This is a genomic window from Mucilaginibacter pocheonensis (assembly GCF_031456535.1).
GTDB lineage: Bacteria > Bacteroidota > Bacteroidia > Sphingobacteriales > Sphingobacteriaceae > Mucilaginibacter > Mucilaginibacter pocheonensis.
In genome coordinates this window covers 980,416-1,095,758 of the sequence record NZ_JAVDUU010000002.1, presented here as the reverse complement: position 1 = coordinate 1,095,758, position 115,343 = coordinate 980,416, and the positions used below count along the sequence as shown (strand labels likewise).

110 protein-coding genes, 1 tRNA gene and 1 riboswitch (2 of these 112 only partly in view) are annotated in these 115,343 nt (G+C 42.5%); of the genes, 54 read left to right on the top strand and 57 right to left on the bottom strand.

Translation table 11 applies throughout. The features are described 5' to 3' along the window. The 5 genes from lepB to J2W55_RS11705 form a co-directional block, all read right to left on the bottom strand. Positions 1 to 246: the 5' end (the start) of a signal peptidase I gene (gene lepB / locus J2W55_RS11725; protein ID WP_310095855.1), read on the bottom strand. Its footprint begins 1,203 nt before the window's first position; only the first 246 of its 1,449 coding nucleotides appear in the window; its start codon is at positions 244 to 246; its stop codon lies off the left edge, out of view. A 15-nt stretch (positions 247 to 261) separates the two neighbouring features. Then, the gene (dapB, locus tag J2W55_RS11720; RefSeq protein ID WP_310095853.1) at positions 262 to 1,011 is read right to left on the bottom strand and encodes a 4-hydroxy-tetrahydrodipicolinate reductase; all 750 of its coding nucleotides are present in this window, start codon (positions 1,009 to 1,011) and stop codon (positions 262 to 264) included. 49 nt (positions 1,012 to 1,060) lie between these two features. Then, the gene (locus tag J2W55_RS11715) at positions 1,061 to 1,729 is read right to left on the bottom strand and encodes a DUF5683 domain-containing protein (protein WP_310095850.1); all 669 of its coding nucleotides are present in this window, start codon (positions 1,727 to 1,729) and stop codon (positions 1,061 to 1,063) included. 144 nt (positions 1,730 to 1,873) lie between these two features. Next, a complete protein-coding gene (locus tag J2W55_RS11710; protein WP_310095848.1) occupies positions 1,874 to 2,797 on the bottom strand; it encodes a ParB/RepB/Spo0J family partition protein in 924 nt (307 codons plus the stop codon). Positions 2,798 to 2,800: 3 nt separating this feature from the next. Beyond that, complete coding sequence (locus J2W55_RS11705; protein WP_310095845.1) at positions 2,801 to 3,604, bottom strand: ParA family protein; 804 nt, start codon at positions 3,602 to 3,604, stop codon at positions 2,801 to 2,803. Positions 3,605 to 3,878: 274 nt separating this feature from the next. Here J2W55_RS11705 and J2W55_RS11700 point away from each other — a divergent pair, with 274 nt between their 5' ends. Next, entirely contained in the window at positions 3,879 to 4,400 is a 522-nt protein-coding gene (locus J2W55_RS11700; RefSeq protein ID WP_310095844.1) for an NADPH-dependent FMN reductase, read from the top strand. Positions 4,401 to 4,408: 8 nt separating this feature from the next. Here J2W55_RS11700 and J2W55_RS11695 read toward each other — a convergent pair whose 3' ends face one another. From J2W55_RS11695 to J2W55_RS11680, 4 genes are all read right to left on the bottom strand, one after another. Further along, positions 4,409 to 5,095, bottom strand: coding sequence for a VIT1/CCC1 transporter family protein (locus tag J2W55_RS11695; RefSeq protein WP_310095842.1), 687 nt, complete (start codon positions 5,093 to 5,095; stop codon positions 4,409 to 4,411). Positions 5,096 to 5,479: 384 nt separating this feature from the next. Next, positions 5,480 to 5,788, bottom strand: a complete 309-nt coding sequence (locus tag J2W55_RS11690; protein WP_310095840.1) for a 2Fe-2S iron-sulfur cluster-binding protein — start codon at positions 5,786 to 5,788, stop codon at positions 5,480 to 5,482. Between the two features lie 3 nt (positions 5,789 to 5,791). Continuing rightward, on the bottom strand, positions 5,792 to 6,802 hold the full coding sequence (locus J2W55_RS11685; protein ID WP_310095838.1) for an NAD(P)/FAD-dependent oxidoreductase: 1,011 nt from the start codon (positions 6,800 to 6,802) through the stop codon (positions 5,792 to 5,794). 74 nt (positions 6,803 to 6,876) lie between these two features. Next, entirely contained in the window at positions 6,877 to 7,776 is a 900-nt protein-coding gene (locus tag J2W55_RS11680) for a LysR substrate-binding domain-containing protein (RefSeq protein WP_310095836.1), read from the bottom strand. Between the two features lie 486 nt (positions 7,777 to 8,262). Between J2W55_RS11680 and J2W55_RS11675 the strand changes: the two genes are divergently transcribed. From J2W55_RS11675 to J2W55_RS11655, 5 genes are all read left to right on the top strand, one after another. After that, the gene (locus J2W55_RS11675; protein WP_310095834.1) at positions 8,263 to 8,871 is read left to right on the top strand and encodes a class I SAM-dependent methyltransferase; all 609 of its coding nucleotides are present in this window, start codon (positions 8,263 to 8,265) and stop codon (positions 8,869 to 8,871) included. An 86-nt stretch (positions 8,872 to 8,957) separates the two neighbouring features. Continuing rightward, on the top strand, positions 8,958 to 10,913 hold the full coding sequence (locus tag J2W55_RS11670; protein ID WP_310095832.1) for a T9SS type B sorting domain-containing protein: 1,956 nt from the start codon (positions 8,958 to 8,960) through the stop codon (positions 10,911 to 10,913). 273 nt (positions 10,914 to 11,186) lie between these two features. Next, entirely contained in the window at positions 11,187 to 11,879 is a 693-nt protein-coding gene (locus J2W55_RS11665) for a flavin reductase family protein (RefSeq protein ID WP_310095830.1), read from the top strand. Positions 11,880 to 11,957: 78 nt separating this feature from the next. Further along, positions 11,958 to 12,524, top strand: a complete 567-nt coding sequence (locus tag J2W55_RS11660; RefSeq protein ID WP_310095828.1) for a Crp/Fnr family transcriptional regulator — start codon at positions 11,958 to 11,960, stop codon at positions 12,522 to 12,524. 58 nt (positions 12,525 to 12,582) lie between these two features. Then, positions 12,583 to 13,029 carry a DoxX family protein gene (locus J2W55_RS11655; protein ID WP_310095827.1) on the top strand — a complete coding sequence of 149 codons (447 nt, stop codon included), beginning with the start codon at positions 12,583 to 12,585 and terminating at the stop codon, positions 13,027 to 13,029. 91 nt (positions 13,030 to 13,120) lie between these two features. On the opposite strand, the gene J2W55_RS11650 is transcribed toward J2W55_RS11655, so the two are convergent. From J2W55_RS11650 to J2W55_RS11615, 8 genes are all read right to left on the bottom strand, one after another. Continuing rightward, positions 13,121 to 13,489, bottom strand: coding sequence for a nuclear transport factor 2-like protein (locus J2W55_RS11650; protein WP_310095826.1), 369 nt, complete (start codon positions 13,487 to 13,489; stop codon positions 13,121 to 13,123). A 5-nt stretch (positions 13,490 to 13,494) separates the two neighbouring features. Further along, on the bottom strand, positions 13,495 to 13,986 hold the full coding sequence (locus J2W55_RS11645) for an OsmC family protein (protein WP_310095824.1): 492 nt from the start codon (positions 13,984 to 13,986) through the stop codon (positions 13,495 to 13,497). Positions 13,987 to 14,043: 57 nt separating this feature from the next. Further along, positions 14,044 to 14,445 (bottom strand): tautomerase family protein, encoded by a 402-nt coding sequence (locus J2W55_RS11640; protein ID WP_310095822.1) that lies wholly within the window; start codon positions 14,443 to 14,445, stop codon positions 14,044 to 14,046. Between the two features lie 183 nt (positions 14,446 to 14,628). Next, positions 14,629 to 15,405, bottom strand: coding sequence for an N-acyl homoserine lactonase family protein (locus J2W55_RS11635; protein WP_310095820.1), 777 nt, complete (start codon positions 15,403 to 15,405; stop codon positions 14,629 to 14,631). A gap of 26 nt (positions 15,406 to 15,431) precedes the next feature. Continuing rightward, a complete protein-coding gene (locus tag J2W55_RS11630; protein ID WP_310095818.1) occupies positions 15,432 to 16,400 on the bottom strand; it encodes a quinone oxidoreductase family protein in 969 nt (322 codons plus the stop codon). Beyond that, a complete protein-coding gene (locus J2W55_RS11625) occupies positions 16,400 to 17,407 on the bottom strand; it encodes an aldo/keto reductase (protein ID WP_310095816.1) in 1,008 nt (335 codons plus the stop codon). Before J2W55_RS11625 ends, J2W55_RS11630 begins: the two co-directional genes overlap by 1 nt. A gap of 94 nt (positions 17,408 to 17,501) precedes the next feature. Next, a complete protein-coding gene (locus J2W55_RS11620) occupies positions 17,502 to 18,404 on the bottom strand; it encodes a helix-turn-helix domain-containing protein (RefSeq protein WP_310095814.1) in 903 nt (300 codons plus the stop codon). A gap of 74 nt (positions 18,405 to 18,478) precedes the next feature. Then, on the bottom strand, positions 18,479 to 18,925 hold the full coding sequence (locus J2W55_RS11615) for a nuclear transport factor 2 family protein (protein WP_310095812.1): 447 nt from the start codon (positions 18,923 to 18,925) through the stop codon (positions 18,479 to 18,481). 396 nt (positions 18,926 to 19,321) lie between these two features. Here J2W55_RS11615 and J2W55_RS11610 point away from each other — a divergent pair, with 396 nt between their 5' ends. From J2W55_RS11610 to J2W55_RS11575, 8 genes are all read left to right on the top strand, one after another. Continuing rightward, the gene (locus J2W55_RS11610; RefSeq protein WP_310095810.1) at positions 19,322 to 20,551 is read left to right on the top strand and encodes an RNA polymerase sigma factor; all 1,230 of its coding nucleotides are present in this window, start codon (positions 19,322 to 19,324) and stop codon (positions 20,549 to 20,551) included. A gap of 31 nt (positions 20,552 to 20,582) precedes the next feature. Next, positions 20,583 to 20,927, top strand: a complete 345-nt coding sequence (locus J2W55_RS11605) for a TfoX/Sxy family protein (protein ID WP_310095808.1) — start codon at positions 20,583 to 20,585, stop codon at positions 20,925 to 20,927. Positions 20,928 to 21,161: 234 nt separating this feature from the next. Further along, positions 21,162 to 21,863: an NUDIX hydrolase gene (locus tag J2W55_RS11600; RefSeq protein WP_310095807.1), complete on the top strand. Its 702-nt coding sequence runs from the start codon at positions 21,162 to 21,164 to the stop codon at positions 21,861 to 21,863. Between the two features lie 107 nt (positions 21,864 to 21,970). Then, complete coding sequence (locus J2W55_RS11595) at positions 21,971 to 23,668, top strand: ribulokinase (protein WP_310095805.1); 1,698 nt, start codon at positions 21,971 to 21,973, stop codon at positions 23,666 to 23,668. Between the two features lie 4 nt (positions 23,669 to 23,672). After that, positions 23,673 to 24,371 (top strand): L-ribulose-5-phosphate 4-epimerase, encoded by a 699-nt coding sequence (locus J2W55_RS11590; RefSeq protein WP_310095803.1) that lies wholly within the window; start codon positions 23,673 to 23,675, stop codon positions 24,369 to 24,371. Positions 24,372 to 24,388: 17 nt separating this feature from the next. Next, positions 24,389 to 25,756, top strand: coding sequence for a glycoside hydrolase family 27 protein (locus J2W55_RS11585; RefSeq protein WP_310095802.1), 1,368 nt, complete (start codon positions 24,389 to 24,391; stop codon positions 25,754 to 25,756). 64 nt (positions 25,757 to 25,820) lie between these two features. Then, a complete protein-coding gene (gene araA, locus J2W55_RS11580) occupies positions 25,821 to 27,311 on the top strand; it encodes an L-arabinose isomerase (protein ID WP_310095801.1) in 1,491 nt (496 codons plus the stop codon). Positions 27,312 to 27,398: 87 nt separating this feature from the next. Continuing rightward, positions 27,399 to 29,105, top strand: a complete 1,707-nt coding sequence (locus tag J2W55_RS11575) for a sodium:solute symporter family transporter (protein ID WP_310095799.1) — start codon at positions 27,399 to 27,401, stop codon at positions 29,103 to 29,105. A 106-nt stretch (positions 29,106 to 29,211) separates the two neighbouring features. Here the strand turns inward: J2W55_RS11575 and J2W55_RS11570 are convergent, their stop codons facing one another. Further along, the gene (locus J2W55_RS11570) at positions 29,212 to 29,760 is read right to left on the bottom strand and encodes a hypothetical protein (protein WP_310095797.1); all 549 of its coding nucleotides are present in this window, start codon (positions 29,758 to 29,760) and stop codon (positions 29,212 to 29,214) included. A gap of 296 nt (positions 29,761 to 30,056) precedes the next feature. Here J2W55_RS11570 and J2W55_RS11565 point away from each other — a divergent pair, with 296 nt between their 5' ends. Next, positions 30,057 to 30,941, top strand: coding sequence for an AraC family transcriptional regulator (locus J2W55_RS11565; protein WP_310095795.1), 885 nt, complete (start codon positions 30,057 to 30,059; stop codon positions 30,939 to 30,941). A 285-nt stretch (positions 30,942 to 31,226) separates the two neighbouring features. After that, complete coding sequence (locus J2W55_RS11560) at positions 31,227 to 32,228, top strand: 4-hydroxyproline epimerase (protein ID WP_310095793.1); 1,002 nt, start codon at positions 31,227 to 31,229, stop codon at positions 32,226 to 32,228. Positions 32,229 to 32,283: 55 nt separating this feature from the next. Here J2W55_RS11560 and J2W55_RS11555 read toward each other — a convergent pair whose 3' ends face one another. Beyond that, complete coding sequence (locus J2W55_RS11555) at positions 32,284 to 33,684, bottom strand: voltage-gated chloride channel family protein (RefSeq protein ID WP_310095791.1); 1,401 nt, start codon at positions 33,682 to 33,684, stop codon at positions 32,284 to 32,286. Between the two features lie 191 nt (positions 33,685 to 33,875). Beyond that, a riboswitch (Fluoride riboswitch) is annotated at positions 33,876 to 33,942 on the bottom strand. Between the two features lie 210 nt (positions 33,943 to 34,152). On the opposite strand from J2W55_RS11555, the gene J2W55_RS11550 reads away from it, so the two are divergent. Continuing rightward, positions 34,153 to 35,292, top strand: coding sequence for a hypothetical protein (locus J2W55_RS11550; protein WP_310095789.1), 1,140 nt, complete (start codon positions 34,153 to 34,155; stop codon positions 35,290 to 35,292). A 129-nt stretch (positions 35,293 to 35,421) separates the two neighbouring features. Here the strand turns inward: J2W55_RS11550 and J2W55_RS11545 are convergent, their stop codons facing one another. After that, entirely contained in the window at positions 35,422 to 36,453 is a 1,032-nt protein-coding gene (locus J2W55_RS11545; RefSeq protein WP_310095787.1) for a hypothetical protein, read from the bottom strand. A 178-nt stretch (positions 36,454 to 36,631) separates the two neighbouring features. Here J2W55_RS11545 and J2W55_RS11540 point away from each other — a divergent pair, with 178 nt between their 5' ends. Further along, entirely contained in the window at positions 36,632 to 37,510 is an 879-nt protein-coding gene (locus J2W55_RS11540; protein WP_310095785.1) for a helix-turn-helix domain-containing protein, read from the top strand. An 8-nt stretch (positions 37,511 to 37,518) separates the two neighbouring features. Next, positions 37,519 to 37,974, top strand: coding sequence for a DUF1348 family protein (locus J2W55_RS11535; RefSeq protein ID WP_310095783.1), 456 nt, complete (start codon positions 37,519 to 37,521; stop codon positions 37,972 to 37,974). Between the two features lie 118 nt (positions 37,975 to 38,092). Here the strand turns inward: J2W55_RS11535 and J2W55_RS11530 are convergent, their stop codons facing one another. Beyond that, entirely contained in the window at positions 38,093 to 38,548 is a 456-nt protein-coding gene (locus J2W55_RS11530; protein ID WP_310095781.1) for a hypothetical protein, read from the bottom strand. Between the two features lie 235 nt (positions 38,549 to 38,783). Here J2W55_RS11530 and J2W55_RS11525 point away from each other — a divergent pair, with 235 nt between their 5' ends. The 8 genes from J2W55_RS11525 to J2W55_RS11490 all read left to right on the top strand — a co-directional run bounded on the left by J2W55_RS11525 (position 38,784) and on the right by J2W55_RS11490 (position 50,613). After that, positions 38,784 to 39,845 carry a sensor histidine kinase gene (locus tag J2W55_RS11525; RefSeq protein ID WP_310095779.1) on the top strand — a complete coding sequence of 354 codons (1,062 nt, stop codon included), beginning with the start codon at positions 38,784 to 38,786 and terminating at the stop codon, positions 39,843 to 39,845. A 22-nt stretch (positions 39,846 to 39,867) separates the two neighbouring features. After that, positions 39,868 to 40,581, top strand: coding sequence for a LytR/AlgR family response regulator transcription factor (locus tag J2W55_RS11520; protein WP_310095777.1), 714 nt, complete (start codon positions 39,868 to 39,870; stop codon positions 40,579 to 40,581). A 226-nt stretch (positions 40,582 to 40,807) separates the two neighbouring features. Next, positions 40,808 to 41,377: an RNA polymerase sigma factor gene (locus J2W55_RS11515; protein WP_310095776.1), complete on the top strand. Its 570-nt coding sequence runs from the start codon at positions 40,808 to 40,810 to the stop codon at positions 41,375 to 41,377. Between the two features lie 68 nt (positions 41,378 to 41,445). After that, complete coding sequence (locus J2W55_RS11510; protein WP_310095774.1) at positions 41,446 to 42,582, top strand: FecR family protein; 1,137 nt, start codon at positions 41,446 to 41,448, stop codon at positions 42,580 to 42,582. A 267-nt stretch (positions 42,583 to 42,849) separates the two neighbouring features. Continuing rightward, a complete protein-coding gene (locus J2W55_RS11505) occupies positions 42,850 to 46,188 on the top strand; it encodes a TonB-dependent receptor (RefSeq protein ID WP_310095772.1) in 3,339 nt (1,112 codons plus the stop codon). 28 nt (positions 46,189 to 46,216) lie between these two features. Further along, entirely contained in the window at positions 46,217 to 47,719 is a 1,503-nt protein-coding gene (locus J2W55_RS11500) for a RagB/SusD family nutrient uptake outer membrane protein (RefSeq protein ID WP_310095770.1), read from the top strand. A 128-nt stretch (positions 47,720 to 47,847) separates the two neighbouring features. After that, positions 47,848 to 49,302 (top strand): alpha-L-fucosidase, encoded by a 1,455-nt coding sequence (locus J2W55_RS11495; protein ID WP_310095768.1) that lies wholly within the window; start codon positions 47,848 to 47,850, stop codon positions 49,300 to 49,302. A 270-nt stretch (positions 49,303 to 49,572) separates the two neighbouring features. After that, the gene (locus tag J2W55_RS11490) at positions 49,573 to 50,613 is read left to right on the top strand and encodes an MBL fold metallo-hydrolase (RefSeq protein WP_310095766.1); all 1,041 of its coding nucleotides are present in this window, start codon (positions 49,573 to 49,575) and stop codon (positions 50,611 to 50,613) included. A 257-nt stretch (positions 50,614 to 50,870) separates the two neighbouring features. On the opposite strand, the gene J2W55_RS11485 is transcribed toward J2W55_RS11490, so the two are convergent. From J2W55_RS11485 to J2W55_RS11450, 8 genes are all read right to left on the bottom strand, one after another. Beyond that, complete coding sequence (locus tag J2W55_RS11485; RefSeq protein WP_310095764.1) at positions 50,871 to 51,473, bottom strand: hypothetical protein; 603 nt, start codon at positions 51,471 to 51,473, stop codon at positions 50,871 to 50,873. Then, positions 51,470 to 52,135 (bottom strand): hypothetical protein, encoded by a 666-nt coding sequence (locus J2W55_RS11480; RefSeq protein ID WP_310095762.1) that lies wholly within the window; start codon positions 52,133 to 52,135, stop codon positions 51,470 to 51,472. Before J2W55_RS11480 ends, J2W55_RS11485 begins: the two co-directional genes overlap by 4 nt. Continuing rightward, positions 52,135 to 52,461: a hypothetical protein gene (locus tag J2W55_RS11475; RefSeq protein WP_310095760.1), complete on the bottom strand. Its 327-nt coding sequence runs from the start codon at positions 52,459 to 52,461 to the stop codon at positions 52,135 to 52,137. Before J2W55_RS11475 ends, J2W55_RS11480 begins: the two co-directional genes overlap by 1 nt. Further along, positions 52,458 to 52,658: a hypothetical protein gene (locus J2W55_RS11470; RefSeq protein ID WP_310095758.1), complete on the bottom strand. Its 201-nt coding sequence runs from the start codon at positions 52,656 to 52,658 to the stop codon at positions 52,458 to 52,460. The genes J2W55_RS11475 and J2W55_RS11470 overlap by 4 nt, the downstream gene beginning before the upstream one ends. Positions 52,659 to 52,664: 6 nt before the next feature. Then, positions 52,665 to 53,060 (bottom strand): hypothetical protein, encoded by a 396-nt coding sequence (locus J2W55_RS11465; RefSeq protein ID WP_310095756.1) that lies wholly within the window; start codon positions 53,058 to 53,060, stop codon positions 52,665 to 52,667. Continuing rightward, positions 53,020 to 53,679 carry a DUF2711 family protein gene (locus J2W55_RS11460; protein WP_310095754.1) on the bottom strand — a complete coding sequence of 220 codons (660 nt, stop codon included), beginning with the start codon at positions 53,677 to 53,679 and terminating at the stop codon, positions 53,020 to 53,022. Before J2W55_RS11460 ends, J2W55_RS11465 begins: the two co-directional genes overlap by 41 nt. Before the next feature lie 3 nt (positions 53,680 to 53,682). Further along, entirely contained in the window at positions 53,683 to 54,237 is a 555-nt protein-coding gene (locus J2W55_RS11455) for a hypothetical protein (RefSeq protein WP_310095751.1), read from the bottom strand. A 63-nt stretch (positions 54,238 to 54,300) separates the two neighbouring features. After that, positions 54,301 to 54,558: a hypothetical protein gene (locus tag J2W55_RS11450; RefSeq protein ID WP_310095749.1), complete on the bottom strand. Its 258-nt coding sequence runs from the start codon at positions 54,556 to 54,558 to the stop codon at positions 54,301 to 54,303. Positions 54,559 to 54,600: 42 nt separating this feature from the next. On the opposite strand from J2W55_RS11450, the gene J2W55_RS11445 reads away from it, so the two are divergent. Continuing rightward, a complete protein-coding gene (locus J2W55_RS11445) occupies positions 54,601 to 55,053 on the top strand; it encodes a hypothetical protein (protein ID WP_310095746.1) in 453 nt (150 codons plus the stop codon). 777 nt (positions 55,054 to 55,830) lie between these two features. Here the strand turns inward: J2W55_RS11445 and J2W55_RS11440 are convergent. The 3 genes from J2W55_RS11440 to J2W55_RS11430 form a co-directional block, all read right to left on the bottom strand. Continuing rightward, complete coding sequence (locus tag J2W55_RS11440) at positions 55,831 to 56,490, bottom strand: hypothetical protein (protein ID WP_310095744.1); 660 nt, start codon at positions 56,488 to 56,490, stop codon at positions 55,831 to 55,833. An 859-nt stretch (positions 56,491 to 57,349) separates the two neighbouring features. Then, positions 57,350 to 57,423, bottom strand: a tRNA-Ala gene (locus tag J2W55_RS11435). A gap of 108 nt (positions 57,424 to 57,531) precedes the next feature. Next, the gene (locus J2W55_RS11430; RefSeq protein WP_310095742.1) at positions 57,532 to 58,428 is read right to left on the bottom strand and encodes a LysR family transcriptional regulator; all 897 of its coding nucleotides are present in this window, start codon (positions 58,426 to 58,428) and stop codon (positions 57,532 to 57,534) included. A 101-nt stretch (positions 58,429 to 58,529) separates the two neighbouring features. Here J2W55_RS11430 and J2W55_RS11425 point away from each other — a divergent pair, with 101 nt between their 5' ends. Together J2W55_RS11425 and J2W55_RS11420 are read left to right on the top strand one after the other, a co-directional pair. Continuing rightward, positions 58,530 to 59,165, top strand: coding sequence for an NAD(P)H-dependent oxidoreductase (locus J2W55_RS11425; protein ID WP_310095740.1), 636 nt, complete (start codon positions 58,530 to 58,532; stop codon positions 59,163 to 59,165). Next, entirely contained in the window at positions 59,137 to 59,427 is a 291-nt protein-coding gene (locus J2W55_RS11420; protein WP_310095739.1) for a putative quinol monooxygenase, read from the top strand. Before J2W55_RS11425 ends, J2W55_RS11420 begins: the two co-directional genes overlap by 29 nt. 101 nt (positions 59,428 to 59,528) lie before the next feature. Here J2W55_RS11420 and J2W55_RS11415 read toward each other — a convergent pair whose 3' ends face one another. Genes J2W55_RS11415 through J2W55_RS11395 form a run of 5 tightly spaced genes read right to left on the bottom strand, consistent with a single transcriptional unit; the run spans position 59,529 to position 64,449 of the window. After that, the gene (locus J2W55_RS11415; RefSeq protein WP_310096479.1) at positions 59,529 to 60,551 is read right to left on the bottom strand and encodes an asparaginase; all 1,023 of its coding nucleotides are present in this window, start codon (positions 60,549 to 60,551) and stop codon (positions 59,529 to 59,531) included. A gap of 44 nt (positions 60,552 to 60,595) precedes the next feature. After that, entirely contained in the window at positions 60,596 to 61,363 is a 768-nt protein-coding gene (locus J2W55_RS11410; RefSeq protein ID WP_310095737.1) for a TatD family hydrolase, read from the bottom strand. 48 nt (positions 61,364 to 61,411) lie between these two features. Further along, a complete protein-coding gene (locus J2W55_RS11405; RefSeq protein WP_310095727.1) occupies positions 61,412 to 62,404 on the bottom strand; it encodes an FKBP-type peptidyl-prolyl cis-trans isomerase in 993 nt (330 codons plus the stop codon). Between the two features lie 58 nt (positions 62,405 to 62,462). Beyond that, positions 62,463 to 63,428: an FKBP-type peptidyl-prolyl cis-trans isomerase gene (locus J2W55_RS11400; RefSeq protein WP_310095726.1), complete on the bottom strand. Its 966-nt coding sequence runs from the start codon at positions 63,426 to 63,428 to the stop codon at positions 62,463 to 62,465. 10 nt (positions 63,429 to 63,438) lie between these two features. Next, a complete protein-coding gene (locus tag J2W55_RS11395; protein ID WP_310095725.1) occupies positions 63,439 to 64,449 on the bottom strand; it encodes a DHH family phosphoesterase in 1,011 nt (336 codons plus the stop codon). A 123-nt stretch (positions 64,450 to 64,572) separates the two neighbouring features. Between J2W55_RS11395 and J2W55_RS11390 the strand changes: the two genes are divergently transcribed. Together J2W55_RS11390 and J2W55_RS11385 are read left to right on the top strand one after the other, a co-directional pair. Then, positions 64,573 to 64,992, top strand: a complete 420-nt coding sequence (locus J2W55_RS11390) for a nucleoside-diphosphate kinase (RefSeq protein ID WP_310095723.1) — start codon at positions 64,573 to 64,575, stop codon at positions 64,990 to 64,992. Positions 64,993 to 65,107: 115 nt separating this feature from the next. After that, the gene (locus J2W55_RS11385; protein ID WP_310095721.1) at positions 65,108 to 65,302 is read left to right on the top strand and encodes a hypothetical protein; all 195 of its coding nucleotides are present in this window, start codon (positions 65,108 to 65,110) and stop codon (positions 65,300 to 65,302) included. On the opposite strand, the gene J2W55_RS11380 is transcribed toward J2W55_RS11385, so the two are convergent. Together J2W55_RS11380 and recF are read right to left on the bottom strand one after the other, a co-directional pair. Further along, complete coding sequence (locus tag J2W55_RS11380) at positions 65,289 to 65,579, bottom strand: DciA family protein (RefSeq protein ID WP_310095719.1); 291 nt, start codon at positions 65,577 to 65,579, stop codon at positions 65,289 to 65,291. The genes J2W55_RS11385 and J2W55_RS11380 overlap by 14 nt on opposite strands. Further along, entirely contained in the window at positions 65,566 to 66,672 is a 1,107-nt protein-coding gene (gene recF / locus J2W55_RS11375) for a DNA replication/repair protein RecF (protein ID WP_310095717.1), read from the bottom strand. The genes J2W55_RS11380 and recF overlap by 14 nt, the downstream gene beginning before the upstream one ends. A gap of 310 nt (positions 66,673 to 66,982) precedes the next feature. Between recF and J2W55_RS11370 the strand changes: the two genes are divergently transcribed. From J2W55_RS11370 to J2W55_RS11345, 6 genes are all read left to right on the top strand, one after another. Further along, positions 66,983 to 67,660, top strand: a complete 678-nt coding sequence (locus J2W55_RS11370) for a tetratricopeptide repeat protein (protein WP_310095715.1) — start codon at positions 66,983 to 66,985, stop codon at positions 67,658 to 67,660. A 145-nt stretch (positions 67,661 to 67,805) separates the two neighbouring features. Next, positions 67,806 to 68,300 (top strand): 6,7-dimethyl-8-ribityllumazine synthase, encoded by a 495-nt coding sequence (gene ribH / locus J2W55_RS11365; protein ID WP_310095713.1) that lies wholly within the window; start codon positions 67,806 to 67,808, stop codon positions 68,298 to 68,300. Positions 68,301 to 68,532: 232 nt separating this feature from the next. Further along, complete coding sequence (gene ytxJ / locus J2W55_RS11360) at positions 68,533 to 68,862, top strand: bacillithiol system redox-active protein YtxJ (RefSeq protein WP_310095711.1); 330 nt, start codon at positions 68,533 to 68,535, stop codon at positions 68,860 to 68,862. Between the two features lie 203 nt (positions 68,863 to 69,065). Beyond that, positions 69,066 to 69,947, top strand: a complete 882-nt coding sequence (lipA, locus tag J2W55_RS11355) for a lipoyl synthase (protein ID WP_310095709.1) — start codon at positions 69,066 to 69,068, stop codon at positions 69,945 to 69,947. A gap of 24 nt (positions 69,948 to 69,971) precedes the next feature. Then, positions 69,972 to 70,523, top strand: a complete 552-nt coding sequence (locus tag J2W55_RS11350) for an RNA polymerase sigma factor (protein WP_310095707.1) — start codon at positions 69,972 to 69,974, stop codon at positions 70,521 to 70,523. A 4-nt stretch (positions 70,524 to 70,527) separates the two neighbouring features. Further along, a complete protein-coding gene (locus J2W55_RS11345; protein WP_310095705.1) occupies positions 70,528 to 71,370 on the top strand; it encodes an anti-sigma factor in 843 nt (280 codons plus the stop codon). A gap of 371 nt (positions 71,371 to 71,741) precedes the next feature. On the opposite strand, the gene J2W55_RS11340 is transcribed toward J2W55_RS11345, so the two are convergent. Together J2W55_RS11340 and J2W55_RS11335 are read right to left on the bottom strand one after the other, a co-directional pair. Next, a complete protein-coding gene (locus J2W55_RS11340) occupies positions 71,742 to 73,247 on the bottom strand; it encodes an NAD(P)H-hydrate dehydratase (RefSeq protein ID WP_310095703.1) in 1,506 nt (501 codons plus the stop codon). A 44-nt stretch (positions 73,248 to 73,291) separates the two neighbouring features. Continuing rightward, positions 73,292 to 74,410 carry an anhydro-N-acetylmuramic acid kinase gene (locus tag J2W55_RS11335; RefSeq protein WP_310095702.1) on the bottom strand — a complete coding sequence of 373 codons (1,119 nt, stop codon included), beginning with the start codon at positions 74,408 to 74,410 and terminating at the stop codon, positions 73,292 to 73,294. 185 nt (positions 74,411 to 74,595) lie between these two features. Here J2W55_RS11335 and nagB point away from each other — a divergent pair, with 185 nt between their 5' ends. From nagB to J2W55_RS11315, 4 genes are all read left to right on the top strand, one after another. Beyond that, positions 74,596 to 76,518 (top strand): glucosamine-6-phosphate deaminase, encoded by a 1,923-nt coding sequence (nagB, locus tag J2W55_RS11330; protein WP_310090697.1) that lies wholly within the window; start codon positions 74,596 to 74,598, stop codon positions 76,516 to 76,518. A 222-nt stretch (positions 76,519 to 76,740) separates the two neighbouring features. Then, on the top strand, positions 76,741 to 77,856 hold the full coding sequence (locus tag J2W55_RS11325; RefSeq protein ID WP_310095700.1) for an acyltransferase family protein: 1,116 nt from the start codon (positions 76,741 to 76,743) through the stop codon (positions 77,854 to 77,856). Positions 77,857 to 77,858: 2 nt separating this feature from the next. Beyond that, positions 77,859 to 78,362 carry a DUF2059 domain-containing protein gene (locus J2W55_RS11320; RefSeq protein ID WP_310095698.1) on the top strand — a complete coding sequence of 168 codons (504 nt, stop codon included), beginning with the start codon at positions 77,859 to 77,861 and terminating at the stop codon, positions 78,360 to 78,362. A 66-nt stretch (positions 78,363 to 78,428) separates the two neighbouring features. Continuing rightward, entirely contained in the window at positions 78,429 to 81,290 is a 2,862-nt protein-coding gene (locus J2W55_RS11315) for a M16 family metallopeptidase (protein ID WP_310095697.1), read from the top strand. A 76-nt stretch (positions 81,291 to 81,366) separates the two neighbouring features. On the opposite strand, the gene J2W55_RS11310 is transcribed toward J2W55_RS11315, so the two are convergent. Further along, entirely contained in the window at positions 81,367 to 82,029 is a 663-nt protein-coding gene (locus J2W55_RS11310; RefSeq protein ID WP_310095695.1) for a hypothetical protein, read from the bottom strand. 84 nt (positions 82,030 to 82,113) lie between these two features. On the opposite strand from J2W55_RS11310, the gene J2W55_RS11305 reads away from it, so the two are divergent. The 6 genes from J2W55_RS11305 (at position 82,114) to J2W55_RS11280 (ending at position 88,891) form a co-directional block, all read left to right on the top strand. After that, complete coding sequence (locus J2W55_RS11305; RefSeq protein WP_310095693.1) at positions 82,114 to 84,756, top strand: ligase-associated DNA damage response DEXH box helicase; 2,643 nt, start codon at positions 82,114 to 82,116, stop codon at positions 84,754 to 84,756. A 143-nt stretch (positions 84,757 to 84,899) separates the two neighbouring features. After that, positions 84,900 to 85,235, top strand: a complete 336-nt coding sequence (locus J2W55_RS11300; protein ID WP_310095691.1) for a tRNA-binding protein — start codon at positions 84,900 to 84,902, stop codon at positions 85,233 to 85,235. Continuing rightward, positions 85,236 to 85,706, top strand: coding sequence for a nucleoside deaminase (locus J2W55_RS11295; protein ID WP_310095689.1), 471 nt, complete (start codon positions 85,236 to 85,238; stop codon positions 85,704 to 85,706). A gap of 194 nt (positions 85,707 to 85,900) precedes the next feature. Then, positions 85,901 to 86,512, top strand: coding sequence for a superoxide dismutase (locus J2W55_RS11290; protein WP_310095688.1), 612 nt, complete (start codon positions 85,901 to 85,903; stop codon positions 86,510 to 86,512). Positions 86,513 to 86,757: 245 nt separating this feature from the next. Next, entirely contained in the window at positions 86,758 to 87,756 is a 999-nt protein-coding gene (locus tag J2W55_RS11285; RefSeq protein WP_310095686.1) for a zinc-binding dehydrogenase, read from the top strand. A gap of 106 nt (positions 87,757 to 87,862) precedes the next feature. After that, on the top strand, positions 87,863 to 88,891 hold the full coding sequence (locus J2W55_RS11280; RefSeq protein ID WP_310095683.1) for a 2Fe-2S iron-sulfur cluster-binding protein: 1,029 nt from the start codon (positions 87,863 to 87,865) through the stop codon (positions 88,889 to 88,891). Positions 88,892 to 89,042: 151 nt separating this feature from the next. Here J2W55_RS11280 and J2W55_RS11275 read toward each other — a convergent pair whose 3' ends face one another. From J2W55_RS11275 to J2W55_RS11250, 6 genes are all read right to left on the bottom strand, one after another. Then, positions 89,043 to 90,203: a PepSY-associated TM helix domain-containing protein gene (locus tag J2W55_RS11275; RefSeq protein ID WP_310095681.1), complete on the bottom strand. Its 1,161-nt coding sequence runs from the start codon at positions 90,201 to 90,203 to the stop codon at positions 89,043 to 89,045. Between the two features lie 2 nt (positions 90,204 to 90,205). Further along, positions 90,206 to 92,635: a TonB-dependent siderophore receptor gene (locus J2W55_RS11270; protein WP_310095679.1), complete on the bottom strand. Its 2,430-nt coding sequence runs from the start codon at positions 92,633 to 92,635 to the stop codon at positions 90,206 to 90,208. A 114-nt stretch (positions 92,636 to 92,749) separates the two neighbouring features. Then, entirely contained in the window at positions 92,750 to 93,685 is a 936-nt protein-coding gene (locus J2W55_RS11265; protein WP_310095677.1) for a hydrogen peroxide-inducible genes activator, read from the bottom strand. A 241-nt stretch (positions 93,686 to 93,926) separates the two neighbouring features. Next, a complete protein-coding gene (gene glmS / locus J2W55_RS11260) occupies positions 93,927 to 95,762 on the bottom strand; it encodes a glutamine--fructose-6-phosphate transaminase (isomerizing) (RefSeq protein WP_310095675.1) in 1,836 nt (611 codons plus the stop codon). 190 nt (positions 95,763 to 95,952) lie between these two features. Continuing rightward, the gene (locus J2W55_RS11255; protein ID WP_310095673.1) at positions 95,953 to 97,347 is read right to left on the bottom strand and encodes a DUF4270 domain-containing protein; all 1,395 of its coding nucleotides are present in this window, start codon (positions 97,345 to 97,347) and stop codon (positions 95,953 to 95,955) included. A 15-nt stretch (positions 97,348 to 97,362) separates the two neighbouring features. Then, positions 97,363 to 98,187, bottom strand: a complete 825-nt coding sequence (locus tag J2W55_RS11250) for a glycogen/starch synthase (RefSeq protein ID WP_310095670.1) — start codon at positions 98,185 to 98,187, stop codon at positions 97,363 to 97,365. A gap of 243 nt (positions 98,188 to 98,430) precedes the next feature. Between J2W55_RS11250 and panC the strand changes: the two genes are divergently transcribed. After that, positions 98,431 to 99,261 (top strand): pantoate--beta-alanine ligase, encoded by an 831-nt coding sequence (gene panC, locus J2W55_RS11245; protein WP_310095668.1) that lies wholly within the window; start codon positions 98,431 to 98,433, stop codon positions 99,259 to 99,261. A gap of 115 nt (positions 99,262 to 99,376) precedes the next feature. Further along, positions 99,377 to 99,727: an aspartate 1-decarboxylase gene (gene panD, locus J2W55_RS11240; protein ID WP_310095666.1), complete on the top strand. Its 351-nt coding sequence runs from the start codon at positions 99,377 to 99,379 to the stop codon at positions 99,725 to 99,727. 35 nt (positions 99,728 to 99,762) lie between these two features. Here panD and J2W55_RS11235 read toward each other — a convergent pair whose 3' ends face one another. Beyond that, positions 99,763 to 100,290, bottom strand: a complete 528-nt coding sequence (locus tag J2W55_RS11235) for a hypothetical protein (RefSeq protein WP_310095664.1) — start codon at positions 100,288 to 100,290, stop codon at positions 99,763 to 99,765. 393 nt (positions 100,291 to 100,683) lie between these two features. Here J2W55_RS11235 and carB point away from each other — a divergent pair, with 393 nt between their 5' ends. From carB to J2W55_RS11220, 3 genes are all read left to right on the top strand, one after another. Further along, a complete protein-coding gene (gene carB / locus J2W55_RS11230; protein WP_310095662.1) occupies positions 100,684 to 103,500 on the top strand; it encodes a carbamoyl-phosphate synthase large subunit in 2,817 nt (938 codons plus the stop codon). A 103-nt stretch (positions 103,501 to 103,603) separates the two neighbouring features. After that, positions 103,604 to 104,290, top strand: a complete 687-nt coding sequence (locus J2W55_RS11225) for a hypothetical protein (protein WP_310095660.1) — start codon at positions 103,604 to 103,606, stop codon at positions 104,288 to 104,290. A gap of 221 nt (positions 104,291 to 104,511) precedes the next feature. Continuing rightward, entirely contained in the window at positions 104,512 to 105,699 is a 1,188-nt protein-coding gene (locus J2W55_RS11220; RefSeq protein ID WP_310095658.1) for a class I SAM-dependent rRNA methyltransferase, read from the top strand. A gap of 289 nt (positions 105,700 to 105,988) precedes the next feature. On the opposite strand, the gene J2W55_RS11215 is transcribed toward J2W55_RS11220, so the two are convergent. The 7 genes from J2W55_RS11215 to J2W55_RS11185 all read right to left on the bottom strand — a co-directional run bounded on the left by J2W55_RS11215 (position 105,989) and on the right by J2W55_RS11185 (position 113,438). Next, entirely contained in the window at positions 105,989 to 106,750 is a 762-nt protein-coding gene (locus tag J2W55_RS11215; RefSeq protein WP_310095656.1) for a TerC family protein, read from the bottom strand. Positions 106,751 to 106,834: 84 nt separating this feature from the next. Continuing rightward, positions 106,835 to 108,250: a DUF4097 family beta strand repeat-containing protein gene (locus J2W55_RS11210; RefSeq protein ID WP_310095654.1), complete on the bottom strand. Its 1,416-nt coding sequence runs from the start codon at positions 108,248 to 108,250 to the stop codon at positions 106,835 to 106,837. Then, positions 108,231 to 108,797 carry a hypothetical protein gene (locus J2W55_RS11205; protein WP_310095652.1) on the bottom strand — a complete coding sequence of 189 codons (567 nt, stop codon included), beginning with the start codon at positions 108,795 to 108,797 and terminating at the stop codon, positions 108,231 to 108,233. The genes J2W55_RS11210 and J2W55_RS11205 overlap by 20 nt, the downstream gene beginning before the upstream one ends. Next, positions 108,794 to 109,372, bottom strand: a complete 579-nt coding sequence (locus tag J2W55_RS11200) for an RNA polymerase sigma factor (protein WP_310095650.1) — start codon at positions 109,370 to 109,372, stop codon at positions 108,794 to 108,796. Before J2W55_RS11200 ends, J2W55_RS11205 begins: the two co-directional genes overlap by 4 nt. Before the next feature lie 174 nt (positions 109,373 to 109,546). Then, positions 109,547 to 110,077 (bottom strand): AAA family ATPase, encoded by a 531-nt coding sequence (locus J2W55_RS11195; RefSeq protein ID WP_310095648.1) that lies wholly within the window; start codon positions 110,075 to 110,077, stop codon positions 109,547 to 109,549. Positions 110,078 to 110,258: 181 nt separating this feature from the next. Further along, entirely contained in the window at positions 110,259 to 111,557 is a 1,299-nt protein-coding gene (locus tag J2W55_RS11190; protein ID WP_310095646.1) for a M20/M25/M40 family metallo-hydrolase, read from the bottom strand. Positions 111,558 to 111,563: 6 nt separating this feature from the next. Further along, positions 111,564 to 113,438 (bottom strand): M61 family metallopeptidase, encoded by a 1,875-nt coding sequence (locus J2W55_RS11185; protein WP_310095645.1) that lies wholly within the window; start codon positions 113,436 to 113,438, stop codon positions 111,564 to 111,566. A gap of 150 nt (positions 113,439 to 113,588) precedes the next feature. On the opposite strand from J2W55_RS11185, the gene J2W55_RS11180 reads away from it, so the two are divergent. Next, the gene (locus J2W55_RS11180) at positions 113,589 to 113,870 is read left to right on the top strand and encodes a hypothetical protein (RefSeq protein WP_310095644.1); all 282 of its coding nucleotides are present in this window, start codon (positions 113,589 to 113,591) and stop codon (positions 113,868 to 113,870) included. A 172-nt stretch (positions 113,871 to 114,042) separates the two neighbouring features. Here the strand turns inward: J2W55_RS11180 and J2W55_RS11175 are convergent, their stop codons facing one another. Continuing rightward, a protein-coding gene (locus tag J2W55_RS11175) for a serine hydrolase (protein ID WP_310095641.1) crosses the window boundary here: on the bottom strand, positions 114,043 to 115,343 show its 3' portion. The gene runs 229 nt beyond the window's last position; only the last 1,301 of its 1,530 coding nucleotides appear in the window; its start codon lies beyond the right edge, outside the window; it ends in the stop codon at positions 114,043 to 114,045.

Genomic DNA, 115,343 nt, shown 5'->3' with positions numbered 1-115,343 from the left:
CGATTTTATAAAATCAATATAAATACCCAGCTCCACTAAAACACCCAGGCCCGGTATTAAAATAAACAGCAGCACCCACCAGGGCCTGCCGCTTATTTTTAACATGACATAAGTTCCGTAAATGGGAATGAGCGCTTCCCAGCCGGGGCGACCGGCCTTTTCAAACAACTTCCAGAAGCCAGCGGTTATTAATATCACTGCAAGGGCCAATATGATATAAACCCTGATATAAGCTCCTGCCTCCATTTATTGGTTAAAAGGTTAGCTGTTAAAGTCAAACATGGCTTCAACCGAATAAAAACCCTTTTTATCGTGTATCCATTCGGCAGCTAATACTGCACCCAAGGCAAAGCCATTACGGTTATGCGCGGTATGTTTAAACTCAATCATATCAACCTCCGAATCGTAAATAACAGTATGTGTACCCGGAACGCTGTCAATACGCATCGATTCGATCAGCAACTGGTTATCAGCTACAGTTTCATCATCGTTCTTATCATCGGTGGTTAACACGTTGACCCATTCTGATTTTGAATCAAGATTTTCAATGATCCCTTCGGCGATAGTTATACCCGTACCGCTTGGCGCATCCAGCTTTTGGGTGTGATGAATTTCTTCAACCTGCACATCATAATACGGGTACTTATTCATCACTTTGGCCAGTAAGCGGTTAACATGAAAAAATATATTTACCCCAACACTAAAATTTGAGGCATATAATAATGTATTACCATCCTGTTCGCATTGCTTTTTTATTTCGGGGATCTTGTCATACCAGCCGGTTGTGCCTACCACAATAGGAACGCCGGCATTAAAGCAATGTTCAATGTTGTCCAGTACTGATGCCGGCGTGGTAAACTCAATTACGGCATCGGCTTTCTGTAAATTTTCGGCAGTAAGATCATGCAGGTTATCATGATCAATGGTTAATACAATTTCATGCTTGCGGCTAATGGCGATCTTTTCAATGATCCTGCCCATTTTTCCATAGCCCAGTAATGCTATCTTCATTGTTTACTTTTTATTTGTTTTTGTGGCGATCAGAGTTACACATCAGCCATTAAAACGTAAAGGTAATTTTTAAAGCCGGAATAAAAGCGCTGTTGACATTTTGTGCATAAACGGGCTGCCCTATTAACCCCGGCGTAACCTTCATGGAGAGGTCATTGTCAACCGTAAAAGAATGGATAAACTTGGCATCGATATAGGCATCAATGGTTTGTATGCCCCATGCAGCTAAGATACCCAGTATACTTAAATCGCGGTTACGCCTGCTGTTGTCGGCAACGTCACGTATATTTTGATCGGACACATTAGCATATAATATGTAGTCATCATAATACTTATCCCCTTTTACCGGCGCAACGCCTCTTTCCCGGTATCTGGCAAGCGTAATAAATTCACTATAATATTTTTGATTAAATATTACCGCTGAGGCTAAAAGGCCAATACCACCGTAAATAATAGGTACTTTCCACCAGCGATGATTATACAACTGCCCCCAGCCGGGCACCATTAGGGAGTGCATTACCGCCTTATGGGGGCTGTGTAAACTATCAGGATGATAGGCTTTTTCTTTTTTTATAGGAGGGGCGAATGATCCCGGCGCTGTGTTTGACGCCTTTTTTATTGTATCCTTTTTGCCTGTTGAGGCTGTATCTGCGGTTTGCGCGGCAGCGGCAAAAGCAAACACCATTGTAAATCCAATAACAAACAAAAATTTATACATTTTTTATGAATACAATTGAAGCAGCAAGTAGTTGGTATTAAGCGGTTAGTATCAGGATTTGATTGTATTTTTATACGCTCTCAAAGCTCTTGATACCTGATACTAACTGCCTGATGTTTGATACTAACTACCCGATACTAATTTTTACCAATCCAGCATCTCAAGGATACGGCCCAGATCATCTTCTGAAAGGAATGGAATTTCAATAACACCATTACCCCGGCTGCCTACCTTAAGTTTTACTCTTGTACTAAACTTTGAAGCCAGATCGTCCTGTATTTTTTGCAATTGATAAGATACCGGTTCGGGTTGTTTACCCTCTTTTTTTGCCGGGGCCTTTTGCAATTCACGAGCTAATTCTTCAACCTTACGAACGGATAAACCTTGCTGAATAATATGTTGATGTAAAAATAATTGTTTCGCCGGATCTTCAATGGTAATAAGCGCTTTGGCATGGCCCATGGTTAACTCACCATCGCGAATGGAGGCTTGTATGCTTGGCGGCAATTTTAACAGGCGCAGATAGTTGGTAACTGTCGACCGGTTTTTGCTCACCCTATCGCCCAGCTCATCCTGTTTAAGGTTACACTCCTCTATCATACGCTGAAAACTGAGGGCCACTTCAATGGCATTCAAGTTTTCGCGCTGTATATTCTCTATCAGGGCCATTTCCAGCATTTGCTGGTCATTGGCCGTGCGTACATAAGCCGGTATTTGCGTTAGTCCGGCAATTTTGGATGCCCGAAAACGACGCTCGCCCGATATAAGCTGGTACTTGTGCGCATTAACCCGCCTTACAGTTATAGGCTGTATAAGCCCCTGCAATTTTATCGAGTCGGCCAGCTCGGTCAGGGCCTGCTGGTCAAAATCAGTACGCGGCTGAAACGGGTTCACCTCAATTTCGGCCAACCGTATCTCATTTACTGATCCAAGACTGTTAACCTCAACGGCCGATGTGGTGGCTTCTTTATCTTTATCCTTGGTTTTGTTATAAGGTTGTACGTTTACAGAATCATTTAACAGCGCACTTAATCCTTTGCCCAGGGCATTTCTTCTTTCACTACTCATTGGTTACACTGTTGCTGTTTCTGTTTTCGCCTCATCTTTAGTGAGGCCGTTTTTTTCAATAATTTCGCGTGCCAGGTTCAGATAATTAATTGCGCCCTTGCAGGTTGCATCGTGCATAATTACAGATACACCAAAGCTTGGCGCTTCGCTTAAGCGGGTATTACGCTGAATAATGGTATCAAAAACCATATCCTCAAAATGTGTTTTAACTTCATCAACAACCTGGTTGCTCAGGCGCAGGCGCACATCATACATGGTAAGCAGGATACCTTCAATTTCCAGCTGCGGGTTTAAGCGCGATTGTACTATTTTAATGGTATTTAAAAGCTTGCCCAAACCTTCTAACGCAAAATACTCACACTGTACGGGTATAATTACCGAGTCGGCAGCGGTTAAGGCGTTAATGGTAATGAGGCCTAATGAGGGCGAGCAATCAATGATAATAAAATCATATTCATGGCGTACCGCGTCAAATACCTGCTTCATTTTATATTCGCGGCCACTCAGGTTTATCATTTCTATCTCGGCTCCTACCAGGTCAATATGCGCAGGCAGCAGGTCAAGGTTGGGAGTATCTGTTTTCTGGATAGCCTCATGAGGATCAACCTGGCTAATGATACACTCATAAATGCTATTCTTGATATTACGGGGGTCAAACCCGATCCCCGATGTAGAGTTAGCCTGCGGATCGGCATCAACCAACAAGGTTTTAAAATCTAATACGGCCAAACTTGCGGCCAGATTTATAGATGATGTAGTTTTTCCTACGCCACCTTTCTGGTTGGCTAAAGCAATTATTTTACTCATTCTATATTTAAAAAATTATTTTACAATGATTTATAACAACGAAAAATAGAATCAGAAATTTCTACTTTCGTAAAGTTTTTATCTGGTGATAAAGATACGGATTTAAAACAATTCAGAAATCCACAGGTTTCGGCAATTTACAAACAATTAATTATTGATTTACTGCATTATTGAGCTATTGAATGACAGATTTATTGAATAACAGAATAGATAAACCTCAATAATATGTATGTTTCAATCAATAATTAAGTAAATAAATATTCAATAACTATACATGATCACTATTATATCAGCAACTAACCGCCCGGAAAGCCATACTTTTAAACTTGCACAGTACTATCAGCAGAAACTGCGCGAAAAAGGGGCAGAGGCCGGTTTATTATCGCTTACCCAATTGCCAGCCAATTTGATTCAAAGTGATCTGTATGGCAAGCGCAGCCCTGAGTTTCAGGCTATACAGGACATCGTTACCCAAACAGATAAATTTATTTTTATAATACCCGAATATAACGGCAGTTACCCAGGTGTACTGAAAGTGTTTATTGATGCCTGCGCTTTTCCCGAAAGTTTTTATGAAAAGAAAGCGGCCTTGGTGGGCCTTTCGTCGGGTAAATACGGCAATATCAGGGGCATTGATCACTTTACCGGGGTTTGCCATTATATACACCTGAACATCATGTCGTTAAAAATACATATTGCAGCTATAAATAAGGAACTGGATGAACACGGGCAACTTTTTAAACCCGACACGCTGAAATTCACCGACGAACAGATAGATAAGTTTATAAAGTTCTGATACCGGTATCAGGCCGTAATAAGCTTAGCCATTAAAAACGCGGCGGCAGCGGCTATGGCGCCGATAAACAACACCTTAAAAGCCCCGGCTATAACTGGTTGGCCGGTTACCTTGCTTTTAAAATAGCCAAATACAAACAGGCATATCATGGTGATACAGCAGGAATAATACAAGGCTTGCTGTGAGTTGGCAATAAAAAAATAAGGCGACAGCGGTATAATACCACCTGCAATGTATGATAACCCTATGGTTACAGCGCTCTGCGTAGCGCGGTTTGCCTTTGGTTCTTCAAGCCCCAGTTCATAGCGCATCATAAAATCAACCCATTTGTCTTTGTCCTTTGCCATTTCTTCGGCAACTTCATGCTGCAGCTTTTCTGACAGGCCAAAGGCGGCAAATACTTCTTTTACCTCCATTTTTTCCTGCTCGGGCACTTTTTCCACCTCTTCATATTCGCGTTTCAGTTCTGATGAGTAATGGTCAGCCTCGGTACGGCCGGCCAAAAAACCACCCAGGCCCATAGCTATAGAGCCGGCAACTATTTCGGCAATACCCGCGGTGATCACAATGTTTGATGAATTTACTGCTCCGCTCAATCCAGCTGCCAGTGCAAAAGGTACGGTGAGCCCGTCAGACATGCCGATAACAATATCCCTGATGGTATCTGAACTTTGTAAATGATGTTCGTGATGCATAGTTAAATGTACCGGCAAAATGATTAATAATCAGTATAAATATCAATTTGTTATTAATCTGAATTACAAATTCAGCCAAAAGGTATCAGGCTAAAATTTACTCATCCGGTTCACGCCTTTTGACGCAAAGAGCCCGCGTAATAATGCCGCAGTGGGTCTTACGCTCATTGGTTTAATTGCACATTATTCACAAGTTACCCATGTTTCTATCCAAAATTCATCATCTGATAAAAAAACCATCAAAAAAAGTGTTAAAAAGCAGCTGAACAGTACGTTTTTGAACACTTTTTTGCACAAAACAAGTGGTAAAAATGCCTCTTTTTACTGCCTGGGTACATGGGAATTATAGACCTTTATAAAATGCCGGCAATAACAACCCATAACTTAAAGTAATTTAAATACCATGCCATCCATCTCTTCGCTGATGTGCATTTGGCAGGCCAGGCGGCTATCCGGGCCGGCATTGGGCAGGGTATCGAGCATGTCGAGCTCCGTATCTGTTGGGGTAAAAAAATGTTGGGGGCCTTCCACTACCTGAACATGGCAGGTGGCACACAGCGCCATGCCGCCACAGGTGGCAAGCACCTCATATTCAGATGCTTTCAACACCTCCATAAGGCTCAGGTTAATTCCCTCGGGTATTTGAACCGGGGCGCGATGGCCCGCGCGGTCTTCAATAATTAAGTTGATCATGGATTAAAATTCGGTTACGCCGTAAACGGTGGTGTATTTGAAACTTAATTTTTGTTGAGGATAAACGTATTTAAAAGCGCTTTGGGCCATCAGCGCGGCCTCATGGAAACCGCACAGGATCAGTTTGAGCTTGCCCGGATAGGTATTGATATCGCCAATGGCGTAAATGCGTTCCACACTGGTGCTATAGTCGCGCGTATTCACCACAATGGCCGAAAAATCGATATTAAGACCCCAGTTGGCAATAGGGCCAAGTTTTGGACTAAGGCCAAACAACGGTATCAGATGGTCGGCTGCAATATGGCTCACGTTATTGTTACGGTCAAGCAGGGTGATCTCCTGTAAATGCCCCTCACCCGTAAGCGCAACCACATTTGACCTCAGCACGAGGTCTATCTTGCCTTCTTTAGCCAGCTCAAAAACCTTTTCGGCCGAGTCGGGCGCGCCCCTGAAGGTATCGCCACGGTGCACCAGGGTAACCCTTTCGGCTATGTTAGACAGGAATATGGCCCAATCAAGTGCCGAATCGCCACCACCGGCCAAAATCACCTTACGGTCGCGAAACATTTCGGGGTTCTTCACCATATACGCTACGCCTTTGCCCTCAAACTCCAATAAACGGTCAATTTCGGGTTTGCGGGGCTCAAAGCAGCCAAGTCCGCCGGCAATTACCACCACCTGGCAATGCACCGTGGTACCGTCATTGGTTTGTATAAAGTACGAGCCGTCATCATTTTTAGTAAGCGTTTCCACTCTTTCGCCCAAGCTAAAAGTGGGATGAAACGGCGCTCCCTGCTCCATTAGCCTGTCAACCAGTTGCTGCGCGGTTATATCAGGGTAACCAGGAATGTCATAAATAGGTTTATGCGGATATATTTCGGAAAGCTGACCGCCAACCTGTGGCAATACATCAATTAAATGACAGCGCATTTTGAGTAAACCGGCTTCAAATACAGCAAATAAACCAACCGGGCCTGCGCCTATAATGCAAATATCGGTACTAATATGTTCCATAAAAATGCTTTTAAACAGCACTCAAATGTGAACATAGGTCATTACTAAAACAAATGACTTTTTGTAATATGCGATTACTTCACGTTATAATTAGCCAGGCAAAAGCGCTTAAAGAGATCAATGAGCTTATTGTTTTTGCCATGCAGCTGAATAAACTGAAAGGTGCGGAAAATTTCCATTCCCTTGATCTCAATGATACTGAGCTCATTATATTTCAGCTCGCTCAGTACCGATTGGATAGACAGGAAGGTGGCTGTATCAGAGTACAATAGATATTGCTTTATAGCGATACTGCTTTCCAGTTGGATCTCTATATTGAGGTCCTTTGGGCTTATCTGCACGGCGGCCAGGGCATTAAAGATCACATCAAGCGTACCTGATCCGGCTTCGCGCAGCACCAGTGGTATGTCAAGCAACTGCCGGGGGCTTATCTCCGGCTTTTTCGATAGCCTGTTGTTGGCCCGGGTTACCAGCACTATCTCGTCTTTGGCAAAAGGCGAGTAAGCCAGCTGCGGGGAGTGGGCCACCCCTTCTACTATGGCAATATCAATCTTTTCGCTCAATATCAGCTGCGAAATATGGTCTGTGTTACCCTGTATAAAATTGAAGGTAACATCGGGATAGGTCTTTTTAAAGAGCGCAAGTATTTTGGGCAGAATGGTTTGGGCTACCGTTGTGCTGGCGCCTATATGCAGGGTGCCGGCCTCCATGTTATTCAGCTGGGCCAGCTCGGTTTCAAGTTCGGTATAGGTCTGGAATATTTTTTCGGCATACTGGGTAAGTATTTTGCCTGCGGGGGTAAGCGCTATATTATTGCCATTGCGCTTAAACAGCTGTACGTTTAGTTGTTGCTCAAGCTCTTTAATGTGCTTGGTAACAGCGGGCTGGGTAATAAACAGCTCGCCCGCGGCCCTGGTAAAGCTTAATCTTTGTGCAACGGTATAAAAAACCTTTAACCTGAAATCGAAAATCATTGGGTTAAATTTAACGGTTTTACCGCAGAAAACTTACTGTAATATTTTCGCCCGGATTACTTAAAGTTATAAGGTTGATTACGGCTAAATTTTCTTCTTTTTTGCGCCTCGAATCGTAAAGAGCATTTAGAGCTCATTTTTTGCATAAAAAACATTCAAAACAGCGCGTTTTTTATACTTTTTAACACTTTATTATTCAGTTGAAGATTTAAGTTGATAAAAAGTGGTATAAGTCAGGAAATGTTACTCTTTGACGCCACCGGCGCAAACATTAACTAAGGCCGCGTTATAAATAACCACCACCAAACAGGCCAATAATACCGCCCTTGTAAAAAGATAGATGAATATTTCCATTTGGTATAAGATTTAATTTGCCGGGAATTGTTACAGAGGGAATGATCAGTTTTTGCTTTTAAATATCGCGTGAGCTTGCGAAGCGTTGAGACGTATAATAATTTTCCTTAATTTCCCCGCTAAAACATCGTTATGCAAAACAACCTGCAGCAAACCTTTGGCAATATTGACATTTATCTGTTCGATCAGTTATTGAAGGGACGCTTTGACAATTGCAAAACCGTACTTGACGCCGGATGCGGGGGTGGGCGTAATATGATCTATTTCCTGCAGAATGGCTATGATGTATATGGTGTTGATCAAAATGCGGAAGCAGTGCAAACGGTTATTCAGCTATCGGCCAGGCTTTCGTCCAATCATGCGCTAAACAAATTCAGGATAACTCCGGTAGAAAAGATACCATTTGCCGATGACTTTTTTGACCTGGTTATTTGCAGTGCGGTACTCCACTTTGCAAAAAACCAACAGCATTTTGATAGCATGGTACATTCGTTGTGGCGGGTATTAAAGCCGGGGGGATATTTGTTTGCACGGCTGGCAACAGATATAGGGATTGAAACACTGGTGCATAGCACCGGCAATGGCCGTTACCTGCTTCCGGATGGTTCCGAGCGTTTCCTGGTAAATGAGCAAACTTTACTCGATTATACCCACGAGCTACAAGGTACGCTTTACGAACCTATAAAGACCACAAACGTTCAAAATTTGCGCTGTATGACCACCTGGTGCATACAAAAGTAACAGTCCATTTCGCGGGTATTTTATAGCTATTAATTCATTAAAATAGTATATTGTTGGCGTATAGCCTTTTAAGTTATACCTTATCAATGCGACTGCATGTCTTAAAACTATTTTTACTGCTCATTTTTATACAAACTTTTAACCCTGCCTTGGGCCAAACCTGTAAAGGAAGCCTGGGCGACCCTGTTGTTCATGTTGATTTTGGAGCAGGAGCAGGTAACGGGGGGCCGTTACCTGATGGGCTTACCTCTTTAAACTACACATCTGATTGCCCGCGCGACGGATCATATTCCATTACACATTACAGCGGCGGCTGCCATACTACCTGGCATACAGTTTATACAGATCATACCGGCAATACCAATGGCTTTTTTATGATGATAAATGCCAATAATGATCCCAATGTGTTTTTTACGCAAACTACCGATATTGACGCCCTTTGTTCAAATACCACTTATGAGTTTTCGGCCTATGTGCTTAACCTGATGAAACTTTCATCAAGTGACAATACGGTTCACCATCCGGATATTGAATTTTCGGTAGAAACCGTTGATGGCGTGCCGATAGGACCTCCTCATCGCACCTTCACCATAGAGCCAACTGACACGCCGGAGTGGGTTAGGGAAAGTTTCATGTTTACCACGCCGGCAAATACAACCCGGGTGGTGATAAAAATGACCAATAAGGCACCCGGCGGCAATGGTAACGACCTGCTGCTTGATGATATATCATTCAGGGCCTGTGGCCCGCTTGTGCAAACCGGGTTTACAACCGTTAGCGCTCATCAAAACCAAAACGTTTGTTTAGGCCAAACACAAACCTACACTTTGGTATCAACCATAGGCGAGGGTTATGATAACCCTAAAAGACAATGGCAGCAAAACAACGGTGATGGTAACGGATGGGTTGATATTAGCGGCCAAACCGCCGATACTTATCGCTTTACTTTACTAAATGCATCTTTGGCAACCTATCAATACCGGCTGGCAGTTGCCGAAGGTGATAATATAACATCGGTGCATTGCCGCGTTTATTCAGATCCGCTTTCTGTTACGGTAAACCCCTACCCGGTAGTGCCCGATATTTTGCCGCAGCAATCATGCGCCGGCGATGTGGCAACCTTTACCGCATCAGGGGGTGTAAGCTATGAATGGAGCGGCCCCGGCATAACATCCGTCAACAAAAATCAAAACCCGCTTATTTTTAGCCCCGTTACACCAGGCGATGCGGGCAATTATACGGTTAAGGTAACATCGGCCGCGGGCTGCTCAAGTACAACTACAACAGCACTCACAGTACATTTAAACCCCGTTCTTACGGTTGATAACCCATCGCCCACTATTTGCTCAGGGAACTCGGTTGTACTTAACGCGTCGGCTCCCGGAGCCACACAATATTTGTGGACACCTGCTACAGGTTTATCAAATGCATCATTGCCAAACCCCGTAGCAAACCCTGCTGTTACTACGGTTTATACGGTAAGGGCCACTAATGCCTTTGATTGTTTTGACGAAAAAACAGTAACAGTAAATGTATTGCCGCCGCCGGTTGCCAATGCAGGCGGTGATAAAAAGATATTTGAAGGACAGTCGGTAAAGCTGGATGGCACCGCTCAAAATGGCGATACTTATTCCTGGACACCAACTGACTACCTGAGCGACCCGCACGTGCTTAATCCGGTCGCGAGCCCGGTTAATGATATAACTTATACCTTGCAGGTAACTTCAAGCTATAATTGCGGCACCAATGCCAGCAGTGTTTTTGTACGGGTTTATAAAAAAATAATTATTCCTAACACCTTTTCGCCTAACGGCGACGGCAAAAACGACCTTTGGGATATTGAGGCGCTGGTAACCTATCCGCAAAGTTTGTTAAGGGTTTATAACCGTTACGGTCAGCAGGTTTTTAAAAGCTTAGGTTATGACCATCCCTGGGCTGGTACATATAACAATGCCATACTGCCACCTGGTACCTATTATTATATGATCGACCTTAAAAATGGAGCGCCTTTATTATCAGGATGGGTGCAGTTGATGCGGTGACAGGCTCTCTTCCAACATCATTGCGCTTGGCGGCTCTCTCCGCCTGCAGCGGAAATAGGGTTTGGAGGATGATATGCCTGTTGAAGAAGATCCTCTCACTGAATCTCTATGCGAATGCCCTGGTTATCAAAATCGAACGAAGCGATGACCGGTGGGTTTAACAGCCATGTAAATACAGCAAGTTCCGGGTTTTAACACAGCGGGTAATTGAACAATTTTGAATAAGCAAAAAGCATTGCCTTAATTGTTTAATACTTATCAAATCATATCAATATGCATAAAGTAAGCGAACCCGCCATCCTGTATTTCGGCACTCCGGTAGTGCTCATCAGTACCATGAATGAGGATGGCTCCTATAATTTAGCACCCATGTCTTCGGCATTCTGGCTCGGCTGGCGATGCATTATCGGCATGGCAACAACTTCAAAAACAGTACAAAACCTAAAGCGCACCGGCCAATGTGTTTTAAACCTACCGTCGGTTAACGAGGTACAAGCCGTTAACCGGTTAGCCCTTAAAACCGGTGTAAACCCCGTACCGGTAGTAAAACAAAGCCGAGGATACTACTACGAACCCGATAAATTTGGCATTGCCGGGTTAACACCCGTTCCATCACAAAAGGTATCGGCGCCGCGCGTTATGGAATGCCCGGTGCAAATGGAAGCCCATGTAGCTGCCATACACCCCATTGGCGAAGACAATGAGCAGCAGCGCGGGCGGATAGTGACCATGGAACTAAAGATAGTGCAGGTGTACCTGGAAGAATCGATCACGATGAATGGCGATGCTAACCGGGTTGATCCGGATAAATGGAGGCCGCTCATCATGAGCTTTCAGCAATTTTACGGCCTGGGTGCTCAGGTTCATGATTCATCATTAGCCAGCATCCCGGAATATAAGTACAGGAGCCCGGACATAGATAACGCCCGTAATTTGAAGAATGTAATGGAGCAGGCAGAAGTTTAATTATTAGTAAGATCAGTAAATAGCTTCTATTTTGTTAATCCGTTGCCGAAGATAAGCCTCAGTGCTTATCTTCACCTTATGGAAAAAATACGCGAGTACCTGGAGCGCATTACTCCTTTGAGTGACCGCGACTGGCATATATTCTCGTCAAAGCTTGTCAAATGTGAGTTCGCAAAAAAAACAGTGCTGTTAAAAACCGGGCAAACCGAAAATTACCTGTCGTTCATGGAAACAGGTATCGTACGATATTATATCCCCAAAAACGACAATGACCTTACTTTTGCCTTTACTTTTGATAACAGTTTTATAAGCGCTTATGATTCTTTTTTAACCCGCAAGCCTACTGTATATCAGGTCCAAACACTTAGCCCAACTATATTGTGGCGGTTATCTTACGATGACCTGCAAACTATTTACGCGGATACAAAAATTGGCAATACCATTGGCCGTTTTGCCTGTGAAGCCATCTATCTTACAAAATCAAAACGCGAGCTCTCGTTATTAAGTGATACGGCCGAACAAAGGTATTTAAAGCTGTTTACGGAACAACCGCAGCTCATCAGGCAGATCCCACTAAAATACATTGCCTCATACATTGGTATTACACCACAGGGCTTAAGCCGTATACGCCGCCGTATTACTTAACCCGGGTTCATTGTTTGGTTGTGTTGTTATACTGAGCTTTGCAATAAGAAACACACGCATGAAACCATTAGTTGTATTATTCATCACCCTGGCAATTGGTTTGCTGGTTACAAAACTCACCGGCAATTATAATCCCACATTATCGGCACAAATAGCTATGGCTGTTATGCTGGCCTTTACCGCTATTGGCCATTTTAAATTTACTCATGGAATGACCATGATGATCCCGGCATTTATTCCGTTTAAAAAGGAGTTGGTTTATCTTACCGGCTTTATTGAAATTGCAGCCGCTATTGGCCTGCTTGTGCCAGCCACGCGCACTGTTGTGGCCTGGTTGCTTATTGTGTTTTTTATAGTGCTGTTACCGGCCAACATCAATGCTGCGGTGAAACACATTGATTTGGAAAAAGGCACCTTTAACGGTCCCGGGCCAAAGTACCTATGGTTCCGCGTTCCACTGCAAATTTTATTTATCGGGTGGGTTTACTGGAGTTGTTTAATGTGATAGGCATAAAAGGCCATCTCCCCTTTAGTTATTTTGATAAACGGCTGAGACGATACCGGCCTCAATGAAAGGTAAGGGCCAGGCCCGTTGTTTATAACAACGAACCCTGGTTATAATAAAACTTCTCTTTTTTTATCAACCCGTTTTCCCATTGCTGTACAGATATTTCTTGTCTGTTGGTAACTTTTCCATCTTCCTTATTGGTAATAGCCATCGAATATTCACTAAAAACAACCTGATTTATATCATCAATAGCTTGCTTGGTTATTTCAAGTACTAAGCCAAATTTTGCCAAAACAGCCTTTTCACGAATGATACAGGCTTGCTTTCCTATGCGCGGGGCCGATTCATTTTCCTGCAGTTCCACGTCGTCGGTATAGTATAGCTCCATCGCTTTTACTGTTTCGTCATTGGTAATAAGCTGGTTAAAAGCTTCAACCTTATCTTTTAGCGTATTCATAAATATTATTTTATGACGGAGTCTTCAATATCTGCAATCTTATATTTTGGTTCATGCAGTATAGGGAAATTGCATGAGTTGGCTATAAAACACATCTTGTTAGCCTCCTTGTGCAGTTCATTGGCCTTATCAATAAGGGCTTCATCATTGATAGTAATTACCGGGCGCAGTAAGATCAGCGTAAAACAGCCGCTCCCGTTCCTGTTTTCAAGCATTACTCCCTCGGCTTTATCTTCGTAAGCAGTAACTATGATCCCCGCGGTAGTGCAAAGGTGCAGGTACCATAACATGTGGCATGATGAAACCGATGCTACCAACAGATCTTCGGGGCTATGTTTTGAGGCGTCGCCCCGAAAGTTTGGATCTGAGGAGCCCGAAATAACCTGTTTGCCTTCAATGTGTATGTCATGACTGCGTTCATACGCTTTGTAGTCTTTGGTTCCCGCCCCGGTGTTACCGGTCCAGGTTACGTTTGTTTGGTAGTGATGATTTTTCATTGTGATGTAATTTTAAAAAAGCCACAGCTTAAAAAAACGTTGCTGTCGCGATAGCCATTATTCGGTTTTAATATGGCTCAGATTTTGAATTTTGCCCTCCCCAAAAGACCAGTTTTCCTTACCGCCATTCTCAATCAGTATAATGATCACATCATTGATCAAAACAGGGGTTTCGGCAGCTATTTTACCGGCTATGGAAGCGTACAGTTTTTCCTTTTGCTCATAACTGCGGCCCGAGCCTGCGGTTATTTGCACATATACCATGTTACCGCTATGCGCTATATTCAAATAGTTTTTGGGGTAATACAACTGGGTAGCGTCCAGTTCCTCAATAACGTGGAAGTAATCATCGGGCGGCACATTAAATTCATTCATTAATGATTGGTGTACCGCTTTTGATATTTTGTCCTTAGCGTTTGAGGGTAATGTTTTTAATAAACTTATCCGTACAAAAGGCATGAAACTAAATTAATGATAAATATTTAACTGAACGCTTTTGATAAGTTTTTTAGCAATTTGTTACCCAAATATGGACAAATATTACCCTATACTGACATTTGCAAAACCCCAAAAAGCTGCATGTTACAACACCTATCATTTCATGGCAGTTGATTGCCGGGTTGCGGCAATTAACTGTGTTTTTTAGTAAAACTCAGGATAAACTTTAAGGGCTTTGGCCTGTTGCTCGTCATGCCCAAAAATTACCAGCGGGTTGTACTCAGCAGCAATTGCTTTTAACCTGTTCAATGATAACGTCGCTTGTTCCGGGTCGGCGGCAAAATAGGGTACGTTCTGTTTAAAAATGCCCTCTGTTAATGCGGCATCAACACAAAGTAGTATATATCCGGAATTTTTGGTATTGATGAGGAGGGATTGATGTCCGGGTGAGTGCCCGGGCGTATAAATAAGCTGGATATTATCGCAAAGCTGGTAATCGCCATCAATTACCTGGTAGTTGAGGTCTTTCAAACGGCATTCGGCAGGCGAATAAGTTTCATCATCCAGTATCGTGAGTTCGTTTTTTTGCACGATGACGGGAGTTTGTGTTTCCAGGAAATACTTATGGCCGCCGGAGTGGTCACTATGGAAATGAGTTGAGATCACCAGCTTAACGTCCTCTGGTTTGTACCCCACACTCCCCAGCAGCGCTGGGATGCGGTGCTCCTCTTTCATATACAGGTATAAAAGGCCTTCCATAGGCGTACCATTATAGTAATTCGGGTTATTCAAAAAATCCTCCGCAAAACCGGAGTCGACCAGGATCAGTCCGTCGCTGGTATCGAGTAAATAAATGGAAAGCGGCGAATGGACCATCTGCTCATTATCAGCGCCCAGATTGGTGTTAAAGAAAAATTCACGAAGCACTCCATGCCCTGCAGGCAGTATATAAAGCTTATTTACCACGAGCCGCTTGTCCATACATTTATTGTTTTTAAATCAGATCTCTAAAATTTAAACAGGACCTTACCTTCGTTTTTACCTTCAACAACTGTTGCTATAGCTTCCTGGTAATCATCCAGAGCGTAACTTTTTGCAACCTCCATTTTAAATTCCGGGTTACCTATAATTTTTATAAGCGACTGGATGATCTCATCCTTTTGCGCGGGAGTTTTACTTTCCAGGTAAGCACGGATGCCGAAACCAGTTATTGATATATTCTTATAAAGTACATCTGCGTTATAAAGCTGTATTGGGTCGGGACTTAACCTGCTGTAAATGATAAGCCGACCACCGGCCTGCAGGCATTTCAAAACATCGGTACCGGTTTTACCACCAACGGCATCAAACGCCACGTTAACTCCTTTGTTATCCGTTATTTCCTGTACGCGTTCAAGCAAATTATCGTCGGTAACGTTAATAACATGGGCACCGTAAGCTACTAACGTTGCCGCATCTTTGGAGGCCCGTACTGTAGCTATTATGTTAATGTTACGAAGCCGTGCTATTTGTATCAGCAGTTTTGACACTACCGAATTACCCGCGGTAATCAGCAACCAGTCGCCTTCATTTACACCCGCGCGTTCCAGCAGGCCCCACGCAGTAATTGGGTTTAAAGCAAACTGGCTCGCTTTGTCAACAGGAAAATCAGCTGGCAATACCATCACATCCTTTTCATACACAGCAGTGTATTCGGCCCAGGCATTCCTGCTGAAAAAGGATACCAGGATACCAACCGACAGGTTGGCACCCTGGCCGGTGCTTTCAATAATACCAGCTCCCTCCAGTCCGGCTATCTGCGGAAACTCGGGCTTAAACCGGTAAGTGCCGCTGATAAAGAAAAAATCTGACGGGTTGATAGGGCTGCCCAAAAGCTTTACAATTACCTGGTTTTCACCAGCTATTGGTTTATCGAATTGTTTTAATGACAGTACATGCCCGGCATCCCCTGTTTCTTCAAAATATAAAGCCTTCATTACAGGTTGGTCATTTTTAATGAGGCATCATTATAACGCTGACCCGTATCCGGGTATTTCTGTAAAAGGTCGCTTATCTCCTGCAGATCGGCCGGGGATAATTTTACATCAACGGCCCCTGCGTTTTCCTGCAGGTATTTGCGTTTTTTGGTACCCGGTATAGGTATTATATCATCGCCCTGCGCAAGTACCCATGCTAAGGCCAGCTGCGCGGGACTTACATTTTTCTGACTGGCTATATCGGCAAAGCCATTTGCCAGTTTTTGATTATTGTCCCAGTTTTCATCACTAAAACGGGGTAATATCCTTCTGAAATCGTCTGCGGCCAGGCCATCTTTATTTATCGTATTGGTCACCAAACCCCGGGCCAGCGGACTGTAAGGCACCAATGAAATATTCAATTCGCGCAAAACAGGCAATATTTCATTCTCCACATCCCGGCTTAATAAAGAGTATTCGCTTTGCAATGCCGAAATAGGGTGCACCGCATGTGCTTTACGTATACTTGCCGCCGAAGCTTCTGATAATCCGAGATAGCGTACTTTACCTTCTTTCACCAGTTGAGCCATGGCGCCTACCATATCTTCAACAGGTACATTTGGGTCAATACGGTGTGCGTAATAAAGGTCAATAGTTTCAATATTTAAGCGTTTGAGGCTTAGCTCAACCGCGTTTTTTATATGAGCCGGAGATCCGTCAAAATAAACATTTGAAGTTCCGCTGCCTGCATAAGGGGCATTTACATCACGTACCCTGAACCCAAATTTTGTAGCAATGAAAACCTTATCACGATTGGTTTTAAGTACTTTTGCTATCAGCTCTTCATTTTTGCCATTGGCATACATGTCGGCAGTATCCCAAAAGTTTATACCCAGATCAAGCGCCAGGTTCAGTGTAGCAATTGATTCATCATTGTCAATGGGGCCATAAGCAAAGCTCATGCCCATGCAGCCTAAGCCAATAGCCGAAAGCTTTTCGTCCGTGTTTCCTAAATTTCTGTATTCCATAGGTCTTTTTTTGTTTTTGTAATACAAATATAGAGCGCTTAAAACCCGTGACAGTTAAACTTATCAAACCAAAAATTATAAAATTCAAACAAATTTAAACCCGGAAGGCTTTTGGATTGAGTGCAGTTTGCTTTTTAAAAAAGTTGTTAAAATAAGCCGGGTATTCAAAACCAAGACTGTAGGCAATATCGGCAATGTTCCAGTCGGTGTATTTGAGCAGGGCCTTTGCTTCTTTTGCCACACGCTCTGCAATGTGCGTACTGGTGGTTTTGCCGGTAATTTCTTTTACGGCGCGGTTAAGGTGATTAACATGCACTGATAAGCGACTGGCGTAGTCGGCTGCGGTTTTTAATTTCAGCGCATAATTTGGCGAATCAATAGGAAATTGACGCTCCAGCAGCTCCATAAATAAAGCAGCGATGCGCGATGAAGCATTGCTATGTTTAAAAAAGCTGTCGGCCGGTTCTAATTTGAGGGCCTCGTGCACAATTAAATTTACATAATTGCGCATGAGGTCATATTTATATATGTAATCAGAGTCTATTTCATCAAGCATTTTACAAAACAAACCGCTGATGGTTTTAACCTGCTCATCGTTAACAAAGTAAACGGGGCTACCTCCTACTTTAAACAATGGCGAATCAATAAAACTTTCATTGCGGTTATTTTTACTGATAAAGTCTTCGGTAAACAGGCAAAAATATCCTGTTTGCTTTACCGGGGCCGCCTCCCATGAGTATGGTACATTGGGGTTTGAAAACACGAGCGCGCATTTATCAAAAGTAATACCCTTATCGGCATAATATAGTGTACCGCCGCCTATGCTGAGCGATATTTTGTAAAAATCGCGGCGGTGATAGCTGGTCAGATTATGGCATATCTCACCCCGCGGATATACGTTAAAATGCCCGGCCCCTTGCTGATTACTGCCCACAGGCATCATCTTCATGGCAGGGTGGCCTTCATAAAAATCTTCAAGTGTTTCGGTAGGATGCATGATCAAAGTTATAAAATTCAAATAACTGTGTAAAATGCCGACTGCGATAAGCAGCTATCACCACAATACTTACATTATGATTGCAGTTTGCCCAGCCGGGCTTTTGCCTGCTTTGGTAAAGAGGTATTACCGCTTTGCCTGTCATAATTCAATTTAAGATAAGTAATTAACCAGGTGCCGTTTTGTTTTTCAAGTTTGGTTTGATAGGTTCCGGAAATAGTCCATACTTCGTTGCCTATAAAATGATCGGCCTTGCCCACGTAATCCACATCGGCTTCGATCCCGTGAAGCCTTACCCTAAACTCCGAAAGCTGGTGATGAGTAGTATCAAACCCGGGTAAAAAAGAAGCCCAAAGATCAACTATTTCAGCAGGCGTTAGTATTCCGGGTTCACCTCCCGCCATCGAGGTATAGTCAAGCAAAACATTTTTTGCCATTACGCTTTTTACCAATTCCCAATCGCGTTCATCAGTGCCTTTGAACAAATTGGTAATTGCTTCTATTATTTTATTGCCTTCCATGCCGTTTAGATGTTAAAAAGTTGAATTTGTTTCACAAACTGACCTAATTTAATTAAGAATTTAATAAAACAGGCGGTCATTAACTTTAGATCCCTGGTTTGCAACAGTTGATCAAGGGATAGTTCTGCGAGAGGTCAGATAACAAAAGCTATTTGTGTAAGCAAATATAAGTATTACTCTGCCATAAAACCTCATTTTCATTTCAGATGACTGATTAAAACATCGCATGCATAATATCCCTTTGCCGGGTATGATCACAACACATAGCAGCCGGGTTAATAAAATTGACAAAATTTTAAAAAGACGTATCTTGGCTTTGCATTTGCGCCCGTTAACTAAATTATTACAGATCCATTCATTTATCACCCTCAAATAAACAAAGGGGCACATTCACCAATGAATAATAATGAATTACTACCGCATTTATTCCGCACAGAATATCGAAAAATAGCATCGGTATTGTATAAGCATTTTGGTTTTGAGCACCCGGAAATTGCTGAGGATATTGCCAGCGATACTTTTTTAACCGCGGCCGAAACCTGGGGCATTAAGGGTTTGCCCGAAAACCCGGTGGCCTGGCTGTATACCGTGGCGCGTAATAAGGCAAAGGACCATTTAAGAAGGGGAAAGGTCTTTGATCAGAAAATTTCACCCGACCTGCAATCGGCTTATAACGAATGGGAAGAGATTGAAATAAATTTATCAGACGAGCATATCAGGGACAGTCAGTTACAGCTTATGTTTGCTATTTGTCAGCCCGTATTGCCTCCGGAGTCGCAGATTGGTTTAGCTCTTCGTATCCTTTGCGGATTTGGAATAGAAGAAATTGCCGATGCCTTTTTATCCAATAAAGAAACCATCAATAAACGTTTATTCAGGGCAAAAGAAAAATTACGCGAGCAGCAGGTTAAGATAGAATTTCCGCCAGCGGCCCAGATCAGCGCGAGAGCACAAGCAGTTTTAACAACCCTGTACCTGTTGTTTAATGAAGGTTATTATTCAAGCAGCAAAGACTCCACCCTGCGGAAAGACCTGTGCCTGGAAGCTATGCGCTTAACACATTTACTCATTGAAAACGAAAGCACCAATTTGCCCGATACCAACGCGTTAATGGCATTGATGTGCTTTCACGCCTCGCGTTTTGAGGCCCGTACCGATGTGAACGGCGAAATGATACGCTATGACGAGCAGGATACCAGTTTATGGAACGATGAACTGATTGGAAAAGGAAAATACTATCTGAACCTGTCATCGGAAGGCGATCAACTAAGCAAGTATCACGTGGAGGCAGCCATTGCCTGGTGGCATACCATTAAAGCCGATTCTGTTGAAAAATGGGAAAGCATATTGCAGCTATATAACCGTTTGCTGCAAATCGCTTATTCGCCTGTTGTGGCCCTTAACCGTACTTATGCACTTTATAAGGCCCGCGGAAAACAGGAAGCAATTGGCGAAGCCGAAAAGCTGCAGCTAAATAACAATCATTTATATCATGTTTTGTTGGGGCATCTATATACAGGTATTGACCAACAAACAGCCGCGGTGCATTTAAAAACCGCTTTAAAACTCGCCAAAACAACTACCGAAAAAAACCGGATACGTAAAGACCTGGAAAATTTGGCATAGGCTTTATATCTTAGCATATCAATAAAAAATTATGGCATACGACGAATTATTAACCAACCGCGTACGCGAAGCCCTTAGCGAACAACCGGTGGTTGACGAAGTAAAAATGTTTCAGGGGATATGTTTTATGGTTGATGATAAGATGTGTGTTTGCGTGCGCGATGAGGGTTTGCTTTGCAGGATTGGCCGGCAACAGGCTGCAACAGAACTTGAAAAGGATAACTGTCGCCAGATGATGCATGGAAACCGGGTGATGAAAGATTTTGTTTATGTAGACAGCGAGAACCTGCAAACCGCTAAGGACTTTGACCATTGGATAAATCTTTCACTGCAGTTTAATAAAGAAGCAAAGCCATCAAAAAAGAAAAGAAATTAAAAAAATATATTACTAACCTAAGTGTCTTTTGACAAAGGTTTAAATCCTGCGATCTTTTTTTTAATTGTGAAAACAACACTTAAAAAAGATTGCTTTTATTTGTCGTTTAAACAATAATTATTCGCAATTAGCCCCTTAACCACATTTATGTATTTTTTTTGCGGTTTCTTTTATTTATAATTACCCCGATTGTTAACCAGTATTATTTTTCCATTAAAATTTTAAGATCACAAAATGCTCAAGTATTCTAAACAGACCAGGTTATTATTGGCTGTTGATTGCATAGTTTTTGGATTTGACGGTGAGGTTTTAAAGCTATTACTGATCAAAAGAGGCTTTCAACCCGAAAAGGGGAACTGGAGCCTGATGGGTGGTTTTGTGCAGGCAGATGAAAGCCTTGACCAGGCCGCCAACCGTATCCTTAAGCAGCTAACGGGACTTGAAGGGGTTTATCTGGAACAATTGAATACATTTGGCGATCCGCAGCGCGACCCCATGGAGCGCACCGTTTCTGTGTCCTATTTCGCCCTTATTGATATACAAAAGTATGAAACTCAGATCAGTGCTGATTATCACGCTGAATGGTTCCAGCTTAAACGCACCCCAAAATTGATATTTGATCACCAGGAAATGGTGGAACAGGCCCGTAAACGCATCCGTTATAAGGCAGCCATGCACCCTATCCTTTTTGAGCTTTTGCCTACCAAATTCACAATACCCCAGCTGCAAACGCTTTATGAATGTGTTTTTAACACTACTATTGATAAGCGTAACTTTAGTAAAAGGGTGTTGGCCACAGGTTTGCTTATCAAACTTGCCGATAAAGATAAAGCCGGTTCAAAACGCGGTGCCTACTATTATCAGTTGAATATGCAAAATTATTATGCTAAATTTCAGGCGTTTATGAACTTCATCCCTAATCCCGATTCTTTATAGCATAACTCTACCTAAGATTTCTTTGATTTTTTTAATTTTCACTTTTTTACGAAAAAATTATTTTTTGTAAAAAAATAAGTGTTCTTTTGACAACAATTATAAATTTTATGAGCAAGAGCCAATTTGTTATTGGGGTTGATTATGGATCTGATTCTGTGCGCTCCGTTATTGTTAATGCCTTAAACGGCGAGGAGATAGCATCGTCGGTATATGAATATCCGCGCTGGCGCGATGGCCTATTTTGCCAGCCGGCTGTAAACCAGTTCAGGCAGCATCCGCAAGATTATATTGACGGCCTTGAGGCAACAATTAAAGATTGCATTGCCCAGGCTGGTACTGCAGCGGCAGCAGCAGTTAAAGGAATATCAATTGATACAACTGGGTCTACCCCGGTTGCTGTTGACCGTAGTGGAACGCCGCTTGCCTTAACGCCCGGATTTGAAAATAATCCAAACGCCATGTTTGTGTTATGGAAAGATCATACCGCCGTTAAAGAAGCAGCCGAGATTAACGCACACGCCGCTTTGTTTGATACCAATTACCTGCAATATGTGGGTGGCATATACTCGTCTGAATGGTTTTGGGCAAAACTGCTGCATGTTTTAAGGATTGATGAAAAAGTAAGAGACGCTGCTGCATCATGGGTTGAGCATTGCGACTGGGTGCCATTTTTACTTACCGGTGGTAACGATGTTACCACGATGAAACGCGGACGCTGCTCCGCAGGGCACAAGGCCCTTTGGGCCGAAGAATTTGGCGGTTTGCCGCCTGATGATTTCTTTTCATCTCTTGACCCTGTACTAAAGGGTTTTACGCATAAACTTTTTAAAGATACCTATACCGCCGATGTAGCCGCGGGCACCATAAGTGCAGAATGGGCGCAACGCCTGGGGCTTTCTACAGATGTTGTAGTTGGCACAGGTGCCTTTGACGCGCACATGGGTGCAGTTGGCGGCCAAATAGAGCCTTATCATTTAAGTAAGGTAATGGGTACTTCTACCTGTGATATATTGGTTGCCCCTGCCGCCGAAATGCAAGACAAACTTGTTCATGGCATTTGCGGGCAGGTTAACGGCTCTGTTATACCAGGCATGACCGGTTTAGAGGCCGGGCAATCGGCCTTTGGCGATACCTATGCCTGGTTTAAAAATATTATTTCATGGCCTGTAAATAACTTATTGTCGCAATCAAAAGTGATTGATGCAGCTACAGCAGCTGCGTTGAAAGCCGAGTTGTCTGAACTTATCATTCCGGAACTAAGCCGGCAGGCGGCATTGCTTCCTGTTGATGGGCCTAATGAACTGGCTGTCGACTGGTTTAATGGTCGCCGTACACCCGATGCAAACCAGGAGTTAAAAGGTGCTATCACAGGTCTTAGCCTGGGCAGCGATGCCCCACGGGTTTTCCGCGCTTTGGCCGAGGCCACCTGTTTCGGCGCTAAAAGTATTGTTGAACGCTTTATAAGTGAAGGCATACCGGTAAAAGGGATCATCGGCATTGGCGGCGTGGCCAAAAAATCGCCGTTTGTAATGCAAATGATGGCCGATGTACTGGACATGCCTATCCGCATCCATCAGTTTAAGCATACCTGCGCACTTGGCGCGGCAATGTTTGCCGCTGTAGTGGCCGGTATTTATCCTACAATTGAGGAAGCAATGCAAGCCATGGGCCGCGGTTTTGATGAACAGTATCATCCCAATGCTGACCTTAAAGATATTTATAGCAAACGCTACAACCAATATAAAAACCTGGGCGAATTTGTAGCCGGACAAGTGTCAAAGACAGCAGAACTTCAAAATATTTAATGCCATGAGCAAATATCAACATATAAAACAAACTGCCTATGAGGCCAACATGCAGCTGCCCAAACTGGGCTTGGTGCTGTTTACCTTTGGAAACGTTAGCGCTGCCGACAGGGACCTGGGTGTTTTTGCTATTAAGCCCAGCGGCGTGCCTTATGACGACCTATCGCCAGAAAAAATGGTGATCGTAGATTTTGACGGCAAAACCATTGAAGGCGACCTGCGCCCATCATCAGATACCCTCACCCACGCGGTGCTGTACAAATGTTGGGAACATATTAATGGCATTGTACATACACACTCCACTTATGCCACGGCCTGGGCACAATCGCAACGCAGCATTCCTATTTTTGGCACTACGCATGCCGATCATTTAACTGCCGATATTCCATGTGCTCCGCCTATGGACGACCGGATGATACAAGGTGATTATGAATACCAGACCGGCTATCAGATCATGGACTGTTTTAAGGACAAAAACATTGACTATCGTGAGGTAGAAATGGTTTTGGTAGGTAACCACGCTCCATTTACCTGGGGCAAAACCGCTGAGAAGGCAGTGTACAACAGCGCGGTTTTAGAGGCTGTTGCCCAAATGGCCTATCTTACTGAACAGATCAATAATAATGCGCCGCGCCTGAAGGCTTCTCTTATTAAAAAACATTACGAACGCAAACATGGACCCGATTCTTATTACGGTCAATAATCTTAATTATAAGTAATATGAAATTACGTTATCTGGCCCTATTTGCTGTATGCTTTTTTTTAAGTGTCAAAGTCTCAGCGCAAACCGCTCCTGTAGCCCAAACCCCTCCTATGGGCTGGAACAGCTATAACTGCTTTGGTTCGGCAGTGCATGAAGATGAGGTTAAGGCCAATGCCGATTATATGGCCAAATATTTAAAACCTTACGGATGGCAATACATCGTGGTTGATTTTTTATGGTCATATGATAATCCACCGGGCAGTAATATTGGCAATCCGTTCCAAAAAAGATTATATGATGGCTCTTATATCCCCTGGCTAACTATGGATAAATGGGGCAGGTTAACACCGCAGCCTAATAAATTTCCTTCGGCATTTAACGGTAATGGCTTTAAACCACTTGCCGATTATGTTCACGCACAGGGATTAAAATTTGGCATACATGTAATGCGTGGCATACCCAGGCAGGCAGTGTGGGCCAAATCGCCCGTAAAAGGGACCAATGGCATAACAGCCGATATGGTTGCTGATACCAACTCAACATGCCCCTGGATGAACCACATGTACGGGCTCGATATGAAAAAGCCAGGCGCTCAGGAATACCTGAATTCATTGTTGGAGTTGTATGCCTCATGGGATGTTGATTTTATTAAGGTTGATGACCTGTCGCGTCCCTATAGCGCCGCCGAGGTTGAAGGTTATAAAAAAGCCATTGAACAGTGCGGCAGGCCTGTGGTTTTAAGTCTTTCGCCTGGCGAAACACCGCTTAACCAGGCTGCTCATGCCACAAAATATGCTAACATGTGGCGCATGGCCGATGATTTTTGGGATAATTGGAAAGAGATACTGCACATGTTTGATTATGCTAAAAGCTGGGAAGGCGTGGGCGGTCCCGGTCACTGGCCTGATTGCGACATGATCCAGATAGGTAAGCTTTCAAAACGCGGCCCGGTTGGCGTTGAGCGTTACAGCCGCTTTACCCCTGATGAGCTTTATACCCACATGACCTTCTGGTGTATATACCGCTCTCCGCTGATGCTGGGTGGCAACCTGCCCGAAAACCGCGAACTGGAATTAAAGCTGTTTACAAATGAAGAAGTGCTTGCTGCAAACCAAAATGGCGAAGATCCACGCCAGCTATATAAAAAAGATGGCGCTATGGTTTGGTATTCGCACGTAAAGGGAAGTAAGGATATTTACGCAGCCTTGTTCAATATTGGAGATAGTAATAAACCTGTAGCTATTGATTTTGCATCCCTTAAACTAAAGGGCAAAGTAAAGGTGCGCGATCTTTGGAAAAAACAGGATGTTGGTCAGTTCAAGAAAAGCTACCAGCAAAATATTAATCAGCACGGAGCAACTTTGCTGAGGCTGTCACCTCAATAATTAAAAACATTAACCGATATAAAAAATCACTCATTCGCTAATTCAATAAATCACTAATTATAAAATGATCGATCTAAAAACATTTGAAGTATGGTTCATCACCGGAAGCCAGGACCTGTACGGGGAAGAAACATTAAAATTGGTAGCTGAACATTCACAGCAAATAGCCGCCGGATTGGATAATTCAGGAACAATTCCGGTACGTATAGTTTACAAACCCGTTGTTAAAAGTACCGACGAAATTTATACTACCCTGCAAGCAGCTAACGTTGCCGAAAATTGCATTGGCATTATAACCTGGATGCATACTTTTTCTCCCGCCAAAATGTGGATCCGCGGATTAAGCGTGCTTAAAAAGCCTATGCTGCACCTGCATACCCAATTTAACCGGGATATCCCCTGGAGTTCCATTGATATGGACTTTATGAACCTTAACCAAAGCGCTCACGGCGACCGTGAATTTGGCTTTATGGTATCGCGTATGCGCATTAACCGCAAAGTAGTGGTTGGGCACTGGCAGGACCCTGAAGTATCAGGCCAGATAGAAACATGGACACGTGCAGCAGCCGGATGGTACGACTGGCAAGGTGCTAAGTTTGCCCGCTTTGGCGACAATATGCGTTTTGTGGCCGTTACTGATGGCGACAAAGTAGAGGCTGAATTAAAATTTGGATTCTCGGTAAATACTTATGGCATAGGCGATCTTGTTGCTGTGATCAATGCAATAAGTGACGCGGAAGTTAACACCCTGGTAGATGAATATGAAGCTACCTACACCATGGCCGACGAACTGAAAAAAGGTGGTTCAAAGCATTCATCAGTTTATGAAGCTGCCAAAATTGAATTGGGCATGCGCAAATTTTTAAAAGATGGCGGCTTTAAAGGTTTTTCAGATACATTTGAAGACCTGCACGGTATGGCTCAGTTACCCGGTATTGCCTCACAGCGCCTGATGGCCGATGGTTATGGCTTTGCCGGCGAAGGCGACTGGAAAACAGCTGCTTTGGTACGCGCCTTTAAAGTAATGGGTGCGGGCTTAAAAGGCGGCAACGCTTTTATGGAAGACTATACCTATCACTTTGACCCTAACAATGCGCTTGTATTGGGCTCGCACATGCTGGAGGTGGATGCCTCATTAGCAAACGGCAAGGCATCATTGGAAGTGCATCCTTTGGGTATCGGCGGTAAGGCAGATCCTGCACGTTTAGTTTTCAACGTAGCTGGTGGCCAGGCGCTTAATGCTACAATTGTTGATATGGGCAACCGTTTCCGCATGCTCATTAATGAGGTGGAAGCCGTTGAACCACAAAACGACCTGCCTAAGCTGCCTGTAGCACGGGTATTGTGGAAGCCTTATCCTGATATGAAAACCGGCTGCGCCGCGTGGATTTATGGGGGTGGCGCGCATCATACCGCTTACAGCCAAAACCTTACAGCAGAACATCTGCAGGACTTTGCTGACATGGCCGGTATTGAATTTTTACGTATTGGAAAAGACACGAAGATAGACCAGTTCCGCAATGAGATACGCTGGAACGATGCTGCTTACAGATAAACCCTTTTGAATTTATCCGGCGGTGCGATGGGAATTAAACCGCCGGGTAAATTCATTTAATCCGCTTAAACTAATTAAAACCAAATTATGAGCAAATTTTCCACCATTGACTACATCATATTCGTCATCTACTTTTTTGTAGTGGCAGGGTACGGGTATTGGGTATACAACCGCAAAAAAAAGACAGGAGTATCAGGCAGTCATGATTTCTTCCTTGCCGAAGGATCACTTACCTGGTGGGCCATAGGTGCATCGCTTATCGCTTCCAATATTTCGGCCGAGCAGTTTATAGGCGCAAGCGGCCAGGGGTTTACCGTAGGTATCGCTGTAGCCGCGTATGAATGGATAGCCGCCATTGCACTTATTATTGTAGCGGTGTGGTTTATCCCGGTATATCTCAAAAACAAGATATTTACCATGCCCCAGTTCCTGGAAACCAGGTATAATCAAACTGTTAGTTTGATCATGGCTATTTTCTGGTTGTTTTTATATGTATTTGTAAACCTAACCTCCATACTTTACCTGGGAGCATTGGCCATAAACAGCCTGGCCGGTGGCGACCCAAACACCTTCCACTGGATAATTATCGGACTTTCTGTTTTCGCGCTGGTTATTGCACTTGGCGGAATGAAAGTTATCGGGTTTACAGATGTTATACAGGTTTTAGTGCTGGTAATTGGCGGTTTGGCAACAACTTACATTGCATTAACGCTGGTTAGCGAGCATTTTGGCCTGGGTAAAGATGCTTTGGCCGGTTTTACCGCCATGTTAAAAGACTCGCCTGAGCATTTTAAAATGATATTAGCCAAACCAGGGCCAAATGCCTCACAGTCTGATATTGATAAATATTTGCTGCTGCCGGGTATTGCCATGTATTTTGCCGGGCAATGGATAGTAAATTTAAATTACTGGGGCTGTAACCAATACATCACCCAAAGGGCTTTAGGCTCTGATCTAAAAACCGCACGCACCGGTATCCTGTTCGCGGGTTTAATGAAACTGGCCATGCCTGTAATTGTAATATTACCCGGCATAGCGGCATACGTTTTATATAAGAATGGCGGTTTGCAGAACGAAATGAACGCTGGCGGCCATTTAAATGCAGATAATGCCTATTCGGCCGTACTTGGATTTTTGCCAAACGGTTTAAAAGGTCTTTCCATAGCGGCATTAACCGCGGCTATTGTAGCCTCATTAGCAGGCAAGGCAAACAGTATATCCACCATATTTACGATGGATATCTACAAAAAATACATTAAAAAAGAAGCTGATGAAAAAGGCATGGTATTGATGGGCAAGATGGTGATTGCAGCTGCAATGGTACTATCAATCCTGTTAACATGGCATGACCTTTTAGGCATTGGAGGAGAAGGCGGCTTTACATTTATTCAAAAATATACCGGTTTTATAAGTCCGGGTATATTTGCCATATTCATACTGGGATTTTTCTGGAAACGCACAACGGGTGCCGCGGCAATTACGGGTATCATTACCGGCTTTGCCATGTCGGTATTGTTTAATAACTACGCCCCGAGATTGTTCGGACACGAAACCTGGCTTTATACTGCCTTTCCAAACGGTCATGGCGGCTATGAAATCCCCTTCCTTATCTGTATGGGCTTGTCATTCCTGTTCACTGTTATCGCGATAGTTTTAGTAAGCTTTGCCGGACCGAAGATCAATCCTAAAGCTTTTGAACTTGATAAATCCATGTTCAAAATTGAGCCTTCAACAATGGCGCTCATTATAGTAACATTGTTATTGCTTACAGCGCTTTATGTAAGGTTTTGGTAATATAGTTATCATTAAATTAAGTTTTGTTAAAGCGGCAAAGCCTGATATGTATGTATCAGGCTTTGCCGCTTTTTAATATATAAAATCGGCGCACCGCGGTTAGCTATTACTGCTCAAGCTTATCAAGCACTACGCAAAAAGCGTGGTACAACTCGCGCAATATTTCAACATCTGTGATACCGTCTTTGATGTTAAGTTCTAAAAACGCTTGTTTCTGGTCGCTCCCTTCAACATTATGCAGCCTGATACCGAAATCAAAATCTGTGAGGACAGTAAAAACTTCTATTACTGACGGATCGGCAAACAAGGCTTTAACTTTGTCCGTATCGTTTGTTTTAATGATCAAACGATCGTCAAGCTGCTTAAAGCCAATTTTTACGTCCTGCATGCCGAAAAACTTGCCAATTTCATCAATAAAGTCCTGTTCGTGAGCTGCAAATCTAAAATTGGGATCAGTTAAGGGTGAGCTAAAACAGGTAGTGGCATATCCTCCCTCGAAACCACCGCCGAGGTCAATATCAATATCGAGCTTGATTTCCCTGGCACCCTGCTTTATCAAAGCCTGGTACTCCCAGATATCTGCGTTAATATCGGCGGCCAATTGTTGCCAAACTTCATCTTCGGTATTGCCTGTACAAATTTTGTCTGGTTCCATAAAAATAATGTTTGATGTTAATACAAATCCGGCAAGTTGTTAACAGCCAGCTTTAGATTTATAATAATGCCCCTGTTCCATAATTAGGATATAATTACTGTTAATATTTGAGTTGAAAAGGCCGGAAGACACCTTAAAGTTGCCTGACCAGCAGGTAACAATGATAGCTTAGAAACAAAACGCCCCTGCTCTGGTTTTTATTATAATGAGTTTTTTGCCTGTCTGCATACTTTTAGCAGCCACCCGCGAACGAATTTTTGGGGCATAACGTTACCATTGAGTATATTTAATGTGTCATGAAAGTACTTCAATTTACGTTACCCGTTGCACATGGTCATTCAGTAATTATTCAGGAAGATGACCTGCCCTACTTTTACCCGTATTTACACCGGCACAATGAAGCACAGCTTACTTATATAACTGAAGGCGAAGGAACCCTGGTGGCAGGAACAGATATGCACCCCTTTAAAGCAGGAGATATTTTCTTTATTGGCGCCAATCAGCCGCATATTTTCAAGAGCGATCCAATATTTTTTGCACCTGATAACAAACTGCGGTCATGCTCGCTAACCATATTCTTTGATCCCTGCGCCAAACTTTCATCGTTATTTGAACTGCATGAAATGCAGTTACTGCAATATTTTTTAAAGCAACATACCAGTGGTTTTAAAATTCCATCCATCTATAAAGATCTGATATTACCTAAAATACTTGCTATAAGGGACACCATGAACGCTGGCCGTCTCATTGAGTTTATTCAACTGCTTCAATTGTTATATGGTATAAGAAATGAGTTAACGCCCCTAACTGATGTGGCTTTAGATAAAATGAGCGAGAGCGAGGGAATCCGCATTGGGCATATTTACAATTATGTAATGCAGCATTACTCATCAGAAATAAAACTTGAAAATATTGCCGCCGAAGTATATATGACACCCCAGGCTTTTTGCCGTTACTTTAAGAAACATACAGGTAATACATTTGTGAATTTTTTGAACCAGCTGCGCATTAATGAGGTTTGCAAAATATTATCGTTAGGTAACATCGAAAGTATAGCATCCGTAGCTTATGCTTGCGGCTTTAACAGCATTACCAATTTTAACCGCACATTTAAAAATACTGTCGGCAGTTCTCCAAGGCAATACCTCGCACGTTATGCCGAAAGCCTGGTGGTGAATTAACAAATAAATATTAGCTTAAATCAATGCTATTATTGTTAAAATTGATTAATATATGGCCATTAATGGATAATTTACAGCACATATGTTTTAAACATCAGCGGTAATTTTGAGTCGGGCGCAGTGCCTGTTTAAGGTACCCGGGTTAAAAATTACCTAAATAGAAAGCAAGTGCGTGTTGACAGTCGGGGATAAACCGGGCTACCAGCATAAGGGGAATGGTTGGTAAAAACACCCGTACATTAAACGTTTTTAAAATGATAAAACCGCAAAGGACGAAAATATAACATGGCAGTAAAAACTTTTTTTTGCGTTGACGCGCATACCTGTGGTAACCCGGTGCGTTTGGTAGCTGGCGGCGGCCCCGTACTTAATGGAGCCAACATGAGTGAAAAACGCCAGCATTTTTTACAGGAATTTGATTGGATACGCCGTGGGCTTATGTTTGAGCCCAGGGGCCATGATATGATGTCGGGTAGTATACTGTATCCGCCGCATGAACCTGCGAACGATGTTGCAGTGCTGTTTATTGAAACCAGTGGCTGTTTACCCATGTGCGGTCACGGAACCATTGGCACTATTACAATAGCTATTGAAGAAGGTCTTATTAAGCCAAAAATCGATGGAATAATTCGCATGGAAGCTCCGGCAGGCTTAGTGCTGATAGCGTACCAGCAGGAAGGAAGCAAGGTAACCTCAGTAAAACTAACCAATGTGCCAGCTTACCTGGCAGCAACCGACCTGGAAGTGGAATGCCCCGGGCTCGGGAAGCTTACTTTTGATGTAAGTTACGGTGGCAATTACTATGCTATCATTGATCCGCAGGAAAATTTTGCTGGATTGGAAGATTATGCAGCCGACCAGCTAATTGCCTGGAGCCGCGAGATAAGGAAACGCATTAATGAAAAATACACATTTGTGCACCCTCAAAACCCTACCATTAATACCTGTACCCATGTGTTATGGGCGGGCAAGCCTCTTGATACTACCTCTACCGCGCGCAACGCTGTTTTTTATGGTGATAAAGCGATAGACCGATCGCCATGCGGCACCGGCACATCGGCACGGATGGCGCAATGGTTTGCTAAAGGCAAACTAAAAAAGGGCGATAAATTTATCCATGAAAGCATCATCGGCAGCAAATTCACCGGTGTTGTGGAAGACGTTACAACCGTAGGAGGGCACCCGGCTATTATACCAAGCATTGAAGGCTGGGCCAGGATATATGGCTACAATACCATTAAAATAGATGATGATGACCCATACGCGCATGGTTTCCAGGTGATATAGGCCGATAGCGGAATGCAGGCAGACACCATTTGATGATTACGCAGTGGCCGGCCTGTTATTCCTCTTCCTTCTTTTTAAATTGTATTCTGTATTTTCTTAATTTCTGATACATGTACCCCCTGCGTTTCATGGCATCTGATAAAGACGTTTCGTCAGAAAAATATTCGGCAAATACTTTTGGAGTACCGATTTTTTGTGCGCCATAAATACCGGAGTGACCGCTAAAGAAATAAGCGGTAAAGCACGCTACCGCAAATAAAAGGGCATGTTCGCCACCAAACAATTCAACACCCATAAAAGTGCAGGCTATGGGTGTATTGGTTGCGCCTGCAAATACCGCTATAAAGCCTAAAGCCGCGAAAAGACCAACCGGGGCGTTGAGCAGGCCCGACAAAGTGTTACCCAAAGTTGCTCCAATATAAAACAATGGCGTAACCTCTCCGCCTTTAAATCCGGTACCCAGTGTTATTGTAGTATAAATGGTTTTCCACAACCAACTCCATGTGTCAGCACCTCCGTTATAAAATGCCGACGGAATGGTTACAGCTCCAACATGTTCCGCGTCAATTCCAAGGCTTAAATAGTCTGGTTTACCTAAAAGCAGCGTCAAACCAATAATTATCAGTCCGCCAAAAACGGGTATCATCCATTTAAACTTAAACAGCTTCAGGCATATGGTCTTAATTTCATGCACCATACCGGCAAAAAGAAAACTGACCAGTCCAAAAACTGCTGAGGCAATAATTACTTTACCCAACAGCAAAATATCGATATGAAAAAAGCCAGACAATAAAAAAGGTGCGGAAACAAAATGGTCAATATGATAATGCACATGATGAACGTTCCAGGCGGCCACCGTGGCATCCCCTATTGTGGCAGCTATAAGCGCGGGTAGTAAGGCATCATATTGTATCCGTCCTATGGTTAGTACCTCCATTGCAAAAATAGTTCCGGCAAGTGGGGTGCCGAAAACAGCGCCAAAACCAGCGGCAACACCAGCAATAAGAATCATCCTCATATCAACGCCTTTTAATTTGAACCATCCGCCAAACATCGAAGCAATGCTTCCTCCGATCTGCACGGCAGTTCCCTCGCGACCGGCTGAGCCACCAAACAAATGGGTGATCACGGTGGTAAATAAAATAATGGGCGCCATTCTTTTGGGGATGCCGCCGCCGGCCTCGTGAATTTGCTCAATAATCAAATTATTCCCTTTTTCAGACGATTTACCAACAAACTGATAAATAAAATGAATACCAACGCCGGCAACAGGCAGTAAAAACAGCAGCCAATAGTGATGAAACCGGAAATGAATAGCGGCCTCAAGCAGCCACAGAAAAAAAGCAACAACACTCCCGATGACAATTGCAATCGGCAGTATCAGCACCGTCCATCTAATTAAATGTTTAATTATCCCGTAATGCTCTTTTAATGATATTTTGTCGTTAGTTATCATTTGTTATTTTACAATAAGTGACAGATTGGTGCAAAGGACGTTATTGCCCACAGGTTTAATTTCACGACAAAAAAACATTTCAGAGCTGGTATGGATACGGTTATCTCGTAAAATTGGGACTTATGATATCTTCTTAATTCTTTATTCACCTACAAAATAATTTAAAGCCAGGTACAAATGCCTGTCCGGTTCAATTTGCAGGGGTCATCAGCACGAGGGCGGTTATTTTAAACGGAAGACTCCATTTCCGTTGCTTACTTACAAATATATAATTTAAAATTTAATCTGCTACCGGTACACCAGGTCACAGGTTTATTCAAAAGCTAAGTTAGTTATTGTTATGCTTATCAATAACAATCATAAGCTTGTATATACCCTATTCTTCGAAAATATTAATGTTTTGTACTTATGTGCCTAAGCAATGTTTTGAAGGTAAAACAGTAAGTTTGAATAAGATCAACAACAATCATGAAATACCTTTTGCTTTTTCTCTCGCTCGCATCGGTTAAGATCATCAAAGCTCAACAGGCTTTTCCGGTCATCAGGGCCAATTCTAAAAGTGTAACTATCAAAGATGGGGCCTTTCTCGACCGTAATGTCTGGACGCTTACTCCTGGTGCCAGACCCGATGTCTATACTGCCGATCGTACGCGCAAAACAAAGTGGGTCGTATTTTATACCGATCTTGATTCTATCCGGGTAAAAGTTAAGCCTGGCAGCCGTTATGATTTTGTAATTCTTTTAAACGGGAAGGACTCCTGCTATACGCGGATTCAAAGTACCATTACACCTGAAAAAATTGAGCAAAGTATGGTGAAACGTCATGACACCATTCCGTTTACACTGACAACATATAACGCCATTGGCGTTAAAGCCATCATCAACGAAAAAGACACGTTAACCATGCATTTCGATGTCAGCTCCTTTGATTTCAGGTTAACCCGGGATGCAGTTGCAACAAAGCTTAACGCTGCAAATAAAAAAGTTACAAGCATCCGCATAGCTGGTCTGAAATGGGTTAATCCGGAAGTGGTAACCACTAGTTTTACCGCGCATGAAATGGACGGGCGCTTCGGCTGGAACCTGTTTGAAGGGCAGCAGGTAGAGATCAACTATGATCGAAACCTGCTTATTGTACATTCGGGTAAATTCCCTAAGGTTCCCCGGGGCTATATGAAATCTAAACTGAATTTCATCAGGTCATTTGTAAGCATTTCTGGCGTTGTTGGTCTTAATGGCAAAAACAGCAGCGGAGATTTTATTCTTGATACAGGCGCAGACCAGGCCATGATTCTGGACAGTGCCTGGGCCGCAAACCAAAAGCTCGTGGAAAAGTTGTCTTTGATCAAAACACTAACCTTTAAAGACCCCAGGGGGGCAAAGTATGAAACAAAGATCGTCAGCGTTCCAACCTTTACAATAAGCGGCCTTTCCCTTCGTAACGTTCCGGGTTCTATATTGGGAGGGCGAAACCCCAGCGGATTTGATATTAATTTTTTAGGCAATGACCTGCTGAAGCGATTCAACACCATCCTGGACTTTAAAAACGATGTAATTTACCTGAAGGCAAATACACATTTTTCGTTGCCTTACAGGCACAGCTCCTAAATTACCAATATGCGTCATTACTTTATCTCTTCATGTAATGATTATTAGCGGATTTTATCCGTCAACTATACAAATAGCAGAGTACTGCGCTATACGCCAGTATCCTGCAAAGGACAAGTTGAATTATGATCAAAAATTAATTTTGTACAAGCCCTTCCCGGCAAAGTATAGTGTTTTACCATCCTTAGAAATCGCCATTCTTTTATTTTCAACGTTTTCGGCTATAAGGGTAACCGTGTTGTCGCGTATCCGAAAAACGTCCCCTGTATCAGCTGTCGTTTGAGGATTCGGGCTATATTCGCCGGTTTTCAAATATATTGTTTTAGCATCCTTTGATATTTTAATGCCTGCCATTACACCAAAACCCACAGTGTTTATCTGTCCCTCACGCGGAAAAGGTAAGTGATTTGATAAATCGACACCGTATGTATGCTGCAAAGTGTAGTTAAATGGCGGATTAGTAAGTGTATAAACGTAAAGCTTGGAATAATAATTATCATTAAAAGAGGATAAGCCGGTTAACCAAAGTTGTCCCGGCGTACCACCGACGTCAAAAGCGGTAAAAAAACCGCCGGCGGTTTCGCCATCGTCCTGCGAAAGCAAACTGGCCTGGCCACTTTTGGTAATTTTTAGTGTTGACACCAAACCGAAATTAAATAGTCTTGGCACGCCAACAATTAACGACTGATCGGTTTCATCTACGGCGATGTTTCGTTCGCTAAAGGTTTCTGTGGTAAAATCCTGTAAGGGCGGTTCACCTACCTTGTATTCTTTGATTACCTGGCCGCCCTTTATTACTTTAATACCAGTGGTGGCTCGCAGATAAAAAGTAAAGTCTTTTGATATAGCAAGATACGTTGGATGAAAGTTAGTGTAAACCGAAGCGGGTAAGGTAACATCTACCAATTCGTTACCTGTTAATCGTTTCAGCTTACCGTTCTCCAGCAGGAATACCTTATCATCGTAACAGATATGTATGTCTGTAAATGTATGTTGGCTTGCTGTAAAAATAGTTTGAGGCGAATACAAAGTACCATTAGTACTTACCAAACTTTCTGAGCGCCTGGGTTGTGGCGAGTCCTCAAGTTTCTTGCAGGAAAAACTAAAGGCAATGGCTATAAATACTGCCAGCCTGAGTGCTGTAGTGATTAAAGTTTTCATAATGGTTTGTTTAACTGGTTTCTGTAACTATATGCAAGTTCAAACAAAGTCAGGCTTAAAAAAACAATGCGGGTATGATTGTATATTTAAATGTGAAAAGTGTTAAATACGGGCATAATTAACCCAGGGTGGAATATATTTGAACAGCAAGAACGGATCGGACAAATCATCAGTGGATATGAGCGATAATGAGACCTGGGAACTAACCAACCCGCAAAGTAATTTTCTGTCATTTAAAATAAGCAAATTCTACAGCGACAGCTATTTCAGCGATATGGGTAGTTTTAATTATTTTTCAGTAATTCTGATACAGGAAGGTAAAGGAGAACTTATGGCAGATGTATCGCCGTTTAAGTTCGCCGGAAACACGCTAATATCGGTTTCTCCTTATCAACCTTTCAAAATAAAATGCAGTGAAGATTGCACTGGCTATATGGTCAATTTTCATCCGGATTTTTTTTGTCTGCATAAGCACAGGAATGAGGTTTCCTGTAATGGCATTTTATTTAACAACATATACGAGCCCCCATTATTTACCTTAACCTCCGTTGAAACACAGTCCTTATTACAAATAATCCTGGGCATGGTAACGGAGATAAAAAGACCAGGCAGTGCTGAATTTGAGATATTATTATCGTATTTAAAAATATTGCTAATTAATGCTTCGAGGTTAAAAGTTGAGAAAAAGGGAACGCAAAAATTTCCGGCGGATAAGGAGCCACTTATCCTGAACGATTTGAAAGAAACGATTGAGCAAAACTTTCATAAGTTTCATCGTCCCGGCGAATATGCAGAACTACTTAACATTTCAACTGCAGCATTAAACAAAACCATCAAAAACCACATCAGTAAAACATTATCACAATTGATAGCAGACCGGATAATATTGGAAGCAAAGCGGGAATTATATCTAACTTCAAAATCTGTCAAACTTATCGCTTATGAACTTGGATTCAACGATGAATTCTATTTCAGCCGTTATTTTAAAAGCAAGATAAAAATATCCCCACAACATTTCAGAGATACCGTAGGATTTGATAAAGCAAACGCTCAATAAATATGTCCATGACAAAGCACGATTTATCCATGTCTGATCAAGCCGGTGATAATGACCTTTGTCTTATGAAAACAGAAAAAACATTACCAACACCTCCATGGGATATGGAAACCGCAGCAAAAAGGCTGCAAATGTTAGAAGATGATTTCAATACATCAGACCCGGAAAGGGTAATTGCTAACTATACCCAAGATGCTGAAGTTAGGTTTGGCGTGGCTTTTTTAAAAGGACGCCAGGAAATAAGGGATTTTTTGAGACAGGAGTGGCAGACAAAGGGCAATTATAAACTGAAACTTGATCTTTGGGGCGCGCTTAAAGGCCGTATGGCTGTAAGGTCTGAATTGGAATGGAGTGATCAGGAAGGGCAATCTTTTAAAACTTATGGCGTACAGGTTTTTCAGTTTAATGACACCGGTTTTATTGAAATGAATTACCTGAGTTTTAATGATCTGGAAATCGGCTAAGCTGTAGCAAACGATATGATCGTCCTTTAATTATTGGCCATTTAAATATTTAGGGATCTGTTACCTTGGAGTAACAGGTCCCTATTGTCCTCTCTTTTTGAACATTTAAAACAACTATTTAAGGTTTGAGAAATGCAAGCGTCTCGCCTTTGGGAAGCTCCCGCGCCGCATAATGGAGGCTGAGCTCATGACTGACATTAGTCCGCTCCAATTGCAGTAATTCCTTTACCGGTATAACCATGCTCAGATCGGAATTGCTGGCATTAGCAAAGGTCCACTTCTTCAATGTATTTCCTTTCTCATCCTTCAGAGCAATGCTTCTGTCAGTACCCGCTCCCGGCACTTTGCAATGTTTGTAAACGATACGTAGCTGATCCTTGTCATTGGCATTATCCAGCCGCAGTACCCTTAAACTCAAAGGCTGGTTAACGTACTGCTTTAAGATAAGCTTGCTGTTTAGATAGATCTCGTAACCGTCCAATCCAAACTTTGTGGTGAAACCAAATGCTGTGAAACTTAGTGTAATCAGCGTAAATAACTTAATAAACGCCTGATTGAATGTGTTGTGTTTCATGATCTTGATTTTTAAATTAAAATATTTACTGGTCTTTAGGGCAATATTAAGCGAAAAGGAAACGCGGCAGAAAATTAGTAGACTAACAACAAGAATAGTAGATATCAGGTCTTTATACTTTCATTCCTCTACTATCCGGGTCGTTTGTCGATATAATTTTGCAAGGCTCACCTTTTTTAGTTTCTTTTATAATAAATGGGTATAAGGAGTATCCATCCCGCTAATCTTCAACAAAATGGATTTTCTGGATAAAATGCTTAAGCTGCCATTTTCCCAACGCAGTGTTTCATTAAAATACGCCTTGATACATAGTGCCTATTGGCTGCTGATTACAGGATTCTTCATTTACGAGAAAAAATACCTTATCTATAAAGCCGGCATGCCCTATTTTGTAGCCTGTGTAACCGGTCGGGTTGCGCTGCTTATAGTGATCGCATACCTCAACCTGCATTACTTTTTACCCAAATACTTATTAAAGAAGCGGTACCTTGCTTATTTTACAGCAGTTATCCTATCCGTATTTGGCTACTTGATAGTTCAAAGCCTGTTTGATTTTTACCTGTATGGTTTTGTGGTTGGCCCAATGCGTAACAGCGATCTGACAGGGGCGTTATCTTACAATTTTTTCAGCACGCTATGGTATCTTGGCTTAATGCTGGCGCTTAAGTTAAGTATGGATTGGTACGGACAGCAGCTCATTATTCAGAAAATTACGGTAGAAAAACTAAATACGGAAGTCAATTTTCTTCGTGCCCAGGTAAACCCGCATTTTTTATTCAATGTTTTAAATAACCTGTATGCTCTTACACTTAAGAAATCAGAGCTCGCGCCTGATATTGTACTTAAGCTATCAGAAATGATGGAATACATGCTGTATGACAGTACCGATGTAAGGGTGCCTTTAGAAAAAGAAGTTGCGTATCTTAGTAACTATATTGAACTGGAGCGGCTGAGATTTAATTCAGAAGCTGTTATTACTTTTACAACTGATGCAGAATTAAAAGGATATGAAATTGCTCCCCTGCTCCTATTGCCTTTGGTAGAAAATGCATTCAAACACGGATTGAGCAGGCAAACTCAAAATGGCTGGTTAACGGTAAGCGTAGCATTGGAGAAATCAATATTGACAGTCATTGCAGAAAATGCAAAGCCACCGTCGGTTGCCGCTAAAAATAAGGGTGGTATCGGGCTGGATAATCTGCGAAAGCGACTGGCTCTGCTCTACCCTGGCAGGCATAATCTCCAACTGGAAGATAAGACAAATGCGTTCCTGGCTAAATTGGTAATTGAACTGTAAAGACGAATTTAATTTAAGAGCAATGTTGAAATTTGTTGTGGTAGACGATGAGCCACTCGCGCTTGAAATATTGGATGGCTACTTAAAAAGAATCAACAATGTACATTCAGTGGCAATGTTTAGCAACGCAGTGGCCGCTTTGCACCATTTGGAAAATAATGCGGCTGATGTGTTGTTACTGGACATTGAAATGCCGGAAATGACCGGTATTGAATTTCTGAAACAGCTATCAGACCCACCGCTGACTGTTTTTACTACTGCTTACCGGCACTATGCGTTTGACGGGTATGAATTGGGTGTGATTGATTTTTTATTAAAACCCGTGTCTTTTAACCGTTTCAGCCAGGCTATTGCTAAAATTACAGAGTTCTTAAGCCTCAAAGAGCAAAATTTAAATCTTGAGGATATTACCGCCGGCGAAACCAGGGATTTTATTTTTGTTAAGAGCGGCGTAAAGCGTATAAAGCTTGCATTTAATGACGTAATATACATACAGGGGCTGAAAGATTATGCAATAATTTATACGCCTACAGAAAAAATCATATTGAAAGGATCAATAAAAGCCATGCTTGATATCTTTCCGCAAGACCGTTTTATACGGGTACACAAATCCTTTATCGTATCGGTTTATAAGATAAAGCGCCTTGAAAAAAACCACATTCTTTTGAGCGGTCATCAGATTCCCATCGGCCGAAACTTTAAAGATAATTTAGAAAAGCGCCTGAATGCGAAGTAAAAACAAGCTTTGATGGTTAAGAGGGCATCAATGAAAGTTGCCGCAACTATTTGTTCTTAAGGTCAGGAAAAGCTTCAGTTTGCCAATTTCGCTGAATCATATGACAATCTCGCGAAATTTTCGTCAACAAATATTTATCACTTTTATAAGCCATTATAAATTTTTTTGTTTAACCGACGTAGCAGGAGCAATCTATGTTCCTATTTAAATTATTTAATTTTTTTTAATGCCCCGTTATCATGCTTATTCGGATAAAGAATTAGCCTATCTGTTAAATGATAGCGATGAAGCCGCTTTTACAGAAATTTATAACCGGTTTTACGGAATTCTTTACAGGCATGCATACAGAAGCCTACCCGATTCTGAGGCAATAAAAGATGTGCTCCAGGAAGTGTTTGTATATCTCTGGAATAACCGAACGAATATAAATCCAAAAGAAAACCTTGCTGCGTATCTGTACACATCCACCAGAAACAGGTTGCTTAATAATTTCAGGCACCTCAAAGTTAAAAGCGATTATATAGCTTCCTTTCAGGACTATCTTGATCACAAGCAACCAGAGGCGGATGAGGCTATTCGTTTAAAACAACTTATGGCTATAGTAGAGGCAGAGGTAGCTATGCTTCCCCAACAAATGCGGCTCATATTTCAAATGAGCAGAAGCAATAATTTTTCCCATCAGGAAATAGCAGATCAACTCGGTCTCAGCGTCCTTACTGTAAGAAAACAGGTTAATAACTCTCTGAAAATTTTAAGATTGAAGCTGGGCAGCAAATTTTTTTTATTTTTTTTCTAATTCATCTACTCCCTAAGTCTTTCTGAAGTGCATATAGCGTAATAAGGGAAATCCCCCCTTTACCAATTATGTCTAAAAAAGACGCAACAAATCTGTTGAACCGATATCGTAACGGCCAGGCATCCGAAGAGGAAAAGGCTTTGGTGGAAAGCTGGTATGCAGAGTATACCAAAAATACCGCCATTCCTGAAATTGATGATCGTGAACTGGAAAATAACCACGATGAGCTTCTTCAGCGCATTATGGCTGAATTAACAGCCGTGCGAAAAATTAATTACAGACGGCTTATCAGCATCGCGGCTTTCGCTATTTTGATACTGTGTGCCGGTGTTTTGTTCATAAAACAACACAAACCTCATCAGGATCAACTACCCTTAACCGCACAAAAAAAACCTATTAATAATTTGCCCCCTGGAGGTAATAGGGCTGTGTTAATTTTATCTAACGGCAGCAAAATTGACCTGGGCAGTAAAAAAAACGGGGCATTGACCAACGAAAAAGGCATGATCATTCATAAAAATGCAGCAGGCCGCATAAGCTATGACCAAACCAAACATCATACCGCAAGTCAGACCGATGTGTTTAACACCATTCTAACTCCAAAAGGCGGACAATACCAGCTTGTTTTAAGCGACGGAACCAAAGTTTGGCTAAACTCCGCTTCAACCTTAAAATATCCTGTCGCTTTCGCGGGGACAAAACGGGAAATTGAACTTTCGGGAGAAGCTTATTTTGAAGTTGCTCATGACCGGCATAAACCATTCCGGGTGATCTCAAACGGTCAGGTGGTTGAGGTACTGGGTACACATTTCAATGTTAATGCTTATCAGGATGAACGGGTTATCAAAACGACACTGCTGGAGGGTAGTGTTAAAGTGCTAACCAATGGCACGAGCAGCAAAATTAAACCCGGCCAGCAGGTGCAAGTACAAAATGGCCATGCAGCGGTATCAACGGCTGATATGGAAGAAGCTATAGCATGGAAAAACGGGTTCTTTTATTTTAAGGACGATGATATCCAAACGGTAATGCGGCAGCTTTCGCGCTGGTATAATGTGACTGTAAAATATGAGGGGCAAATTCCGACAAGGGAGTTTTCGGGGCAAATGAATAAAAATATTGATGCTTCACATCTGCTGCACATCTTAAGTATTGAACAGATCCATTACCGTATAGAGAACAAAACCATAGTGATCATGCCTTGATCAGGCCATATAACCAATTATTCATTTAAGCGATACAATATGAGAAAAAAAAGTACAAGAAAAATCCCCTAAAAACCCCACCGATGGTTAAAAACAGAAACGTACCCCGAGTGCAATCAGGGTACGCATATCTGAGCTAACCTCTTTTAAAGAAAGTGATCTTATTCAGTAATCATCCATTAACTCAAACTTTTCAAAAGTATGAAATTAAAATCTTTTTTTGTGCCCACAGGCAAGCTGTGGGTACCCCCACAAATAATACTGGTTATGAAATTGACTATCTTAATGATCTTCCTGGCGATACTGCAATGCAACGCTTCGGTTTTTGGTCAAAAGATTAATCTTAATGAAACTAATGCCCCCTTAAAAAAGGTATTAAAAGTCATTAATGATCAAACAGGATTTGTATTTTTTTATGAATCCAAAGCCATCCGTAATAAAAACATTACCATACAAGTTACTGACGCTACTCTTGACGCGGCTTTAACAGCCTGTTTAAAAAATCAGCATTTAAGCTATGAAATAGTCAACAACACCATTTTCATTAAGCAGCAGCCAATAACTATTCAAACACCATTAGTTGTAAACACACAACAGGCTATTATAAAGATTACCGGCCAGGTTTATGATGAGAAAAACAACGTGTTGCCCGGCGTTACGGTAAAAGTGAAAGGCGGGAATACAACAGTGAGTACAGATGTCAACGGCAAATTCAGTATTGATGTGCCAAATTCACAGGCAGTTCTTGTATTTTCATTTGTTGGCTATTCTACCCAGGAGGTGCCTGTTGTACAGGATAAGCCTATGAACGTTAGGCTACAACCCGATCTGTCTAAATTAAGCGAAGTTGTTGTTATTGGTTATGGAACAGTTAAAAAATCAGATCTAACCGGGTCAGTTGGTACGGTAAAGGCCGAAACCCTGCAGGAGCGTCCGGCCTCATCTTTAAATCAAAGTCTGTCTGGCCGTGTATCAGGCGTAAATGTATCCTCAAATTCTGGCAGGCCAGGAGCCAGGGCCAATATTCGTATACGTGGTTCCAGTTCGTTAAGTGTTTCCAACAATCCTCTATATGTAATAGATGGAGTGATTTTGAATCCCGTAGATCTGCGAAACGGAAGCACCCCTATTGATTATATAAACCCTAATGACATAGCCTCGATAGAAGTATTAAAGGATGCATCATCTACAGCTATTTACGGAGCCCGCGGAGCCAATGGTGTAATTTTGGTTACAACAAAGCGAGGGAGTTCGGCAGGCGGAAAAATTACTTATGATCCGGATTTCAGTATAGGCGTGCTGCCAAAAAAACTTGCGGTACTCAATTCAAAGGAATTTTTGGCTGTAGAAGATCTGGCTTATGCAAACGCAAAAAAATATGACCCTATCGGGTGGGCCACCGGCACAAAATATACCGATCCCAGAACCAAGCGCACCAACCCTAAATTATTTGATTCACAAGGGAACCCGCTGTATGATACAGATTGGCAGGAAGAAGCATTTCAAAAAGCTTTTACGCAAAACCATCAACTTGGATTTACCGATGGTGATGAAAAAAGGAGTATTGGCGCTTTTTTAAACTATCGTAATCAGGCTGGGTTAGCACGGGGATCATGGCAAAAAAGATTTGCGGGCCGTTTTGTGTTTGACAGCCAGATTAAAAGCTGGATAAAAGTTGGCGGTACACTGAGCTATACCAATCAGGACGACAAACAGGTAGATCAGCTTGATGGTGGTGGCATTACTATGATGCGCCAGGTTCTGGAAGAGCTGCCCATCATACCCGTAAAGTATGCAGATGGATCATGGGCGAGCAACAGGGACTATCCGGGAATGGAAGGAGGCGATAATCCTTTACGCATAGCAGCCGACAGGATATCTCTTTTACATACCCAGACATTGCTTGGCGATATGTTTGCAAACATTCACCTGGCCCCGGGTTTAGATTTTAAGTCGACAGTTGGCGTTAACATCATTAACCAAAGGGAGGATTATTTTGCAGCCAAAGGGATGCAATACATATCAGATAACGGAAATGCTGCTGTAAATAACAACAGGTACAATTCCTGGCAGTTTGAAAACTATCTTACTTACAATAAGCAATTCGCAAAGGTACATGCTATAACCGCCATGGGTGGCGTATCCTGGCAACACGTGGACCGTTTTGAAGATCAGGCAAATACGGAAGGCTTTACCGACTCTTATTTTCAGTTCAATAATCTTGGCGCCGGATCAAGCCCCCAGGCCCCATCATCTAACGCACAGGCGTATGGGCTAAATTCCTATTTTGCCCGTATCAACTACAGTTTTCGGGATAAATATTTAGTCACCTTTACTGGCCGCTCAGATGGTTCTTCAAAATTTGGAGAAGATAATCAATTTGCTTTCTTCCCTTCAGCAGCTCTTGCGTGGCGGGTAATGGAAGAAGGTTTTATGAAAAACATCCCTGCCATTTCTAATTTAAAACTTAGGGCCAGTTATGGCGCTACCGGCAACTCCGAAATACCTGCCTACAGAGCACTTGCCGGCCTGGGTAATTATAACGTTATTTTTAACGGAACGCGCAATATCGGTGTTGGTACCAATCGTATGGCCAATTCTACCTTACAATGGGAAAAAACAAAGCAAATTGATTTCGGTATGGAGCTTGGTCTATTCTCCAACAGGTTGAATTTGGAACTCGACTTGTACCGCAGAAAAGTAAACGGTATGTTACTGGATGCGCCGCTTCCATATTCCAGTGGGTACGGCAGTATTTACTCGAATGTTGGAAGCATGGAGAATAAGGGCATTGAGTTTAGTGTTAATTCGACCAACGTTAAAACCGAAAATTTTTCATGGAGCACCACATTCAACATTTCCGTCAATAAAAACAAGGTGCTAGCCTTAGCCAATGGCAATTCTGATATATACTCCGGCAATGGCATCATCAGGGTGGGGCAACCGGTTGGCTCTTTCTTTGGACGGGTTAGCCTTGGAACATGGGGTACCGGCGAGGCTGCGGAGGCTCAGAAATATGGTATGTTGCCCGGCGATATCAAGTATAAAGACTTAAATAATGACGGCACCATAAATGATTTGGACCGGACCATTATAGGGAAAGGAATACCTGACGGATTTGGCACCTTTTTAAACACTTTTCAATATAAAGCATGGTCGCTTACGGTAGACCTACAATATATGTATGGCAATGATGTACTTGACAGAAGCATACATTCGGCTGAGGACAGGCAGGGCATTGCAAATAGTTACAAAACAGTACTCAACGCCTGGACCGAAACTAACCAAAATACACCTATTGCACAAATCCGGCCGATTAATGCTTATTACACAACCAATAATGACAGCCATAAGGTAACTGATGGATCATTTATCCGTGGCCGTAACCTGTTACTGGCGTATACATTTCCATCAAAAACTATTTCGCGGTTAAAACTGAGCCGTTTAAGAATATATGGCTCAGTTCAGAATTTTTTCGTGGCGACCAAATTTAAAGGGTACGATCCTGAAGTTTCTAACTCCAGCGCGCCGTTTGACCAGGGCCTTACATTGTACGATTACCCGAAGCCAAGGATATTTATGCTTGGTCTTAACATCGGATTATAATTTATCGCAAACTTTTTAAGAAAAAATCATGAAAACAATAATAAAGAAATATGGGTTACTGGCATTGGCAACCGGTACGTTATGGATTACCGGCTGTAAGAAATTTTTAAATGAAACCGATCATAGTAATTTTACTGTCGACAATTATTTTACTAAGCCCGAGCACGCCCGCAGTTCAGTAAATGCCATTTATGCCAGCCTGCGTGATCCCATGAGCAGCGGCTTTGGCGGAGGCGCCTGGACAATGACTGAATTTGCAACCGGACAGGCAGCTACTGACTTGGGACAGGCCGTTGACAGCTATTTTATAAAGGATTTGCGAAACACCGCTGATAATGCCTATGGGTTAAGCTACTGGCAAAACTATTATAAAGGCATTGGTAATGCCAATCTTTCCATCGCCAAGATACCATCAATTACAATGGATGCCGCAGAGTCCAAAAGGTTATTGGGGGAAGCCCATTTTTTACGGGCCTGGTATTATTTCACCTTAGTTCAGTTGTTTGGTAATATCCCATTAATTACAGAGCCTGTTGATTTGCAATCAGATCAGTTAAGACCTAAGCAGGCCTCGCCAGATGATGTTTACAAATTAATTGTGGATGATTTAAAAACAGCAGAGGCAGCAGGGTTACCCTGGGTTGATGCCAGCGGAAGGGTCAGTTTAGGGGCCGTAAAATCATTGCTTGCAAAAGTATACCTTACTATGGGCGGCTATCCCTTACAAAAAGGCGCGCCATATTTTGACCTGGCAGCAAAAAAGGCCGAAGAAGTACTGGATTCGAAACAATTTAAACTATTTACTTCTTATGGCGATTTGCATAACCCGGCGAGAAAGAATGTTGATGAAAACATTTTTATGATCCAGTATAAAACGCAGATCATACCCGGAAACTGGCAGGAATTGATTATTCCTTATAACAAAAATATTTCTGCCTACTCTTCCGAAACCGGGGGCATTTATGCTACGGCCGCCTTTGTAAAATCATATGACCCTGCAGATCTGCGCGCAAAAGAAGGCCAGTTCTTTTTTACAAAATTCACCAATCAGGATAACAGGAGCCTGGTGGTTGATTTGGGGGGATACTTTATTTATAAGATTTTTGATGTGGCTGCACAAACCAGCACTGCAAACAGCGATTTGAACTGGTCACTCATTCGTTACGCCGATGTGCTGCTGATATATGCCGAAGCCTCCAATGAAGTTAGCGGACCTGGTGCAAAAGCGTTTGACGCGGTTAACCAGATAAGGAGCAGAGCAGAGTTGCCAGCACTAACCGGGCTGTCTAAAGATCAGTTTAGGGAGGCCATCTGGCGCGAACGCTGGTATGAACTATGCTTTGAAAACATTACCTGGTTTGATATGGCGCGTACGCGTAAAGCATTTAATGTTGACACAAAGGGATTTGATAATTTTGTAGGGCATAAATTTTCTTACGGACCGGTTTTAACCGATAGAGAACTTCTGTTCCCGATACCGAGCGTGGAACTGAGAAATAACCCCAACCTGGTACCTACCAAAGGATATTAATTCCCATAATCAAACATGGGCATGTCGGTTATCAAATATACTGCTGATGAGTTTTGTCTCATCAGCAGTATATTTGATTTTTATCCTTTTCCAAGTAAAACACCTAAATAGTCCTTAAGTAACTTAATATGAAAAAATTACTTCTTCTGTTGATCGCGGTTTTTAGCTTCAGCATTGGTTCGGCTCAAAAGTATGAAGCCAACTGGGTCTCATTAAATAAAAGGAAAATGCCCGAGTGGTTTCACCGGGATAAATTTGGCATATTTATTCATTGGGGTGTATACTCCGTTCCATCTTACGCGCCGGTAATTGAAAACAGCGGTTTGAGTTACGCAGAATGGTATTGGAATCGTATTGAACCTAAAACGCCAAACGAGTTCACTGCTTTTCATAACAAAAATTATGGCGCAAATTTTCTGTACCCGCAATTTGAGCCTATGTTTAAAGCCGAGTTGTTCAACCCTCAACAATGGGCACAGGTATTTAAAAATTCAGGGGCACGCTATATAGTGCTTACCTCCAAACATCATGAAGGTTACTGTTTATGGAACAGCCCTGAGGCCGACCGCGACTGGGGCCATCCATGGAATGCGGTAACAGGTACACCAAAGCGCGATCTGCTTGGCGATCTTACCAATGCGGTAAGACATGAGGGCCTTAAAATGGGCTATTATTATTCATTATATGAGTGGTACAATCCGCTATGGCTAAAAGATAAAAACCGGTTTGTAACAGAGCATATGATTCCCCAGTTCAAAGATCTGGTAACAAAATATAAACCTTCAATTATTTTTTCTGACGGCGAATGGGAATTGACTGATACTGCATGGCATAGCCCCGAATTGCTGGCCTGGTTATTTAACGAGTCGCCAGTGGCTAAAGAAATTGTGGTGGATGACAGGTGGGGAAGTAATACACGCGGAAAAAACACCGGCGCTACTTATACCACATCGGAGTATGGCGCAGGGATGGACACCAATGTCATCTGGGAAGAAAGTCAGGGCATAGGACACTCTTATGGCTATAACCGTAACGAAAAGCTGGAGGACTATAAAACCAGCCATGATCTTATTTTGATGCTTGCAGACATTGTATCGCGCGGCGGAAATTTATTGCTTGATATTGGCCCCACAGCCGATGGCCGAATTCCGGTAATTATGCAGCAGCGCCTTACCGAAATAGGTAACTGGTTAAAAATAAATGGCGAGGCCATCTATGAAACCAACGCTTACAAACAATCGTACCAGTGGAGCGGTGGTATAAAGCGTCAGAAAAGCGACAAAAGCTTTATGGCCGGGTACAGCATTGCGCAACTCGTAAAGCCGCAAAAAGACACCGCTTATGTAGAAGCGTTTTTTACAAAAAAGGATAAAGATCTGTTCTGTATCCTACCCGCATATAGGCCGGAATTTAAATTGCGCGCTTTTTATGCCAAAGCCGGCACTACTGCAACTATTTTGGGGAGCGGTAAAACACTTAAATTAAAAAATGCAGGAAATGATTGTATCATCGACCTATCGGGACTTAAGCCCGGCGATGCGTCTTCGGAGTTATTGGTGGTAAAGCTTAAAGGAGCACTGTGAGTAAAGCGTTAGCAATATCAAGTAAATAGCGAATAGTTCAATTAAACCATAAACGCTTATTAAAGGGTATCTTTAATAAGCGTTTATGGTTTATTAATTGTTGTAATCACAGCGATATCTGCCGCCCCCGGGGCACTTGTCAATATGCTCAGATCATGTGATTTCGTGCCAAGAAGTGGCCATAAAATAATTAGCGGATTTAAGCGTTATTTCCATTCTTAGGGCATGCGAAAGAGTTGTTTGAAAATTGTACCGTTTACACTACTGCTAATGGCAATGGTTAGCTGTGCTGTGGTTAAGTCGGTGGGTACAAACCCTAAGGGAGAAGAACTTACCCGGTTGGAGGCTTTACCTAATTATAAAAATGGTGCTTTCGAAAATTTAGCAGAACGTGCGGACTCGACAGTCAAGCACAATCTTTTGTTTCACCGCCGCCCTGAAACCATCCGGCCCTCGCGCGCGTTGCCCTGGGTTAAAACTGATTTGAATACACTGGTCGCTACTGCACCAACCATCGTTTGGTTCGGGCATTCATCTTTGCTGATCAAAACCGGACAGGGCAACATACTCATCGATCCTATTTTTAGCAACCATGCCGGGCCGATACCCGGAATAATTACGGCATTTAAAGGCACCACTAATTACCACGCAGAGGATATGCCGCCAATTGACGTGCTTGTGATTTCACATGATCATTACGACCACCTGGATTATCGTACCCTTAAAAAATTGAAAGATCATATTAAAGTGGCGATAGTACCTATGGGGGTAGGTTCGGATCTGGTGTATTGGGGTTTTAATCCCAAAAAAATAATTGAACTGAATTGGGACCAATCGGTAACGCTGCCGGGTGGTCTCCGGTTCACTGCTACACCGGCACAGCACCGCAGCAACCGCACGTATAATAAAGAAAATAAAACACTTTGGGCATCTTATGTAATACAAGCAGGCCACTATCGCCTGTTTTACAGCGGCGATAGCGGCTATGGACCGCATTTTAAAAAAATAGGTCAGCAATATGGCCCGTTCGACCTGGCACTATTGGAATGCGGACAATACAGTCCGAACTGGCCATGGACTCACCTTTGGCTTGGTCAGGCCGCCCAGGCTACAGTTGACCTTCAGGCACGCTTACTACAGCCCATCCACTGGGCTAAGTTTAAAGAAGCTGATCATCCCTGGAACGAGCCTATAGAAAAGCTCCTGCCCGCTGCCCAAAAGCTAAATGTACAGATGAACGTCCCGTGTATTGGGGAACCTTATACTTTGGGTGACCCGCCCAAGAAAGCAGTGTGGTGGAATTTTAACTAAGTTAGCTGAAATTGATAACGTTTGTGGCGTTTTCAGAATATCTCTACCTGATGTCAATTTTATTCACGGACACGAAAATACCAGTATTTGAAAAGGAAAATGTTCGCTTGTGGAACAAATGACTAGCGAGACTCCTGCATTATAATGTGATGAATGTGTGCAAAGGGAAAAATTACCGAACGAATCTGGTATTGATCTGAGCTATTGAAAGAACGACCACAGAAACCACCAATCCGAAGGTTTTATAATTCTGAGAATCATTTACGCTTAGGGGCTTTACAAAACTTTAATGATTTAAACGCACTTATTAATTCTTCCCGTTGGGCTTCTGTTAGTCTATATGAACTCATCATAAACCTATCTCTACTATTTCCGGCGTTCCACAAACTGTCAATGTATATCCCGGTTATGCCGTTGCTTGATTGTTTAGATAAAACCAGTTTAGTTTTATAGCCGTCAATATTTATCCAATAAATCTTATTCTGCCGTACCTTCTTGAGATTTGCCTCTGTGGCTGTATCAAGATATTTATAGCTAAATGCTGATTTTCCTTTAACAACCTTTGGAGTATCTCTTAAATAAATATTTCCGTTCTCAATCATATAATCTTCCTGATCATCGTCCTCATTTAGAGCGTTAGAATACCGTCCTAAATCAAAATAAACAACTTTATCAGCGTCGATCTTTATTTCACCAACATAGGAGTCTTCTCCTTTTAACTTAATTTGCTCCCAGGCTTTTGGCACGTTGATGGTGAAGTATTCGAAGTCGAGAAGTTTAGTATCGCTGGGATTACATCTGTAATTGAACCCAGATAACAACAAAACAATTAAAATAAAGCGTAATATGTTTTTAATCATCGTGGTGGTGGATAATAGCCTTGTTTAACTTCATTTACGCTATTGCTTAATATTCCTTTTCGTCTGCCAATCCAAATGTCGCCAGTTCGCTTAGTAAAGTAAGCATTGTCATCGTCTTGTATCTTTTTTATGTAACCATCACCAAGTAAGTCGCTCTCTGTAAAATCTGCATATTCTAAATCATCTTCAAAATGAATATGGGCATCATCCGCAAGAATCCAATCAAATTGTGTGAGATAATATTCAGGTGAACCAAGTTTTTCAAATGGAAATGGCTTTGTAAAATCAGACTCCCAGCTAAATCGCTTTACATCGCCACTATGCTGCATCTTATGACAAATGATTTCAGAACTAATATAAGCAGGGTCATAAAGCCACAATTGAAGATCATGAGGCTGGCTCAATTCTTTAAAAACTACTTCCCATGATTGAAACGCATTAATAAATTGACCAGTAATTATTTTAAAAAACCACAATGGCGGTTGATGTTTATCTGATCTATAAAATGGAGACAAGTAACAACGCTCATATGTATGACGCCCTCTATCTGATACAAAGTGGTTAAGATGGGGTTGTTTAATAAGTTCACCCCAACGTTCCACTTGTCGGATACGGCGTTTCCAACCTCTGATTTTCTTTCGCTTAGGGTTATATGGATACATTAATCTTTAGGTTTTAAAGGTTTGTTAATAGCGGGATGCTCGCTGTTATAGATGACAATGACTATATCTCCAACCTGTAAAGAATTATTATGAGCGTTGCCTTTGTATTCTACACCATTGACTTCGAATAGGTAAGAATAAGAGAACTCTGGCTTTACGGGCTGATTCCCCATGTAGTTCTTTTCATTAATAATTACGGCCTTAGTTTGAACCGGATGATCTCCAAGAAAATGGTCAGTAAATGAATTGAGCGCTATTTTACAGATCGCATAAAGGATAATCGCGATCCCAAACACTATCCAGAATATGTTCTTGAGTTTTTTCACGAGTTCTTAAGCGATTCTATGTAAATTAGGTAATCATCAATACCGCGTTCCTTTAGTATCTGTTTATATGCAACTGCAATATAATTACTCTTACTAAAATTAAACAGTCGTGAGGTGATGGTTTCGGATGATAGATGCTGGAATCGTTCTTTCAGCTTTTCTATCTTTTCAAAGTTTTGCTGTGATTTATTACCCATGATGATTTAATCATTCTTTTTCCATTCTTTGACTTTGTAGTCCGCAACCACAGAGTCTTTATTTAAAAAAAAAGTTAACGTTTTAGTGTAAACAGGATCAATATCATTAACATAATGAGTATTTATTACATAATATGGGCTATCAATATTTACATTCTCCCAACGATTAGGTTCACCAAGTAGCTTTGTAAGTTGACGGTAACTAATACCCTTTAAATGGTAGTTTTTAAGAAGATTATTGAGCATTGCATCGCGATATGGATAAATTTCTATGTCGCCATCATCCCATTGTGTCCTGTTAAACTTTATTTGCACTGAATGATTTGTGCATCCATTTAATAATAAGGAGGCAATACACATATTAACGAGATGCGCAACTCCAATAAATTTCAGTTTCTTCATTGCAGTAAAAACCTTCAAATGGCTGTTCTTTAAGTATTGATTCAATAGTTGCCTTCTCTGAACACAGCATTGTAAAATGGCTATCCCAATGAACAGTATAAAGTATTTCATGCTTATTAGTGTACCAGTTACGTTGCGGGCCCCATTGTAAAGCTGTATTGTCTTTACCATCGATATAATCTTGGATATCAGCAAGTTTTCTTTCATATCCGAACTCGTCCGCTATAAACATATAATGGTGGCCACGCTGTTTTAAACTCAACAGCATTTGTCGTTCAAGTGTTTCCTGAAAAAGACCCTCAGATGGTAGCAATATTTCAAATTTTTCACATACTGATTTCAGAATTTCAACATCTTCATCATTCTTCCATTTATTTACTAAACCACCTATATTGTTTCTAAGCGCAATATCCAGTTGATTAATGTGCGTGAATCCTGTTAGTGATAACATTTCATTCCATGATACTATTCGGGTAGTTTCTAATTTTTCATTGACTTTATAAAAGGGATGTAAGAAAATATAAACCGAATCAAAATATCCGCTATAAAAATCAAGTATTGGCATATCTGCGAAAGCGCAAATGCAATTGTGTTCGGCTTCGATAGGCGGCTTATGCATAATTCAATAACTTTCCAGGAATTCATCTATTACGTCCTCACTATCCATGTTTTGTATAGCATTGGCAAGCTTTAATTGCTTCTTTGCTATCGCTATAGCAGTTAATGCCGCTGAGGCGGTACTTAAATCCCAATCATTATTGATTATGCTTATCGCAAGTGAGGCTAGTTCGTTTAAAGCCATAGAATAAGCTGGATAAAGTAGCGGAGGTATTACAGGATTATTTTTATGGCGTTGTATCTCTATAAGTGACACCAGTCCCAATACGTTATAATCAATTATCTGATTTGATTTTGCAGCAGAAACCATATGAGGAACTGCATAATATGAGGCTAAACCTACATCACCTTGATGGTGCAGTTCATCCCACAAAACCTGATAAATAGCGGTAACCTCTACAGATGTATTTGCATTCTTCAACCGACTTAATGGTACTGAAGCATCGTACAAAGAATCTCTATAGCCACCTTCCAATTCTGCCCAGCGTGAGTCATCTAATTCCAAATGAGGTTCGTTGATCGGTTTTTTTGGAAATAGACTACCTAAATTAAAAGTCATGTGATATGGATATAGTGATGTATAAAGATAGTAAAGCGATATGAAAAGTAATATATTGCATTACTATCTTTGTCCGCTATCAGGCGAGGCAAAACCCCAGACCCGACTGCCCGACTCGCGCATAGCCAACCCTCTCTTGGCATTTAAGCCGTGCGACTTGAGGCAAACAATATTCTCTAGGGCAGTATATTCCGGGCCATAGATGATCCGTAAATATTCTTTTCCCCTGATCTTTATGGCTGGTTGTATTAACCCTTTACCGTCTCTTTCAATAAAGTTATAAGGCTTAATCACCATGCCTTCTCCACTTCCGGCCCGCATTTGCTGCGTAAACTGGAAAGGCGGTACTATTTAACAACCGAATTGTTGATTAAAAGCGGCTATGGCTGGTTAATTGGCCTTGGTACTAAATCGGCTTATGAAACAGCCTCGTTGCAAACAGCAGTAGTGATGGATAAATTACCCGCAGGACTGGGTACCACCGGCTTTGTGCATCATGTAAAAGTATTGCCAAACGGTATGGTGCTAACTAATTTACCCCGTTACGCTGAATTTAATACTGCGGTTAATAAGCTGGCCAAACATTGTGTCGGTTTTACTGAAATTGCCGGGAATAAAGGTGCTATTATGCTTACTATTTTAACCGACAAGTCTTTAAATGTTACCGGGAATTATAAAGTATTATTCACTCAGCCGGTCTTTACCAAGCCGGGCTTAAGTAGAATTGCTTTAGTAACAAAGGTGGAAAACCTATGCTCGCTGGTAAGAACACTCAAACTAAAAGGGGTGACGATAGAGCATATTTATGATTATTAATTAATTGTTTAAAAGCCACAACTGATGAAATTTAACTTGCTTATTGTATTTGTAGTACTTAGCCTCGAAAGTTGTTTGGGCCAGACTGATAAGCTGATAAGTAACTGGAATAGACAAAATCCCGCCATTGACAAGCTACTAAATATGCTAGGCCAACAAATGGATAAAAACCGTCAATTTCTTTTAGGCAGAAATTTGCTCCCGGCAAGTGGGTATGCTTTCAGTACATCCAATTTTTTTGAAAGTTTAAGTGAGCGCCTTAAACCATATTCCATTACTAGAGAAAATCATCCTAAACGGTATGCTTTTTGAAATTTATTTTGACAGTCATGGCGAATTCCGAAAAGACAGATTTAAAACTCAAAGTTTTGAAGAAATAATGGCACTTCGTCGGAATTCGTTGTACTTAAAATCATTCAAGTTTATCGCGGATCTGGTCAAGCCATTAAGTGAAGTTAAGACGTTTTGGATTTCTGAAACGAAAGATGTTTTTATCGATGTGATGTGCTGTCAACACCCTTAACAGTTGAGACTGATTGGGAAGGGCAAGTAAAATATGATGTCATAAACAGTATTCATATTTTGGGACAGGATGTGACAAGCCAAATTCGTAAATATGATGTCACAGGAAAAAATGCTCTCGGTCTTCAGGCGGTGATTGCCAATTATCTTTCAGCACCAAAATAGTTAGTAAAACTCAATCTAAATCGCGAAATTAACCGAATCACTTTTCCTGCGTTAATGGAAATTATTGAAGATTCTGACTTTTAATGGGTTTCAGCGATCACCTGTTTCATCCAATGCAAGAAGTATCTCAATTATGGTTGTGATGTTATAGCTATTTTTAACCCCAGCTTTTGCTATAAAGTATTCGGCAATCTCCCGGTTACTGTACGGAAAGCATTCTTTAATGCCTGCCGCGATAGTACCTAAATACGCTGGACTTGGGGATGTTTCAGGCAGGTCTTTTTCATGGGTAAAAGTAAATATTGGATACCCATACTGATCACCAAGATTAATGATTTTACCATACCACGAGCCTGGCGCAAAAACGTAATCTGATTTTCTCGCACGGTTAAAATCTATCTGAACGGTCTTGCCTCCAATTTCCTGTTGCAACACCTGAACAAACTGCTCTTTAGTGATTAGATACATTCTGCCCCAAGTTTCTGCATTTGCATTAAAGTCATTCCGGAGAAAGCCCACACCGCCGTTGTTCCAGGTAGAAGATGATTTGGCAAAATAGAGTTCGCTGGTAATATAGAACTCCTCAATATTACGCGGCAAGGCAGGATCGGTACAACCTGTATAAGTTTTAGATGCCCCTTTTGGTTTGCCGCCTTTAATATAACAGAGGAATCGTTCCTCGCTGATATTGGAGCCATAGGAAGCATACCAAACCAAATCTGTACTTTCATCCATAACTATGACGAACATACGATTTTACATTGATGGAATTATGATTAAAATGGTACATTCTTGTGAGGTTAATCGAATTACGGTTTTTGCTTGCAAAAGGAAAAAGAAGTTATTTCTCATGGTTTAGCAGTACCTATCTGGTAGGGTAATCGTTATAGACCAAAAGCCGAAGTACTACTGGGCAGCAGCAATAATTGCCGAATTGAACGAAAAACCGTCACTATTCCGTCATTGGAATAATTGCAAAAACAAAAATTTAATCGTAAATTAGCCCTAAGCAAGGCAAAAATACAGTTTTTGCTCAAAATATTCCGAACAAACTCGACCACTCATAATCTTTTGCTCTCCTTTGGTTATTCATTACAACTTCATTATCAGATAAATTCAGTAAAATAGATTATAATGGATTTATGCACCGATCAAATCAGTAGTTTTCAACGATAGATAACTATTTATTATCGATTGTTACTAAAATAGATTGTACTTTGTTTTAGCTTTATTTGCAGACAATGTTAAAAAAAGCCTATTTAATACCTATTTGAAGTCAACAGAGGCGTGCTAGTTGCATGCCATCATGGTTTTAATAACCGTTTTTAATCTCTGTAAATGATTTTATCTCAACTAAATAATAATTGAAATCTAATAAACACTTTATGACCTGCCTATAAATTGAGAAACTAAACTGATATTGTGAAAATAATTGTAAATAGTCATATTAAATTGTGATCAAATTTGGCTAAAAATAACCGAGCAATCTGATTTTCCGCACTTTGCAGATAAGAAAACTTAAATATGATGACGGAAAGTGTTGTACCTATGTTGTACCCGTAAAAAAAAGACTTTTAGAAATTAATCTAAAAGCCTACTGATCAATATGTGGAGAATATCGGAGTCGAACCGATGACCTCTTGCATGCCATGCAAGCGCTCTAGCCAGCTGAGCTAATCCCCCGAATTGGGTTGCAAATATATCATATTAAGTAATAAAATAAAATTACTCATCGTTTTTATTTTTCAATTTTCGTAACCACACTTTTGTCCGATTTAACAGTTTAACCTATTAAGCCATCTCTTTTATAAAAATCTCCTGTATCAGGCTTATTTCTTTGGTATAAATCGTTTTCTTACGCATTGCAAAATGGAGTGTATTTTCAATTTTCTGATTTCCTTCCCATATCAGCTTTACATCTCCGCTCTCTATTTCTCTTTTACATAAAAAATCGGGTATTACGGCCAAACCTATGCCACTGCTTAAACAGCGTACTATGGAGTTTAAATTGGGAACAATAAAGTTTGGCTTAAAATCAGGCCGGCGGTTAAAGTTGGCGTACCAAAACCTTATCCAATGTTCCATGTCGCCGGTCGTACCGTACCATCTTTGATCAATAAGCCAATGCTTTAATGCAGACATATCATTTTGCCCAAGCATCTTTTTAAATGGAGTTGTGTCTGTATTTTTCCCGGCAACTAAAACAATGGTTTCTTTGGCGAAGGGTTGATATTCGATACTTTTATTGCTTCCCTTTTGAGGTGTAATGATCAGGTCAAGAATGCCATTGTCAAGATCGCTCAGCATCTGGGGGTATTCGCCGAATTTAATGATCACGTTAAAAGGCAACTCAGCCAGGTAAGGCTCCAGTGTAATTTGAAATGTTTCAAAACACATACCTATACTAATGGTAGGCGTATCCTTTTCGGTACTTCGATGAAAATGTTTTTCGGCCAGTTCAAGCTTTTCCAACGCTTCCTGTATATAGTTGTAAAGGATCTTTCCCCGCTCGGTAGATACCATTTTACGCGGGGTGCGGTCAAAAAGCTTATACCCTACATAAGCTTCAAGCGAGCCCAGGTGAAGGCTCACACCTGGCTGCGATACGTATAAAGCCTCGGCAGCACCTGTTAACGTTCCAGTTTCATAGATAGCTTTAAAAGTTCTGTACCATTCTAAATTAACCATATACTTTCTATTATATTTATGATACAAATGTATGATTTAAATTATTTTAATAGTATTTAGCGTCGGGTTAATTTTGTGCCATAGAAATTAAAACACATAAAATGAAGAACATATTTATAATAAACGGGGGACAAAAATTTGGGCACTCCGGAGGACAATTCAACAAAACAATAGCACAGGCTACCCTCGATTTCTTTGAAAACACGCCAGGCTTTGAAGTTAAATATACAGATATTAACAATGAGTACGACCCGGCCGAAGAGGTTAGTAAATACATATGGGCCGACGTGGTGATATATCATACACCGATTTGGTGGTTCCAGCTACCGCACAACCTTAAAAAATATATTGACGTGGTATTTACCGAAGGACATGCCAATGGCATATATAACAGTGACGGTCGCTCGTCAGCGAACCCGGCTATCAATTATGGTACAGGTGGCGCCTTACATGGCCGGCAATACATGGTAACCACATCATGGAACGCGCCAAAAGAAGCGTTTACGCTGCCTAATGAGTTTTTTAATGAAACCAGTGTTGATGAAGGCATCCTATTTGGATTTCACCGTATGAACGCGTTTACCGGAATGACGCCTTTAGAGAGTCTGCATTTTCACGATGTAATGAAAAACGCCGATATGCAACATAATCTTAACATCTATAATGAGCATCTAACTAAAAATTTTATCACAATTCAAACACAAGAACATGAGCATTTACTTAACTGCAATAATTAAGAGCAAACAGGGTTATGCCGATGCCTTAAAGCCTTTTTTACAGGAATTGGTAAATCAATCAAAAAAGGAAGCCGCCTGTTTGCAGTATGACCTGCATCAGGTGGAGGATAACCCCGAAATATATATTTTTCATGAAGAATGGCAGGATGCCGCAGGGCTTCAGCTACATAATAGTCAGCCCCACATCCAAAGCTTTCTCGCTGTCTCAGCAGAACTCCGTGAGGGAGATATCATAATTTATAAAACACAGCCGGTCAATTAATTATTTGCGACTATAAAGATGGGCTTAAATCGTTATATAGTTCGGCAAATATATCACTGCGGCTGCTGCGCCGCGGTGATATATTAATAATTATACCAAACTTACGATACGGTTATTTCACCTCTCAGATCCTGCTCCATGTAGTGTTTAACCATTGCTGGATCGTCAAACATACCCAGCAGGTACATCATCTTGGTCACTGCCGATTCAAAGGTCATATCATACCCGTTCGCTACACCTATATCTTTCAGGTGCCGGCTGGTTTCATATCTGCCTAATTCAACAGTACCCACTTTACATTGGGAGATATCAACAATAACTTTACCACTGTCAATAGCGTTTTTAAGCAAATCAATAAACCAGCTGTCGGTTGTGGTATTGCCTGCACCAAATGTTTCCATTACAATGCCTCTAACATCCGAATTTAAAATAGTTTCTACCACCTTAGTGCCAATACCCGGGTATAACTTTAATACAGCAACATCGCTGATCAGGTTATTATGAATGATAAGCTCGGTACCATCCTGCGGTTGCCTGATGTCATTGGCGCTAAAACGCAGATGCACGCCAGACTCTGCCAGTATGGGATAATTGGGCGAACGAAACGCCTCAAACTTCGAGGAATTATATTTAAATGCCCGGTTACCCCTAAATAGTTTGTAATCAAAGTAAATACAAACTTCGGGTACACGTGCGCGATCGCCTTTTTTTGATTTGGCAATTTCAATAGCGGTCATCAAATTTTCCTTCGCATCCGTACGGATAGCGCTTATTGGTAGTTGCGAGCCCGTAAAGATCACTGGCTTGCCCAGGTTTTCGAGCATAAAGCTAAGGGCCGATGCCGTGTACGCCATGGTATCGGAGCCATGCAATATTACAAAACCATCATTGTCATAATAGTTTGATTGTATAAGACCTGCCAGTTGGCTCCAGATAGCCGGGTTCATGTTTGAGGAATCAATGATCTCATCAAAAGAATGTACCTTAATGCGGCAATTTAACTTTTCCAGTTCAGGAACATTATCCATTATCTGCTCAAAGTTTATTGGTTTAAGCACTTTGGTCACAGGATCGGTCATCATCCCAATGGTACCTCCGGTATAGATGATCAGTATCTGGCTCATGAAGTAAGGTTTATGCTGTATAAGATCCATTAAAAATATTATTGTTATATGCCAAACAGCCGTTTTGAATTTTCGGTGGTAATCCTGGCCACTGTATCAACATCTGTTTGATGCAGCTCTGCCACTTTCTGCGCTATATAAATCAAGTATGAACTTTCATTAGGTTTACCCCGGAACGGAACGGGCGTAAGGTACGGAGAATCTGTTTCTAAAACTATATGCTTTAAATCAATTTGAGGTATGATTTTGTCCAAACCGGCATTTTTATAGGTAACCACGCCCCCTATCCCCAGGTAAAAGCCAAGTGCTATAATTTTATTGGCTTGCTCAAGTGTGCCGGTAAAACAATGCAATATCCCTTTCAGGTCTTCGTCCTGCTCTTGTTGCAACACCTCATATACCTCGTTAAAAGCATCTCTGCAATGGATAACTATAGGTAGCTTAAGGCTTTTTGCCCAGTTGATCTGCTGGCGAAAGGCTGCTATCTGTTCTGTTAAAAAGTTTTTATCCCAATACAGGTCAATGCCGATTTCGCCAATAGCAAAAATCTTATTTTGCTGCTGCGAGTTACGAATAGCCGTGAGTTCCTGTTCCCAGTTATCTTTTACGGAGCATGGGTGCAGACCAAGCATAGGAAAACATTGTTCAGGAAAGGCACGCACAAGATCAAACACCAGGGGAACAGATTCCAGATCAACATTTGGCAAAAACAAACGGCTAATATTGTTATTTAAGCAGCGTTCCATTAGCGCGGCCCGCTTATCCTCAATGGTTTCGTAATATAAATGGGTATGGGTGTCGGTTAATACCATAGTGCAAAAGTAAAAAAGCCTTCTGTTTTTGGCAGAAGGCTTTTTACACTAATTTTTCTTTTTACTTACAGGTGTCTTTTTATATACCCGCTTTTTGGCTGGGTTCATAACGCCTGTTTTTTTAACAGGTGCCTGTTTACCTGGCTTAACTTTTACCAGCTCTATATCAAATATCAGTGTGCTGTATGGCGGAATATCCTGTCCGGCGCCCTTTTCACCATAGGCCAGGGTCGATGGAATAATAAATACCGCTTTTGAACCCTCGTTCAGTAACAACAGGCCTTCGTCCCATCCTGGAATTACCTGCCCCTGGCCAACCACAACGCTTATGGGTTCATATTTACGACCGGGTTGCGTTAACCCCGCGCTTTTAGCATCGGCTTCAATGCTGGAGTCAAAAACTTTGCCATTTAATATACGGCCTGTGTAATTAACCAGCAGTGTATCACCAGCTACGGGTTTATGTTTTACCGATGGCTGCTTGATCACATATTTTAAACCGGATGCTGTTGTTGTAGCATTTATCTTGTTAGTGGCCAAATAACTGGCTGCTGCTGCCGACTCATTGTCTTTCAACTTCTGGGCTTCCGCTTTTTTCTCGGCGATGGCGTCATTCAGCGATTGCACCTTTTCAATTTTGAGGATGAAAGTTAAAAAACTGCCTTTGGGAAAAAACGGCGGACGCGCCTCTTCATGGCCTTTAAAAATCGAATCGGTAGGTACTTTAACCAGCGCGCTGTCTTTAGCTGCCAGCAACGGGAATACCTCCATCAGATCGCCTACGTTTTGCGAAGGCTGTATTTGCGCCTGCACCGGCTTACCTGTTTTATAAGTGCTGTATAAAACTGAATCTTTATCGGTAGTTTGGATAAAGTTGAAAGTAATTACATCGTTCTGTTTTGCTTTTTCGCCCGGGTTACTGGTAAGTATCTTGTACAGTGCACCATGGTCTGTTCGCTTCAGATCAGTTGCTTGCTGGGCCTGTACGCTTACGGCAAATAAGGTTAGCAAAGGCAGCAGGAAATAAATAGGATGTTTCATAAGCAATAAAAAAGCCTTTTTGCCCGCGGGCAAAAAGGCTGTGGTCAATTTCTTTTAATTATTTAGCTGCAGGCGGTGTTAATTGCGGAGCAGCCGGTTTTGGAGCATTTGGATTAGGGTGTACCACATTTACCATCTCCATTTCAAATACAAGTGGCGTATATGGGCCGATAGGGCCAATTCCCTGGTCTTTGTAAGCAATGTCAGACGGGATAATGAATATCGCTTTTGCTCCTTTGTTCAACAGTTGCAAACCTTCGTCCCAACCTTGTATTACTTTGGCCTGGCCAACAGGTATACGGATAGGTGCAAACTGACGCATTGGGTCAACCGGCAGTTTTTCTTTGGTTGCTACTTCTTTTACGCTGGTATCAAATACTTTTCCGTTAACCTGTTTACCAGTATAGTTTACAACCGCGGTATCACCAACCGCAGGTTTATCGCCTGTGCCCGGGTTTGTAATTACATACATTAAGCCCGATGCTGTTTTTTCAACCTTTAAATTATGATCAGCAATATATTTTTTGATCTTAGCAGGCTCCTCTTTCTTTAATGCTTCGCCTTCTGATTTGATATAATCCATAACGCGACCGCGGAAAACCTGCTCGTTAAGTGATCCTTTGGCAATTACCTTCTCAATTTTTACCTGGAATACCAAATATTTACCTTTAAAGCCCGGAGGACGTTGCTGACCTTTTTTAAACAGCGTATCGGCAGAAATTTTAAAGGTAGCGCTATCGCCTTCGCCAAGTAAACCAATACCTGCAACAATATCACCCTTTGCCTGTGCTTTAGGCATTGCTGTACGTGTTGGCTGGCCGCTTTCATAAGTACTGTTTAATATGGAATCACCATCGGTTTTAACCACCATATTTAAACTTACAAAATCACCCTCCTTTATTTTGGGGGCACCCTTTGAGGTGTGAATATTATAAAGCAAGCCGCCTTCTCCCTGTTTAAACCCACCATTGCAACTTGCTAAACCGATAGCCGCAAGAGCCAAGAACATTAATTTTCTTTTCATTTTTACTGTTTTACTGTATTAATAGTTTTTTATATTCGGGTAATATTAATTTAAACTGTTGTATAACCTGTTCAAGGTTTCCATCCGAGTAACCTCCCGCCGCGTTGCGGTGGCCGCCGCCGCCAAAATATTTTTTACATATCTCATTGGCCGGAAATTCGCCTTTTGAGCGCAGGGAAAGCTTTACCTTATCCTTCCGCTCCACTATAAATGCAGCCAAACGGATGCTGGCCATTGATAAAGCATAATTCACTATACCTTCAGTATCACCTGTATCAACGTCAAATTTTTCAAGATCGTCTTTACTTACCGCTATTATAGCTGTATTATATTCAGGCAAAACTTCGAGGCAATTGGCCAGGCAATGCCCTAAAAACCTGAGCCGGTTTTCTGATGCGCTGTTATACACCAGCTCATGTATGCGCCAGTTAACCGCGCCTGCATCAATCAGGTTGGCCACTATGCGGTGCACCGCCGAGGTGGTGTTAGGCAGCCTGAACGATGCTGAATCGGTCATGATACCGGTATACAGACAGGTAGCTACGTCTTTATTAATCAATTCGGGCTGATGCAGTTCATTAACAATAAAATCATAGATCAGCTGGGCTGTAGCGCAGGCATTGATGTTCCAGTGCCTGTAATCGTCAAAATCCTCGGGTTCAAGGTGATGATCGATCATGATCTTAAAAGCCCTGCTTTCGCCTACCAGCATACCCATTTCATTGATACGGCCCAGCGCATTAAAATCAAGGCAAAATATTAGTTTTGCATCCGCAATTAAAGCTGCCGATTTTTCTGGTTGTTCAGTATAAATGATAACATCCTCATTACCGGGCATCCAGCTCAAAAAATCAGGATAATCTGTAGGGGTGATCACTTTTGCATGATGGCCTTGCTGTATCAGGTAATTATACAAACCCAATGAGGAACCCATAGCATCGCCATCAGGTTTATGATGGGTGGTGATCACTATTTTTTGTGGTTGTTCTAACAGGTCTTTAAGCGCAGCTAAATCTAACATCAATTTTAAAAAAGAGTTGCAAAGCTAAATAAATAAATTAAATACAAACCATCTTATTTAATTCAAAACGCTTTATGTTACAGATGTAAAATCTTATTTTTGCGCCAATCTTAAAAAGCGATAATGAAAACTAACAGAACTTTCACCATGATTAAGCCTGATGCTGTTGCAAACGGGCATATTGGTGCAATTATAGACAAGATTACCAAGAGCGGATTTAAAGTGATCGCGCTTAAATACACTTCATTAAGTCCGGAAAAAGCAGGTCAGTTTTATGAGGTTCATAAAGAACGCCCTTTTTATAAAGACCTGGTTAATTTCATGTCATCGGGACCAATTGTAGCCGCTATACTTGAAAAAGATAACGCTATTGAAGATTTCCGTAAACTGATAGGTGCTACCGATCCATCAAAGGCCGAAGAGGGTACCATTCGTAACTTATTTGCCAAGTCAATTGAAGCAAATGCGGTTCATGGTTCAGATTCTGACGAGAACGCGGACATTGAAGGCAACTTTTTCTTTTCGGCTTTCGAAAGATTTTAATCATTAGCTAATTTACAGGTGTGGTTCAGTTAATTACACCTGTAAATAATTATTTTTTTGCTTTATCCAATTTACGTTTTGTAATTTTACAACAAAAGGGTTTAAAGTTAATTACATGAAACGGTTTCTGAAAAGTATCATATATCTGCTGCTCATAGTATGCTTAAGCGCAGCAACCATATTACTTTATAAAGCTCACCCCGAAGTTCAGCTTGCGTTCATCATCCCCGGCATATTCATTTTTGCCTACTCTATTATTAATGATGACATAGGCGTAAAGCAAAAATTCCGCTTTTCTAAAGAAAAATAACTTCTTCAACCAGTATACAGTTAGCTTTTTCGTTTATCTTTTCCACTATCTGCGCACGCATCATCATTAGTTCGTTTTTTATTACTGATGACTCTATACGTAAAAATAATTTTTTATCGCGGATAAACAGTTCTTTGGTACGGTTAGCCACCGGCTTTCCAACCAGCTCGGGCCAGTACGCTACAACAGCGGTTTCATCAAAGCGGCGTTTAATTTTATAAACGTTCAGCATTTGCTCAATAGCATCTTTTATTGATTTATCATTAGCTCTGCGCATCAATTGTTCCTCCTGTTACTTTAAATAGTTTTACATCCACCGCTATCTTGTTAAAAACATTTTCAACCCGGCTTACACTGGTGTCAGTAATAAATACCTGCCCAAAATCATTATTCGACACCATTTTCATCAGCTTGGTAACCCGCTCTTCATCAAGCTTATCAAAAATATCATCAAGCAGCAGCAGTGGTTTAAACCCTTTTTGCTGGTATAAAAATGTATACTGGGCCAGCTTAAGTGAAATTAAAAAGGATTTTTGCTGTCCCTGCGACCCAAATTTTTTCATAGGCATGCCATATATGCCAAATTGGAGGTCGTCTTTATGGATGCCTGCCGTGGTACGCTCAAGCACCCGGTCGCGCTCCATGTTTTTTTTTAGCATGGCCGCAAAATCCTCCTGCAATAATTGCGACTCATAAACCAGTTCAACCTGCTCGGCGCCATCACTTAAAAAGCTGTAATGTTGATTAAAAATATTGGTGAAATGTTCCATAAAGGCCTTACGCCTTTCAAAAATGCGGTTGCCGGAGTTTGTTAATTGTTCGTCAAGCACCTCCAGCAAACCCGGATCATAACGGCCGGTTTCGGCAATGTGCTTTAAAAGCGCGTTACGGTTGGCTAATACCTTATTATAGGTAATGAGTTCGTCAAGGTAATGGTTATCCGTTTGTGATATTACATTATCAATAAACTTACGGCGCTCCTCGCTCCCCTCCGTAATAATACTGGTATCGTATGGTGATATCATAACCAGTGGCAACAAGCCAATATGGTCGGCCAAACGCTGGTAATCTTTTTTATTCCGCTTAAACTGTTTTTTTTGGTTGCGTTTAACAGAACATGCCACCGCCTCGGTGTGTTTGTTTTTATTGAAAACACCGGTGATAATAAAAAAATCGGCACCCTGTTTTATTTGCTGACTATCAATAGGGTTAAAATAGCTTTTGCACAATGACAGATAATGAATGGCATCGAGCAGATTAGTTTTACCTGCGCCGTTGTTACCGGCAAAAGCATTTACCCCCGCGCTAAAAACAAGTTCGGCCCCCTCATAATTCTTAAAATTGATAACTGACAGCTGTTGCAAATACATACGGGAAGGCAAATTTAGGCAATTAGTTCTTCGCTATCTTTATTAAATTTCCACAATCAGGCGCTTTTTATACTTTTTGTAAACCTGATAAAACCTGATAGCTAATACCTAACAAAACCACCCAGTTTGTGATACCGCTTTAAAACCTGCCCTGTCATTTGCAGTTTTAACACAGATGCTGTTAGCTGTATTAAAATCCCGCTTTTTGCCTGGGATTAACAGGCCAATCAAAACTTTAATTATTTAATTTAAAAGCTATTGCCAGAAATTATGAAAACCGTAACTTTGCAAACTTAATTTTGTAACAACAATGTCAAAAACCCAGGCGAATACCAAGGTTGCATCATCAGAAAATACTTTTGGGCAGAGCAGTAACTTTGTACGCGAGAATCAAAAAAGCCTATTATTTATAGGTGGGGCCATCATAGCCCTTATTGCTATTTATCTTTTATATCTGAAGTTATATTTGGGTCCGCGCGAAATTACCGCTGCCGATCAAATGCACGTTGCGCAGGATTTTTGGGCAAAAAAAGACTGGGACAAAGCTATTAAAGGTGATGCCAGCTATCCTGGTTTTGAGAAAATCATCAGCGAATACAGTAATACAAAAGCTGCCAACCTGGCTTATTTTTATTTAGGTACAGCTTATTTAAACAAAGGCGAATACCGTAAAGCTATTGATAATTTAAATAATTACCGTGGCGACGACAGCATGGTAGCTGCTGAAGCTTTAGGTGGTGCAGGTGATGCTTCTGTTGAATTAAAAGACTACGAAAAAGCAATTTCATACTTTAACAAGGCCGTTGATAAAGCAAAAAATAAGTTTTTATCACCGTTTTATTTAAAAAAGCTTGGCTTGGTTTATGAAGAGCAAAAAGACAATAAATCAGCAGCTGAAGCCTATAAAAGGATAAAAACAGAATATCCGGAAAGTGCCGAAGCACAAAATATTGACGAATATATAGCACGCGCGGAAGCGAAACAATAATCTGTATTTCGGATGCGGAATTTCGATTTCGGATTTATAAATTGGTGATTCACCTATATAAATCCGAAATCGATTTTTTTTAAATAATAATTCCGAAATCAGATAAATTTTAAATCGAAAATCTCAAATCCGAAATACAATATATATGGCTACACAGCTTAAAAACTTATCTGATTTTTCGAACACCGAAATACCTTCGGCACAGGCATACCGTTTTGGCATTGTTGTAGCCGAATGGAATGCCGAGATTACCAATGCCCTTTATCAGGGAGCCTACCAGAGCCTGGTTAACAACGGCGCCCTGCCCGAAAACATTTTTACCCACGCTGTGCCCGGAAGCTTTGAATTAACGTCAGGTGCCGATCTGTTGTTAAAAACCGGCAAATTAGATGCTGTTATTTGCTTAGGCTGCGTTATACAGGGCGAAACCCGCCATTTTGATTTTATTTGCAACGCCGTGGCAAATGGGGTAAGTAATGTTGCTATAAAATATTCAAAACCTGTTATATTTGGCGTATTAACCACTGATAACCAGCAGCAGGCTATTGACCGTGCGGGCGGTAAACATGGTAATAAAGGTGACGAAGCTGCCATTACAGCCATAAAAATGGCTAACCTTGCCGAAACATTAAATAGCTGATTTACGTTAAACTGTTTAATTAAAATGAAAAAATTTATTTACATAGCGCTTATAGCCTTAACAGTTGGCAGTGTGGTTTCATCATGCTCCAATAAATTATGCCCTGCTTACGGATCTTATCCAAAAAGCCGGCGTTAACAGGAAAATGTCATTTTTTATTTTCGCTAAAAACTATGCGCGTTTTTTATGTTATAATTACGTTATAGCATTGAACACTATATAATTATCTTTTATGAATTGGATTTCGTTGGAGTCGGCAGATCAATTGAATAGCATTAAACAGCACCAGGGTTATAGCCTGATTTTTAAACACAGCACACGCTGTTCCATCAGCATGATGGCTAAAAGGCGTTTTGAACTTGATTGGGAAGATCTTCCCGCAGACATGCCGCTTTATTTTTTAGACCTCATTACTTACCGCGACCTATCCAGGCAGGTTGCCGAAATATTCCAGGTAAACCATGAATCCCCACAGTTATTACTGATCAAAGACGGCGAATGCATCCTTGACCAGTCACATGGCGGTATCTCTATCGAAGAAGCTCTATCGGTTTTAGCTTAACAGGCATTTAATCAGTAAATTATTATTTCATACCCGGGGTATTTTCCGGGTAGCTTTATTTTACTGACATGTTCATGTCAGCGTTCACGAGCGTTCATGATGTTCACCGTGAACACTTATACCCGGGGCTCAATTATAATTTATTCGTAAAACTTAGGTTAAGGCCCATAAAGGGTTATTTTGTTTTTAACTACATTTGCATTATGATTGATTTACCGGTAGTTCCTGCTGTTAGCCAGCCACAGCGTAAACCTGATTGGCTCAGGGTTAAGCTCCCTATTGGAAAAGAATATACTCACGTACGCAGTTTGGTTGATGAGCATAAGCTACATACCATTTGCGAAAGTGGTAACTGCCCCAATATGGGCGAATGCTGGGGGGCAGGTACCGCTACATTTATGATACTGGGCAACATTTGTACCCGCTCCTGCTCGTTTTGCGCGGTAGCAACAGGCAGGCCTTTGGCTGTTGATGTTGACGAACCCAACCGCGTGGCTACATCGGTAAAGCTGATGCAGGTAAAGCACTGTGTTATTACATCGGTTGACCGCGATGACCTTAAAGATGGCGGCTCCATTATTTGGGCCGAAACCATTAACGCCATACGCCGCGAAAGTCCCCAAACTACATTAGAAACCTTATTGCCCGACTTTAGGGGTAACTGGGACAATCTGGCCCGCGTTTTAGAAACCCGGCCCGAAGTAGTATCTCATAACCTGGAAACAGTACGCCGCCTCACAAAGGAGGTACGCATACAGGCCAAATATGACCGCAGCCTTGAAGCACTGAAGCACACATCCGAAGCAGGCCTTCGCACAAAATCAGGCATTATGCTGGGCTTGGGCGAAACCGAGGAAGATATATTAGAGGCAATGGATGATTTATTGACCGCCGGTGTACATATCCTTACTTTAGGGCAATATCTGCAGCCAACACGCAACCACCACCCGGTAGTTGACTGGATACATCCCGATCAATTTGCCCGGCTCAAACAAATTGGATTAGATAAGGGTTTTAGATATGTAGAGAGCGGCCCGTTGGTTCGTTCATCTTATCATGCAGAAAAACATCTGTTTGATATATAATATTTCCTTTATACATTCATCCGGTTGAGTAAAAAACATAAAATATCGCTTACAGAAGAGCAACTGGTACTTTCACTGAAGAACCGTGAAAAAATTGCTATTGAAGCGTTATATGACATGTATTCGGCTTCACTATACGGCATAATATCACGCATCATTACTGATACAGCTATTGCCGAGGATGTTTTACAGGAAACCTTTGTAAAGATCTGGCACTCCTTTTCAAGTTACAGCGCCGAAAAAGGCCGCCTGTTTACCTGGATGGCTAACATTGCGCGCAATCTTGCAATTGACAAGATCAGATCAAAAGATTTTAAAAATCAGAATAAAAACCAGGAGATTGAAAATACCGTAACTTTTATTGATGAACAAAGGAACACGGTTTACAAGCCTGAATTAATGGGTATTAAAGATCTGCTTGAAACTTTAAAACCCGAACAAAAATCAATTATCGACTTAGTGTATTTTAAAGGCTATACACATGTTGAAGCCGCTGATGAATTAGGCATTCCGCTTGGAACTATCAAAACACGATTAAGGATGGGCATACAACAACTCAGGAAATATTTTAATTGAAGTAGTGGAAGATATAAAGGCATATATTGAAACAGGGATATTGGAACTTTACGTTCTAGGGGATGTAACCCCTAACGAAAGGTTGCAAGTGGAGGAGATGGCCCAAAAGCATCCGGCCGTAAAAGCCGAACTTGATGAAATTGAGCGGTCAATGGAACTGTATGCCAGGGAAAATGCGATTAATCCACCAGATAGTTTACGTAACCGCGTATTAGGCAGCACCCTCACCAATTTTGGCGATGATAACAATTTCACTGCCGCACCACACCGCGAAGAAAATAATTCATACGAAACTGGGGAAGATGTAATAACCTTACCTGCGCGTAAGGAAAACAGTTTTTATAAATACGCATTTGCAGCAAGTTTGGCCTTATTAATAGCAAGCACAATTGCATTGGTAAACGTTTACAATAAACTGCAGCAATCAAATGGGCAATTGGTTGCCATGCAATTGCAAAACCAGCAATTTGCCAGCAAGGTAAATTTAATGGACCGGGAATTGAGCATCTTTCATGACCCTTCTTTCAAATTGCTAAAACTGCAGGGAACTGCCAAAACGCCCGCCTCAGCCGTAACCATTGCATTTAGCCGGGCAAAGAAAAAAGTAATGATTGATATGGGCAATGTTAAGCTGCCTCAAAATGACAAAGACCATCAATATCAGCTTTGGGCAATGGTTGGGGGCAAACCTGTTGATCTTGGTGTTTTTGATGCTTCAGCCGACTCTACCCACATGAAGGAAATGAAGTCAATTGCACTTGCTGATGCCTTTGCCGTAACGCTTGAGCCAAGGGGCGGCAGTGTTAACCCAACAATGGATCAAATGGTAGTTTTAGGCAAATTCTGACCGTCCTCACCTCACAGCTTTCCTGCGAATTTATTACTTTGATCATATTGACCCGCCGGGCTGGCCATGATATATCGTATCTTTTTTAGGAGTTTTTAAGCGCTTTTATATACTATTGAGGTTGTTTTACGTTATTTATAGAAACAAAAGAACACTTTATGGTGTTATTTAACAATTATTTAACTAAAAAATACCTCAATTATTCTTTTTTTTGTAACTATTAGGATAGTTCGAGCGTCTTATGTTTAGTTAGATTAAAAAAACCTGATTTATATCATAAATCTAACATTTAAAGTTTGAGTATTTAGTTCTTTATAAGATCAGTTAATAGTTAATAAAAAACGGTTGTATAATACTTGCAACCGTTTTTTTTATGCCAATAATTTTGCCATAGTAACGGGCAGGTTGGCAGCAAGCTTACCCGGCAGAACAACATTCAGCCGGTTTGGTAATGCTAATTCGTCGCCTGCTTTGCCGTGTACATACACCCCAATAAGGCACGCCTGCAAAGATGTGTATTTCTGACCCAGCAACGCCGCAACAATGCCGGTAAGCACATCACCCATTCCTCCCGATGCCATAGCCGCATTACTGGTCGAATTAAAATAAGCCTTACCTTCCGGCGATAGCGTTATGGTGTAATCATTCTTTAAAACTATATAAACCTGTAGTTTGCTGGCCTGCTCCATTCCTGTCTGCAGTCTTTGCCACCAGCTTTTATGTTCGCCAAACAAACGGTCAAACTCTTTCATATGCGGGGTTAAAATGCTGCCAGGAGGCAATTGTTGTAAAAGCGTTTTATTCTCGGCCAATAAATTGAGCGCGTCGGCATCAATAACTATTGGTTTTTTGTAATTTTTTATAACAGCCGATAACAAGGCGGTTGCGTCTTCGCCTTTGCCCAGGCCCGGTCCAATGGCTATCGAGCTAAATTTATCCCACTCAATCTGGGGCTGTTCATTTTCACTACGGATAACAGCCATAATTTCGGGCAGGTAACTATTTAAGGCAGTAAGCCCGCTTTGCGGCACACAGGCGGTAGTTAAGCCAGCGCCCGCATGGGCCGCTGCCGACGCACAAAGCAGCGCCGCCCCCATTGTTTTTTCCTGCCCTGCAATAATAAGTGTATGCCCGTAAGTACCTTTGTTGCTAAACCGGCTCCGCGGCTTTAGCGTGCTTCTGATATCCTTTTCTTCAACAAACTGGTACAATGAATTTAATGTTTGCACATATCCCTCACTTATACCAATGTTCACTGTTTCCCAGCTTTTAATATGCGGGGCCGATTCAGGCAACAAAAAATTGATCCGCGCTTGTTGAAAAGTGATTACCAGGTTGGCATTGATCACCGTGGCACCGGGCAATATTTCTGCATCCGAAAAAAATCCGGTAGGCACATCAACAGCAACCACTGTTCTATGAAGGTCATTGATATATTTAACCAGGCGCTCATAGTCGTCTGTAAGGGGTTTGTTCAATCCGCTGCCCAATAAAGCATCTATAATAATCGCGCTATTTTCGTCAGGCAGTTCATCACCTTTATTTATTTCAATTACCGGTATGCTGGTCTGCTTTAATCGCTCCAGATTAATAGTGAAATCATCAGACACCCTGTCACTGAAGCGCGCTATTTTAACATATATTTTTTTGTACTGATGCCCGCCTAATAGCCTGGCTATAGCCAGGCCGTCGCCGCCATTGTTACCGGTGCCGCAGTAAAAGGTTATGGATTCTCTCTTATCGGGAAAATGATTGATGAACCAGCCAACAAATGCTTTGGAGGCACGTTCCATCAAATCAACAGAAGTGATAGGTTCATTGGCTATGGTATAAGCATCGGCCTGACGTATTTGTGCAGAAGTAAGTAATGGCAGCATATCATTCTAAAGTATGGAATTATATGTTTTGTTTTGTAAAGTTGTTAACCCGGGAAACTAAATTTACCCATCAGCACGGCTGGGTTATTGCCAATAGCTACAGGCTCGCCGCACAAGGCTTCGTTACCCAGCAGGGAAAATAGTATAGCCTCTTTTGCATCCGGGTCAATTCCCAGGCCGGTGGTATCTGCAATGGATGCGTTAGTAAAGGCCTGCTTTAAATGAGCCATCACAAAAAGATTTTTTGCACCGCCGCCGCTTACAAATATGCCCGGTTTATCAACCCTTACGTTTGTTTTAATAAAGTTTTCAATAGCCACGGCGGTAAACATACTCAATGTACATACCAGGTCCTCACTCTTTATATGTTCAGTTCCTGTGCGCAATTGCGCTTGCTCTACATAGGTTAAGCTAAACAATTCGGGGCCGGTAGTTTTAGGGGCCGCTTCTTCAAAAAAAGGATGGTGAAGCAGTGCCCTTAGCAGATCCTCATTTACATTGCCCTGGTATGCAATCATCGAATCCTGATCATAAGCTTTGTTAAAATACTTTCGGCAGGCGGCATCTATCAATGTATTTCCCGGGCCAACATCTGTACACAAAACCTTAGCCGCATCGCCATCGGCCGGTAAATAGGTTAAATTAGCTATACCGCCGATATTCAGCAATATCCGGTTCTCGCCCGGCTTGCCGCCTAAAAGCACATCGCCATACAGAGCTAAGGGTGCCCCCTCCCCGCCAGCCGCAATATGTTTTTGCCTGAAATCACTGATGGTCAGGATGCCGGTTTTTACGGCAAGATGGTCGCCATCACCAATTTGCAGGGTAGCATTGGGATAATCAGCCCGCTGGTGCAGCCTTTTAGGTGCATGATATATAGTTTGCCCGTGGCTGGCTATAAAATCAACAGTATCTGCGTTTATGCCCCAGCCTGCAAGCGCTTCTAAAACCAATTCGCCGTGATAATTGCCTATAAAAGCATTTAACAGGGTTATCTGTTCCAGGTCGGCCATTTTGCGGGCAAAAACCCTTTGCACTTCATCTTTAAAACTTTGCGGGTAAGGTATGGTAACAAATTGCAACAACCCAAATTGAGTTTGGGTGCCATTGCCGGTAAAGCTGCATAAGGCTATATCAAGGCCATCCAAAGAAGTTCCTGACATTAAACCAACACCTGTTTTAGTAGTTTTTTGGGCAATATTAAAAAGCCGCTGCAAATTTTTGTTAAACGATAGCATAGGCTTAAGTTACCATTTGTTGCGCGTTTATGAAAGTTAAATTAATAGCTGCACTATGTAAATATCTGATATATTTGTTTGAACAAGCACAAACTTATTAATACTGATACATGGCCCGATTAAATTTATTGGAAGAGACCCGGTACGAGAAGCTGCCGGTAAGCGTTTATGGCAACCAGCAGGAAGCATCCGTGGCGGTAGCCGGCAGGATAGCCAAACTGATACGGGATAAGCAGGCCCGCGGCCAAAAAGCCGTGCTTGGGCTGGCTACCGGTGTTACCCCCATCGGGGTGTATGCCGAACTGGTACGCCTGCACCAGCAGGAGGGCTTGTCTTTCAGCAACGTGATCACTTTTAACCTTGATGAGTATTATCCCATGAAGCCCGATGCTGCTCAAAGCTATGTGACCTTCATGTACGAGAACCTCTTTAGCCATGTGGATATCGATAAGGCCAATGTGCACATCCCCGATGGCACCCTTGACCAGGAGGCCGTGGCTGCCTTTTGCCTGGCTTATGAGCATAAGATCGAGGAGCTGGGCGGGCTCGACCTGCAGATCCTCGGTATCGGCCGTACCGGTCACATCGGTTTCAATGAACCGGGGTCGGCCCCTAACTCGGGTACCCGCCTGGTGACCCTGGATGACCTTACCCGCAATGACGCCTCCCGCGATTTTGGCGGCAAGGCCAATGTGCCTACCAAGGCCATCACCATGGGCATCGGCACCATCTTTAAGGCTCGCGAGATCATCCTGATGGCCTGGAGCAAAAAGAAGGCACCGATCATCAAGAAAGCCGTGGAGGGCGAAATGTCGGGCGATGTGCCGGCTACTTACCTCCAGCTGTCTGACCATGTGGAGTTTGTGCTGGATGTGGATGCTGCTTCTGAGCTTACCCGGTTTGATACCCCATGGCTGGTGAAGGACTGTTCCTGGGATGACCAGCTCCTGAAAAAGAAAGCGGTGATCTGGCTGGCCGATACCATCGGCAAACCGGTGCTGAAACTGACCGAGGAGGATTACAACAACCATGGCATGGCGCAGCTGGCCGTGGAGCAGGGGCCGGTGTACAACATCAATATCGATATCTTTAACCAGATACAGCATACCATTACCGGATGGCCCGGCGGAAAGCCCGATGCCGATGATTCCCAAAGACCGGAAAGGGCCCTGCCGGCCAAAAAACGGTCCATCATCTTTTCTCCGCATCCTGATGATGACGTGATCTCCATGGGCGGTACTTTTATCCGCCTGGTAGACCAGGGTCATGAGGTGCATGTGGCTTACCAGACTTCGGGCAATACCGCCGTTTGGGATGATGATGTGCTGCGCTACATGGAGTTTGCCATTGATTTTACCAACAGCATTGGCGAGGATACGGGCCACCTGCAAAAGCTTTATGAAGAAATGAGGGCTTTTTTCCCGCAGAAACAGCCAAACCAGATCGATACCCGAGAGATCCGCAACGTGAAGGGTTTTATCCGCAAGACAGAGGCGATCTCCGGCGCACGGTACGCCGGGCTGCCTGATGACCATATCCATTTTATGGCCCTCCCTTTTTATGAGACCGGCAAGACCAAGAAGAACACCGTGGGCGAAGCGGATATCCAGCTCACCATTGACCTGCTGCAGCAAATAAAACCACAGCAGATCTTTGCGGCCGGTGATTTTGCCGACCCGAACGGCACCCACCTGGTTTGTTTTAACATTATCCTGGCTGCCCTGGAACGCCTTAAACCTACCGAGGAATGGGTAAAGGATTGCTGGCTGTGGATGTACCGTGGGGCATGGCATGAGTTTGAAACTTATGAGATCGAAATGGCCGTGCCGCTTTCGCCCCAGGAGGTGATCCGCAAGCGCAACGCCATTTTTAAGCACCAGTCGCAAAAGGACCGCCCGGTGTTCCCCGGCGATGATGCCCGCGAGTTCTGGGTGCGTGCCGAGGACCGTACACGCGATACGGCCCAGCGCTATGACCGCCTCGGCCTTGCTGAATATGAAGCCATGGAGGCCTTTAAGCGTTATCAGTTTTAATCTATGCCATTGCTGTGGCAATCTCAGGTGCTTTGTTATCAGCTGGCGCATTTAAAGCCTTACGAAGTTTTGAAAACTTCGTAAGGCTGTTTTTCATCCCATTGTTTGTGTCCTCACAAACGATCTTCATAAATAGAAAAATTGCTTGTGTGGACACATGCAATGGATAGTTTGTTAGAAATTGCATGTAAGGACACCTGCAATAGATAGTTATCAGAAATAATGAATGCAAAAAGCATAATAGAAAAGCCAAACAGACTTCTTTCTCTTGATGTTTTTCGTGGCGCTACCATTGCCGCTATGATCCTGGTTAACGACCCGGGCGACTGGGGCCACATATACCCGCCGCTGGAACACTCTAAATGGAATGGTTGTACACCTACCGACCTGGTATTTCCCTTTTTCCTGTTTATGGTTGGGGTAGCTGTGGTTTATGCTATGGAAAATAAAAAGGCTACCATGCCGCATGGCAAACTATTGCTGAACGCGTTACGCCGTACGGTGATACTATTGCTTATTCCATGGATCACACAGCTTATTTTTCATCCCGAAGGAGGATTAGCTCATTTGCGTTTGCCTGGGGTACTTCCACGCATAGCCCTGGTTTACTTTATCTGTACTATCCTCTACTTAAAAACATCGCAAAAAACCCGCGACTGGGTATTCGCCTTCGCTCTGGTTGGTTACTTTATCATCATGACCTGTATCCCTGTACCAGGTGTGGGTTACGCCAACCTGGAACCCGAAACCAATATGGGCGCCTGGATTGACAGGCTGGTATTTACCACCAATCACCTCTGGCGCGAATCACATACCTGGGACCCGGAAGGCTTATTGGGTACCCTGCCCGCTGTTGCCACCGGGTTGTTTGGTATACGGGTTGGTAGCTGGCTAAAACGTAAAGACCGCGATGAAAATGTAAAAGTGAGCTGGATGTTCACTTATGGGGTATTAGCAGTTGTAGCAGGTTTGATCTGGGACCTGTTCTTCCCCATTAATAAAGCCCTATGGACAAGCTCATTTGTGTTATACACCGGCGGACTGGCCACCATTGCACTGGCGCTTAGCTATTGGCTTATTGATGTGCAGGGCCGTAAAAGGTTTACCTATTTTTTTGTTGTGTTTGGAGCTAATGCCATTACCGCCTATGTGCTCTCTGGTTTCATCCCTCATTATATGGGTATGATCAAAATTGGCGGGGTATCACTTTATCAAACTTTGTTTGTACCTTATTTTTCGCCTGTTAATGCATCATTGGCAAGCGCCATATTTACTGTAGCTGTATTGTGGCTGGTGATGTGGATATTCTACGTTAAAAAAATCTTTATCAAAATATAAACATGAAACTAAACCTAAACCTTATCACATTTATTACGCTATTCTTTTTATCGGTTACCGGTATCAAAGCGCAAACAGCAGCGCCTGCAATAACAGCAACACATCTTAAAGCAGCCCAGGATTTTTTAATCGCCACCAATGTAAATAATCAATTTGGCAGTGTTATGGATAACATGATCAAATCGTCAAGCGCTCAAATATCAGAAGAACATCGTGCCTCATATTTAAAAGTAATGAATACTTTCATCACTAAATATTTTACATGGGATGCGCTTAAAGATAAGATTGCAGCCCTGTATGCTGCCGAATTTACCGAAGATGAACTTATAAAGCTGTCGGCATTCTACTGTACGCCGCTTGGAAAAAAAGTGAGCTCAAAACTCACTGTATTAACACAAAAAGGAATGCTTATTGGCCAGCAGGCTGTCGCCGATCACCGTCCCGAACTGGAGCAAATGATGAAAGATGAATTTCAGAAGGATACTGCTCCTGCTGCAAAAGAATAATTAACATTTGGCAGCTTGTAACTAATAATTTCGTTTTGCATCTTAGCATAAAATATCCTAATTAATATGAAATTAAACCTAAAGCTTTCTGCGGTTGCTCTGGCTTTGATCATTGCTTCAGGCGGCGCTTTTGCACAAGTTAAAAAAAGACCGGCTCCTGCATCTAAAAATAAAGCTACGGCTGCCCGGGTGCCGGCAAAAGCTGATGTACTTCCGGTTGATAAGCAGGTGATCATAGGTAAGCTGCCAAACGGATTAACTTACTACATCAGGCAAAACACTGAACCTAAAAACAAAGCAGACCTATACCTGGTAAATAAAGTCGGTTCGGTTTTAGAGACTGACGACCAGCAGGGTCTTGCTCACTTTACCGAACATATGGCCTTTAACGGCACGCGTGATTTCCCCAAGAACGCGATGGTTGATTACCTTCAAAAATCGGGAGTAAAGTTTGGCGCCGATCTTAATGCCTATACTTCATTTAACGAAACCGTGTATCAGCTGCCCATACCATCTGATACTGTTAAAATTTTCGAGAATGGCTTTAAAATACTGGCCAACTGGGCAGGTTATGTGAGTTTTGATCCGGCGGAGATAGATAAAGAACGCGGCGTTGTTTTAGAGGAAGAACGTTTACGCGGCAAAAACGCTCAGGAGCGCTTACAGCACCAGGTTTTACCTGTATTGCTTAATAACTCGCGCTACGCTTTGCGCCTGCCGGTAGGTAAGGAGGATATCCTTAAAAACTTTAAACCCGAAACTATTAAAGGTTTTTACCATGACTGGTACCGTCCGGACCTGCAGGCGGTAATTGCTGTAGGCGACTTTGACCCTAAACGGGTGGAGGAGCTCATTAAACAAAACTTTTCGCAGCTGCAAAATCCGCAAGCAGAAAAACCACGTGTAAAATATACGGTGCCGCCAACACAGGGTACCGCTGTTAAAATAGCTACGGATGCCGAATTTCCGTACACACTGGCCCAGATTGTTGTAAAACATCCTGGTACGGTTACCAAAACCACTACAGATTATATGCAGCAAATGAGGGTGCAGTTATTCAACCGGATGCTTAACGCACGCCTGGATGAGCTGCTGCAAAAGCCTAAGCCACCGTTTTTATACGGCCGCTCAAACTATAGTAGCTTTATAGGTGAACAGGATGCGTTTACTTCCATTGCTGTTGCCAAGCCCGGCGAACTGGAAGGTGCCCTGAAAGCCGTTGTGGCCGAAACCGAACGCGCACGTAAATTTGGGTTTACACTTACCGAACTGGAACGCGCCAAACAGGATGCCCTGGTACAAATGGGCAATGCTTACCGGGAAAGGGACAAAACCCGTTCTGTAAATTTTGTACAGGAATACCAGCAAAACTTTTTAACCGGCGAAGCCATTCCGGGTATTGAATATGAATATAGTTTTTATGTAAATAACATCAGCAAAATAACTGTTGCCGAAATGAATGCCATGGCAGGCAAATTCATCAGCGATCAAAACCGAGTAGTTATTGTTGAAGCCCCCGACAAGGAAAAAGACAAGCTTCCTGACGAAAAAACGTTATTGCAATGGATAAGCACCGCTGGGCAAAATGTAACCGCTTATGTTGATAATGTGTCGTCAGACCCATTGTTGAGCAAACTGCCCGAGGGCACCAAGGTTACCGCTGAAACAAAGGATGATGCCATTGGCACCACTACCTTAACATTAGGTAATGGCGTAAAGGTAATTTTAAAGCCAACCGAATTCAGGAATGATCAGATACTTATAAACGGTTATGCTTTTGGAGGCATATCCTTAGCAAGCGATGATGATTTTACTTCGGCAAACCTGGCAGCTTCCATCATCAGCAACAGCGGTATTGCCCAGTTTAATCAAGGGCAACTGGATAAAAAACTGGCCGGCAAAAACGTAAGTATCTCGCCATATATCGCCGAAGTAACACAGGGTGTATCCGGCAGTTCATCACCAGCTGATTTTGAAACTGCAATGCAATTGATCTACCTGTATTTTACGCAGCCGCGCAAGGATAAGGATATCTGGCAATCGCAAATTGATCAAACCCGTTCTTTACTGGCCAATCGCGGGCTCGACCCGGTAAGTGTTTTTCAGGATACCGTAGGGGCTGTTTTAAGCAATTATAATTTCCGTTCAATGGTAACCACTCCGGCAAGGTTAAACGCGGCATCGCTTGATAAAGCTTATGATTTTTATAAAAGCAGGTTTGCTGATGCCAGCGGTTTTACCTTTACCCTTGTAGGTAATTTTAATGTAGAAACCATTAAACCTTACCTGGAGCATTATTTAGGCGGCCTGCCATCAACCAACAGCAAGGAAACCTTTAAAAACCAGGATATACATCCCCAGCCAGGACAGGTTACCAAAATTGTGAATAAGGGTGTAGGCGAAAAAAGCAGCGTGCAATTGGTTTTTAATGGCCAGTATGACTATAACGAAGCTAATAACTTACAAATGGATGCCCTGGAAGAGGTTTTAAACATTAAACTGATAGAACGCTTGCGCGAGCAGGAAAGTGGTGTTTATGCGCCTGGTGTAAGGGCTGGCTACCACAAAAACCCAAGCGGCAGGTACTCTATTACTGTTTATTTTGGATGTGCTCCTGAAAATGTGGATAAAATGATCAACGCTACATTGGAAGAAATAGCCAAGATTAAGCAAAATGGCGCGCAACCAGCCGACATTCAAAAATTTGTTGCTAAAGAGGCCCGTTCAACTCAGGAACAGTTGAAAGAAAACGTTTTCTGGGCAGGCTACCTGGCATCTTCATCACAAAACCAGGAAAACCCTGATCAGATATTGAGCCATGTAAGCAACCTTAGCCAGGTAACGGTACAAAGCACCAAAGATGCCGCCAACAAATACCTGAACGATAAAAATTTCATCAAGCTGATATTGATGCCTGAGAAAAAATAGAGTTTTTCTGTCCGCACAACACGCCCAGCCTCAAGAGAGGTTGGGCGTGTTTGTTTTTAAATAGCTTTAGTAGTAATTAGTGCATGTTCAAATAGGCTGCCGCCGTATCATGTGCTTTATGAACCACTATGGCAATGCACTTGCCGCTTGCGTTTATTTCAAAAGAAATCCCTTTATCCGTATCGGTATAAACTTGTACCTTGCCATCCTCGCTCTTATAATTGCTGGTTGGTTTAAGGGTGTACTTTTTCTCTATTTCATCTTTTACAGCTCCTGTACTTATGCCATCAGTTGTTTTAAATTCGGGCGAAGTAACCAGTATCTTTCGAATATGGCTTACGGCTTCGTCTTTGCCACCCATATTGTGATGCGAGAAAATACTTATCCGGTAACCGGTTGTGTTATGTTTTGTGTACCATACCATCAGCGCACTGCCCATGGCAGCGTCAGAGCTATCGGGTTTACCTAATTGTTTTATAATATTGGCCACATCGTCATTTAATATAATATCACCAATTCCTTTACCCGGGATGATCAGTTGGGAAGCAACCGTTGTTTTGGTAGCAGTTGTATCTGTTGATGCCGGGCTTTTTGCAACAGTATCATCCAGTAAGGGCTGCCTTACGGTACTATCTGCGCTTTGAGCTGTGGTATTAGCGGAGTTTTGCTTTGGAGTGGTTTGATTACAGGCGCATAAACCCGCGCTTAGTAACAATAATATAAGGCCGTTTTTAATCATATATCAACATAACAGTATTATATTTATTTTGTTGGCGGGTGGTATTTACCTAACCAAATTAGTATTAATTTGTTGAACAAAATAATGACAAAAGGCCAACAGATTATACAGCAATGGTACAGGCAAAAAAACTGGCAGCAATTCGCATTTCAGCGGGAAATGGAAGCCGCCTATCTTTCGGGTTATTCCGGCCTGCTCAATGCGCCAACCGGAAGTGGTAAAACGTTTGCCTTGTTCTTACCTTTCTTGGCCGGTTTTATTAATAAATATCCCGACACCTACACCACACAAAAAAACAATGGCTTGCTCATGCTGTGGATCACCCCGTTGCGGGCGCTAACCAACGATATCAGGAAAGCCATGCAGGAGGCCTGCGACGAAATTGGCCTGCCCTGGCACATTGCCACCCGTACCGGTGATACACCAGCAGCCGAAAAGCAGGCCCTCAAAAAAAAACTTCCGGAAGTGCTGCTTACCACACCAGAGAGCCTGCACCTGATGCTGGCCCAAAAGGAATATCCAAAAATGTTTGGCAACCTGCAAATAGTAGTAATTGACGAATGGCATGAGCTGTTAGGTACCAAACGGGGTGTACAGGTGGAACTGGGGTTATCAAAGTTGAAAGCATTAAGTGTGGGGATCGGGGTGCGCGATGCGGGGAACGAGGAGTATGGGTTGGATGAAAACAAAAACACCATAATTGACCACCCACCCCGCACCACGCATCACGCACCCCGATCTCCAGAGTCCCGCACCCCACTAAAAATCTGGGGTATCAGCGCTACCATTGGCAACCTGGAACAGGCTGCTGAGGTTTTGTTGGGCAATGATTTTCCTTCCGAAAAGATAAAAATGATAAGGGCCAATCTGGAGAAAAAGCTCGATATACGATCTATCATCCCCGATAATGTAGAGAACTATTCTTGGGCCGGGCATATCGGGTTAAAACTGCTGCCACAGGTAATGGAGATTGTGGCCCGCAGCAAAACCACGCTGATATTTACAAATACCCGTTCGCAATCTGAAATTTGGTACCATGCCATTTTAGATAATTACCCGGAATATGCCGGTATTATGGCCATGCACCACGGCTCGCTTGATAACGAGTTGCGCAACTGGGTTGAGCAGGCATTACATGCCGAGGCATTGAAGGTTGTAGTGTGCACCTCAAGCTTAGACCTCGGGGTTGATTTTCGGCCGGTTGATACGGTTATTCAGGTGGGCAGCCCTAAAGGCGTGGCTCGTTTTATGCAGCGGGCCGGACGAAGCGGGCATCATCCCGGTGCGGTATCAAAAGCTTATTTTGTACCCACGCATTCCCTTGAGCTGTTGGAAGGCGCTGCGCTGAAAGCAGCCATTAAAAAGGGCATATTTGAAAGCCGAGACCCCATGCTGCTTACCATGGACGTGCTCATTCAATATATGGTTACGCTGGCTGTATCAGATGGTTTCAGGGCCAATGAGTTGTTTAACGAGATAAAAAGCACCTACGCCTTTGCCGATATTACCCGTAACGAATTTGATCAGTTGCTTGATTTTATTACCAGCGGCGGTAAAACTTTGGCACAATATGATGAATTTTTAAAAGTAGAGGTCGAAAATGGTTTATACAAAGTGAACAGTCGCCGGGTGGCCATGCGCCACAGGCTTAGCATTGGCACCATAACCAGCGAGTTGAGCGTACGCGTAAAATGGCTGAGCGGCGGCAGCCTTGGCACTATTGAAGAATCATTTATATCGAAATTAAAACCCGGTAATACATTCTGGTTCGCGGGGCGCAGCCTGGAATTTATCAGAGTAAAGGAAATGACGGCCTATGTAAAAAAATCAAACTCCACCAAGGGTATTATCCCCAGCTGGAATGGCGGGCGCATGCCTCTATCGTCGCAACTGGCTGCGGTATTCAGGGATAAGCTGGATGAAGTTGCGCATGGCGTAGAAAAAGATGAAGAAGTTATAGCCCTTAAACCCTTGTTCAATTTACAGCAGGAACTATCGCACTTGCCTCAAAGCAATGAGTTCCTGATCGAGTCGTTCAAATCACGCGAAGGCCATCACCTGCTATTTTACCCTTTTGAAGGACGGCTGGTACACGAAGGCATGGCATCGCTGCTGGCTTTCCGCATCAGCAAAATAAAACCGGCGAGCTTTTCTATCGCCATGAATGATTATGGTTTTGAATTGCTTACAGACGATGATATCCCCATTGAAGAGATCCTGGAAGATGCCGGCTTTTTTTCGATAGATAACCTGTTAGACGATATTCAGCACAGCTTGAACGCCAACGAAATGGCGCGCAGGCGTTTCAGGGATATCGCTCATATTGGCGGGCTGGTATTTACGGGGTATCCCGGGCAGCAGGTAAAAAACAGGCACCTGCAGGCATCCACCTCCTTATTGTTTGAAGTTTTTAGTGAATATGAACCCAATAACCTGCTGGTAAGACAGGCCTACAACGAAGCGCTTGCTTTTCAGCTGGAAGAATTCAGGTTAAGGGCAGCGTTGCAGCGTATTGCTACACAAAATATCATCCTGAAAGTGATAGAGCGTCCAACCCCATTTGCCTTCCCCATCATGGTTGACAGTTTGGGCAGGGAGCGGCTTACCACCGAAACACTGGAAGAACGCATAGCAAAAATGGCCCGCAGCTATGGGGCAGAAGGTGTTGCAGAACCTGCAGAACGGAGGAACAGAAAACCGGGGATCACGCGAAAGAAAGGGTTTTAGTTCGCTACTTAAAATATGTACAGCATAGAGATTCCTTAGTATTCAAATGATGCACTCATTATTCTTCTCCTGAAAAATACGTCTACACCTCTGAAATTTGTATATCTGACCATAAATTAACCCGAGGTTTTTACCTTTGCCCCATGGAAACTATCACCTGGCATGATTTTGAACGTGTAGAACTTAGGGTTGGGACTATACTGGAAGCAGCAGATTTTCCCGAAGCCCGTAAACCAGCCTTTAAGGTAAGGGTTGATTTCGGAGAGTTTGGCATCAGATGGTCAAGCGCGCAAATCACTAAACATTATACTAAAGACGAATTGTTAGGCCGGCAGATTGTTGGCGTTGTAAATTTTCCTGAAAAACAAATCGCTAATTTCATGTCGGAATTTTTGGTTACCGGTTTTGCAGATGAAAACGGCGATATAGTATTAACTGCTATTGATAAACCTGTTCCAAACGGCAGTAAACTTATTTAAATGAGATATATCAATTTTGAGGACGAACCCGCCATTTCGCCTGATGATTTTTTTATGGGCGAAGCTTTAAAAGAGGCACGCTACGCCCTTGAAGAAGATGAAATACCTATTGGTGCAATTGTGGTGTACGGCGGAAAAATAATAGGCAAGGGCCATAACCTTACCGAGCGGCTGAGTGATGTATCGGCACATGCCGAAATGCAGGCCTTAACGGCCGCGGCCAACTCCATGGGCGGCAAATACCTGCCGGGTTGTACACTTTACGTAACTATGGAGCCTTGTGTAATGTGCGCGGGCGCCTCCTATTGGTTTCAGGTGAGCCGCATTGTGTTTGGTGCTTATGACACTAAGCTGGGTTTTGGCAGGCTTAACCAAAAAATAACTCATCCCAAAACAGTAATTACCGGAGGTATCCGTGAAGCGGAATGCAGCCAGTTGGTAAAAGATTTTTTCAAAAGCAAAAGGAAATAACCCGCGCTATAATTTACCAGATCACAGTTTTTTAGGAATTGGGTTAAACCGGTAGTTTATGCCGTTAGTTTTCAAATTCTATAATTTTGGATTCCAGACACAAACCTGACAAATTTTTTAGAACAAAAACTCCGTTCAACTCTTATATTTGTTACGTCACAACAATAAACTTTTAAACTTTAATAATAACAATTATGGCATTTACACTACCGGCGTTATCCTACGCTACTGATGCATTGGAACCGCACATTGATAAACTGACCATGGAAATTCACCATGGCAAACATCACCAGGCTTACGTTACCAACTTAAATAAAGCTCTTGAAGGCAAACCTGAAGCAGAGAGTAATATTGATGATATCATCAAAAATATTTCAAAGTTCCCGCCTGCCGTACGTAACAATGGCGGTGGTCATTATAACCACTCTTTATTTTGGACCCTGCTTTCTCCAAACGGTGGCGGCGAACCAACCGGCGCTTTAGGCGAAGCTATAAAAAGCACTTTTGGTTCATTTGCCGATTTCAAAACAAAATTATCTGAAGCAGGAGCAACCCGCTTTGGATCAGGCTGGGCATGGCTTGTTGTTACTGCAGATAAAAAACTGGCTATAACATCAACCCCTAACCAGGATAACCCATTAATGGATATTGCCGAAGTAAAAGGTGCGCCAATTTTTGGTATTGATGTTTGGGAACATGCCTACTATCTGAAATATCAAAACCGCCGTCCTGATTATTTAGCAGCTATATGGAATGTGGTAAACTGGAACCACGTTGCCGAGCTTTATACAAAAGCAACTGCTTAATTTTAAACAAGCATATAAACAAAAAGCGGCGGGATTTAAGCATTCTGCCGCTTTTTGTTTAATTTTTACCGCATATAACTATTATAAACACGTCTGCTGCGGAGCACTAAGCAATTAGCCCACCCATCTCCTTAAAAGAGAGAACATTTGAAAACAGGGTGATCAAAAAGTTTTCGTCCGACCGGGGGAAGATTCAAGAGATATTCCCGCAATGACGTGGTCAAAATCTGTTAAACACCGTCCCTATGAAAGCCATCGTTTTAGAAGCCGCCGATAAACCGCTTATTTGTAAAGAGGTTGATAAACCGGTACTTGCCCCGGGCGAGGTATTGGTACATATTAAAGCTGCCGCGTTAAACCGTCGCGACTATTGGATAACCGTAGGCAAATATGCGGGTATCAAATATCCATCTATATTGGGTTCTGATGGCGCGGGCATTGTTTCCGAAGTTGGTAGCGACCAGGATATACACTGGCTTAACCAGAAGGTGGTCATTAACCCCAGTAATAACTACGGTGATAGTGATGACCATCAGGGCGCAGACTTTAAAATATTAGGATTGCCGGATAACGGCACCTTTGCTGAATATGTGAAAACCAGGGTAGAATACCTGCATCCTAAGCCTGTCCATTTAACCTGGGAGCAAGCCGCGGCTTTACCACTGGCCGGATTGACCGCCTATCGCGCGTTATTTACCAAGGCAAAGGCTAAAAAAGGCGATAAGGTTTTAATATCAGGCGTAGGCGCAGGCACCGGGGCTTTTGCCCTGCAATGGGCCGTTGCTGCAGGCTGTCAGGTTTTTGTAACCTCGGGCAGCGGCGAAAAGATTGAACGTGCAAAACAACTGGGTGCAGCGGCAGGTGTAAATTATAAGGCGCAGGACTGGGCTGAGCAGCTGAAGCTGATGGTTCATGGTTTTGATATTATTATTGATAGCGCGCTGGGCAATGGTTTTGCCAAGTTCCCTGACCTTTGCAACCCCGGTGGGCGCATCGTGATATTTGGCGGAACGGCCGGCAATATCCCCCCGCTGGATGGGCGTAAGATATTTTGGAAACAGCTTCAATTATTAGGTACTACCATGGGTACATATGATGATTTTGTGGCTATGCTCAATTTTGTGAACAACCATCAGTTAGTTCCTGTAATTGATGAGACATTCCCGCTAAAGGACGCGCAAAAAGCAGTCGATAAAATGGCCAATTCCTCGCAGTTTGGTAAAATTGTATTGCAAAATTTATAACTGCCGCTGTTGAGCTATTTTACCAATAACTTAATTGCTGCACAATTTGCCAATACAAAGAACAGCGTAATATGCAAAAGCTTGCAGCTAAACCCGAGTAGCTTTCATGAGTGAGGATATATTAAAATTAAAAATTGAACGGATAAAATGGGAAAACAAAGATACCGCTACGTTTTATTTAAGTAATGTTTCGGGCAGCCGTATTCACTATAAAGCAGGGCAATTCATCACGCTCATATTTAACCACCGTAACGAAGAGATCAGGCGGTCTTATTCTTTAGGGTCGTCGCCAGACGAAGATCTTTTATCCATCACTGTAAAACGTGTAAGCAATGGCGAAATATCACGCTTTATGCTTGCCAAAGAAAGCCCGGGCGATATTTTAACCGCGCTTGCTCCGGCAGGGCGCTTTACGATAAATAATTTTGAACAGGAAAAAGATATATTATTATTTGCCGGGGGCACTGGCATTACTCCGATATTTTCGCAAATTAAATATGTACTGAACCGCCCCGGAAAAAGCCGGCTTACCCTTATTTACAGCAATCAGGATTCAAATTCCGTTTTATTTAAGGATGAACTTAATGAATTGGCGATGCGTCATGCAAACCGGTTTAACATCATTTACCTGTTGAGCAGCCAGGCTAACCGTTTAAATACCGACAGGGTTGAAACCCTAACCCGTGAAATTGTACAGTATGGTTTGGACAAGGCGGAATTTTATCTTTGTGGCCCCTTTCCTTATATGCGGATGATCAGGTTTGCGCTGGTATATATGGGAATTGAGCCCAACCAAATCCGCAGAGAAAATTTTGTACTCGAAACAGTAGCTGTTACCAGTACTATAGTCAACTTTCCGCCCCGCACCATTAAGATCAAACTTAAGGACGAATTACATAATCTTCCGGTTGGCGAAAATCAATCTATATTACAGGCAGCTTTGCAAAATAACGTTGTGCTGCCTTATAGCTGCCGCAATGGTGTTTGCTCCACCTGCACAGCTAAATGCACCAGCGGTAAAGTTGAAATGGTAAAAAATGATGTGCTTACCGATGCCGACATAGCCGAAGGCTGGATATTGACCTGTACCGGTCATCCCGTTAGCGATGACGTGGTAATATCTTTTGGGGAGTAATAATACACAAGTTCAGCATCACTTTATTATAAAAAGAGCCCCCGGTCATCCTGACTTGTTTCGGGATCTCATTTGCTGAGAGGTTTTGCCGGACTGGTGAGCTTATCCTGTGGGATGCCGAAATAAATTCGGCATGACATTATTATAAATACTATGCCAAATGCTGTTTATGTACGCGCCGGTGCACAACCGCTTTTACCTTTTTTGATTTGGATTTTTTACGTTTGCCCCACCAGATAATAAAACCGGTTATGGGTAATGAGGCGCAAATAAGACTTGCTAAAAACGCGATGATCTTAGTGGTTAATCCCCCAATCTGCCCAACATGCAAGTCGTAATTCATGTCGTTCATTTTTAAGCCGGGGCTTTTTTGAGTATGCGGGGTTTGCTTGAGCAGTTTACCGGTGTATTTTTCAAAAACATATTCATCGCTTTTGTAATAGTGCAGGCTTTGCGCAAAAGCGGTTATACCAATAGTACCTGAGGTCGAGGCATCATCAAAGATCAAAAACATCTCGGCCTTTGACGAACGGGTCTGTGCGGATGCAAAAGCTTTATCAATAACAAATTTGCTGTTCACCTTTGCTTTTAAAAGTGAATCGGATTTGGGTATAACTTTTTCCGAAGGGTATGCCTTGCCCAGGTTAGCGGTTGTGTATATACCTTCCCTCACCGATTCGAACACCATAGATAAGCCCGTAATGGATAATATCAGGGCGATAGAAGTAGCATAAAACCCCAATACATTGTGCAAATCATAATTTACCCTGCGCCAACGACCATTCCACTTAATATTAAAGCTGCGTTTGCGGTCGCTTTTACGTTTGGGCCACCAGAGTATAAGGCCTGTTATCATGATCACCATAAATATGATCACCGATATGCCAACCACCAAACTGCCAACCCTGGCAGGCAATAAAAGGTAAAGGTGTATGAATTCAACAATAATAAAAAAGTTTTTTGCAGGGTTTTCCGTATGGATTATTTTGCCGGTGTAAGGGTTTAAATACACATACAACATTTGGTTTTTAGGCAAATTGACAAGTACACCTGCAGGGCGGTCAATACCGTAATAATACATATAGCTGGCTGTTGCCCCGGCCCGGTCCTTAAGCGCCTCGGCTTTTAAAATTGACGGATCAACATAAGGTTTGTATTGAACCTCCACTTTACGATAGCTATGCAAAGCATCCTGTATCTCGTCCTGAAAACAAAAGATACAACCGGTTATACTTACAATAAACACCACCAGCCCGGATATAAACCCAAGCCAGCGGTGACAGAACAATATGATCTTTTTAAAAGGCGTCATTATTAAAATCGGTAAGCAATACTCAAACGGTAATTGCGTGGTGCATCTGCCTGCCAGTAATAAGCGTTCAGGTACGAATAGTAGGAACCGCTGTAGGTATATTTGTCAAGCACATTAAAGACATTGCCGGTAATACGCATTTTAGCACCTTCCCAAAATAGGCCGGCATCCATTTTAAAATAGTTGGGCAACTTTTCCAGGCCAACGCTCCAGGTATCTGTCTGCCGGCCGGCCAGATAAGTTCCGCCCAAAGAGATGCCGGTACCTTTTAGTCCGCCGCTGCTTAATTTATAGCTTAACCAGGCGTTAGCAACGTGTTTTGAGTAACCGGGAACTATGTCGCCTACTTTAATAGTATTATCCGGAGACGCGGCAAGTTCGGGATTTACCTTGCTAACTTTTGAATCGGTGTATGCGTAATTTGCGGTCAGGGCCAGGCCGGGCAACACCTCCCCACGCAGGTCAAACTCCAGGCCCTGAGATTTTTTTTGACCGAATATGATACTTAAACCTGAGTTAGGAGCGGCATTGGGGTCGGCGGTTAACTCGTTATTTCTCAAGATGCGGTATACTGACAGTGTGGTATTCCATTGACCATTGGCCCAATCTTTTTTAATACCAAACTCGGTGTTGGTACCTGTTAATGGCTGTAATTTACCAACACTAACCTTGCCCGCCTGTGGTAAAAATGTCTGATCGCGCAAACCATACACCGAAGTTTGATCATCTATGGATACGCTCAGACCAACACGCGGGGTAAAATGCTTAGCTTCTTCCGGAGTGTTAAAGTCCGACATTTGTATTGAGGTATAACGGCCCGCCAATGTTAATCTAACTCTGTTATCAAAAAAGCCGAGTTCGTCTTGCACATATAAGCTTGAATAGCGGGAGTTGATTAAACCAGATCCTGCCGCTGCACGCGCCTCTAAATTTAAGGTGCGGTCAAACGTAGGGTAACCATTTGCAGGATTGTTTAACGTTGGGATGCCTTCCTGATAAGGATCAAAAGGTGTTGCTTTGGTATCAAGTGATTTTGTTTGGGCATAATCGGCAACATAGTTTTTGTTTGCCATATCAATACCTCCTAAAATTTTATGTACTATGCTGCCTGTAGTTACCTTGCCATTTAAAAATACCTGGGCTAATGACATGGTGCTTTTTGCTTCCCATATACCCGCGTTGCGCACATATCTGCCGTCGGCAAATACGGTGTCGGCCCACATGGAGGTGCCCAGTTGCGAAGAGTTGTACCGGGCCGCCTGCGCGGTCAGTTTCCAGTTATCGGCTAACTGGTGCTGCAGGTTTAAGCTAAAGCTATGATCGTTAATATTGGTTGGAGGCAGACCTGCCGGTAACTGGGTAAAGTTACGCGGAAGCACCGCGTAGCCTTTAGGACTGAATACATAATATGAACCAACATCAGACATATGCGCGCGCTGATAAACATACTCGGCCGTCAGCTTGGTTTTATCGTCAATTTGGTAAGAAATTACAGGTGCAATGACATACCGGTCATTAAACTCATTAGCGCGGAATGAGCCTTTGTTTTGTGCAGACAGGTTTAGGCGATACAGCAGTTTTCCGTCCTTGCTCAGCTTCCCGTCGAGATCAAGCGTTGCGCGGTTCAAATTAAAACTACCGGTGGTAAAGCTAACTTCGCCCTTTGTTTGGCCGGTAGGCTTTTTAGTAACCACATTGTATAATCCGCTTGGGTCGCCGTTAGACAACATAAAGCCTGCCGGACCCTTTACAAATTCAATATGATCAACAAAGCTCATGTCTTCGGTAAGCGGGCCCCAATAGGAACTCACTACATTAAAACCGTTCCTGAATGCTTGTATCTGCGAACCGCGCATGGTAATATTGGTATACATATCGCCCCAATGCTCCAGTCTTACTGCACCGCTCACGTTACGTATCAAACCATCGCTCATACTGATCACCTGCTGATCGGCCAATACCTGTGATGTAACTACCTGAATATTCTGTGGGATCTGTAATAAAGGCTCATCCAACCGCAAGCTGTTTGAAGGGAGATCTGTTTTATATTTTTGTCTTTTACCTGATATAGCAACCTCGTTTAACTGATTAGCATTTTCGGCCAGCACGAAATTAGCTATAGCCGGGTGGCCTGCCATTACTTCAACCTGTGCTTCCTGTGCCTTTTGACTAACATGGCTGATAACAATTGTGTACCTTCCCTGAGGTACCCTTAAGGTAAAATCGCCGTTTTCATTAGTAATGGTTCCATATTTTGTGCCTTTTAATGTAACTGAAACATTTTCGGCAGGCCCGTCATTCTGAATTTTAATATGGCCTTTAATGGTTCCTTTAGTTTGTTGCGCCGTTACTATTGTTGAATGGAGCAGCAATAGGATTGAAAAAATGGAAAGAGAGAGTATTTTGTGAAAAGAGTATTGGTTTTTTGCCATTTTATTTAGACTAATTATAAATAATGGCTCAAAAATAAGTTACATACTATTACAATCCAAATTATTTAGAATAATTATAAATAATATAATAAATGACTAAACCCCTTTAGGCGGTTAAATGTCGATTACCTCTTTTTTCTTTTTACTTTTCATTCGCTTAGGAACAAATTCAAGTATCTCGTTTTTCAAGGCCTCTATCATACGCCGTTTTAAAAAGTTTCGTTGTATAACAATGCTTACTTCCCGGGCAGGCTCGGGCGATTTAAAATAACGCACCTTATCCAATTGTTTATCGCTCAACTCGGCCAGCGCCAGTTCGGGTAGTACGGTAGCGCCATTGTTTTGGTCAACCATGCGTTTTAAGGTTTCTACACTTCCGGTGTTATATTCAAAATGCAGGAACCCTTTGGTTGATTTACGGCGCTGGCAAATGTTTAAAACCTGCTCGCGCATGCAGTGTCCCTCATTAAGTATCCATATTTCTTCCATATCGATGTCTTCAGGAACGATATTTTTCTTTTTTGAAAGTTTGCTGTTCTTGGATACATAGGCTACAAAGTTTTCATAAAAAACCGGTATCTCGGTAAGGGAACTTTCATGCAATGGAGTTGATAAGATACCACAATCAATTACCCCCAGCTTTAATTGTTGTATGATCTCTTCGGTAGTTTGTTCCCAAACAATTAGTTTAACCTGCGGATACTTTTCAATAAACCCACGTATAATCTTAGGTAAAATATATGGGGAAACGGTAGGTATGATGCCAACCCGCAATTCGCCCGACAGTTCCTTTTGCCTGTCGGTAATGATCTCTTTTATCTTTTCACTTTCTGATAGCAGGATGCGCGCCTGTGAAATTATTTCAATACCTATTTCTGTAGGTGTTACCGGCTGCTTGCTCCGATCAAAAATCTTCACCCCCAATGTATCTTCCAGCTTTTGCACCTGCATACTCAAGGTTGGCTGTGTAACAAAGCATTTTTCGGCCGCTAATACAAAACTCCGGTAAGTATCAACTGCTACAATATATTCAAGCTGCGTTATTGTCATATAGATAAATTCTATCCAAATATAACAATTATTGATTTTTTCTATTGAATAAATAACGCTGGCAAATATTATTTTAATTTTAGGCAGCGGTATTGTCAGGAGGCTTAGCCCCACCGCAATAAAACCAAAACAACGTCGAAATCAGTATTCAGGTAATTCAAACTTACAAGCAATAAAAGGGTTCAAGATACTTATCTTGAACCCTTTTATTGCAAACTCACCACTCACCACTCACCACTCACTACTCTACCGTAACTGATTTGGCCAGGTTACGCGGCTGATCAACGTTGCAGCCACGCATAACCGCAATATGGTAAGCCAATAGCTGCAGTGGTATAGTTGCAACAAGCGGAACAAATGCCTCATTGGTTTGGGGGATCTCAATTACATAGTCGGCCATGTTTTTCACCTCGGTATCCCCTTCGGTTACAATAGCAATCACGTGGCCTTTACGGGCCTTTACTTCCTGTATGTTGCTGATCACCTTTTCGTACGATGAATGCTGGGTTGCTATAAACACCACGGGCATTTCGTCATCTATCAGGGCGATAGGGCCATGTTTCATTTCGGCTGCGGGATAACCCTCGGCATGTATATAAGATATTTCCTTAAGCTTTAAAGCACCTTCCAAAGCCACAGGAAATGAACTGCCCCTACCCAGGAAAAGGCAATTGGTTGAATCCTTAAACTTAGCAGCAATGGCTTTAACATGCTCATTTGATCTTAAGGCCTGCTCCACCAACTGAGGTATCTCATTCAACTCTGTCAAATATTCTACCAGCTTGCTTTGTGTTATTTTACCGCGCTGCTGCGCTATGTAAAAAGCAATAAGTGTTAACACGCTCACCTGAGCCGTAAACGCCTTTGTTGATGCCACGCCAATTTCAGGACCGGCATGAGTATATACACCAGCATGAGTAGTACGCGGTATAGATGCCCCCACTACGTTACAAACGCCAAAAATGGTGGCCCCTTTTTCCTTGGCCAGCTCAATGGCAGCCATGGTATCGGCAGTCTCGCCCGACTGTGAGATGGCTATCACGAGGTCTTTCTCGGTAATAATGGGATTGCGGTATCTGAACTCCGAAGCGTACTCTACCTCAACCGGCACGCGGGCATATTCCTCTATCAAATATTCGCCAACCAAACCTGCATGCCATGAGGTACCGCAGGCAATAATGATGATGCGGTCGACATTTTTTAACTTTTCAGTATATTCTTTTATTCCACCCAGCTGCACCTTGCCCTGCTGCGGATAAATACGACCACGCAAACAATCACGTATAGAGCGGGGCTGCTCATATATCTCTTTAAGCATAAAGTGGTCATAGCCGCCTTTTTCAAGCATCTCCAGCTTCAGGTCAAGCTCATGTACATAAGGGGTTTGAACCGAGTTGTCAATGTTTTTGATCAATAGGTTATCACGATGAACGTAGGCTATTTCATTATCGTTCAAATAGATCACATTCTTGGTATACTCCACAATGGGTGTGGCGTCAGAGGCTATAAAATATTCGCCCTTACCTACACCAATTACCATCGGGCTACCTTTACGGGCTGCTATTAACAGATCGGGTTCATCCTCGCTCATGATCACAATAGCATAAGCCCCTATTACCTTATTTAGAGCCACACGCACCGCATCGCGCAAATCAAGCCCGCCTTGCTGCTGCATATCCTCTATCAAATGAATTAATACCTCCGTATCGGTGTCGCTTTTAAAAACATGACCTTTAGCCAGCAGCGTTTCTTTAATAATACCGTAGTTTTCAATAATACCGTTATGTATGATAGTTAACTTACGGTTACCCGAAGAATGAGGATGAGAATTTCTGTCGCTTGGCTCGCCATGGGTTGCCCATCGGGTATGGCCCATGCCTAATGATCCTTTAAGGTCAACCCCTTTTACAAATGCTTCAAGATCATCAACCTTGCCAGCTTTTTTATAAACCCTGAGCTCCTTATCTAACAAAGCTATACCTGCACTGTCATAGCCGCGATACTCTAAACGATGAAGCCCTTTTACAACTATGGGATAAGCATCCCGGTAACCTATATAACCTACAATTCCGCACATATTAAAATATATAAAATGCAAATGGAGCAAAAATAATTAGCTATATAACATAAATCACAGCTAATTATTTTGATTTTTTGAGAAAAGAGGTAAGTTTTTATCGCACTTAAAAACAAATTTTAAGAAGTATAAATAGCTTAAATAAAAAATCCCCTTGACGGGGATTCTTTTATCTAATATTAGAATTCTTTTACTTACGTATACGGGTATAAATGATATTTAATTTGATGTGATAAGGCGAACTTTTATCACTACCAACAGCAATGGTACGGGCGGCAGTTTGCGCGCTGGGTCTAATACTGGTACCCGTAACAGAACCATTTGATGTAACCAATTCGGTAGTATCAATCGGAGCTACATAGGTTCCGTAATCAATAGTTTTTTTACGTATAAGATCCTGGATGTATGATGTTACTAAAAAGTGATATTCCTTTTTGGTTTTATTATAACCTCCGCCAAAAATTGATGGCTGGGCTCGTCCGTCGGCTGTCGAAGCATCCTGAATATAAGTACGCTGATGGGCAATATCTAACTGATACATGGTTAACTTGGGCAATGGCGCATAAGGTATGCCAGAACCTGGCTGCGGTGTTATCACCAGTTCGGCCCTGTTTAACACAATGGAATCAGCATTAAATTTATCCAGGCCCGGAAAACTCACCTTTGCCCTTAAACCTGACAATCCCTGCAGGTAAAAAGTATTCTGCGAATTGGTAGAATCATTTAAAGATGCCTGTATAGCGGTCGAATAGACATGCGTTATTTCGGCACTATACGAACTAAATGGCAATGACACGGTGGCGGTATCAATGGTTGCACCATTTACAGCTTTATAAAAAACATCTAACTTAGACGATGCGAGCGCCAGTTGCAAAATACCTCCGGCGCTTGAAGCCTGGGTTTTATCCAACTTAACGTATAACCCCTTTATGGCGTTCTGAAAAAGCAATACTGATGCCAATTGTGAGCCATTGGCATTGAACAGGTTATTATAAATAAACGACTTGCTGAACGGAATGCGCAATTGAGGAGCCACTTTCTGTACGGTATCCACTGTATCAGCCCTGATCCTGGCAATAGTTAAACTGTCATGAGTACGGGCCGTAAATGTTTTTGTACCTAATGCATTGCCTAAATCGGCCTGCCAGTGCTTGGTGTTATAATAAGTTTGGCTATTAACCTTTTCCTGCATCTGATAAACATTCGCTGTATAGCGTGTAGCAATCGAGTCGCCATAAAAACCATCAGCATACTGCAATACAAGTACAGCCGAATCAATAGTTAATGTACCTGCAGGCACGGTGTAAGCGGCATTGTTTGGTAGTGTAAGGGCAAGCGCCACACTGGCACTGGTTGTGCCAAACTCAGGATCAGTAAAGTTGCCAAGAGGTGTTTTTGTAAGTGCAGATGTTACTACAGGGTCTTCAGGCCTGGTATTAACAATAACATTGGAGTCAACAACCAGCGTCCCGTTGATCTCGTTTGATGGATCAACACCTAAGCCTATCCCGTCTTGTCGTTTACAACTGTTAAAAATAAAAAGACTTATTAACAGTGTCAATAAGTCTAATCTTAAAAATTTCATATATAATATTAAAGATTATGCAACATGCACCAATTCGTCGTTGGTAATTTCGTCGTAAAAATTGTAATAATTTTCGAAATCTGCGGTAGAATCAAATTCTAAAACCGATTTATTGCTGTTTTTAACATTATTTAACACATCTGAATCAATATGCTCGCTGCCTAAAACAATACCGTCAGAGTATTGGATGGCACCTGCATACAATGCAGAATTGGTACCTTCTTTGTAAATATCAACGTGCTGTTCGGTCATGTTGCTCATAACCGCTTTTTGAGTAAAATCCACACTCATTTTTTCTTTAAAATCATTTTCATAGATGGAGTAAATGATCTTTGAATTTTTAAATGTCGGATCGTCTTTATACGTAGTTTTCAAATAAGCAGGCACTAACGAGCTCATCCAGCCGTGGCAATGGATAATATCCGGAGCCCATCCTAATTTTTTCACAGTTTCCAGCGCACCTTTACAAAAGAAGATCATTCTTTCATCATTATCGGCGTAAAACTTGCCGTCTTTGTCGCCAAACACATGCTTGCGTTGAAAATATTCTTCGTTATCTAAAAAATACACCTGCATACGTGCCGCCGGGATCGATGCTACTTTGATGATCAGCGGGTTATCATTGTCATTGATAATGATATTCATACCCGATAAACGGATCACTTCATGAAGTCTGTTTCTGCGCTCATTGATATTGCCAAAACGCGGCATAAGGATACGGATCTCGTAACCCTTCTCCTGCATTGCCTGCGGAAGTTGGCGTGTTATTTCAGCAATTTTTGTGAGTTCGAGAAAGGGAGACATTTCATGAGTTATAAACAAAAGCTTAGATTTACCCATCACTTAATCAGTATTAAAAATGTAAAGAAGTCAAAAAATTTGAGTCTGCAAATATAAGCATTATTATATGAACTGTCAACGAATTATGCAAGTAACTTTTGGTATTTTTTGAGCAAATGCACACCTTTGCCAAAATTTTAAACCCAATTTATACTGGAACCATTACGGGTAGCAGCTCATAAAAAAATCAAATTAAAGGCCATACCATAGCTTCATTCCTATTGAAAAGGCAAACCATATTTAATGAAGATATTTACCACCAAAAAAGAAATAGCTCAATATTTTGCCCAAAAAGACGGGAAAATAACAGGCTTTGTCCCCACAATGGGCGCCTTGCATCCGGGACATTTATCGTTAATTGAACAGGCACAGCAAATTAGCTCCGAAGTAATTTGCAGCATTTTTGTTAATCCTACCCAATTTAATGACCCCAAAGACCTTGAAAAATACCCCAGGCCAATAGCCTCCGATATCAGTTTACTTGAACAGGCCGGGTGCGATATTCTGTTTAATCCGCCGGTTACTGAAATATATGATGATAATGAGAAATGGCATTTAGATATAGGCGAACTGGAGCATTTGCTTGAAGGCAAGTTTAGGCCCGGGCATTACCAGGGAGTTACCCAGGTGGTGTACAAGCTGTTTAACATTGTTAAACCCGATTTGGCCTTTTTTGGCCAAAAGGACTACCAGCAGTTTTTAGTGATCAGTAAAATGGTTGAATTGCTGCACATGCCCGTTAAGCTGGTGATGTGCCCTATTCAGCGCGAAAATGATGGGTTGGCCATGAGCTCAAGAAATATTCACTTAACCGCTTATGACCGTGAGCATGCGCTTATATTATCCAAAACGTTAAACTGGGTTAAAAATAATTTTGATGCCGGTAACATTCCCGCAATAAAACAACAGGCCGAATTGATGGTGAATAACGAGCCGGGCATAGGACTTGAGTATTTTGAAATTGTGGATGGCCAAACCCTCCGTACCGCAAATGCCGATACCAAAAACATAGTTGCCCTGGTTGCTGCCCGCGCGGGTAAAACAAGACTGATAGATAATATGTTGATAGGTTAAATTAACCAAGCATGACCAATTGATTTTACATACAACTGTAAAACTTAAGGCCATGAACCATGAACCGCGCATTATGTGCACATTCTTATCAACTAAATATTCCTAACTTTGCATCATGATTATTGAAATATTAAAGTCCAAGATTCACCGGGTCAAAGTAACACAGGCCGAACTGAATTATGTGGGCAGTATTACAATTGATGAAGACCTGATCGACGCGGCAAACATAATTCCCAATGAAAAGGTACAAATTGTAAATAATAATAACGGTGCACGCTTTGAAACCTACGTTATAAAGGGCGAGCGCGGCAGCGGAACGGTTTGCCTTAATGGCGCTACTGCCCGTTTGGCCCAGGTAGGTGATATTGTGATCATTATGTCATATGCCTATATGGAAACGGAGGAGGCCCGCGCTTATGAACCTATATTGGTATTCCCTGATGCCGATAATAAGCTGATCAGATAACCCTGCATTCAAATTATTCTTCCGGAATTTAATTTTTAATTACGCGGATAGGCGCCCAGCCCGAGTGTTACTTTTAAGTTGACGTCAACATCACTGCCTTTACGTAGTAGGTAAACCATCCTGATGCGTACACTTGGCTGCCTTACCAGTTCATCCAGGAAATGCGAGTTATCAATATCCAGCACAATGCTGTTACCCACAGCTTCCGTGATATCCTTACGCACAGCCACCTGCACCTCATCGCTCCCATCGGCCCTGGCCATATACACTCTTAAAGAAACTATATTACCTATATTATAATTAGACGGGTCTTTTGATTCTAATTTAGCCGATATGATACGCACCTCACTTATCTTGCCCGCGTTGTTACCGTCTTTGGTAAAATCCTGATCAAAACTGTTAGCCGTGCTAATTGCAGTATGCGGCTCGCCTACACTTGCCGATGCTGGAATTGTAAGGTTGGCTGTATAAGGGAACGTTGATTTTACAATAGTTTGCATCATAGCGCAACTACCTAAAAGCAAGGTTATTGCTATCAGAATAAATGAAAATTTCTTCTTCATATTACTTAGGTGGTTATCCTTTACACTACAGATAAAGTTTAACAGCTTTATAACGTAAGTTACGGAATAAACCTTAGTACTCAAAGCCGTTTTTTGAAAAAAACTCTTAAAATCAATAGTTATAGTTTTCAATTGGTTAGCTCAACCATATTTAAAAATGCGTTTTTGTATGTTTTCAAATAGCATTTTGACCGTGCCGAAGCAGCATAAAGAGAGGCAGATACGTGTTTCTAAAATTTTATAAAAAAATAGGCCGAAAAGTTTAACAAAACCCTATCTTTGCACCCCGACGCTGAGGTCGGGATTTTTCGCTTTCAGCGCATAGGAAAAATCGTTATCGTCTTAACCGACTTTTGACTTTTGACTTAGAACTTTTTATTTAATAAAAGCCCTATGCCCAAAGATAACTCCATCAAATCCGTTTTAATTATTGGTTCAGGTCCTATTATTATAGGCCAGGCGTGTGAATTTGATTATGCAGGTTCACAAGCAGCGCTTTCTCTAAAAGATGAAGGCATTTCCGTATCCATCATTAACAGCAATCCTGCTACCATCATGACGGATAATGTAATTGCCGATCATGTGTATCTTTTACCCTTAACCTGCGAAAGCATTGAGCAGATATTAACGGAACAACAAATTGACGCCGTACTGCCTACTATGGGCGGCCAAACCGCTTTAAACCTTTGCAAGGAAGCCGAGGAACGCGGTATTTGGGAAAAGTACAATATTAAAGTTGTTGGCGTTGATGTGGCTGCCATCGAAAAAACAGAAAACCGCGAAGCTTTTCGCCAGTTAATGGTTGATATTGGTGTAGGTGTAGCCAATTCAAAAATTGCCAACTCCTTTTTAGAAGGTAAAGAAGCGGCACAGGAGATCGGCTTTCCGCTGGTTATTCGCCCAAGCTATACATTAGGCGGTTCTGGCGGTGGCTTTGTACACAAAAAAGAAGATTTTGACGCCGCATTGAGCAAAGGTTTGCAGGCATCACCAACGCATGAGGTACTGGTTGAGCAGGCTGTTATTGGCTGGAAAGAGTTTGAGCTTGAATTACTGCGCGACAGCAATGATAACGTTATTATCATCTGCTCCATTGAAAACTTTGACCCAATGGGTATCCATACCGGCGACTCGATCACCGTGGCTCCGGCCATGACCCTGAGCGACCGCTGTTACCAGGAAATGCGTAACCAGGCCATCCGCATGATGCGTGCCATTGGTAATTTTGCAGGTGGCTGTAACGTGCAGTTTTCCGTTAACCCTGCTGATGAGGCTATCATCGCTATTGAAATTAACCCACGTGTTTCGCGTTCATCAGCCCTGGCATCAAAAGCAACAGGTTACCCTATCGCTAAAATTGCCGCTAAGCTGGCCATTGGTTATAACCTTGACGAAATTGAAAATCAGATCACCAAAACAACCTCGGCTTATTTTGAGCCGACACTTGATTATGTGATCGTTAAAATACCCCGTTGGAACTTTGACAAATTTAAAGGCGCCAACCGTGAGCTGGGCCTGCAAATGAAATCAGTAGGCGAAGTGATGGGCATTGGCCGCAGCTTTATTGAGGCGCTGCAAAAAGCCTGTCAGAGTTTAGAGATCGGTCGTGCAGGTTTAGGTGCCGACGGCCGTCAGAGCCGTAACCTGGATGAGATCATGTACAGTCTGGAACACCCAAGCTGGGACAGGCTTTTCCACGTTTATGACGCTTTAAGTTTAGGTGTCCCTATTGAGTCGGTAAGAAAAGTCACTAAAATTGACCGCTGGTTCCTGAACCAGATCATGGATGTGGTAAACCTGGAGAATGAGCTGCGTCGTTATTCCTTAACCAACATACCTGAAGAGTTTTTCTTCACTTTAAAGCAAAAAGGATTCTCTGATACCCAGATCGCTTATATACTGGGCAACGTTACCGAAGAGGATGTATACCAGCGCCGCAAAACATTAGGCATTAACCGTGTTTATAAAATGGTTGATACCTGTGCCGCGGAGTTCCCTGCCAAAACGCCTTACTACTACTCAACTTATGAAGGCGAAAACGAATCGATATCGTCAGATAAAAAGAAAATAATTGTGCTGGGATCGGGCCCTAACCGTATCGGACAGGGTATTGAGTTTGATTACAGCTGCGTACATGGCTTACTGGCCGCCAAAGAAGCTGGTTTTGAAGCCATCATGGTTAACTGTAACCCCGAAACTGTATCAACCGACTTTAACATGGCTGATAAGCTGTACTTTGAGCCGGTATATTGGGAACATGTTCGCGAGATCATTGAGCTTGAAAAACCGCATGGTGTAATTGTTCAGCTTGGCGGACAAACCGCCCTTAAAATGGCTGAAAAACTCCAGGAGCATGGCATCAGGATCATCGGCACATCATTTAATGATATGGACATTGCCGAAGATCGCGGCCGTTTCTCTGACTTGCTGAAAGATCTGGAGATCCCTTACCCAAGATACGGTGTAGCCGAAAGCGCTGAAGAAGCACTTGAGGTTGCCCATCATGTAGGCTACCCAGTTTTAGTACGTCCGAGCTATGTATTGGGCGGACAGGGCATGAGCATTGTGATAAACGACGAAGACCTTGAAAAAGCTGTTGTAAGCCTGCTCAAAAATTTACCAGGCAACCGTGTGCTGATTGACCATTTCCTGGACAGGGCCGCCGAGGCTGAGTCTGACTCAATAAGCGATGGTGACGACGTGCATATTATAGGTATGATGGAGCATATTGAGCCTGCCGGTATCCACTCCGGCGATTCATACGCCGTATTGCCACCTTTTGACCTGTCGGCCAACGTGATACAGCAAATGGAAGATTATACCATAAAAATAGCCAGGGCATTAAATGTACGCGGGCTGCTGAACATACAATTTGCTATAAAAGACGATAAAGTTTATGTAATTGAGGCAAATCCGCGGGCGTCACGTACTGTGCCCTTTATTGCAAAAGCATACCAGGTACCTTACATTAATATAGCAGCCAAAATTATGCTTGGCGCAAACAAATTAAAAGATTTTACTATTGAGCGCAAGCTAAATGGTTATGCTATAAAAGAGCCGGTTTTTTCATATGATAAATTCCCGGAAGTGAATAAGGAGCTGGGCCCTGAAATGAAATCAACCGGCGAAGCCATACGATTTATACCAAGCTTGCAGGATCCTTATTTCAGGCATTTGTACAAAGAGAAATCAATGTACCTGAGCAAATAAAAATAATTAAAACATTAAATTATCACTGTAGTTTAATGACTTGGATAACATTAACCTGTAACTCTGTTACAGGTTAATTATTGTTGAACTTAGTTAGTTGAGATTGAGAGTTAATTCGAATACACAGGCGTTCAACCTGAATAATGTTGATCCTGAAGATATGGGTGATGTTCTTATAAAAATTGAAAGATCCTTTAATATCCGTTTAGACGATACATCATGTAAAGATGTAAAAAACTTCGGCAAGCTTTGCGATATTGTTGTTGAAAAGGTAAAACAAACCAATAACGATAGTTGTACCACGCAACACGCATTTTATAAAATACGCAATGCCATAAACTCCACAGTTTCGCCTCCTAAAGAACTCATAAAACCCCAAACTAAATTGTCTGATATTTTTCCGCGCGATACCCGTTTACAGGTGATTGCTGAGATTGAAAAAGAAATGGGCTTTAAAATTAACCTTTTACAGCCCAAACAAGGCGTAGTAGGTGTATTTGTATTTATCCTGGCGACCTCGGTGGCGGGTTTCTTTTTTCAGCCTGCAATGGCTTTTGTGGGATTGATAACAGCTGTTACCGGACTAATGCTTGCCGGAAAGTTTGGCAAAGAACTAAAAGTGAAAACACTTGGCGATTTGGCCGAAAAAGTTGCAAGGGAGCACTATTTCAAATGCAAACGCGATGCGGCTACTGTTAACCGCAATGAAATATCTCAAAAGATAAAGGAGCTTTTTACGAGCGACCTGTATCTGGAGCCATCGGTACTAACCCGCGATGCTAAGTTTTAAGTAACACCAACACATAATAGTTATAAAAGAAAACCACCTGTATATACAACAGGTGGTTTTCTTTTATACCCCCGGCATCCAAACAATTGTAAATGACGATTATGGCATGAGCACTCCCGCCATATCCCCTCCACCATTCCCCACTTACTACTCAACCACTCACCATTCAACACTCACTACTCACCACACACACCACTCACCTTTTTATTACCTTTGCGGTTATGATCGATGTTATATTGAACAAGGGTAAAGAGAAAGCCGTACTACAGAGGCACCCCTGGGTATTTTCGGGGGCTATTGAAAAAGTTAAAGGAAAACCTGTTAACGGCGATGTAGTACGCCTGCTTAACTCAAAGGGCGATTTTATGGCCTATGGTTTTTATAACGATCAATCGAGGGTGGCACTGCGCCTCCTGGAATGGGACGAAAACACCCTTATCAATGATGATTGGTTTCGGAATAAACTGGCCACCGCAGTTAAAAGTCGCGCCGATGTACTGGAGAACGGCACCAATACCTGCCGACTGGTTTTTAGCGAGGCTGATTACCTGCCCGGTTTAATTATTGATAAGTATGCGGGGCATCTGGCCGTTCAGGTGCTTACTTCGGGTATGGAGCGGATGATGCCGGTAATTATTGATGAACTTCAAAAGCTATTAAAGCCACAAAGCATATCAGATAAAAGCGATGCCGCATCGCGCGCGCATGAGGGGATGACCCCAACGGAGAATAAGGTACTGGCCGGTAACCCGCCGCCCGAAATTGTGGAAGTGCTGGAGAATGACATTGTGTATGGCATCAATATCACCGAAGGGCAAAAATCGGGCTTTTACTGCGACCAGCGTGATAACCGGCGGGTACTGGCGTCATATACCAAAGGGAAAAAAGTGCTCGACTGCTTTTGTTATACCGGCGGTTTTACGCTGAATAGCTTAAAAAACGGCGCGGCCTCCGTAACCAGTGTTGACAGCTCTGCGCTGGCCATTGAAACTTTGCTGGAAAACATCCAGCTTAATAAACTGGATGCAGCTAAACATACAGCCATAAAATCAGACGTGAATGTGCAGCTGCGCAAATTCAGGGAGGAGGGCGAAAAGTTCGACGTTATTGTTCTTGACCCGCCTAAATACGCGCCCTCGCGCTCGGCATTAACCCGCGCTTCCAGGGCTTATAAAGACCTTAACCGTTTGGGTATGCTTTTACTGAATGAAGGCGGCTTGCTTGCAACTTACTCCTGCTCCGGGGCTATGGATATGGAAACCTTTAAACAGGTAATAGCCTGGGCCGCGCTTGATGCCGGTAAACAGGTGCAATTCATCTATCAGTTCCATCAGCCCGAAGATCACCCCATAAGGGCATCGTTTCCAGAAGGTGAATATTTAAAAGGCCTGCTTTGTAGGGTATTTTAAAGCGCCCTTGGGCTTTGGGGAGTAAGGACTTTGGAAACATGGAGACAAGATTTTTAGTCCCTGGAAATCATACTGAATTTATTTCGGCATCCTACGTATAACTGGAGTGTCATGCCAATTGCTGCTTTAGATTTAAGGCCCGGCCAATGTGCGATTCCCTCCCTCGGGAGGGGAAGGGAGGGGTTTATTCTTGATATACTGCATAAACCCCTCCCTGCTACTGCACAATCCATCGCGCCCCTCCCGGGGGGAGGGAATTTAAGTTGCCTATCTTATTTTTTTGTCTTTATTATTTTATCCGTGGGTCTTTCTCCTTTTTTGCTTTCATTTTTAAATTCAGCATTTCAACCAGTATGGAAAATGCCATGGCAAAATAGATGTAACCCTTGGGGATGTGTTGTTCAAATGCTTCGGCCAGGAGCGAGATACCGATCAGCAATAAGAAAGAAAGTGCCAGCATTTTTACGGTTGGATGCTTATTAACAAATGAGGCTACCCCGTTTGATGCCCACATCATAATGCCTACCGCTATCACTACTGCCAGTATCATGATCTCTACGTGGTTGGCCATGCCCACCGCGGTGATCACCGAATCGAGCGAGAAAACAATGTCAAGCAGCATGATCTGGATAATGGTGCCCCAAAAGCTATGACGCTTTATATTTTCATCGCTTTCTTCGTCGCCTTCAATCTTATGATGTATTTCTATAGTGCTTTTATATATCAGGAACAGTCCGCCAATGATCAGGATAAGGTCACGGCCGGATATGGCTAATTTTTCGACCCAGCCGGCATCAGTTACATTAAAAAGATGGCCCAGATTAAACAGGGGAGCAGTAAGCGTCATTACCCAACTGATAGACAGCAGCAGTAATACACGGGTTATCATAGCCATAGCCAGGCCAATCCTGCGCCCTTTTGACTGCTGCTTTGCGGGGAGCTTATCAGCCAAAATAGATATAAAGATCACATTGTCAATCCCCAAAACTATTTCTAACAGGGTAAGTGTAACCAGGGATATCCATGATTCGGCATTTGCAAATATTTCCATAGGGTTAAAATTTGTAACGCCCTAAAATAATAAAACCTCTGCCGTAAATGGCAGAGGTTGGCAAATTAATGCTATGTATAGTTTTTAATCAAAGCTTACGCTGCCATAACTGGTATTAATAGTTATGGTTTTATCGGTGCCGCCCTTGCCCAAATGCCCTTTATAGTTTTTAGTAGGGTTATATCCCCGTTCGCCGTCGGCAGGAGTTTTGCTGGTAATATTAACGTCATGGCCGCCATAATTAAAACTGCCATACCGCACGGTTACATCAAAGTCGGCATTTTGATCATTGCTGATACCCAATTTTACGCTTGAGTAAGAGGCGTTTACCGCCAGGTTCCTTACATTTTTATCCACATCGCCAATATTTAAGGCGCCGCTGAATTTTACGTTGATGTTTCCCGAGGTAGTGATCCGGCCAATTTTTGCAGAACCATAGCTAATATCAGCATTAAGCTTATTGCATTCACCAAGGTTCAGGCTGCCATAAGCTACATCCAGGTCGCTGCCGTTAAGCGTGCCGATGGTGGCGCTCCCATATTTTACGGTGATCTGGTTGCCGGGGTTACTTAAGGCTTTAGCCACAAGGCTGCCATAGGAGTTATTGATGTTTAGCTTACCTTCCAGGTCGGGCAGGTTGGTGCTGCCGTACTTATTGCTGATGTTCAAAGGGTTTTTGGCAGGCATATACACGGTGTAATTCACCTCAATTTTACGAATGTTGTTATGTTTGCCCCCAAATAACGACCAGGAGTTATCATTGTCATTATTATTGGTATTAAAGTTGGTTTTAAATGAAACACCAGCCCCGTCTTTACTATCCCTGATGGTTACATTGTCTAATAATTTTTGTGCTTTGTCATCATCGTTTGCGCCCACCTTTATTTGTACATCAACCTTTACTTCGTTTTTTGTCCAGGTATTTACGGTTATTTTTCCAAAGCGGTTGTCAAGGTTTATTACATCGTTGCCATCAACCGGGTAACTTTTGCTGTAGTTTTTAATTTTTTCAACCCCATCATCGCCGTTTTCATCGTTATCGGTGTAATTGTAGCTAAAGTTTGTATCAAAATCCTTAAATCCATAAGCGATCTGCGGTGCAATATCAGTGCTGAAGTTATAGACGAAATTTGTTACACTATCATTAAGCTCATAGGTGAAGTTTTTCAGGCTGTCCAGCTTAAGCATCTTTTTATTCATGAGCTTAAACTGCTTGTCAAAATTCTTGATATTCATTTTCATCTGATAGTTGAATTTTGGCATTTTGATTTTGCTCATTTTCACCTGCATATCCTTCATTTTAAGCTGCATGTCCTTCATTTTTAATTGAAATTGCATTTTTAACGGAGGTAAATTTTGCAGCGGGGCTAACTGGAGCTGAACGGGCGGGACCGGAGGTGCCGGAGGCGCGGCAGGTGCCTCCTGGGCAAAATTGGCTGTGCTTATAGCTAATACGATTGCCAAAGCCAGCAGTGATGGTTTAAATATTTTTGGTTTCATTGGTTTGACCTTTTTTCATTTGATTGAATTGTTCTATCACACTTAATTGCTGATTAAGCACCTCGGTTTGTATTTGCAAGTTCCGGATCATTGCACGTAAAACGCGTTCCTGGTTAGGGCTGGTGGCTAAATCACTATTGAGCTTTTTATAGGTAGAATCCATTTTAGCTATTTCGGCGCTAAATTCCTTATACAGCTGCGGGTCTGTCTTGGCAACTGATCTTAGTTCGGTAAGTTTGGTTTCAACAAGCGATGCATAGTGCGATTGCTGTTTTGCATATTCGGGATTAATAGCAGCCAGGTCAATTCCTTTTGTTCCTTTTTGGCTTTGCAGGTAAATACCGAAACCTATTCCCATCACTATTATTACCGATGCCGCGACCCGAAGCACGAAAGCAAGAGAAAAAGTTTTTGTTTCCGGCTTTTTTGGCAGTTCCTCCTGAAGCGACAAGCTTTGCTCTATTTTGCTCCACAGATCTGCCGATGGTTCAACCTCGTCAAACTCTTCCCTGTTATTTTTAATGAAATCTTCAAATCGCTTGCTCATAGTTCTGTTCCTTTCCTTTTTAAAATTTCCATTAATTTTCTTTTAGCTCTCAAAAACTGCGTTCTTGAAGTGTTTTCTGATATATTCAATATTTGACTTATTTCTTCATGATCATAACCTTCAAGCAGGTAAAGCGATAGTACAACCCGGTAACCATCGGGCAGTTGTTTCATGCCCTCTTTGATCATAGCCACCTGGTACTGTATCTCCTCCTCGTCGGCACTTTCCTCGTCAGGTATATTCTCTAAATGATCGCCATCCAGTTCTATCAGCTCCAGCTTGCGCTTGCGCAGCATGTTTATGGAGCGGTTAATCACTATTTGTTTAAGCCATAACCCAAAAGTGGTTTCCTGCCTGAAATCCTTCAGCTTGTTAAAAGCGTCAAGAAAAGCTTCCTGCAAAACATCTTCAGCTTCGCCAATATTGCCCACAATCCTAAAGGCAATGTTCAGCATCGCTTTAGAATACAACCGGTACAATTCGTAACTGGCTTTCTTGCTTCCCTGTTTGCATTCAACCACCAGGTTATAATGCTTATCTACATAAATGGCTTCCAAATTTTGATCAAGCTTCACGTTAAATGACGCACCATTTTTTACAACGTTGCACCAGTGTGAAAAATAATTTATCGTGACCGCAATTTTTTGTTGAAATTGCTGTTATAAGGAGTTTTGTTTGAATAATTACCCTGATTTAGCCGAACCTTTATTGTGATGTTAAAGGGATTTGTGGCCCGCAGGTTGGTGCGATTACTTAATACGGATTAAAAAATCGTCAACAGCTTTTACCGCGCTATCATATCTTTCATTGCCGGTTCCTGATATTACAACATAATTTGCCTGCAATGCGGTAAGCTCTTTGTGCCACACATCCATAAAATGTTCACGCAAGTTGGGGAAGTTGCGTAAGGGGTCATCCTGCCACGGAAGGTCGATATTTAACAGCAGGTAAAGATCATAAGGGTGTTTGGGCAGTTCATCAAGCACCTCCTGCGGCGCTTTGCCAAACATCTGGTCGCTCCATATTTTTACGGTGATAAAAGTTGTATCGCAAATAAGCAGCTGATTAGCTTGCGGCAATAGTTCAGCTTCGAGCGCGAGCTGTCCGTAAAACATATTGATCTCATCCTGCCAGGTACAAGGTTCCGCTAGTTTTTCGCAATAACCCCGCGCATATTCAGGAACGGCTATGGTATGGTAATGAGCGGCCAGATAATCAGCCAGGGTTGATTTTCCTGTCGACTCGGGGCCAACTACCGCTATTTTGGGTATTTGTTTCATGGAGAAATTTTATGAGCGAAGACTTGACCCATCCGATCTGCGCTTCTAATAAACACGTGTTCCCGCTTCATCGCGAGGTATTAAAGCATCCTTTAAATCTCCCCCTATAAAGAAGACTTTTTACTTTAAGCCCTTCCGGGAGAGCCGGTGGAGCTTTCGTAGCCTGCAATAACGGTCTTTTTTAGTTTTCTGGTTTTGCCACCCGTGTTGGCGTATCCTTGCCAGCAACTATACTGCGCGAGCTTAATGCTATAGCCCTGATAGTTGAGGTGATATTATTAACATCAAGCGAGCTGAATTCATCTTTTACGGTGTGGTAAAGCTTGTCAATATCAATCTGATCAGTTGATATGGTATGCGCCGGCACACCTTTTTCCGCTAACGAGGCATTATCGCTGCGGTAAAAAAGGTTTTGATCGGGGTACGGATCAGGGTGGAACTTGAACGCCGTTCCCTGCAGGTTGTTTTGGAGTATGGAGCCAAAATCCGACCGGTCAAAACCCGTTATAAAAGCTGAATTTTCACCAAACTTAGAGGCTTTGCCAATCATCTCGATATTAAACATAGCCACAACCTTATCAGGATCAACCCTGGTGGCAAAATATTGGGAACCGTATTCGCCAATTTCTTCGGCAGTAAATGCTACAAATATGAGGCTACGGGCATTGTTGTTTAGTTTTTTATAATATTTAGCTAAAGATATCACCGCGGTGGTACCGGAGGCATCATCATCGGCACCGTTGGCTATGCTATCGCCATCCATAGGCTTTATAATACCTAAATGGTCATAATGGCCCGAAAAAACAACATACTCATCCGGTTTTGATTTGCCCGGGATCATACCCGCGATATTAAACAGGGGCAGTTCTTCGGTTTTTCCTTCGTAGCTCACATCAAACGACTTTACATTGTTAAACTTACCAAGCACAAACACGGCGGCCGGCTGTCCGTTGTCGGTTTTAAAACTCGCGCTGCCATTTAATACATGTTTGCGTACCCGTGCAAATATGGCCTGGAAGCCCGGATCAACCAGCACCAGTATTTTTTTGCCGCTCTTTATATAAGCCAGGTATTCCTGTATAAAGTTTTTTTCGGACCCCACCTGCACTATCTGTACATCGGCATTATTGGACCAGTTAAATGATGCACCCGCCGATGCAAAAACACTGTCGGCTCCAACGCTGGTGCCATTTATAGCAACCGTTGTTTTTATTGGGGTTGAGCGTATCATGCTAAAATTCTGACGAAAGCTACTGTTGCCGGCCAGTGGTTTCAGGCCCGCTTTTTCATATTCATGTTCAATAAATTTAGCGGCCTTTTCAATTCCCGGCGTAAACGTTGCCCGCCCCTGCATATCATCGGCCGAAAGGGTTTTAATAATACGCGTTACATCGTCCTGCCCTATGAGTTTGTTCACGTTTTGCCCAAAGCTGCTTATGGAAACAGCCAATAAGGCAATTGCGGTTAAAGATCTTTTCATGATTGATTATTTAACTTTTGATTGTAACCAGTTATTACGGAAAGCCTCTTGCTCCTTGCTTAGCTGTTTGCCCTCTTTTTCATAAGTAACCACTTCAAAATAGGGGCTTTCTTCCGTTATGATGGTTGTTTCATGTGCGCCGGTACGGTTTTTATAGTTTACGGTTATTTTGTCGCCGGGCTTTTTGCCTGTAAGTACATCAGCAAATGATTTTGGATCGGTAATGGTTTGACCATCGGCTTTTAAAATAATATCGCCGGCATCAAGTCCGGCTTTATAAACCGGCGTGCCAATCATGGTGCTTGATAGGATAGGTAAACCTTCGGCCCCGGCTGCACGCTGCTGCCCCGCGCGGCCCCGGCCCGGATTAGACGCCAGTGAGCCTACCCATGCTTTGCCCGGTTGTGCCTTACGCAATGTTAAGCCTGCTTTATTCAGCAGGTCCCGATAGTTGTTTTTGTCAATGCCATATATGAAACGTTTAAAAAAGTCGGTGGCAAACTTAGGGTTGTTGGTTACTTTAGCCAGATCGCTTTGCAGATCGGGTATGGTATAAGGTTTCATTACCTTGCCGCGGTTAAGCCACACCTGGCGCATGTAATCATCAAGTGTTAAGTTAAATTCGCTGCGCAGGCGCAGGTCAAGCGCCAGGGCTATGGCGCCACCATAGGTATAATAACTGGTAAAGGCGTTAACGTTGTTATTGGGGTCAATAGATACCCCCGCATCAGCAAACACCGAATAGCGGCTCATTTGTGTTGCGGGGTATTTGGCGGCCGCCGGCGTGTTCAGTATCTGGTTAATAAGGCCTGCCAATGTATTGGTATAATCATCAAGCGTATTAAAACCTGAGCGTGTTAAAAGCAATTCACCATAATATTGTGTAAAGCCTTCGGCAAACCAAAGTTCGCTGCTCATGTTGGCATGTTCAAAATTAAAGGGCTCCAATGATTTTGGACGAATGCGCTTTACATTCCAGCTATGAAAATACTCATGCGAGAATATACCGAGCAGATCATTTTCATTACCTGCTATCTTATTAACCGGATCAACAATGCAGGTTGAATTACGATGTTCCATGCCATCGCCCGAGGTTGTTGGATAAACATCAGTTAAAAAGGTGTATTCGCCGTAATCATAGGCGGGCAACTCGCCATAAACGGCTTTTTCTTCCAGTACCAGCTTTTGAACCATTTTGCCAAAATTATCAACCGCCGCCTGGTCATCATCTGAATGGATGGTTACATTTATTTTTTCCTTTTTACCATCGGTATTAACCACATCCCAGCTGGTTATTTTATAGTTGGAAAGCTCAGTTGGGCTATCCATCATATATTGCAGGTTAGGAGCGCTGTAAACATTTGAGCCTTCGTGTTTCAGCTGTGTAGAAACTTTCCAGTCATATTTATCAAGATCATTAAACTCGAATTTGACCGGCCTTTTGTCCTGACCAACTACCCACATAAAAGCAGCAGGCATATTCAGGTGCGCGTGGCTGGGGTCAATACTGGCGTAGGTGCCATCGGTCCAGTTGCCAAACAAGGTATAGCTTACCTTAACATTGGCCGGATGCGTGCTCACTTCGTACAGATCACCTTCTGATTGGGTAAAGGGAAGCGCGTTGCCCTCAATATCAGTTACTTTAACGTTATAAATATTTTTACCAAACTCATGTGTTGCATAACGTCCGGCAGATGAGCGGCTCATGCGTAAACGCAAAACCCCATCGGGGGCCTGGGGTATGGTCATCACTACTTCTGCTTCGTGATGGGCGGCATTTGGAAATGATACGGAATAATAAATGGCTTTTTGTGCGTCCTGCTGTGCAAAAGCGGCAGCGGCAAACAGCGTAGCAATAGTAATTATAAATATTTTTTTCATGTAACCTGATTAATAACGCTGAAATTACAATTTATCATGGAAAAATATTCTATTAAAATTGTTACCCATAACCGTTGCATTTAGGATAAAAGGCCCTGCCGGCTAATTCCCATCTTAATTATACGTACCTTTAAAGAAATTACCAAGGCCATGATCCTTTTTTCAAGAAGAAATTTACATTATACGGATTATAAATGGACTGCATACAGCCAAAACGATCCACGTGTAAATGGCAAGATCGATGGAACTGTTTTTAACAGGGATGAGGGTAACCAGGTGGTTTACCTGATCAATAAGCTGATGATACTTTGGGACTACCGTTTTGCCAACACCGGAAACAAAATGGAAAAACTGATACATGATCAACTCCCCCCCGAAATTACCCTGCAGCAAGACGTACAGCAATGGCTTAAAGCTAATCTTAAGTTTTAAGTGGGGAATGGTGAGTGGTCAGTGGCGAGTAGTGAGTAGTGAGTAGTGAATGGTTAATTATCAGCAATGGTGAGCGGTGAATGGTTAATTATCAGCAATGTATTTTTTGCAGCACTAACCGCACTCGCAACTCACTACTACTCACAACTCACCGCACTCACCACTCACCACCCTATTCCTTCCTGAACTCGTAAGCATTACGTTCAACAAAGTCGGCTACCTTAACTTTTACACCCACAACCCGGCCGTTTTGTACGTTGAACGGAAAGACAGCTTTACCGAACGCCGCATCAGAAAAAGTTACATAAAAACGATTGCCGCCTAATGGCTGTAATTTGGCAAACATGGTTGGATGATGTTCAAAACGCATTTCAAGGTCGTTGTTAGCGCCCTGGGTAACTGTCATGCTGCCATAAAGGCTGTTGGTGTACTTGCCGGTATAAGCAGTTGTTGGCAGCGTTGGGCGCAAGTTAAGCAATACGGTATCGCGCAGTTTGCGGTCGGTTTGCAGCGCTGCCGCCGCCTGTGTTTTATAATTTTTTAAATAAGCATCGCTGTAGTTGCGGTATCCGCGGCCAAAATAAGCGTCAAGTATCTCCCACCGCAATGCTTCAAAAAACATGTTTTGATCGGTATTGGTTAAAATAACAATGCCCAAATTATCCTGGGGAGACAGCGTAACTGACGACAGGTACCCGTTTACACCCCCATCATGCATAATAAGGCGGTGATTAAAATAATCCTGTATAAACCAGCCAAGGCCGTACAGCTCAAAATTATTTTCGCCGTTAAGATGGTATTGACTGCCAACAATATCCTGCGGCTCCCTTGTTGCCATAATAGCGGCCTGGGGTATCACCTGCCGGTTGCCCACCTTGCCGTTGTTTAACAAAGCAAGCACCCATTTACTCATATCGCCTGCCGATGAGCTGATGGCGCCTGCAGGAGCAAGCCCGTCAATCTGGCAATAAGGTATTGCTGTAAGCCGCCCGTCTACCAGGGTATGGGGTACGGTACGGTTTAATGATTTGGGCAGATCTTTACTTAAAGCCAGGGTATTTGTCATGCCCAGCGGAGCAAAAATGGCTTCTTTAATATATACCTCCCAGGGTTTAGTGGTTACCCGCGGAATAATTTCGCCGGCTGTTAAAAAAGCCGCGTTGGTATAACCCCATTTTGTGCGGAAAGGATAGGTGGCCTTCATTTCGCCCAGTTTTTTAATTACATCGGCCCGGGTAAGGTTGCTGTTATAAAAGGTAAAATCGCCCTGGAAAGTTTGAAAACCCAGGCGGTGGCATAACAGATCGCGCACCATAGCTTCCTGTCCGGCAAATTTATTCTCCAGTTTAAATTCAGGGATGTATTTAGTTACCTTATCGTCAAGCGATAGTTTGTTATTGGCTTGCAGCATGGCCAAAGCCGTAGCGGTAAAAGCTTTGGTGTTACTGCCTATCATAAACAGGGTGTTCACAT

What these genes read in the sequence shown, in the direction of transcription:
- dapB (WP_310095853.1), bottom strand. Translation starts at nt 1,011, where the DNA reads ATGAAGATAGCATTACTGGGCTATGGAAAAATGGGCAGGATCATTGAA.
- J2W55_RS11715 (WP_310095850.1), bottom strand. Translation starts at nt 1,729, where the DNA reads ATGTATAAATTTTTGTTTGTTATTGGATTTACAATGGTGTTTGCTTTT.
- J2W55_RS11710 (WP_310095848.1), bottom strand. Translation starts at nt 2,797, where the DNA reads ATGAGTAGTGAAAGAAGAAATGCCCTGGGCAAAGGATTAAGTGCGCTG.
- J2W55_RS11705 (WP_310095845.1), bottom strand. Translation starts at nt 3,604, where the DNA reads ATGAGTAAAATAATTGCTTTAGCCAACCAGAAAGGTGGCGTAGGAAAA.
- J2W55_RS11700 (WP_310095844.1), top strand. Translation starts at nt 3,879, where the DNA reads ATGATCACTATTATATCAGCAACTAACCGCCCGGAAAGCCATACTTTT.
- J2W55_RS11695 (WP_310095842.1), bottom strand. Translation starts at nt 5,095, where the DNA reads ATGCATCACGAACATCATTTACAAAGTTCAGATACCATCAGGGATATT.
- J2W55_RS11690 (WP_310095840.1), bottom strand. Translation starts at nt 5,788, where the DNA reads ATGATCAACTTAATTATTGAAGACCGCGCGGGCCATCGCGCCCCGGTT.
- J2W55_RS11685 (WP_310095838.1), bottom strand. Translation starts at nt 6,802, where the DNA reads ATGGAACATATTAGTACCGATATTTGCATTATAGGCGCAGGCCCGGTT.
- J2W55_RS11680 (WP_310095836.1), bottom strand. Translation starts at nt 7,776, where the DNA reads ATGATTTTCGATTTCAGGTTAAAGGTTTTTTATACCGTTGCACAAAGA.
- J2W55_RS11675 (WP_310095834.1), top strand. Translation starts at nt 8,263, where the DNA reads ATGCAAAACAACCTGCAGCAAACCTTTGGCAATATTGACATTTATCTG.
- J2W55_RS11670 (WP_310095832.1), top strand. Translation starts at nt 8,958, where the DNA reads ATGCGACTGCATGTCTTAAAACTATTTTTACTGCTCATTTTTATACAA.
- J2W55_RS11665 (WP_310095830.1), top strand. Translation starts at nt 11,187, where the DNA reads ATGCATAAAGTAAGCGAACCCGCCATCCTGTATTTCGGCACTCCGGTA.
- J2W55_RS11660 (WP_310095828.1), top strand. Translation starts at nt 11,958, where the DNA reads ATGGAAAAAATACGCGAGTACCTGGAGCGCATTACTCCTTTGAGTGAC.
- J2W55_RS11655 (WP_310095827.1), top strand. Translation starts at nt 12,583, where the DNA reads ATGAAACCATTAGTTGTATTATTCATCACCCTGGCAATTGGTTTGCTG.
- J2W55_RS11650 (WP_310095826.1), bottom strand. Translation starts at nt 13,489, where the DNA reads ATGAATACGCTAAAAGATAAGGTTGAAGCTTTTAACCAGCTTATTACC.
- J2W55_RS11645 (WP_310095824.1), bottom strand. Translation starts at nt 13,986, where the DNA reads ATGAAAAATCATCACTACCAAACAAACGTAACCTGGACCGGTAACACC.
- J2W55_RS11640 (WP_310095822.1), bottom strand. Translation starts at nt 14,445, where the DNA reads ATGCCTTTTGTACGGATAAGTTTATTAAAAACATTACCCTCAAACGCT.
- J2W55_RS11635 (WP_310095820.1), bottom strand. Translation starts at nt 15,405, where the DNA reads ATGGACAAGCGGCTCGTGGTAAATAAGCTTTATATACTGCCTGCAGGG.
- J2W55_RS11630 (WP_310095818.1), bottom strand. Translation starts at nt 16,400, where the DNA reads ATGAAGGCTTTATATTTTGAAGAAACAGGGGATGCCGGGCATGTACTG.
- J2W55_RS11625 (WP_310095816.1), bottom strand. Translation starts at nt 17,407, where the DNA reads ATGGAATACAGAAATTTAGGAAACACGGACGAAAAGCTTTCGGCTATT.
- J2W55_RS11620 (WP_310095814.1), bottom strand. Translation starts at nt 18,404, where the DNA reads ATGCATCCTACCGAAACACTTGAAGATTTTTATGAAGGCCACCCTGCC.
- J2W55_RS11615 (WP_310095812.1), bottom strand. Translation starts at nt 18,925, where the DNA reads ATGGAAGGCAATAAAATAATAGAAGCAATTACCAATTTGTTCAAAGGC.
- J2W55_RS11610 (WP_310095810.1), top strand. Translation starts at nt 19,322, where the DNA reads ATGAATAATAATGAATTACTACCGCATTTATTCCGCACAGAATATCGA.
- J2W55_RS11605 (WP_310095808.1), top strand. Translation starts at nt 20,583, where the DNA reads ATGGCATACGACGAATTATTAACCAACCGCGTACGCGAAGCCCTTAGC.
- J2W55_RS11600 (WP_310095807.1), top strand. Translation starts at nt 21,162, where the DNA reads ATGCTCAAGTATTCTAAACAGACCAGGTTATTATTGGCTGTTGATTGC.
- J2W55_RS11595 (WP_310095805.1), top strand. Translation starts at nt 21,971, where the DNA reads ATGAGCAAGAGCCAATTTGTTATTGGGGTTGATTATGGATCTGATTCT.
- J2W55_RS11590 (WP_310095803.1), top strand. Translation starts at nt 23,673, where the DNA reads ATGAGCAAATATCAACATATAAAACAAACTGCCTATGAGGCCAACATG.
- J2W55_RS11585 (WP_310095802.1), top strand. Translation starts at nt 24,389, where the DNA reads ATGAAATTACGTTATCTGGCCCTATTTGCTGTATGCTTTTTTTTAAGT.
- araA (WP_310095801.1), top strand. Translation starts at nt 25,821, where the DNA reads ATGATCGATCTAAAAACATTTGAAGTATGGTTCATCACCGGAAGCCAG.
- J2W55_RS11575 (WP_310095799.1), top strand. Translation starts at nt 27,399, where the DNA reads ATGAGCAAATTTTCCACCATTGACTACATCATATTCGTCATCTACTTT.
- J2W55_RS11570 (WP_310095797.1), bottom strand. Translation starts at nt 29,760, where the DNA reads ATGGAACCAGACAAAATTTGTACAGGCAATACCGAAGATGAAGTTTGG.
- J2W55_RS11565 (WP_310095795.1), top strand. Translation starts at nt 30,057, where the DNA reads ATGAAAGTACTTCAATTTACGTTACCCGTTGCACATGGTCATTCAGTA.
- J2W55_RS11560 (WP_310095793.1), top strand. Translation starts at nt 31,227, where the DNA reads ATGGCAGTAAAAACTTTTTTTTGCGTTGACGCGCATACCTGTGGTAAC.
- J2W55_RS11555 (WP_310095791.1), bottom strand. Translation starts at nt 33,684, where the DNA reads ATGATAACTAACGACAAAATATCATTAAAAGAGCATTACGGGATAATT.
- J2W55_RS11550 (WP_310095789.1), top strand. Translation starts at nt 34,153, where the DNA reads ATGAAATACCTTTTGCTTTTTCTCTCGCTCGCATCGGTTAAGATCATC.
- J2W55_RS11545 (WP_310095787.1), bottom strand. Translation starts at nt 36,453, where the DNA reads ATGAAAACTTTAATCACTACAGCACTCAGGCTGGCAGTATTTATAGCC.
- J2W55_RS11540 (WP_310095785.1), top strand. Translation starts at nt 36,632, where the DNA reads ATGAGCGATAATGAGACCTGGGAACTAACCAACCCGCAAAGTAATTTT.
- J2W55_RS11535 (WP_310095783.1), top strand. Translation starts at nt 37,519, where the DNA reads ATGACAAAGCACGATTTATCCATGTCTGATCAAGCCGGTGATAATGAC.
- J2W55_RS11530 (WP_310095781.1), bottom strand. Translation starts at nt 38,548, where the DNA reads ATGAAACACAACACATTCAATCAGGCGTTTATTAAGTTATTTACGCTG.
- J2W55_RS11525 (WP_310095779.1), top strand. Translation starts at nt 38,784, where the DNA reads ATGGATTTTCTGGATAAAATGCTTAAGCTGCCATTTTCCCAACGCAGT.
- J2W55_RS11520 (WP_310095777.1), top strand. Translation starts at nt 39,868, where the DNA reads ATGTTGAAATTTGTTGTGGTAGACGATGAGCCACTCGCGCTTGAAATA.
- J2W55_RS11515 (WP_310095776.1), top strand. Translation starts at nt 40,808, where the DNA reads ATGCCCCGTTATCATGCTTATTCGGATAAAGAATTAGCCTATCTGTTA.
- J2W55_RS11510 (WP_310095774.1), top strand. Translation starts at nt 41,446, where the DNA reads ATGTCTAAAAAAGACGCAACAAATCTGTTGAACCGATATCGTAACGGC.
- J2W55_RS11505 (WP_310095772.1), top strand. Translation starts at nt 42,850, where the DNA reads ATGAAATTGACTATCTTAATGATCTTCCTGGCGATACTGCAATGCAAC.
- J2W55_RS11500 (WP_310095770.1), top strand. Translation starts at nt 46,217, where the DNA reads ATGAAAACAATAATAAAGAAATATGGGTTACTGGCATTGGCAACCGGT.
- J2W55_RS11495 (WP_310095768.1), top strand. Translation starts at nt 47,848, where the DNA reads ATGAAAAAATTACTTCTTCTGTTGATCGCGGTTTTTAGCTTCAGCATT.
- J2W55_RS11490 (WP_310095766.1), top strand. Translation starts at nt 49,573, where the DNA reads ATGGCAATGGTTAGCTGTGCTGTGGTTAAGTCGGTGGGTACAAACCCT.
- J2W55_RS11485 (WP_310095764.1), bottom strand. Translation starts at nt 51,473, where the DNA reads ATGATTAAAAACATATTACGCTTTATTTTAATTGTTTTGTTGTTATCT.
- J2W55_RS11480 (WP_310095762.1), bottom strand. Translation starts at nt 52,135, where the DNA reads ATGTATCCATATAACCCTAAGCGAAAGAAAATCAGAGGTTGGAAACGC.
- J2W55_RS11470 (WP_310095758.1), bottom strand. Translation starts at nt 52,658, where the DNA reads ATGGGTAATAAATCACAGCAAAACTTTGAAAAGATAGAAAAGCTGAAA.
- J2W55_RS11465 (WP_310095756.1), bottom strand. Translation starts at nt 53,060, where the DNA reads ATGAAGAAACTGAAATTTATTGGAGTTGCGCATCTCGTTAATATGTGT.
- J2W55_RS11460 (WP_310095754.1), bottom strand. Translation starts at nt 53,679, where the DNA reads ATGCATAAGCCGCCTATCGAAGCCGAACACAATTGCATTTGCGCTTTC.
- J2W55_RS11455 (WP_310095751.1), bottom strand. Translation starts at nt 54,237, where the DNA reads ATGACTTTTAATTTAGGTAGTCTATTTCCAAAAAAACCGATCAACGAA.
- J2W55_RS11450 (WP_310095749.1), bottom strand. Translation starts at nt 54,558, where the DNA reads ATGCGGGCCGGAAGTGGAGAAGGCATGGTGATTAAGCCTTATAACTTT.
- J2W55_RS11440 (WP_310095744.1), bottom strand. Translation starts at nt 56,490, where the DNA reads ATGTTCGTCATAGTTATGGATGAAAGTACAGATTTGGTTTGGTATGCT.
- J2W55_RS11430 (WP_310095742.1), bottom strand. Translation starts at nt 58,428, where the DNA reads ATGGTTAATTTAGAATGGTACAGAACTTTTAAAGCTATCTATGAAACT.
- J2W55_RS11425 (WP_310095740.1), top strand. Translation starts at nt 58,530, where the DNA reads ATGAAGAACATATTTATAATAAACGGGGGACAAAAATTTGGGCACTCC.
- J2W55_RS11420 (WP_310095739.1), top strand. Translation starts at nt 59,137, where the DNA reads ATGAGCATTTACTTAACTGCAATAATTAAGAGCAAACAGGGTTATGCC.
- J2W55_RS11415 (WP_310096479.1), bottom strand. Translation starts at nt 60,551, where the DNA reads ATGAGCCAGATACTGATCATCTATACCGGAGGTACCATTGGGATGATG.
- J2W55_RS11410 (WP_310095737.1), bottom strand. Translation starts at nt 61,363, where the DNA reads ATGGTATTAACCGACACCCATACCCATTTATATTACGAAACCATTGAG.
- J2W55_RS11405 (WP_310095727.1), bottom strand. Translation starts at nt 62,404, where the DNA reads ATGAAACATCCTATTTATTTCCTGCTGCCTTTGCTAACCTTATTTGCC.
- J2W55_RS11400 (WP_310095726.1), bottom strand. Translation starts at nt 63,428, where the DNA reads ATGAAAAGAAAATTAATGTTCTTGGCTCTTGCGGCTATCGGTTTAGCA.
- J2W55_RS11395 (WP_310095725.1), bottom strand. Translation starts at nt 64,449, where the DNA reads ATGTTAGATTTAGCTGCGCTTAAAGACCTGTTAGAACAACCACAAAAA.
- J2W55_RS11390 (WP_310095723.1), top strand. Translation starts at nt 64,573, where the DNA reads ATGAAAACTAACAGAACTTTCACCATGATTAAGCCTGATGCTGTTGCA.
- J2W55_RS11385 (WP_310095721.1), top strand. Translation starts at nt 65,108, where the DNA reads ATGAAACGGTTTCTGAAAAGTATCATATATCTGCTGCTCATAGTATGC.
- J2W55_RS11380 (WP_310095719.1), bottom strand. Translation starts at nt 65,579, where the DNA reads ATGCGCAGAGCTAATGATAAATCAATAAAAGATGCTATTGAGCAAATG.
- recF (WP_310095717.1), bottom strand. Translation starts at nt 66,672, where the DNA reads ATGTATTTGCAACAGCTGTCAGTTATCAATTTTAAGAATTATGAGGGG.
- J2W55_RS11370 (WP_310095715.1), top strand. Translation starts at nt 66,983, where the DNA reads ATGTCAAAAACCCAGGCGAATACCAAGGTTGCATCATCAGAAAATACT.
- ribH (WP_310095713.1), top strand. Translation starts at nt 67,806, where the DNA reads ATGGCTACACAGCTTAAAAACTTATCTGATTTTTCGAACACCGAAATA.
- ytxJ (WP_310095711.1), top strand. Translation starts at nt 68,533, where the DNA reads ATGAATTGGATTTCGTTGGAGTCGGCAGATCAATTGAATAGCATTAAA.
- lipA (WP_310095709.1), top strand. Translation starts at nt 69,066, where the DNA reads ATGATTGATTTACCGGTAGTTCCTGCTGTTAGCCAGCCACAGCGTAAA.
- J2W55_RS11340 (WP_310095703.1), bottom strand. Translation starts at nt 73,247, where the DNA reads ATGCTGCCATTACTTACTTCTGCACAAATACGTCAGGCCGATGCTTAT.
- J2W55_RS11335 (WP_310095702.1), bottom strand. Translation starts at nt 74,410, where the DNA reads ATGTCAGGAACTTCTTTGGATGGCCTTGATATAGCCTTATGCAGCTTT.
- nagB (WP_310090697.1), top strand. Translation starts at nt 74,596, where the DNA reads ATGGCCCGATTAAATTTATTGGAAGAGACCCGGTACGAGAAGCTGCCG.
- J2W55_RS11325 (WP_310095700.1), top strand. Translation starts at nt 76,741, where the DNA reads ATGAATGCAAAAAGCATAATAGAAAAGCCAAACAGACTTCTTTCTCTT.
- J2W55_RS11320 (WP_310095698.1), top strand. Translation starts at nt 77,859, where the DNA reads ATGAAACTAAACCTAAACCTTATCACATTTATTACGCTATTCTTTTTA.
- J2W55_RS11315 (WP_310095697.1), top strand. Translation starts at nt 78,429, where the DNA reads ATGAAATTAAACCTAAAGCTTTCTGCGGTTGCTCTGGCTTTGATCATT.
- J2W55_RS11310 (WP_310095695.1), bottom strand. Translation starts at nt 82,029, where the DNA reads ATGATTAAAAACGGCCTTATATTATTGTTACTAAGCGCGGGTTTATGC.
- J2W55_RS11305 (WP_310095693.1), top strand. Translation starts at nt 82,114, where the DNA reads ATGACAAAAGGCCAACAGATTATACAGCAATGGTACAGGCAAAAAAAC.
- J2W55_RS11300 (WP_310095691.1), top strand. Translation starts at nt 84,900, where the DNA reads ATGGAAACTATCACCTGGCATGATTTTGAACGTGTAGAACTTAGGGTT.
- J2W55_RS11295 (WP_310095689.1), top strand. Translation starts at nt 85,236, where the DNA reads ATGAGATATATCAATTTTGAGGACGAACCCGCCATTTCGCCTGATGAT.
- J2W55_RS11290 (WP_310095688.1), top strand. Translation starts at nt 85,901, where the DNA reads ATGGCATTTACACTACCGGCGTTATCCTACGCTACTGATGCATTGGAA.
- J2W55_RS11285 (WP_310095686.1), top strand. Translation starts at nt 86,758, where the DNA reads ATGAAAGCCATCGTTTTAGAAGCCGCCGATAAACCGCTTATTTGTAAA.
- J2W55_RS11280 (WP_310095683.1), top strand. Translation starts at nt 87,863, where the DNA reads ATGAGTGAGGATATATTAAAATTAAAAATTGAACGGATAAAATGGGAA.
- J2W55_RS11275 (WP_310095681.1), bottom strand. Translation starts at nt 90,203, where the DNA reads ATGACGCCTTTTAAAAAGATCATATTGTTCTGTCACCGCTGGCTTGGG.
- J2W55_RS11270 (WP_310095679.1), bottom strand. Translation starts at nt 92,635, where the DNA reads ATGGCAAAAAACCAATACTCTTTTCACAAAATACTCTCTCTTTCCATT.
- J2W55_RS11265 (WP_310095677.1), bottom strand. Translation starts at nt 93,685, where the DNA reads ATGACAATAACGCAGCTTGAATATATTGTAGCAGTTGATACTTACCGG.
- glmS (WP_310095675.1), bottom strand. Translation starts at nt 95,762, where the DNA reads ATGTGCGGAATTGTAGGTTATATAGGTTACCGGGATGCTTATCCCATA.
- J2W55_RS11255 (WP_310095673.1), bottom strand. Translation starts at nt 97,347, where the DNA reads ATGAAATTTTTAAGATTAGACTTATTGACACTGTTAATAAGTCTTTTT.
- J2W55_RS11250 (WP_310095670.1), bottom strand. Translation starts at nt 98,187, where the DNA reads ATGGGTAAATCTAAGCTTTTGTTTATAACTCATGAAATGTCTCCCTTT.
- panC (WP_310095668.1), top strand. Translation starts at nt 98,431, where the DNA reads ATGAAGATATTTACCACCAAAAAAGAAATAGCTCAATATTTTGCCCAA.
- panD (WP_310095666.1), top strand. Translation starts at nt 99,377, where the DNA reads ATGATTATTGAAATATTAAAGTCCAAGATTCACCGGGTCAAAGTAACA.
- J2W55_RS11235 (WP_310095664.1), bottom strand. Translation starts at nt 100,290, where the DNA reads ATGAAGAAGAAATTTTCATTTATTCTGATAGCAATAACCTTGCTTTTA.
- carB (WP_310095662.1), top strand. Translation starts at nt 100,684, where the DNA reads ATGCCCAAAGATAACTCCATCAAATCCGTTTTAATTATTGGTTCAGGT.
- J2W55_RS11220 (WP_310095658.1), top strand. Translation starts at nt 104,512, where the DNA reads ATGATCGATGTTATATTGAACAAGGGTAAAGAGAAAGCCGTACTACAG.
- J2W55_RS11215 (WP_310095656.1), bottom strand. Translation starts at nt 106,750, where the DNA reads ATGGAAATATTTGCAAATGCCGAATCATGGATATCCCTGGTTACACTT.
- J2W55_RS11210 (WP_310095654.1), bottom strand. Translation starts at nt 108,250, where the DNA reads ATGAAACCAAAAATATTTAAACCATCACTGCTGGCTTTGGCAATCGTA.
- J2W55_RS11205 (WP_310095652.1), bottom strand. Translation starts at nt 108,797, where the DNA reads ATGAGCAAGCGATTTGAAGATTTCATTAAAAATAACAGGGAAGAGTTT.
- J2W55_RS11195 (WP_310095648.1), bottom strand. Translation starts at nt 110,077, where the DNA reads ATGAAACAAATACCCAAAATAGCGGTAGTTGGCCCCGAGTCGACAGGA.
- J2W55_RS11190 (WP_310095646.1), bottom strand. Translation starts at nt 111,557, where the DNA reads ATGAAAAGATCTTTAACCGCAATTGCCTTATTGGCTGTTTCCATAAGC.
- J2W55_RS11185 (WP_310095645.1), bottom strand. Translation starts at nt 113,438, where the DNA reads ATGAAAAAAATATTTATAATTACTATTGCTACGCTGTTTGCCGCTGCC.
- J2W55_RS11180 (WP_310095644.1), top strand. Translation starts at nt 113,589, where the DNA reads ATGATCCTTTTTTCAAGAAGAAATTTACATTATACGGATTATAAATGG.